Origin of the sequence: Myxosarcina sp. GI1 (assembly GCF_000756305.1) — a bacterium.
Taxonomy (GTDB): Bacteria; Cyanobacteriota; Cyanobacteriia; order Cyanobacteriales; family Xenococcaceae; genus Myxosarcina.
The window spans coordinates 1-115,343 of the sequence record NZ_JRFE01000032.1; the positions used below are offsets into that span (position 1 = coordinate 1).

Genomic DNA, 115,343 nt, shown 5'->3' on the forward strand with positions numbered 1-115,343 from the left:
TATTCTGAAGCAAACTCTTTAACTATTTCGAGGCGGTCTATGTAATCAAGAATTTTAAACGGCGAGATGAAGCCAATCATGCTACACCTCCTTGATTCAGACAGCTTAAAAATTGTTGTGCCGAACTAAAGATGCCAAATTGCAGCACCTCTCCTACAATATAAGTAATCATTAATTCCCCCTTTGGGATATGGTTTGACTTCAAGCGATCGCAATTCTTTGGACGGAATCGGGCGATCGCTTTTAGCTTTTGTGGCAGTGAACTTTTTTCAAATATTTGAGAACTAATTATTTCTATTTCGCTCGTTAGACTCTTCAACAATTAGGTCGTCAACAGTTACTTCGGTTCCACTCCAGAGCGAACATAGACGAGCTAATGCTTTTAAGTTAGAAATATTGGCTTTTTCTAATTGACCTTCCTTGGCTCTGGTTAAGGTATGTCTGGTCACTTCGTTATCTGTACCTTCTATGGTTTTGTGAACCGCATAAACCGATAATGGCTCCCCATTTTCGTCTTTTAACCACCAACGTCTTATGTCTATATAAGTTCTACTCATTAAAGCAATTGCTGTCGTCAAGTTCACCTCCAATTATTGACTATCAGTTAACAGTATATCCACTATATCAAATATTTGATTATCTATTAACTGACTATTAGTTAGTTGACAATCAGTTAGCAGARCGTCATAATAAATCACAACAAAGGAGAACATCACCGACCAAAGCTTTGTTCTCCTTCCCTTAACTTTCATCATCAAGGTTGTTTCTTATCATGGCACATCTTTCTGATTTACAGGCAGTTAAGTCTGCTACCCGTTCACGTACCAAATCTTTTTTACTTTCTAGCGAACGACAAAACAACAGCACTCAAGCCAAGTGCATAACTTCTGGCATTAAAAACAAAGACAACTCACAAAGATTTTGCTTTGACGACGATCGCCCGCTCGTCACTATTGAATTTACCCCAGACATTCATCCTTCTGAAACTGAATACAACTACCCACATCCGAAGTTTGTCTTCAGCGATCGCGTCATTAATAAATTTAATCCTTCCAAATCCCTTACTATCTGCGCTTTAGAACTTATAGAACACAAAACTCCATCAAGCTTGCTACTCGAACAACCTTACTGGAAATATAAGGTCGATGACGGAAGCTGGTACGAAGAATCAGTCTTAATCCGCCAATCAAACACCTGTGCTAAATGCAGTTACTTTCAGGATTACCACGATGAAAGAGGTAGGGGTTGGTGTCACCTAATGGACAATGCAACTCGAAAACATCATGTACGCACCAATGACTGCGATCTTAACTCTGAATCCAGGTCGCTACTTGCCCTTCCATATTCTGAATACGATTATGGGGATAAAGTTAAGATCGTTGACTCCGACGAAGACCACACGGAATGGGCAACGTTCGAGATTATTGAGAAAAGACACAATCCTCATTGTTATTCATCTCCTGACAATTACCTAAATGAGTCCGAATTTTATTATCAGCTTTCTTCACTCGATAAGAAATGGATTGCACCTGAATGGGTTGCTCAAAGAGATCTTTGCCATGCCGATTTATCTCATACAGTCGGTACTACAGAACTATTTTGACAATAATTCTCCAGCTTATTGGCTGTTAGCTGTTGACTAGCTAATAGCCATACTCAACTCTTTAATTCACTTCATCTCACACCTTTAGCTTTCATCATGACTCAAGCACATCTTCTGTTGTTAGAAGTTAAAACCATTGACAACTCTGACGTTGACCACGAAACCCTTCCAACTATAACCATCTATCAAGATTCTCAAGACAACTATTTTCTCGCTATGGAGATAGACACCATAAAGAGGGCGGTTTTGGGCATGGTTCCCCATCTTGGTACTAATTGTCGTTATCCTCTCCTCTTTTCTGTTCGGCTTCTACCTGGAACTGAAACTGATTCTGTTGTCGCTTCTAAAACTTCTTCTAAACGTAGACGACGACGCTCTAGGTTTAATACACAACCATAGTCGATCGTTGTTTGGAAAAAGGCGATCGCGTAGCTAGATAAATTTTCTAAGTTGCAATTATGCTCCGCTTGCAGACTCACGCTAATCGCTATTATGCACATCTCAATTTTATACACCAGAAGCATCATTTGAGTCAAAAAGCGTATTATTAGCTAAATTTTGTTTGAATCGTCAATTAAATATTTAACTATAAAACTCGCGTGCGCGAAGAAGTAGAAGTAAAAGTATATTAAAGGTAAATCGAATTTTACCGCAGGAAATTTTCCTGGAGTACGATGACGATCGCCCTACCTGACATTACCGTCAAAACCCAAATCTACGAAAGTGCCAATTCCCTTGTCTATCGTGCCGTTAGGCGGACAGATAATACTGCGGTCGTTCTGAAGGTTCTCAAACAAGATTATCCTACGACCGCCGAACTAATTCGCTACAAACAAGAATATGAAATAACTCGCTCTCTCAATCTAGAAGGAGTTATTAAAGCTTATAGCCAACAAAACTATCAAAGAACTTCGGTTATTATTCTAGAAGATTTTGGGGGAGATTCGTTACAGAAACTAAAGGAATCGAAAAAAATCTCTTGTCCGATGTCCTTAGCAGAATTTTTGCGTCTAGCGATCGCCATTACCGAAATTTTAGGCACAATCCATGTAGCCAATGTTATTCATAAAGATATCAACCCTGGCAATATTGTCCTCAATCTCGATACTGGAGTTGTCAAAATCATCGACTTTGGGATTGCTACCCGATTTAACCGCATCAATCCAACTTTTAAAAATCCTTATGGTTTAGAAGGAACTCTTGCCTACCTTTCACCAGAGCAAACTGGGCGCATGAATCGTCTGCTCGATTATCGCACCGATTTTTACTCCCTTGGTGTAACCTTTTACGAACTTCTAACAGGACACCTTCCGTTTTCTACCAGCGACATTCTCGAACTAGTTCACTGTCACCTTGCCAAACAGCCACCTCCACTTCATGAAATAAAGGCAGAAATTCCCCAACTAGTTTCAGATATTATTCTCAAACTAATGGCAAAAAATGCTGAGAATCGCTATCAAAGTGCTTGGGGAATCAAAGCCGATCTAGAAACTTGTCTTCGCCAGTTCTCAGACACAGGACGCATCGCTCCAATTCAACTTGGTCGGCAAGACGTTTCGGAGCAGTTTCAAATTTCGCAAAAGCTTTACGGACGTGAAGCAGAAATTGGAAGAATGTTAGCAGCATTTGACAGGGTAGCGAGTTCGGGAAATAAAGAAATGATGCTGGTATCTGGCTATGCTGGAATCGGAAAATCAGCTTTGATACGGGAAATTTATAAGCCAGTTACTGAAAAGCGCGGTTATTTTATTTCTGGTAAGTTCGACCAATTACAGCGCAATATTCCCTATAGCGCGATCGCCGCTGCTCTGCAAAAATTGGTGCAGCAATTGCTTGGCGAATCCGAAGCACGAATTCGACACTGGCGATCGCAACTTCTATCGGCTTTAGGAAACAATGGGCAAATCATTATCGATGTCATTCCAGAAGTTGAATTAATTATAAACAAACAACCTCCCGTACCAGAAGTTGGCGCAACTGAAGCTCAAAATCGCTTCAATCGGATTTTTCAATCTTTTGTGCGGGTGTTTTGTTCCAGAGAGCATCCGCTAGTAATTTTTTTAGACGATTTGCAGTGGATCGACTCGGCGACGCTGAAGTTAATTGAGTTAATGCTACTAGACGAACAAAACCAATTTTTATTTTTGATTGGAGCTTATCGAGATAATGAAGTAAGTCCAACCCATCCACTGATATTAACTTGCAATAGACTGCGAAAACAAGAGGCAATACTTCAGGAGATTGTCCTGACACCCTTAAAGCTGGAATCTTTGAGTCAGTTAATCGCCGAGACAATGAATCGGGATGCAGGCTTTATTCGTCCTTTAGCCCAATTGGTGCTGCAAAAAACGGAAGGCAATCCTTTCTTTGTCAACGAATTTTTGCGAATGCTGCATAGTGAAAATTTGTTGACTTTTATCCCCCCCCAATCTCCCCTCAGTAAGGGGAGCCACTCTCATGCGAGGGTTTCCCCTATTGAGAGAAGTGGCGTGGGAAGTAAAGGGGGGTGGCAGTGGAATATCGCTCGTATTCAAGCTCAAAATATTACTGATAACGTCGTGGAGTTGATGCTTTTCAAGTTGAAAAAACTGCCAGAAGCTTCACAGCAAATTCTTCGACTAGCTGCTTGTATTGGTGCTGAATTCGACCTAGATACGTTGTCGCTTGTGGCAGAGCGATCGCCGAAACTAATTTTTCACGATCTATTGACAGCAATACAAAATGGACTCATTCAACCGCTATCCGAACTAGACGAAAACTTGTTAGTTCGAGATTATAAATTCGCACACGATCGCATACAACAAGCAGCACACGCTCTAATCGACGAGTCCCAAAAACAAGTTATTTATTTACAAATCGGTCGTAAGTTATTAGCAAATACTTCACCCGAACAGAAATCAGAGCGACTGTTTGAAACTGTCGATTGTCTCAATCGCGGAATCGAACTGGTTACAGAGCAATCGGAACGGAATGAAATTGCTAGATTAAATTTGATGGCAGCGCAGAAAGCAAAGGCTGCGATCGCCTATAGTATGGCAAAAAAATATTTAATCAAAGGTAGAGAGTGTCTGACAGATTCGAGTTGGCAAACTAATTATGACTTGACTTTAAATTGTTATACAGAAACTACCGAAGTTGCGTATTTGTGTGGCAAATTCGAGGATGTAGAAACTTGGGCAGCGATCGTTTTACAACAAGCTAAAACAATTCTCGATCGCGTCAAAATTTACGAAGTCAAAATTCAAGCTTTTATCGCACATAATCAGCTAGTAGAGGCAATCGATACGGGATTGCAAGTTTTGCAGCAACTGGGAATCGAATTTCCCAAAAATCCCATTCAGTCAGAGATTCGCCTGGAACTCGATGCAATCGCATCTGCATTTGATGAAAAAGCGATCGCAGACTTAATCTATTTGCCAAAAATGACTGATCCAGACAAGTTAGCGGCAATGCGGATTTTATCCAAAATCACGATCGCTGCTTACATTGCCGCTCCCGATCTGATGCCTCTCCTGGTATCTCAGCAGGTCAACTTGTCAATTAATTATGGCAATACTTCTGTGTCTCCCTTTGCTTATGCCACTTTGGGGATGATTCTTTGTGGGATGCTCGGCAAAATTGAATCTGGCTACGAGTTCGGACAGCTTGCTTTGAGGCTATTGTCGCAGCCGAATAGCGATGCACTTAGAGCTAGAACCTCATTTATCGTGCATAACTGCATTATTCACTGGAAAGAACATCTGAGAAAAATATCCCAGCCATTGCAAGAAGCCTATCAACATGGTTTAGAAACCGGAGATTTAGAGTTTGCTGCCTATTGCGCTCATACTTACTGCTTTCAATTCTATGTTAGTGGAAAGGAACTAGTGGAAGTCGAACGCAACATAGCAATCTATGGTGAGGCAATACGTCAAATCAAACAGGAAACGGTATTAGCTTGGAGTAAAATATACCGTCAAGCGATCGCTAATTTGATGGGACGCTCGCTCAATTCTTATCCTCTCATTGGCGAATTTTACAATGAGGAGAAGGAACTGCCCCAACACCAAGCAGTAAATGATGGAATTGCAATCTTTGATGTTTATTTCAACAAACTTTTCTTATGCTACCTATTTTCTGAGTATTCTCAAGCAGTTGAAAACTCAAATCTAGCAGAAAGTTATTTAATTCGTACAACTAGTACACCTCTTGAGGCTTTGTACTATCTTTATGATTCTCTAGCAAGACTGGCAATATACTTTGAAACTAGCACCCAAGCGAAGGCGGAAATCCTTAAAAAAATTGCTATTAACCAAGAGAAAATAAGGCAATGGGCAGATTATGCGCCCATGAATCATTTACATAAATATCATCTGGTACGGGCAGAACTGGCAAGAGTTTCGGGTCAGTTATTCGAAGCAGAAGAGTTCTACGAACAAGCTATCCAAGGAGCTAAGGAAAATGGTTATATTCAAGAAGAAGCTTTGGCTTATGAATTAGCTGCCAAATTTTACCTATCTCGCGGTAGGGAAAAGTTTGCCCAAACCTACATGAAAGAAGCTCTCTACTGCTATGAGCGTTGGGGAGCTAGTGCGAAAGTAAAAGATTTAGAGGCTCGCTATCCGCAGTTTTTTCTTCAAGCATCGAACAGACTTAACCCACCAATTTTTAAATCTACTGAAAGTACTTCTAATAGCTCGGAAGTTGCTTTCGATCTAGCTGCGGTACTAAAAGCATCTCAAGTTATTTCCAGTGAAATCGAACTGGAACGATTGCTCGATTCTTTAATGAAAATCTTAATCGAGAATGCTGGCGCACAAAGTGGATTTCTGATTTTGGAGGACTCAGGAGAATGGGCAATTGAGGCTTCGTGTGCTTGTGAATTTAATAATAATGAAAATAATTGTGTCACACAAATACTTCAATCTCTGTCAATAACAAATAATTTACCCGAATCAATTATTAATTATGTAATTAGGACTCATAAATCTGTAATTTTAAATGATGCTTCCCGTGAGGATGATTTTATACACGACCCTTACATTCAAAAGGATCGAACTCGATCGCTTTTTTGTTTGCCACTGCTAGATCGAGGTAAGCTCGTAGGCGTATTGTATCTAGAAAACCAATTAGCAACTGGAGCATTTACTCCAGAGCGAGCGCAAGTGTTAAATCTGTTATCAACACAGGCAGCGATCGCAATTGAAAATGCTAGGCTCTACTCGAAGCTACGCGCCAGTGAAAGCCGAATAGCTCAATTTTTAGAAGCGGTTCCGGTCGGGATTGTAGCAGTCGATTCTACGGGTTATCTTAATTATTTCAATCAACGAGCAATTCAGCTCTTAGGGCGAGGGATCGATTCTTCGTTAGTACCAAAGCGAATTTCAGAAGTTTATCAACTTTGTCTGGCTGGGACAAAGCGACCCTATCCAACAGAGGAACTGCCTGGAATACGAGCTTTAAAAGGCGAATGCAGTACAGTTGACGATGTAGAAATTCATCAAAACGACACCAAAATTCCAGTTGAGGTGTGGGGTACGCCAGTATTTGACGAACGGGGCGAGGTAATTTACGCGATCGCAAGTTTTCAAGATATCACCGAGCGCAAACAAGCAGAACAAATTTTAGCGGAATACAATCAAACCTTAGAACGGCAGGTTGCCGAGCGCACGTTAGAACTAGAGCGAGAACAAGCAGCACTGCGGCAGAGTGAAGCAACCAATCGCGCCATGATTGATGCTATCCCCGATCTGCTAATTCAAATGAGTCAAGATGGTACTTATTTAAAAGTAGTGAAAAGCGGCAATTTTCAACCGTTCAATCCTCAGCAATTGAAAACTGGCGTTAATATTCACAACGTTTTGCCGCCCAGTATTGCTCGAGAGCGAATGGAGTATGTGCAAAAAGCTCTCCAAACAAGGGAATTACAGGTTTACGAACAGAAAATAGTAGATGCAGAGCGAGTTTATGACCAAGAAGTTCGGATTGTGGCGAATGGTGACAGTCAGGTTTTAGTGATGATCCGCGATATTCGCGATCGCAAACAGGCAGAAGAAGCCTCTATATTAGAAGAACGAAACCGCATGGCACGGGAAATCCACGATACACTAGCTCAGGCTTTTACTGGCATTATCGTTCACTTAGATGCTGCCTCTCAAAGGATCGAACTCGCTCCCGATGCTGCTCGTTCGCACCTTAAAACAGTACGTATCCTAGCGCGTTCGGGGCTTGCTGATGCTCGTCGCTCGGTAGAAGCACTCCGTCCGCAGATTTTAGAAGAAGGCGATCTGCCAAGCGCACTCGAACGATTTACGACTCAGATGTTTGCCGATACGACAGTTCGATTAGTCTGCGAAGCGAGCGGCGAACCTTATCCTTTACCAAAAGAAGTCGAAACTAATCTGCTTCGCATCGGGCAAGAAGCCTTAACCAATGTTTTTAAACACGCTAAGGCGAGTGAAATTTGCGTTCAATTGCGCTATAAGCCAGCCCAGTTTGTTTTACGGATTAAAGACAATGGACAAGGGTTTGAAAATAGCAGCCTGTTGGTAGGTCGGGGCTTTGGGTTGCTGGGAATGACCGAACGCGCCGAAAGAATTGGAGCAGAACTAACGATTCAAAGCCACATCGGACGAGGAACAGAAATTACTGTAAAGATACAAACGCCATGACGCAGAGAGCCGCTAATCCTCCCGAATCCACTATTATCCGCGTCTTAATCGTTGACGATCATCCTTTCATGCGAGAGGGTTTAGCAGCAGTTATCGATTTCAAATTAGATATGAGTGTGGTCGCTAGAGCCTGCAACGGTCATGAAGCCGTAGAATTATTCCGTCAACATCAACCAGATGTCACACTGATGGATTTGCGGCTGCCCGAAATGAATGGTGTTGAAGCGATCGCTACCATTTGTGCTGAGTTTGCCGAGGCGCGGATTATCGTTCTGACCACTTACGATGGCGACGAAGACATTTATCGAGGACTGCGAGCGGGCGCAAAGGGCTATGTTTTAAAAGATGCAGAACCAGAAGAACTACTCGCAGCAATTAGAGCAGTTTATAAAGGACAACAGTACATACCTCCCGTCGTAGGTGCCAAACTAGCAGAGCGCATGCGGTGTCCCGAACTGAGCGATCGCGAATTGGAAGTGCTACGTCTGATGGCAACGGGTAAGAGCAATTTAGAAATTGGTACTATCCTATCGATCGCGGAGGGAACGGTCAAATTTCATGTCAAAAATATTTTGAGCAAACTGGAAGTAGGCGATCGCACTCAAGCGATGATTGTTGCTCTAAAGCGTGGCATCATTACGCTTTAAGTCTCTAACCAGAGCTTCAGATAAATAAATTTAGCGCAATACCTGCTCTTGGGGATAGGTTATTTTTAGCCTTAAGAGTAAGGCACGGCTACCTTTGTTGCTAGTGCAAAGACACCTCGTAGGAGAGGCGACAAAGCAGGGGCAATTTTTATATCTTGAGAATCAAGAAACAACTCCAGCTTTATTTATTAACAGAGTTCGAGCAAACTCGTATTACTTTTACTCGATCTTACTCAAATTCATACTAATTAGACATTATAAAAGCTAGGAGAAGCGATTATGTCTGCAAAAACAGCAACAACTGACCATCCAATCCACAAATTACTAGCAGAACGCTGGAGTCCTTATGCCTTCCAAGAGCGTCGGGTTTTGGAAGCCGATCTCCTTTCGTTATTCGAGGCTGCGCGGTGGTCGGCATCTTCTTACAACGAGCAACCCTGGAATTATATCGTAGCTACCAAGGAGAACCCCGCCTATTTTCAACAACTTCTATCATGTCTTGTCGAAGCCAATCAGATTTGGGCGAAAAATGCTCCCGTTCTAGCTTTAAGCATTGCCAAACTTAGATTTACTCTCAATAACCAAGAAAATCGAGCAGCAATTTATGACCTCGGACTTGCCAGTGGCAATCTCGTGGTAGAAGCAACAGCAAGAGGAATTTGCGTCCATCAAATGATTGGTATTCTTCCCGACAAGGCACGCGCTATCTTCTCTATACCTGAAGGTTTTGAGGTGTGGACGGTTCTAGCGATCGGCTATCAAGGAGATCCGAAAACAGAGGAACGCGACCTGTCACCAAGACAAAGAAAGTCACTGGAGCAATTTGTATTCAGCGGCAAGTGGGGAAATCCTGCACCGCTCGTAACTTAGACTAGGAGGAAGAAAGATGAAAATTGCTCGCTATGGAACGGCGATAGTAATTCTTCACACATTCGTTAATGGATTACATGGTTTAGCACATCTAAAAATTCCCGTTCCTCTCTCTTGGCTTCAGAGTTTGTTTATAGGTACTGTAATTTTTCCGCTTCCTATCGTTGCAGCTATTTTACTTTGGACGCAGTTCGAGCGCCTCGGTGTCTGGCTTTTACTTGGTGCGATCGCTGGCTCGTTATTGTTTGGCTTTTACAATCATTTTCTGGTTATCAGCCCCGATCATGTTTCTAAAGTAGCTTTTACAGGTTGGGGAATGCTTTTTCAGGTTACAGCTTACCTGATATTAATCGTGGATAGCTTGGGCTGCTGGATCGGTTTATGGGCATGGAAAGCTTTACCCCATCAAGAGGAGGTCTTATGAGCTTACCTATGGATAAAACGCGTAAAAAGCAATTTAATCGATTTAATACTGCTAGTATCAAGTTTTTAGCTATTGAAGAAGAATTTCCATGACAATTAATCCTAATGGAATAGTACGAGAACCAGGTCGGGGCATTTCTTTCTGGTTCGATCGCGACCTTTATACTTTTAAGACAGTGGGCGAAGATACGGGTCAAGCCTATGCTCTGTGTGAAGTTATCGTCGCACCTCAAGGTGGCGGTACGCCTCCCCACAGGCACAGTCACGAAAATGAATCCTTTTACGTTTTAGAGGGAAAACTAGAATTTCAGCTTGACGAACAATTTCTTGTAGCTACGTCGGGAACCTTCCTCTGCTCACCCAAGGGGCAGTTGCATCGCTTTACCAACACCAGTGTAACTCCTGCAAAACTTTTGATTTGGGTTACGCCAGCAGGATTTGAGAAATTTATTGCTGAAGTCGGCAAAGCAACTAACTCTCAACTCAGTGCTGCACCATCTTTAAGTCCCTCAGATTTGGAAAAAATTCTTGCTACTGCCCCTAAGTATGGGATTGAAATTATTCCTCCAGCTTCTACTTAGTAGAAATTAACTATTTTTGTTTTGAAGTGACTCTCGTGGATAGATCGCAATAATTTGAGCGAATCGACTTAGGAAAATAATCACCCAGAAAATCCTGATTTCCTAGAACAAGAAATTAAAGCATTTTTACTTCAATTCAAACAAAATACTAATACAAAATTTTTAAAATGGATAACTTAACAGCTACAAGAGCTAATCGGGATAAGCCTAAATCATTAGTTTACTCAACCCGAATCGATCTCGCTACAGAAATTCGATCGCAAGTCAATATTTTACTCAATCAAAGTTTAGCTACTGCGATCGATTTAAAGTCTCAGATTAAATACGCTCATTGGAATGTCAAAGGTCAAGACTTCTATCAATTGCATCTACTGTTTGATGAAATTGCTTCAGAAGTCGAAGAGTTTATCGATCTAATCGCCGAACGGGTCACAACCCTCGGAGGAGAGGCACTAGGAACCGTCCGAATTGCTGCCGAGCGATCGCAACTACCCGAATATCCCTTTGCTGCTGTCGATGGCATGGCTCATATAGCTGCTCTTGCCAACTGCTTGGCGATTTATGCTAAATCCCTCCGCCAAAACATCGAGCAAACGAATGAACTGGGTGACATGGATACCAACGATCTCTTTATTGAGATTTCACGGGCGAGCGAAAAACGACTGTGGTTTTTAGAAGCCCACTTACAAACCTTACTTTCTCAATCTTAAACACTCGTTTCCCAAGGAGCAAGACTAATGATTCAATCCAATCTATCCCCTACCGACCAAAAAACAGCGACCGACACCATTATCGAAATCGATCTTCAAGTTCAAGCCGAGAAAGGACCAGACCTGCGTAAAGATCATCCCAAAAGTCACGGCTTAGTTCGAGGAGAATTTATTGTCGCCGACGGCATTCCCAAAGAACTGCAAGTCGGTATTTTTGCTAAACCAAAGACCTATCCAATCTGGGTTCGTTTCTCCAATGCTTCTGACGCTGAAAAGCGGGGCAAACTTAAGTCCGATCTCGAACCAGATATTCGTGCTATGGCGATCAAACTGATGAATGTAGACGGTGAAAAAGTCCTCGATGACGAGGAAGATACTCAAGATTTTCTGCTGATAAATCATCCTGTTTTTATGGTCAAAGATGCTGAAGGATTTGCCAATCTAATGAAAGCCAGTGTTGGTCGAGCAACAGAAGCAGAATTAAAATCACTAGAACCTACCTTTGAAGTCCTCAAAGCAATTACTAGCAAACAAGTTACCAATCCCCTGCTAATTCAATATTGGAGTACGACTCCCTATCAATTTGGTTCTCAGGAAATCAAGTTTTCTGTAAAACCCCATCAGCAGGATACTTCCAATTCAACTTCCCATTCCGAAAATTTTCTGCGTAAAGCAATGGTCGAACACTTATCAGAAGATATTAAAGATGCAACCTTTGACTTCCTGGTGCAGTTCTATGTCAACGAGGAGAAAACCCCAATTGAAGATCCGATGCAGGAGTGGCAAGAAGCAGATTCTCCTTTTGTTAAATTGGCAACCGTCAGAATTCCCGCTCAGAAGTTTGACTTCGAGGAGCGCAAACGATTGGATGAAGGACTATCGTTTATGGCTTGGCATACTTTGCCCGAACATCAGCCGTTAGGCAGCGTCAATCTCGCTCGCAAAAAAGTCTATCAAGAGATAGCCAAGGCACGACGGAATAATATTCAAAGCCGTCTCCAAGAACCACAACCATACAGTGAAGTTATGGACGATCCTCAGTAGACACTCATGAAACAAGAGTCGTCGCGAGAGTCTTTGGTAAGTTTACTGTTACCACTCGCCCTGATTTTAGGATTGGTGCTGCTGAGTCGAGATTCAGAGCAAACCTATCTAACAATCGAGTCTATTGGTGCATTAGAGCGATGGTTGCGAGTCACCGTTGGATATTTGGCAGCAGGGGCAGAAATTGCCGCAGCAGTTGTTATCGGTGGGGCGATCGCTAGAGGAATCTCGAACTATATACGGCAGTTCTTCTCGCGGCGGCAGCGGCTTGATGTCAGCGAAGTAATACGTCTGCAATTGGGTCGGGGGCTAGCACTTGGTTTAGAATTTACCATTGCCAGCGACATTCTTCGTTCGGGTGTTGCGCCGACGCGCCAAGACATTTCCAATCTAGCAGCGATCGTTTTGTTACGAACCTTACTCAACTATTTTTTAGCAAGAGAAATTCGTCAAGGAGAGGCAAATCGTTTGTCAGAAAAAATCGATTTATAGCAACTACTGGTAATGGTAATGCGTTTAGATTTTGGAGCAATAGTGATGAAAGCCTTAATTCGCTCGCTCGTCGTTTTTTTTGTCTTCGTAGTCGATGTCATTTACAGAAATCGTTCTTACCCTCGGTTTTACGTACTAGAAACTATCGCCCGCGTGCCTTATTTTTCTTATCTCTCGGTACTGCATTTTTACGAGACGATAGGGTTTTGGCGCAGATCGGACTGGTTAAAAGTTCATTTTGCCGAAACCTGGAACGAGTTTCATCATTTATTAATTATGGAATCTTTAAAAGGCGATCGCTATTGGCTCGATCGCTTCATTGCTCAACATATTGCTATAGTTTATTACTGGATTGTCGTGCCACTTTATATGCTGTTTCCCAGGTACGCTTATTACTTAATGGAACTGATTGAAAGTCATGCCTATCATACCTACGACAAATATTTGCAGGTACATGAAGCAGAATTAAAAGCTCAAAAAGCTCCTCAAGTGGCGATTGACTTTTATCGTGATGGCGATCTCTATATGTTTGAAGAAGTCCAGACGACAGCCGAACGAGAATTTCGTCGTCCGAAAGTAGATAATCTCTACGACGTGTTTGTTAATATCCGCGACGATGAATGCGAACACGTCAAAACCATGAAGGCACTCCAGAAACCAGAAGCAAAGGTAACTTTTCATAGTCCCCATACGATTTTCAAAGTTCTCGTTGCCAACGCAGATAAATCTAGCTAAATCCAGATATCGTATTTATTTTGGGCGATCGCCTCTAGCTCAATTTGACTAAATTAATCCATTACAGTCAACAAAGGAGAATGGACATGACTCAATATGACTACATCGTAATTGGTGCGGGTTCGGCAGGCTGCGTAGTTGCCAACCGTCTGACGCAAGATCCTAAAACAACCGTACTATTAATCGAAGCGGGAAACCCCGATACCAAACCAGAAATTAAAATTCCATTAGAATGTACGCGCTTACCAGGTACAGAAGTAGACTGGGGCTATTTCTCCGAACCAGAACCCTATCTCAAAAATCGCCAAATCTTTTGTCCTCGCGGCAAAGTCTTGGGGGGTAGCAGTGCGATAAATTTCTTGCTCTATACACGAGGCAATCATTACGATTACGATCGCTGGCAAGAATTAGGAAATCCTGGGTGGGGCGATCGAGATTTACTGCCTTATTTTAAAAAATCCGAACACCAGCAAAGAGGAGCTGACGCATATCATGGTGTGGATGGGGAGTTGAGCGTTACCAATGTCCTTAACCCCGCTCCAATTTCACAACGATTTGTAGATGCAGCAGTAGCATTAGGATATCAGCCAAATCCTGATTTCAACGGCGCACGACAGGAGGGTGTGGGATATTTTCAGTTTACTGTTAAGGACGGAAAAAGACACAGTGCAGCAGCAGCATTCCTCTTACCCATTCTCCAGCGTCCCAATCTAACGACGATAACAGGAGCTTTGGTAACTAGGTTATTGTTTGAGGATACTCGTACTATTGGGGTGGAATACTTGCACGAAGGCAAACTGCACCAGGTTAAAATTAACTCGGAAGTAATTCTCAGTGCTGGCTCGTTCGATTCGCCTAAACTGCTGATGCTTTCTGGTATCGGCGATAAAAAATGCCTGGAAAACTTGAATATTCCCATAGTTGTTGACTTACCTGGTGTCGGTCAAAACCTGCAAGATCATATTCTCGTTCCAGTACCCTACGAAGCGACTCAGGATTTACATACGAAAACCACCAGTAATGGCATCGCTGAAACTGGATTGTTTATGCACAGCAAAAATAATCGAGAAACCGCACCAGATTTAGAGCTAGTCTTTGGTCCGATCCTTTGGTCGCCGCCAGGCTATCCCAACTCTGGATTGGGTTTTACGGGTTTAGTTGTTTTAAACCATCCCCACAACATTGGCAGTGTCAGTTTGCGTTCGCCCGATTCACAAGATACACCAATGATTCGGCTGAATTATTTGCAAAGTCAATCTGACGTAGAAAAGCTGATTGAAGGAATTAGATTAATGCGTAAGTTATTTGATAGTAGTGCTTTTGATGAGTTTCGAGGTAGAGAAGTTGCACCTGGTGCCGAGGCAACTAGTGATGAAGCTTTAGACACTTACATTCGGGAAACTTGCGGTACTGTATTTCATCCTGTCGGCACTTGTAAAATGGGAACCGATTCGATGGCAGTGGTAGACCCCGAATTACGGGTACGTGGAGTTGAAGGATTGCGGATCGTCGATGCTTCAATTATGCCAACTATAATTACAGGACATACAAACGCTCCTATCATTGCAATTGCCGAAAAAGCAGCAGATTTAATTAAAACCTCAAGTAGCATTTTAGAGCGAGCAAAGATAACTACTGCTAACTTAATCATTAACTAATTCTGGTTTAACTGCCACCAGTTTTTGAATCAAAGTTTGGGTTTGAGCTTCGTTAAGACGCTCTAAAATTTGTTCTAAACTCTGACGCTGTTCGATCGCTTCTGGTTGGCGCAAGCATACTAACCATGTTGCCACGATATGTTGGCACCATCCTTCAAAATCACTAGAACAACTACAACAAGCCGTGTTTACTTCATCTTCTCTCAAGCCAATACTAACTCTATAATCAATAATTGTACAATTTATCATTTGTACAATTCAATTTTAGTCTCAAACTATAACACCCAGACTGAGTTATAGTCTGGGTGCGAATTTAATATATGCCAGCTTTTTATCTTTAGCAGCTAGCGATATTTATAAGAAACCAAACATTAGCAGCAGCGCGAAGCAAAAAAAACTCAAGCGCGAATACTTAAAGGCATAGTAGCCGAAACGAAAACTTTGATTCTTAATTGTCAATGGCAAATTGGGAATATTAAAAGAAAGTCGCCTGTATCAAAAAAGTGTATCAATTGATTGAAGAGCCAAAACTATTAGAATTATTCATTCATTATGCTCCTGCGGTAATCGCTATGTTAGACAGACAAATGCGGTACTGCTAATTAGCGATCGCTCTCATTGAAGATTATCGGTTAGAGAACACTGAAATCATTAGTCGTTCTCACTACGAAGTCTTGATAATAAATTGTTTTTAATATGACTCAGCTTTTACTAGATAGAATAATCCGTCGAGAGTTTGCTATTTTGAAAACTCATGCTTTGCCAAAATCAAAAACTACCAATGCCGTGCTACAAACTTTAAAAAAGGTTGAATGCGAGCTACAAAAAGATTTACCTTTAATAATTGAGTCAAAGTCGAAAACAGACTGTATTTCACAAGAAACTGAAGTTATAGGTACGGTTCGTCGATGGATTTACGACTATCTTAAAATCGAATTAAGTTCCCAGAAAAACAAATTTGACTATTTTACCAGTCTGGCTAACGGTAATAGTACTTGGGGTTTTCTTGGATTTATAGCTTTAAGTTATTTAATTAAAAATTTTTGGTCGATCTGTTTACTGTTGATAATCTCTTGCGGACTATTTTTTTATTTTCAGCGGCGCATATATTTGATTCGACGGGGACTTAAAGAATGTATAACTTATTGTGAAGTAAACTACGATTGTTTAGACACTTAACATTATTTCAAGAAAGTAAATTACTAAGGAATTAATTTCCAGAGCTGCTCTTTGTTAATATCCGTACCATCTGTCACAAAGTATAATGCGTCATCTGTTGCTACAAGGTGTTTTGGCAATCTGATATGTTTTTCTAGCTCGTCAGATATTACTTTAGATACTTGGTTTCCATCGTATTTCCACAAATGTCTACTACGGTCATTGTTGTCTCTGGCAATAAAATATAGTTGGTTTTTGAATATGGTTAAATCTGTAGGATTAGAACCTTTCTTACCCCTCACTATATCTGCAATCAAAAATGTATCGCTACCATCATATTTCCAAAGTTCATAACCGTGAATTCCATCATCGGCTCTAAAAAAAAGCGCATTTTGATAAATAATCATCTTTTCTTTAACTTTATGAGAAGAACCAATTAATGTCATTACTAAGAAAGTTTGTTTTTCATCATACTTCCAGAGTTTGTGTCCATCTTCTAACTGAAAGAGTAATTGATTATTTAAAACAATAAAATTATCTGGATCGTAAGGATGATAATATTTATTTTTGCTATTAAATACATTTATTTCCGATCTAAAGCTTTGACCATCATAACTCCACAATCCTCCATCAAATGAATTATATTTAACACCAAAAAAAATTTTGTTTTGAAAAACATGAAGAGAACCAAAAGTAAAAAAAAATATTAGGCATAGAATCAAGCCGAGCTACACTAAAGCCGTCATACTTGAAAAAAGTTCTGCTAACCGTAAAATATAATTCACCATTATATACAATCAAATTACTAGGTGCAGATCCTTTTTTACCAGGAACAACATCAATTATTTGCAATCCTCGCTTGTTGTACGACCATAATTCTCGACCATGTTCATTACTTTCACCAGTGAAATATAGAGTATTCTTGTGAATAATTAAGTTTTTTGGGTCTAATCCTAAATTTTGATTATTAGTTTCAATCCTAGTAACTTCAGTCAATTTATTGTTATGATATTTCCACACCTTACTGCGATGTCCTTTAATAAGTTGCATCCATTCCTGGCTAAGATCTTGATTTTTATTTATTTTTGCTTGTACAAAATAGAGTGTATTACCAGTCGTAATTAATTCATAGATAGAATAAGCTTCTGTTACTAGCTGAAGTTTTTCCGCACGAACTAATTTACAAAAACTTAGAAAAATTGGTGTTAATAAGATCATTAAAACAAGCTGCTCGAACTTATAAACAGTTAATATTTTAAAGAAAATATTAAAATTAGAATTTATTAACATTAGTAAAAATTAGATGAACTAGCTGATGACAACAACGGCAAACCAAACCCAAGTCAACATAATTTTGATAATAAGCTTCTGCCACCGCTACTTTCAAACCGCCATATTTCAAACTTTTGGCAATTTGCACATTCAAACCATACATACCTTCAGTATGCCTTTATAACATTTTTATGAGGCGGTCGATTCAGTCCTCTATTAAAAGAGGATTTCAACTGTGGTAGTTTGTAAGCGTTGAGACATTTAACTTTCAAGGTTCGGTTGCCTGTTTTAGAAATTTGGTTTGGTCGCGGCTCCTAAAGCAATCAGTTTTCCCATTTTCAGTTAATACGCCCATATAAAGTAGTCATACGGAAAATATCATTATAATAAACTAGTCGGGCGGCAGCTATACTTCTGTGCCAATACTGGAATTTAAGAAATACGTCATGGTGAACGATGGAGACATACAGCATCTGCGTCGGTGCATAGAACTTGCAACTGAGGCTCTAATGTTAGGTGACGAGCCATTCGGCTCTGTACTTGTAGCAGCGGATGGAGAGGTTCTGTTTGAAGCTCGCAATCACGTTGCTTCAGGCGATCGAACCCGTCATCCAGAGTTCGAGATTGCACGGTGGGCTGCGGCGAATCTGACCTCGGAAGACAGAGCAGAAGCAACTGTCTATACCTCTGGTGAGCATTGTCCAATGTGTGCCGCAGCACATGGCTGGGTCGGGTTGGGACGTATAGTGTATGTGAGTTCCTCCGAGCAATTGGCAACGTGGCTTAGCGAACTTGGAGTTCCAGCACCTCCCGTACGAACTCTACCAATCTGTGAAGTAGTTCCAAACGTGGTAGTTGATGGTCCAGTTCCAAGTCTTGTCGAACAGGTGCATGAGTTACATCGTCGTTTCCATAGCTCATCATAGTTGCCATTAACGTTGCTCATGCACACCGACCGTCGAAAATTGAACGATCGACAACACACGACATCTGGTAGTTGACCAATTTATTTTTTGCTTAACTTGTCACCAATTATGCTTGATTATATTACTTTACCAGACAACCTTTTACCGCCTCCTGCTCCCTACTCTCATGCGGCAAAAGATGTCGTAGGGGTTCGATTCCTCCAACTTCCGTTTGAGATTTCACTAATCATAATCAACCTTTTTTCTTGATGTCTTTAGTTGACTTCGTTTGGCTTTGCTATCTAACCGTCGTCTCTTTGCTCCTTTGCTCGGCTTGGTTGGAAGTCGCTTCTTCTTGGGAGTTGATACGCTTTTGATTAAATCCTTAAGTCGCCTTAAAGCATCTTCTCTATTCTGCTGCTGAGTACGGAACTGTTGGGCTTTAATAACAACAACACCATCGGTTGATATTCTAGAATCATTTAACTTCAACAGCTTGTATTTGTAGCGGTCGGGAAGTGAAGAAGCTTCAAGATCGAATCGTAAATGTATTGCAGTAGCTACCTTGTTTACATTTTGTCCACCTGCTCCAGTCGAGCGTACAGCTTTTAACTCTATTTCACTACTGGGAACACTAAGTTGCTCTGAAATTTTTAACATTAAGATTGTTGCTAATAACCAATGGTAATCTTAATACTTTCTATTCCTACATTGAGTGCTTCTTCTGCCGTGTAGTAAATTTCTTGCGGTTGGTAAATCCATCCATCTCAGAAGGCGATGCCTTCGGCTAGGCTTCGCCAATCGCATCACTGTTTTCTACTGTTGGTGGTGGATTAGTCGAAGGTTGATTGAGTATTTCATGGACTAACTTTACTGCTGGTATTTGTTCTGAATAGTTATCTACTCCTACAATAAATACACCACACTCTGAGGTCTGTATAGTCTATGGTTTTATAAAAGTCAGCAGAGTGTAGTTTAATGATTCCCCATTCGTCTAGGAACAGGCGATCGTATTTTTGAAGGAACTCTTGGATTTCAGGAGGATAATTCATTTACTGACAGTAGCTTATTTTAATGCTTCTCGTCCAGTAGAGAATGTACCTTAATGTGTATAGAAGTAAATATAGTTGCGTCAATCAAGCCGTGTCCGAAAAAATTCCTATTATCGACTTTGCCCTCTTTACAGAAGGAAACAAATCACGAAGAAGTGCTATTGCTGCTGAAATTTACCTCGCTTGCCAGGAAATAGGGTTTATGTACCTCAAAAATCCAGGTATCGATTCGGATTTGATTACAGAAACTTTTAAGCGATCTCAAAAGTTTTTCAACCTGACTTTAGCTGAAAAAAATAAGCTGGCATGGTCAGATGAATTTAGCAATCGCGGTTATGTTGGAGTAGGACGAGAACGTCTTGACGATAGCAAACCAGGGGATTTAAAGGAAGCATATAATATCGGTAAGGAGATTGACCCAACCTGGTTAAGTACAACGCATCCTTCTCTATATTACAATCGCTGGCTCGAACGAGATGAAGGCTTTCGGCAGACGATGTTAGATTTCTTTTCTGCCTGTAATGCTGCTGCCATGAACCTTTGCGAAGCGATGGCGATCGCACTAGGTCTTCCCGAATCTTTTTTCGTCCACAAGCATGACCGACAGGACAACACTCTAAGACTTCTCCACTATCCACCCATCGAACAAACTCCCTCATCAGGACAGCTAAGAGCAGGAGAACATTCAGATTATGGTAGTTTCACCCTTCTATTTCAAGATGCCGTCGGAGGTTTAGAAGTGCGTAATGCTCGTGGTGAATGGATTGAAGCACCCTTTATTCCTGAAACCGTTCTGCTTAATACAGGAGATCTAATGCAACGCTGGACGAATCATGTATTTTGCTCCACCAAACACCGTGTCAGAATCCCTCAAGATCGAAGGGCAAAGCAATCTCGATATTCAATCGCTTTCTTTTGCCATCCCAACCACGATACTGAAATTAGCTGCCTAGAAACCTGTCAGAGTGTCGAACATCCGACTCTTTATCCTCCTATTACTGCTGGAGATTATCTTCTTTCTCGCCTTCAGGCTACATATTAGGTCGGTTTTTATAAACATTAAATAGCTCGACCGTTCCTTACACAGATACAGCCCAGTCTAGTGCTTCTTTTCCAGTAGAGATTGATGATGGTATCTGTACCGCCCTTACCCGATCATTCATAAGATTTGTTGCCTTGAGAAAGCAACTGGTTTGAACGTTAACTCTATCACCACCGAGACGAAAAAAATTATAGGCAAACTCCCCTTCTTGCCAGGACTCAGTTGGAGTTGAATTTAATCTTTTCAAGACTAGTAAGCAGTTATCGCTAGATAGTCCTCGAAGCTTTATTGAATTATTCGACTCGTTCGACATAACACTACAAGAAAAACTGTTTTGATTTTAATTAAATCACTAATTGGTGGAATAGTTCAGGTTTAGTAGTTCTGCGAAGATACAAAGGATGACGGGGACAACCTCTTTTTGTAATACCTAAAGAATAAAGATGATTATGGTTTTTTAGTAGATCGAGAGTATATAAATCCTGTTTTCTCCATAATCCATAATTACCCCAGGCTAGAATGACGCGCTTGCTCTTTGAAACACTCTCTAAAATATAGCGATCGTTGTCCCTTCCGATTGGTTCTGCTGCTTGCTTGAGCAATGATGGCTTAGGTGTTCGATAGGCAAAGAGATTGACTACTTCTAATCTGCTATAGCCCCACGATTTAGCAAAGTTGATACAGCGCGTGATAGTCGGATCGTTAATCTCTGCATCCGCACGACTGGGGTTGAGCATGATGAAAGAAACGGTTTTACTTTCACTATCCCATTCACGCCATAGCAGATAGCGATAATCGCCCTTTATTACTGCACCACACCGCATCGCTTTTTAATTGCCTTTGTAAGAAAGTTCTCTATATAAACCCCAATACTAATCAAACCATCTTCGTAGCCCCACCAAGTTTTATCGATTATTTCTCCAAAGCGATCGCGAGTAGTAAATTCCCAATCAGCAGGAGGAATAAACTTTTGTTATATTTGTAAGTCTTGGTATTGGTAAAAGGTTGTTTTATCGGACTTGCTAATAATGCTGACAGGATAAGGATAAATTCTCTCTTTAGCTCCTGATTGACAGAAGCTATTATGTACCAACCATTTAACTAACTCTTCATCTGCCTTGTTGTAGGTAACTGCATTACAGTCTAGGCTTACGTCAATCATTGGTTGCAGCGTATCGTAAGCTTGCTGTGCTGCTGTAATGGTTTCAAAGAAAATGGTTGTAGTGGTCATGGTAGGGCGATCGCAATTGTTGGATTTACTTTTCAATTATTCCCTTTCAGTATTAGCTCGACCACTCTAGATAGATGAAAGTTAAGGCAATCACTTACAATCATCAACTCATAAACACTTCCGAGCATAAGCAGTTACTCATAGACATCGCCTTGTAGCACGAACAATCTATATCGCGAAACTATTGAAGGTTGGCGATCCCACTATTATTAGGCATACTCTCAAGTTTTTTACTAGCATGAGAATTCTATTGCTCTATGTGACAATATCCGATTTTTATTAAAAAACACTAAAATTGCTGGACCAAGTTGTTAGGTTGTGTTTGTAACTCAAATTCAGTACTTTACTGAGGAGAAACATCATGACAACTCTTTTAATTAGTGTTTTAGTTTTGGGCTGGCTTTTAGCTGCTACTATCGGCACTTATGCCTATTTTGCCAACGAGCAAAACCCTAAATAAATTTGCTTTTGAAGCGAAAAGTTACTCCAGATCTTCAGGAGGTAAAAATGTCAAAAAAAGGAAAAACAACACTTAGTTCGATTGCCTTAGAGTGGCTCATAAAGGATTATCAACAGCATCCCAGTATGCGTCAAGTAGAGATTTTGAAAGACAAACTCAAACGGGAAAAACAGGAGGATAAGCTCGTTTATCAGTCTGTCAAAACGAATCTAGCTACTTGCTAATAATAACTTTGGCTGGAGCGATACCTATTCGTTCCAGTCTAATAATTAATTAATAATAAATTCTATCTCTTACAGGATAATAGGGAAAAATTCTGTTTTCTATATAGTAATAGCGATCGCCCTGATTTGCCCCGCGTCGATTTCTCCAGTTTCTTCTTTGAATCGCTCTTACGTCAAAATATTCTACTCCTGAGATGTCGTATTCTCTAAGTTCTTTAAGATCGTCCCGAATCGAAACTGCTTCATCCTCGCTCTTAAAATTCCAACTGCCTTTACCTCCAGCACTAAGATCGTCAAAGTTAAAGCTATCGGCAGTTCTGCTTTGAGCGTTGCTTGGTAGTGTAGAAAAATTGACAACTATAATTCCTAGAGCAACCGCGCTTAAGTGTATTGCTCCCTTTGCAGTAGTCAACATAGTGTTTCGCTCTGAAGTTCTGTTACCTTTAAAAGGTAGAAAAAAATTTGTTACCTCCGCATCCACGTTGGGAACGATACTTAGATATTTGGCTGGTTGATGCAGAGCGATCGCGCCCACTACGATACAATAAATCCCGTTCCTCGCGATCGCCTCTACTCAAAATGCCCATAGATATAAGTCTCTATCCCGACAACTCGAAAGCACTTACACTAGAAATTAATAATACATCAAACATAAAATATTGGATATCGAACAGCTTCGTGCCAAATATCTCTGGTTGGTAAATGAAGAACTACCAGCACAGGCAAAGCAACGCGAGTTTCCCGTAAGATTTAATCATTGTTTTGCCAGAATAATTCTCGATAATTTATTCAATTGCTGTTGGTACGAAGCAATAGACCGCAAACAGGGTGCAGCTTATAAACAACTATCGGTAGAACAGCTAGAAAGAGCCATAGAGATTGCCGAAGTGATAATCGAGCGACCAGATAGCTATGTTCGGGAGCTTAATCAGAATAGTTTACGGTGGCGAAATAAAATTTGAAAGTTCGTCAACAATAAAAGCAATTGTCAGAAAATTCAAACATAATCGTGAAAAAAGGCATAAGTAAGAGAAATAACTTATTGCAAACAAGATTTTCAGGTATTTTGTACCTATAGATACAGATTGAGCGAATTTTACGGCATAAGGTCGAGAATATCTTTAGCACCTCAAAATCATGTCATCTACTACTTCTATAGCGACTGATGAGCTTGTCAATCTAACCGTTAGCGATATCCAACAGGGGTTTAAAACAGGTGAATTCACTTCAGAAGAATTGACCGCATCATTCTTGAAGAGAATTGATAAATTTGAGCCTACTTATAATGCCTTTACTTACTTAAACCCCGATGCTTTAAAGTTAGCTAAAGAACTCGATTTAGAGTATGAAACTTCTGGTCCGCGCTCTCCCTTACATGGCGTTCCTATCGTAATTAAGGATGCAGTTGATATTGCTGGAATACGAACGACTGGTGGCTATGCAGGATTTGTCAGTGAAGCTGGTGGCATAGATTTAATTCCCGAACTCGATGCCCCAATTGTTTCTAAGTTAGAAGCAGCAGGAGCGGTTATCCTCGGTAAAACTAATCTACCTGCTTTTTCCGCCGATGGTACTAGAGCCAATAGCAGCTATTTCGGTCCGACATACAATGCTTATGACTTAACTATTGCTCCTGGTGCTAGCAGTAGCGGTTCGGCAACTGCCGTTGCAGCCAGTTTTGCCCTGATGGGAATCGCTGAAGAGACAGGAGGCTCGATCCAAAATCCTGCTGGCGCACAATCTTTGGTGGGAATCAAACCGACTTTTGGCTTAGTTCCTAACGTGGGTGTTGTGCCTTTAGCGGGTTCGACTCGCGATGTTTTAGGACCACTGACGCAGACCGTTTATGATGCTGCCATTACCTTAGATATACTTGCAGGACCAGATCCTGCCGACCCCAAAACTAGCGTTGCCGAAGGAGAAATTCCGCCCGATGGTTACGTATCTGCTCTAGACGACACGGCTTTAGAAGGCAAGCGGCTCGGTTTATTTGGCTCTGGTTTTAAAGATATAGAGCTTACGCCAGAAACTGAAACCCTGTACGAGCAGGCGCTCGATGTTGTATTGGAAGAAGGAACGACGGTTGTTGAAGATCCTTTTGCTGGTAGTGGCTTTGCCGAGCTTGACCCTGAAGTTAATGGTTTAGAAACGTTACCTTATGATTTCAATCAATACATTAAACGCCTCGGCTCTACTACCGAGGTAGATTCTCTAACACAATTGCTCGACGAACTTGACGAGCGAGGTTTTGCATCGCCCTTTGCTGAGGGTGAACCCCTAGAATTTGTTGGTTCTAATCCTGATATTGAAGAAAATTTAGCCAACCCCGATGTTTTGCCAATCGAGGAGTTTTTAGAAGTTCGTGAGGACTATCTGGAAATTTTTAACGAGGTACTAGAAAGTAACGACTTAGATGGTCTGGTTTTTCCCCAAATGTACGCTCCAGTCCCAGATTTATTCAGCGACGAGAGCTATTCTGCTACCACCGTATCGGAAATTAATATTTTAGGAACACCTGGAGTTACCGTTCCTGCTGGTTACTATGAAGACGGTTCGCCTTTCAGCCTGATTTTTTTGGGCGAAGCTTTTTCAGAAGCAGACCTCTTAGGATATGCTTATGACTACGAACAGGCAACCATGCTGCGGGAAGCTCCAGAGTTAGAACAAGTTACCGTCAGCGATCGCGCTCCTACTCCTGGCACTTTAAACAACGATGTCATCGAAGGTGAAGTTGACTTTGATGGTAAGGGCAATCTAGTTGTTAGTGGTAAAGGTAGCGATATTGTTGATGCTTCTACGGTAGAAAGTTTTAACCGTCTTTATGGCGGCAGAGACAATGATGAACTGTTCGCGGGAACCAAAAGTCGTCTGTTTGGCGGTAAAGGAAACGATATTCTCGATGCTACTGCTGGTAGTGGCGGCAATCGTCTCTACGGTGAAGAGGGAGACGATGTTTTGCTGGCTGGAAGTAATGACCGATTAGTTGGTGGAAAAGGTGATGACCGCTTGTTTGTATTTGATGGTGGTAATAACCTCATTACTGGTGATGCTGGTGACGACCAATTCTGGATTGCTATTAGTGACGTTCCCAGTCAAACTAATAAGATTACCGACTTTACCTCTGGAGAAGATGTTCTGGGCATTGAAGGTTTCCCCAATCTCAGTTTTGAAGGGCTAAATTTATCTCAAGACGGAGACAACGCGATTGTTAGTCTAGATGAAGATACTCCCATAGCTGAGTTACTAGGAGTACAAGCTGATAGTCTAACTGCTTCCGATTTTACTTTTGCCTGAGTTCTCATAGGATTTAGAAGATTGGCGATCGCTTTATTGGTAGTTGCTCTACATAGCAGTTGCTACTATCAAAATAGGGAAGTGGAGAAGCAATTGTTATGGGATACTAAGATCAAAACTTCAGCAGTATTGCTAAGATTGGTAGTTTAACACGATTGGCTTTTATTTAGCTTTGCTCCTGGTTAATTTCAATTAGTTCTTGAGGAAACTTTTTTCTCAAAGAGCAATCAAAATAGTACCAACACCAAAACTCAGCTATTTCTAATAACATCGGAACCGAGTCAGGAATTAACCCCGAACCATAACTTGGTTGATAGCGTTCTACATATTCTCTAGCCAGTTTATAAACCCAGCAAGCAAAATCTCGTTCGACAAAACAGCGCAAAGCATAATCTAACTTGAGTAGATAACCACTGCGGACAAAATGCACTGTAGTCCAATGAACGTTACGATAATCATCCCCTTGCCAACTATCAATCTGTTTTAGCAACCTCCAGATAGATTGTTTTTCTTCATCGGTAGGTACTGCTAAATAGCTCTCTTGTAAAGCAATCGCATCAGCCACGAGGTTTTTGTGAGTTGACCATTCTTCAGAAGTAAGTTCGGATGGAGATTCGGCTTGATTCATTTCCTGCTGCACTCGTTGGGAAAGGTAAAGAGCAAACTGTTGTGCTGTAATTTCATCAGTGCAGAGACTTTTGATGCTGGTTAAGCGAGTAATGGGTAGAGCAAAGATAGTTTCTTTGTTGCTAAGTTCGGCAGCAGCAAAGAGCCACTTTTTGATTTTGTTGGCGTTCGCTCTTTGCTGGCTTTTTTGGTTCATGGAAATACAAAATAAACCACAGCTATCTAATAAACATAATGAACTAATTACGCAAGCTATACACGCTACAATATTGCTTGGCGATTTTGCTTTAGTTGTCATCGGTATTGCTGTTGTAATTTCTATCTTGGCAATAATAGCTTCTCTCGACAATTAACTTTTTCCTATAGCGTTGATACTTCTACCAACCGTATTTAATTAAGTAGTTAATGATAAAACATTTAATTATTTTATGTTTGTTAGTTTTCTCTTTCCTCTCTGTACCATCACCAGCATGGGCTTGGAACGGAGCGGGTCACATGACCACTGGTGCGATCGCTAGTTCGAGAACTACTGCAAGCTAATCCCGAAGCTGAAAGACTGTGGCAATCGCAATTAGAACGAGAAGAAGCATCAGATATTTTAATAAAAGCACTAAGCAAAATCGAGCGATCGCATCAAACAAAAGCCTTCAACTCATAACGCGCTTTAAGAAGTCAGTAATCTTGACCCAAGCATCATCTGTCGCTACAGGGTCGTATCGATAGCCATCATCTCGCATAAAAGTATGGTTAGCTTCATACAACAGTGTTTCATGGCGCACGTTTACTTTGTCTAAAGCTTGTAAAATCGTCTCGCGACCTTCAGGGGGAACGTGAGGATCGAGACTACCAAACACAGTCAGTAATTCACCCTCAATCTCACCAACGCGCTCGATGCTATCGGCTACTCCTCGCCCTAACTTACCGCTATGGATTCCAGTAAAATAGCAGCACACGGTAGCTTTCACCTGACCCCAAAAGCGGCGTGAAAGGCTAAATGTCCGCCAATACAGAAGCCCAATGCACCCAGTTTTCCAGATGCCACATTATTTTCTGACTTGAGCCATTCTAGAACCGCCAGCCCATCTGCATCGTATTCGGAGATCGCAGTGCGTCGAGCATTATCATTACCGCGCATCCGACCCAAATCATCTGGTTCGATCGCAGAACCGATGGGTTCGGTTCGATGAAAGATTTCTGGTACGGCAACCACATAACCGTATCCTGCCAGACGGTCTGCCAACAACGTAATCGGTCTACCCAACTGATAAATATCGGAATAAAACAAGAGGATAAAGAATATCCAGAAGAACTATATCCCGTCGTAGAGCTATCAGATAGTATCTTGGAACTTACAGAAAAACTAGAACTAATCCGAGGAAAACTGAATAATTTTGAGCAAAGATACCTAGAAGCTGATGAGGAAATACGGGAATGTGAAGGTTATGAAATTCCTAGTTCAACAAAACTCGATCATTGGCAAGCTGCAATTGAAGAGATGAGCAATCGCATCGAATTTTTAGGCGATCCGCTCTAATTTTCCTAAATTCTTCAACCAATATTATTCCTCAAACCACATAGTAGCCACTTTTCGATGTCGGCAGGAAGCTACTTGTTAAATTCTTCTGTGGCACGACCTGACAGATTTTCTTTAAGATGTTGCTCATGTTGTCGTTCGCGAGTTATTAATTCTCTGGCTTGCTCGTCGGTTATTTCATTTTTTAGATGAGCTTTAACTTCTTCTGTGGCACGACCTGACAGATTTTCTTTAAGATGTTGCTCGTGTTGCCGTTCGCGAGTTATTAATTCTCTGGCTTGCTCGTCGGTTATTTCATTTTTTAGATGAGCTTTAACTTCTTCGACGGTACGACCTAAGATATTTTCTTTCAAATGTTCCCTATGCTGTCTTTCTTTTGCCATCAATTTCCGAGTTTCATCTTGAGTAGACATAATTCGTGCTGCTGGATTAACTAAAGAACAACTATAAGATCATGTTATGCGATCTTGATGAATAGAGAGGTTAAAAGTAGTTAAAGATACAGAAAATAACACTTTTTCTGTGCGTCCATCAGCTTGGACTCTAAAATCAAACAGAACATTAACACTTAGACAATTGCAATCGCTATAGTTCCGTAGACCAGAACTGCTAAGGGAGAATTAAAAATGGAATTTCAAGACACCAGTTCGATTGAAAAGTATCACGCCCATGTCTATTTTGATGAATCTACCGTCGAGCCAGCCAAAGCTTTATGTGAGGAAGCTGGTAAAAGATTTGGGGTAAAAGTCGGACGGATGCACCATAGACCTATTGGTCCTCATCCCTGCTGGAGTTGTCAGCTAGCCTTCGACCTTAACCAACATACCGATTTACTGACTTGGCTGGCATTAAATAGAAACGGTCTGACAATTTTAATTCATCCTCTATCTGGTAACGATCTTCTAGACCACACYGCTTATGCGTCTTGGATGGGAGAACCACAGGCTTTAAAGCTGGATGTGTTTAAATAGTAAACGACAAATTCTGACAAGTGCGATTGGGCTTTGCCACTACTAGAGGCGATCGCTATAAATCTTGATAAACTAACTTTGAGTTACAAAAGAGAACTATTGTTCTATGTCATCACCTGCTGCTACCACACCTATATCTACACTGACTGGAGTAATTGAGAGAATTACCTTTCACTCGGAAGAATCGGGCTATACAGTAGCACGATTGAACACGGGCAATGTAAATAAACTAACTACTATCGTCGGCAGCTTCGCCAACCTTCAGGCAGGACAGACACTACAGCTACAGGGAACATGGAAGGAACACCCGAACTATGGTTCGCAGTTTGAAGTAGTTTATTACAAGGAAACCAAACCAGCTACACTGACAGGAATTGAGAAATATCTTGGTAGCGGTTTGATTAAAGGGGTTGGAAAAGTCACCGCTAAAAGAATAGTGAACCACTTTGGCTTAGAAACATTAGACATCATCGAAAACCAAATCCATCGTCTGAGTGAAGTTCCAGGCATCGCCAAGAAACGCATCGCCATGATTCAGAGTACCTGGGAGGAGCAGAAATTGATTAAAGATGTCATGGTATTTCTCTCCAGTCACGGTGTCTCTACTACTTATGCCGTCAAGATTTACAAACAGTACGGCGATAGTGCGATCGCTACAGTTACAACCAATCCCTATCAGTTAGCGATCGATATCTTTGGTATTGGTTTTCTCACTGCCGATAAGATTGCCGTCAAAGTAGGAGTATCCCCTTACTCTAAATTTCGCTATCGGGCTGGTGTTCTCCATGTTTTGAGTAAAGCTTCTGAAGACGGACATTGTTATCTACCTGAAAGTGAGCTTATTCCCTTTACTAGAGAGTTACTGACGGCAGACGGACATCAAGCAGATGAAACAGCGATCGCGGGCATTCTCTCAGAGATGGTCACAGAACAACAGCTAATTAAAGAAATAGACGAAGAAATACTTTACTACAAACCAAGTTTCTACCACTCCGAACAGCATCTAGCCAAACTGTTAAAACAAAAACTAGAAACCAAACCCGATGTAGATAGAGAGCGTGTCAATAACTGGATTGACCGATTTACTGCCGTCAAAAAGATCGTTTTATCCTCCCAACAATACCAAGCAGTAGAGACAGCAGCGAGAGAAAGAGTGCTGATTCTCACAGGCAACCCTGGTACAGGTAAAACCTTTTCAGTTAACACCATTGTTAAGCTCTGGAAAGCAATGGGTAAAAAGCTTCAGGCAGGTGCGCCTACTGGCAGGGCAGCGAAACGACTAACTGAAATGACGGGAATTGAAGCTAAGACTTTACATCGACTGCTAGAATTTGACCCTTCTAAGATGGGCTTTAAACGCGATACCGACAGTCCTTTAGACTGTGATGCTTTAGTGGTAGATGAATGTAGCATGGTCGATTTGTTTATGGCTCATTCCATACTAAAAGCTTTACCCAAAGACTCTTTGCTACTTATGGTTGGAGATATTGACCAACTTCCCTCAGTCGGACCAGGGAACGTCCTCAGAGACTTAATCGCCTCCCAACAAATTCCCGTCGTGCGTCTAACTCAAGTATTTAGACAAGCTGCCGAAAGTGCGATCGTTCGTACTGCCCACCAAATTAATAATGGTCGGATTCCCAAACTAGAACCAGTCAGTATGACGGCAACCTCCGACTGTCTCTGGCATTCAGGAGGAACAGAACCAGAACATGGCGTACAGACTATCTGTGACTTAATCGAGCATTACGTTCCAAAAGCTGGTTTTAATGCTGCCACTGATGTTCAGGTCTTGTGTCCTATGACTCGCGGTGTAGTCGGAACTCGCAATCTTAACGGAGTATTGCAACAGCTAATTAATCCTGCTGCTGAGTACAAAGAAGAATTAGTCAGGGGCGATAGTATTCTACGAATAGGCGATCGCGTCATGCAACTGAAAAACGACTACAACAAAGAGGTGTTTAACGGTGACTTGGGCATAGTCAGGGCAATTGATAAAACCGAGAAGGAAGTCACCATCGATTTTGATGGCAGAGACGCAACCTATGACTATGCCGACTTGAATGAAATTACTCTAGCTTGGGCAACCAGTATTCATAAATCTCAAGGAAGCGAATATCCCTTAGTTATTCTGCCTCTGTATACTCAACACTACGTTATGCTCTCCCGTAACCTGTTTTACACTGGTTTAACTAGAGCTAAAAAGCTAGCGTTGATTATTGGTTCGGAGAAGGCGATCGCCATAGCAGTGAAGCAGGTCAAGCAGCAGCAGAGGTATACAAAATTGAAAGAGAGATTACAATATTGACTCCAAAACTAAGTGTTTGTTTAAACTAACAATAATGTAATTCATTAAATACTAAGGGTTGCAGTATGAACAATTACCAGGCTCGGCAAATTTTTTACCTTGGGGATACATTTTAGTTTCTTGAAATTGGCATTTTTGACATTGATATATTTCAGCTAAGGTTAAGTTAGTAGGAGTATGACACCAACAACATATCAAACCTTGTTTTCGTTCGATGAGATCGAATCCTGGACAAGAACATTGAGGGCATAATTGACCAATTTTTTGAATCAAATTCAAGGTAGCTTGGGCAATTACCTGCATACGAGTGGGATCGAACATTGCTCGCATATCAGTTTCCAGGTAAACTGTATCTTGGGATTTTTTTTGTAGAAGATAATTGACTATTTGAATTAAAGTTTCTGTTTGATTTATTCCTTTAAAAATTTCTTCTTGCTTCTGGGTATAGGGGTCAGACATGACTACTAAACCATGCTCGGGAAAGCCCACTTCTTGAGCAAATACCAAGGCTTCTGCGCTACTTTTTATATATCGATGATTATAATTACTTTTGATTGATAGTTCTTCTCCTACTATTTCTAGATTATTAGCACGATCTAATAATAAAATTAATTCCCGATCGCAGCCGATAAAAGGAAAGCTGGGATGGGGATAAAATGCCCCTTCACTAGCTATAGCTAGAGTCTCTCCTGTCAGTTTTAAAACTGCTTCTGCTTTATGTCGTGCTGCTTCTAATTGATTACCTGCTCTGGGAATATCCCTAGTAAATGTCCCAAAGCGATCGCTATTAAAATTAGCTGGTACTATTACTTTAACTCCAAATTCTCGTGCAAAAAGTGGAGCAATTACTTGTTCTTTTTGATGCTTGGTTGCCAAGACGGCAGTGCGATTAATCAACCAAGAATGTTGGCTCATTGTCTATGTTATCGTATGTGTCTTTAATCGTTGCCATACCCCAAAAAAAAGCGATCGCATTGCAGTACGATCGCTCGATATTTATGGAGCAAAAACTTTTTAGCGATACTAAATAAAAGATTTGTAGTATTTTAGTATTAAGTGTTAAATGATTAACTGTATTTTTGTTATAGGCTTTAGTCTATACAATATTATYTGCCATAGTYATTATTCTATATACAAATTTTGCAGATCACAACTATTGGTATATTGGCAGTTTTTATAACGGTGATTAAGGGGTTCAACCGAGATATATACTTTTACTACTGGTCCAAAGAAGCAGCTACAGAAGGAGGAAAAGTGATTCCTGGTACGAAGACAGACGAATTTATTCAAGCAACCGAGATACCAGTATATGTTCCCTTGAGCGGACGAACAATGGAGTTTGACCGCTYTGGGAAGTGCATTACTGGTTGTTGAGATTTCTCTCAATTGCAAGCTTACTTTTAGGGATTACTACTATCTGGATTTTCTATTGCCTTTATTTTTCAAAACCTTCAAGAGCTCATCGTTGTAAAATCATCAAGAGTAATTTCAGTAGCGCGTATTCCTACCAAAGATGCTAGCGTTTCCTTAGTCTCGGATACGCTAATTGTAGTCTTGTCCTGATTCGTTCCAATTTTAATATGCTCGAATTCTAAACCATCAGCTAGCACTAATGAGTCTATACCATCTTGAAAATCAAAAATAGTATCTATTCCTTGTCCCTTTCTCAGCACGAATCTGTCTTTTCCAGTGCCGCCAAACAGACCGTCATTACCTTCACCACCGTCTAGTAGGTCATTACCCGCATCACCATCTAGCAAACGATCGTTACCATTGCCACCTCGTAGCACATCATCTCCAGAACGACCGAGCAGAATATCGTTTCCTCCCTGAGCGTTGATTACATCATCAGAATTTTTCAAGCCACTAGTTATATTGTCTAAGTCATTGAGAAAAGTAACTGTATTAGGACGAAATACTCTGCTAGGTTTTTGAGCAGCATTGACGACATCGAAACTATCTCTGATTTCCTGTTGCCCGTCAAAAAGAATGTTACCAAGACCCGAAGGTAGGTTATCTAACTGTTCGAAATTAAAATCCGACAGAACAAGTGTCGTATTTTCTACTCCTTCAAACGTAATTTCGAGAGCCTTGTTTTTTTGAGTGAGAATTAAATTTTTGGCAGTAAGCCTATCGCCGACAAACTGTATTGTATCTACTTCATTGATAATCTCTTGAGGTGGATTAATGCCTTTTCCTACGCCGCCAAAATCAGTAATGGTGTCAGTACCATCTCCTGCGTTAATAATAAAAGTATCCTGACTACCATTGCCTATGATGGTGTCATTGCCTACCAAACCATTAATCGTATCGTTACTGAACGTGCCGATAAGAGAATCATTGCCAGCAGTTCCGACAATGTCTTCAGTCGGTGTTGAGAAGCCGAAGACTACATATGTCTCTCCAGTCTGGTTATTGCCGTCAAGATCGGCAAAAGGCGCACCAATAATTAGGTCATCTATACCATCGTCATTAACATCACCTGCACTGCTTACAGAATACCCCGAGCGATCGCCATTATCAAAGGTTTCTCTGTCTCCTTTTTCAATGCCCTCTAAAATTATGCCGTCATTACTATTAAGAACGTCTACATCGATCGTCCCTTCGCTGCCAACTTCATCACTACCAAACACGACATAACTCGTACCAGAACCACTACCTGGATAAAAATAGCCATTCATGTTGAATGCTCCACCATCGGGAGCACCAATAATTAGATCGTCAAAACCATCGCCGTTAACATCTCCAGCATTACTTACCGCCCTACCTAAGAGATTGCCTTCTTCACTACTTTCTAGAGTAAAACCATTACTGCCATCAAGTGCATTAGGGTGTAAAACGCCGCTATCTTCAAATTCATTTCCACCAAATATGACGTAGCCCTTTCCCGACTCTGTGAGGCTGGTTCCTCCACGTGAAACTGCACTAAAAGCCGCACCGATAAATAGATCGTCAAAACTGTCGCCGTTGACATCTCCCGCATTGCTAACTGAAAAACCAAAATAGATTTCACCGAAATAGTTTATGGAGGAATCAGAGTATATATTGGCAGCATCTAGAACCAAGCCATTATTGCCGTCGATGGCATCTACAGCGAACGCTCCACCGCTGCCTAGATTACTGCCGCCGAACACCACATAAGTTTCTCCTTCACCGCCACCAGAACCATCATATCTAGCAATACCAGGTGCGCCAATAATCAGATCGTCAAAGCCATCGCCGTTGACATCCCCCGCACCGCTAACTGAAAATCCAAAGCGGTCTAAATCGTAATTAATTTCAATTCTACTAGCAAATTTATTGGTGCCATCAATTCCTTGAAGCACAAAGCCATTGCTGCCATTGAGTGAACCTAGATTTATCTTACTATCGCTGCCTAGATTACTGCCGCCGAACACTACATAGCTCTCTCCATTGTTGAGATATTCGTCGTCAACATAATCATAGGAATTACTGGCAGAATTATAAGTTGTTGCTATGCCAGTAGCGTTAGGTGCGCCAATAATTAAATCGTCGAAGCCATCACCGTTGACATCGCCTGCATTACTAACAGAACGACCAGAATTATCATCTGGGTCGACACCATTAATTACAAAGCCATTACTACCATCTAGAATTTCTAATTTTAGATTGCCGCTACTGCCAATTTCTGTCCCTCCAAAAACTACATAGCTTTTTCCTTCTCCACCAGTATCGTTCGAGTAGTCATAGGTTCCTGGTGCGCCAATAATGATGTCTTCGATACCATCACCATTGACATCCCCTGCACTGCTAACTGAAGTACCAAAGCGATCGCCATTGTTTCCTTCTAAAACAAAACCGTTACTACCATCTAAAGAGCTTAAGTCGATACCATCGTCACTACCGATACTGCTACTGCCAAAGACAACGTAGCTTTCCCCGCCAGTAGTGTATCGATTATAATTGCCTACAACTGTTCGTTCACCAGCATCAGGTGCACCAATGATAATGTCATCGATGCCGTCGCCGTTGACATCTCCTGCATTGCTAACTGAAGTACCAGAGCGATCGCCATCGCCTATACCATTAATTACAAAGCCGTTGCTGCCATCTAGATCTGAAAGATTGATAGATGTGCTCATAAATCTCTCCCGATTGCTTTTATTTTGAAGTCAACTATTACTACACTGAATATACAAAAGACTACTTTTATATCTATCAAAAAAAGCGGTTATTTGTAAATACACCTAATTAGATTTGTTAAGACATACCGAGCAGCCGTAGCGTAAGCGGAACGTAACCGTAAGTATAAGCCTTACTTCCTGGCTTATTACTCTCAATTCTTGTCAATCGCTCCTACCAACAATTTAGTCTTTAATAACGCAAATTTCCTACAAATCATAACACCCAGACTGAGTTACAGTCTGGGTGCGAATTTAATATAAGCTAGCTTTTTGCCGTAGACAGCTAGCGGTATTTATAATAAGAGTTTTTATTGATTCAATTTTAGACTTAGACTTTCTACCTGAAAAGTGATTTTCCTCGCTCTAAGATAAAATTCATCTTCTCTTGATGATTCGTTTACAAGTAGTTAGTTTTGCCGCTCAAACTTTGGCGATTAGTGCAAGCCAGTGTCGGGGGCGATCGCATTTATCTTGATTAATTTAAAGCCCGATACGTACCAAGCTTGACTCTTTCCCATTCCGTTCCCAAATAACTATCCCTTCCTAACACATTGCCGATCGCTTGACGTATTTTAGTTACTCGATCTTTTGACCAGTTTGATTGTTGTTTTTTGGAATAGAGATAATCGATGATGTCCTGTGATGTAAACACATCAAGTTTATGCTCTGCTAAAAATCCTTTTACCGTCTTCAGCAAAGTTACTTTCAACTTACTCGACGGTGGTAAATTGTAGAGCTTTTTACGCTGTGTACTTTTAACTGCTTTTGATTTAGTTGATGAAGTTTTGTCTCGTTTTGGTTCGACTTGGTTAATCTCAGAGATTACCTTGCCATTAGAATCTACATCGTCGTTAGGAGAAGTAGAATTGGTTACTTCGCTTTCATCGAGCGGAAATGCTGAGGTTCCCTCAGCATATTCCACGCTCGTTCTTTGAACTATCGGCAATTTAGATTTGTTCTCATTGGATACATAGCAAGAGCGATTGCGCTACGCGCACTGGCAAAGCCAATCGTAAACATCTAATTGACAATAGCCTTGCTCTATAGCTTGGTCTAGATACAGCTTTACCGCTTCTACGCTCAGTTGTAAGTTTAGTTTTGAGTTTAGTGTCTTCTGTATGTAACTCAGATGCAGTGTTTTATTAGCTTCTGACTTAAATATTTCCTCAATCGCTACGGTTCTTGATAATTCTAGAAATCTAGCCACCGAATCTAATTCTCGCTCTGAATTATCCGTTTCACTTTGAGAGTCAGTAGAGTCGATAGGTGAACCAAAGTCAAACTTTATCATTTCAGGCTCATCATCTGGAAAATCTTCTTCACTTTTTACTCCGTTTGTCCCGTTCGCTGTTTCTGGCTGCCCTTCAAGTAGATTCAATCCTTTTCTTTTTCTTCTTCGGCGCAGAAATGTTGATTCATCTTCGGAGGGGTTACAAAAGAACGAAGCTTCTTTACTTGACAACCCCTCTCTAACCTCAGAACTAGCTAGGCGATAATTTTCTCGATTATCTAAATCTTGTAGTAATACCTCGATTTTTTCTTGGTGTTCCTTAGCTTCCATCGCCTTAGCCAAATAATATTCATGTTCGTCTTGGTAATGGTCTTGTAATCTTTCTAAGCTTTCAATCGCTTTTAGTAACTCTTCTGACAACATTATTGATTTCTCCGACATTGAGATAATTTACCATTACAATCGTTTCCGTAGCTCGGACAACATACTGCGTAGCTCATTCTTTCTACAACACGGTCACATCCTTTACAGACGAACTTGTACTCTCGTTCGTACATTTTCCGTTCGTGTTCTTTGACTGTGTACTTTCTATAGTGTTCTGTCTTTGTTGCTTGAACTGTTTTTTCCCGACTCATTTGGCTCTAACTTGTTTTAAAAGGTTGTACTTTATTCTGGCTAATTTTAACGATTTGGAAGCAGTGAAAAACGACTGTGATGGATAAATTCAAAACTTCCTTAAATTTTTGTCTAGCTATAAAAATGCAGTGTTACTTTGGCTAAAGTAACACTGCTAATTGTAAGTTTTTAAATTTGCCGTCACATCAATCACATCCATAACTGACAAGGTTTCTAGCTATTGCGATTCCATCATACTTATCACTGTAGTTAAAACTTATTTATTTTATGTATACTACAAAACAAGTAGCTTATTCTGCTGCTCATAATGTCCCTTGATTAGAGCTTTTTACAGGTTCTTACTTCAAATATTTTGGTGCTTGAGTTGTGCTATTTCCAATCTGTTCGATCGTCTCAAAGCAGTTATTCTCTGGTCTAAATTTAGCTTTTACTCGCACGAAATAACGGGGCATCTGCTGCTTTTTCTCAAGGTCTGGATCGTATTTAAACGCTGCCACTGATGAATCCGCCCAATCTACAGGAATGTAATTCGGCTTCAATATCTGCCTAGCTTTCTTAGTCCCAACTCTTTCTACTGTTTGAGCTAATTTGTCACTGTAATTTCTCAACACTGCAATAACTGGAGACTCAAAGAAAGGTACATACTGCCAAAACCCCGACAGATAAAACTCACGAAGTCAGAGGCAGCTCCGTCGTTTGCAGAGCCTATCGGCTCAAAGCCGCCTTGCGGCGTTTGCGCGGACGCGCTGCGCGGAGTCTCTCTGACCTGCTGCTAAATCCTGAAAAATACTGGTTCTGGCTTCTTCTGTGTTCGCGACCGTTACCAAATTAAAATCTACTTTGTAACCTTCTTGTTTTTTGTTATAGCTAATTTGAGGATACACTGATAACTTTTTAGTGCTGCTGCCCTGAAACTTGATTTCTTCTATCAACGCTTTGTATCTTTGCTTTGATTTAGCAGTGTAGCCCAAACGGTATGTTTGCCCTTCTATGGTAACTGTAAGTTGTTCCTCGTTTTTAACCGCTACTAGACCTTCAAGCACTCCGATCGCTTGAAAAATACTATTAGATTCGGGATTTTGAGAGGTTTTAAGTTGGGTTTTGCTTGTATTTTCGGCTTTTAAATTAGATGATRAACTGTTCTTGGGACTAGAGACTTTATTGCCCCGYWCTTGTTTCTGTGCTTTATTTYTCGTYGAAGSARGCRAAGARGWTTTATTCACCATCAYTGAYACCCAATAAAGTAAAGTAATTTTTCTTACTCTATCGAATTTTTTSRKCAWWGGCGTTGCGGAAGCATACGCAAGTCMTAGAYTCAGCCATGCSSYMWGSYTWWYSSCMWTYYTTTTKKMRWYTTTYTWWYTWYWARRWYYYSAAMSSYCYYCMAMMAMMAWYYSRMCSSCYYSRWWWTYYTTTTTTATTAGCAGCAATCGATATCAGTTTGGCTGAAGTCGTTGCCTTTAAACAATAAAGGTTCTCCAGTATGTTTGGCTAAAGCATAAGAAAAACAGTCCCCGTAATTAAGTCCTGCCAGCCTCTGGAGAGGCTCGCCTTTCGCTTTGCGAAAGTCGGTGCGCTCCAGCGCACGCCGTCCTTTACCATATTGTCGATAAGCACGGCGGGCAATCTCTAACTGCTCTGCATCAAAGGGATAGATATGTATAGCTGCTTTGAGTAAAAAGAAGTCTAGTTCTCGGTACGCTTCTTCCCCATAGCGGTTTTCCAAAACAATGCTAGTTTCGAGAACCGAAGCGGTGGAAATAAGACGACGCGAAGCTGCTGCTATTTGGCGATTGAAATCGGGGCGTTCTGGTTCGTCACAAAAAATCGCTATTAACGCTGAGGAGTCAATTACCATTACGCTAAGGCAGTCCTGTTTCGTCATAGCCGATTATTGTTTCGGGCGAACGAGAATCCAATACGGGTAAAGCAGCACAWCGCTGGGCAATAGCATCGAGTTCTTCAGCCAGAGAATAGGAAGAAYGARAAGTTTTCAAACGCTCTAACCGTTCTTTGACTGCTACAAAGACAGCTTCAGTAATAGWCTCACCCGTCAATTCGGCTAGCTGACGAACYAAAGCATCTGTTTTGTTGTCTTTAATACTAAGAGGCATTTTTCCACCTTATACCTTTATTTCTATATTATAGAATTAATCGAAAAAGGGGTATATTAGCTTCACCTGCTGCTAGAGCTACATTTCCTTTAGCGAATTCTTTATTAATGGCGTTGCGAAGCTATGCGCCCTGGCTTATCGCGCTTATCTAGTTCGATAACCGTGACGGTAAATAACAAAACTCTTTTATATTTATCCAGTTATAAAAATGCAGTTCTATTTCGGTACGAATGGTATCACGCTAATTATGAGTTTTTAAATTTGCCGTCACATCCGTCACGTTTATAACTAGCATGGTTTTCAGCCATTCAGCTTCAGTCACACCCTTCACTGTACTCAAAACTTAGTTACTGCATATATACTACAAAACAGACAGCTTATACTGCTGCTTCAACTGCCACTTGATTAACATTTGGAATAAATTTTTACTCAAGGTTTGAGGTACACGAAGTTTTCCAGCTACAGCGACATCTTCTCCCAAGCTAACTCTAGTATCTCCAGGGGATAACTAGGATAGCCATCGCTAGAGAATGTTTGAACCTGTAGTTGTTGTGCCGTCTTCCTAGTTAAGTTCAAAAAATATAAGAACTGGTCGCGCTCTAACCATCGGTTTCTCAACTTTAAATATTGACCGCAGTTAAGATAATCGCTGGTCGAAGAACGTGATGAGGACTCAGTATTAGTCCGAGCTTGTCTATTAGCCGAAGAAAACTGCTCGAAATTACCATAATAGTCAGGATAAATAAATTTGTGCTTCCACAACGTTTGGTTCTGTCTGAGAGATAATGTCCAGTTATCTTTGTCGGTTGCTTCTGCCCGCTCGACAAACAAACCGACCAAATGAAACAAGACATCATCAACTAAATCGGTTTTTCGCGCCGTCTTCTTGTAAGATATTCTTTCCAACTCACAGATACACCACAAATCGTTCTTGTTTAACTTAGAAAGATCGACTTGATGAATAATGCGAAAAATATGGCGATGAATTGCTACGATTCTTTCTCTTACTAGCCATTGACTTCGGAACACGATTTCTAGTTCGGTGTCAAAATAGGCATAGTAACATCGTTTGAAAATACGGAACTCTACGCTATAATCTCGACTAAAAGTATCTTTGCTGCCAAACTTGTTCCAATAACTCTTTGGTACGTAACCCAACCAAGTTTCAAAGTTTCGTTCTTTAGCGGTTGATTTCGACTCGGAATTATTGCCAGAACCCGAAGCGTTTTTTTGCCTCTGGTTTACCGACCCGTATTTTCTCCACCAAGAATCAGCCGTTCCCTGGCGGTTGCCGCCAGGGCTTGCAGCTGACCGTTGGTCAAAATCTGATGAAGTTTTAGCTTTTGACTCTGACTGCTGGCTCTGATTTGAGCGTGCTGTGTAATTAGTTTTCCAAAGATTAGTTACTCTCACCGTACCATCTTTGGTACTGATAATTGTCTGAGCTATTTGTGTAGCAACTTTGGTGTCTAAATTGCTGACATCTGGATGAAAAACTTTTAATAGCGATAAATACTTCTTTTTATCTAAAGTTGGGTTAACGAATATGCCTCGATTTATCGGTTTAATAGCATTTGAACTGGTATCTTGCGTCCCGTCTAGATATTGAATTAACTTAACTTGTTCGAGATTTATAGCAATAGCAATTTGTCTACCTCGGTCGTTCCACATCTTTTTGTAGCCCGAATTAAATTAATTAGCTAGCTTACTAATTTAGCGTAGATAAATTAGCGTTGGTTGCTATTTATTGTTGCTTTATGTTACTTTATGCCGCTTTAGCCGACTAATTTCTACCAACTCATCTACCAGTTCTAACGCCACCATATTACCCTCAATGGCTAACACCTGAAATGGTTGCGCCCACGACCAATGCCCTGGACAATCCTTTACCATCACGCGATCGCCGATGCTTATTTCTTCATTTACATCACTCTCTCTAGCCGTTTCTTCAGCTTCTACATCAAAATCTTCTTCTGCTCGATTGTCTTCGGCAGTCTCTAAGTTACTATTTTCTTCATTAACATCTTCATCCATTAAGCAGTCGATCGCTTTAACCACCTTTTCCATCACCAAATTCCAGAGTTTATTAACCACATTTGTACTACTAGAGTCTGCTTTGGTTTTTTTTGAACCATTAGTAATCAATGGTGGTTCATCATCTGTTGCATCGCGAAGTCTCAACCCTCTAATAAAAGAGCCTAAGCGATCGCGTCCCTTCTCTACATTCAATCTCAACTGATTATTTAACAAGTCGGATAGTAAATTTACAAACCTCCGTAACCCGATCGCGCGACTACCAGTATCGTGACAATACTCTGCATAGTTGGGATACAGCCATTCGTCATTGTGCAAATACCAGTTATCAGAGTTACTATCTTTATCTCTCTTAGCTACCCCGATATTAGTCCTCGCTTCAGGGTCTAAGATTACCTTGTTATCTAACCAATCAGCGATGGGATTAGTTTCTACCAATGTCTGTGCTTTCATCGCTAATAGAGATGGTACGGCAGTTTCATAGTTTTTGATAATGTTAGTAGCTTCTGCTTCGTTCATCTCCAGAACCCAATTCAGCAGTCCTGGTAGATAGGGAACAAATTCACCAAACATTTCTCCGTTACGATGTTCGATTAGGTTCTTCTGGCGATCGCTCTCTATTCGATTAAACATCGGTATGGAAATTCTTCTTCTTTCTAGTCCTGAAGTATAGTCACTACTCTGAATTACTTCATTAGTCGCCACAATGGTCATTGCTTGAGGAGTAAAGCCACCGCTACTCTGTTTGTATTTAACTTCGTATGGTAAGGTATCCTGTCCAGTTAAGCCTTTGAGCTTACTAACTTCTCCTGCATACCGTTCCGAATCGTTAATTAACACCAAACGCTTGCCAGCAACCGAAGCGGTTTCAAACTTTTCCCCCTCTAGTTTCTTGAGCGTAGTGGTATGAGTGTTCTCACTCCCGACAAGAGCGATCGCCAGTCTAGTGAAAGTGGATTTTCCTGTTCCTCCAGGTCCTATTAATTCCAGATATTTCTGCCAATCGCTTCTTCCTGTTACTACACCTCTTAAATAAGCTCTCATTAGCTGGACTAGATCCTCGTCACCCCTACACATTTGGTTTAGCCATTGCTGTATTGGGTAGCAGGTCAACAGATGGTTATAGCTATATGGCAGACACCAAGTTAACTTATGTTCGGGGGCATGGGGTAACAGCTTTTTAGTTTCTAAGTTTAAAACCCCATTTCGCAGTGGTAGCAATCCTGTAGCTTCATCCCAACAACGGACTGCTAGATCCATTTTTAACAGTCCGACTACACCATTGATAAAACTAATAGTGAAGCTTGGTTTTTTTCCTTTTGGATTTGACTGAGTTATTTTAATGGCGATCGCTTCTAATTCTAACTTTACTAACTGCCCGACAAATTCTGTAGGTTCGATGCTCCAGATTCCTGACATTACAGAGCTATATCGATACCATTGTTGTAACTCCGTATTCCAGGCTAACTGCGATCGATACTTGGATGCTAGCCATAAAGCCAAATCCGACTGTGACCAGTTAGGAACTTCGTTCGGGGAAAGGGAAAAAGGCGAAAGGTCAAAGGGTTCTTCACTCCTTTTTTCCCTTTCCCTTTGCCCTTTTTTCCTACACTCTACCCCCTCTATTGCTGTTTCTAACTTAGCTATTAGTTCTTCCGACTTTAAATCGGGATGAGCTTGTACCCAATCCGCCAGATCTCCTTTCTCTGGTATTTCTGCCCAGATATCTTTAGGACTGAGAACCAGACAGGGAAAGTCAGCTTCAACTGCTGCTGATTCCACTAGGCTGGCTTTTTTTCTTCCTGCTTCATCATTGTCGGGGAAGTAAACCAAACCCTCTGCACCAGCTTTTTTGAGAGCTTTTATAGTTGAAGCAATTGCGTTTTTATTCCAATTGGAACCCTGCCAAGTTATTGTAGCGATCGCCTTGGCTCTTGCTGCTTCAACACACTGCTCTCCCTCTACTGCTAATACCCACTTATTACGGCAATGGGCAGCAACTTCTTGTTGTCGATAAGCATTCCAGTCTTTTGACCCTCTTTTCCACCGTACTAATCCGTTTGAGCTAATGTGTGCCTGTCTAAAGGTTTTTTCCCTTCCTTTGTCGGTTTGCCATTGAAAACGTGACACCCACTGCGTTTTTGAGTAGTGGTAACGGGTTTCAGTAGCGATCGCTGGTATTCCCTGTTTCTGTAGCCATTGAGGAACTTCTATATCTGTATTCTGTTGTGGCGTATCTTCGGATGCTTTTGGTAGTCTGGCTAAAAGCTTTTGCTTTAGGGGAAAGGGGAAAGGGTCAAGGTTAAAGGAATTTTTACCCTTGTCTTGGTGCGCGTTCCCTTGCAGAGGAAACCTCTGCGGGGTCGCACCGCTTTTTCCTTTTTGCCTTTCACCTTCCACCTCTTTCCAAGGGCGAATAGCTTCTCTAATATCCTTAACTTCGCACCCACACTTGAAAGCTTGGTACTTGCCAGTTTTCTTCTTAATCTTAAAACCACCGTCCCCGCATACAGGGCATTTACAGTGGTATTCAGAACCTGTTTCTTTGACTATTTCGAGGCGGTCTATGTAATCCAGAATCTTAAAAGGCGAGATAAATCCAATCATGCTACACCTCCTTGATTCAGACAGTTTTTTGAGTGCTGTACCGAATTAGAGATGCACTTTTGCAGCACTTCTCGTGTCGAGTAGAGAGGAATACGTCGCCGTATCCTCCCCCTCTAAGAACCGTGCTTGACTGTTTCCAATCACACGGCTCAAGCTATCTTTGACTTAGCTCGTTTACCATGTATTTGTCTGTGACATTTTTGGTGTACGTGAACAAGGTTATATTCCTCGTCGCTTCCTCCATATGCCACTTCTTGTTTATGGTGTGTCTCTATCAACTCTTGATTAAACAAGTGTTGTTTACAAACGGGGCATTTCCAGTTTTGCAATTCTGCAATCCTGTAGAGCTTAGACCCCTTGGCATAATGATTCTTGCCTATTTTGGTCTTTCTCTTTTCCCAGTATTCTCTCAGTTGGGGGTCATCTGGGGAGGCATCACTTTTTACTTTGACATGACGGATGATTGGTATGGTAGCCAATCTAAGGATAAACTTGGTTGTATCTTCGCCCTGTCTGTTTTTAGTATCCGCTTTAAATACCCATTTGTTCCCTTTTATTCTGCCAAAATATTTGGGAATTACCCATTTCATGCCTTTGTTTGGATGTCTCCTTTTGCTCCATTTAATTAGCTTTTTGACTAATTTGTAATCAAAGTCTGCAAAGGTTTTTTTACTGACTCCATGTTTGTAGTAGTTTCCCCAACCTCTCAGTATTGGATTTAGGACATCTATAACCGCTTCAGGTTTAGCGTTTGGATGTTTTTTTAACCATATTTTAATCTGGTTGAGTTTTTCCTTTACCTTTTCCTTCTGAGGTTTAACAATGCACTTCCCATTGAATCTTCTGATATTAAACCCTAAGAAGTTAAAACCCTCGTTAATATGTCTAACTTGAGTTTTTTCTTCGCTGAGGCATAGACCTCTGTGGGCTAACCATTCTTGAATCTTTGGGATAATAGCCTCTATTTGTTCTCTGGTTTGGGCTGTAACGATAAAGTCATCCGCATAACGGATAAATCCGTAAATTCTGCGTTCTTTTCCTCTTTTAGATTTGCCGTATATTTTTGTTTCGGTAATCTTTGAGAGCCAATTGTCCATCCCATCCAGTGCAATATTTGCAAGTAGAGGGCTTAAATTGCCACCTTGTGGTGTTCCTTTATCCGTCCTGTTGAGGACTTGAGATTCTACGTATCCTGCTTTAAGCCATTGTTTAATAAACTCTCTGCCTGGAGTAAACTCTAGGTTTTTGAGAATAAACTCATGACTAATGTTGTCGAACGCCCCTTTGATGTCCGCATCTAATATCCAGTTGTCTATCGACCCTTTTCTGAATCTGTAGAAACATCCTTCAATTGCGTCATGACATCCCCTTCCAGGACGGAATCCAAAAGAATTACTTTCAAATCTTGCCTCCCAGCTTGGTTCCAGGGCATTTTTTATAATGGCTTGTGCCACTCGGTCATTAATGGTAGGTATGCCTAAAGGACGTTTTTTCCCGTTTGATTTGGGTATGTATATCCTCTTGGTGGGTTTTATTTTCCATACTTGGAAGTCCCAGTTATTTACCAATTTGACTCTTTGTTTTGGGGTTTTAGCCAAGTATCCATCGATACCTGGGGTATTTTTCCCTTTATTAGCTTCGGTGACTCGGCTAACTGACAACATTAAATTGGAGTAGCTGCGTAGCATTAGTTTCATCAGGCTTCTGACCCGATTCCACTGTTTGAGCTTTGTCGCACGATATATTCTCTGTCTTAGGTTCTTAACCTTTTTCATCACCTTTTTCCAGTCAATTTCTGACCAGTTGGTGAGTTTGGTTCTTCTAGCTCCGATGTCCGATTGGACTCTATCTTTCACTATGGGTTCAGTTCCTTTACAAAGTGTCTATCGTTGATAACCTATTGGAATTTAGCACTCTTTCAAGTGGAGCAAATCTAGAACTCCTATCTACCCGCTTATTTGTTCGCGTTGCCTTTCGGCTGGTAGCTTTCGCTTTTTCCGTATCCTTTACCCTCTAGGTGGTTCCGTCTTTCTTACGTCCGACCTACTCATAAATGAGAACCTATAGGGCTTACCGCAGTTTCACATGATTAAGATACAGTTGGGGAGGGTTTTGTCTATATTCCGACGGGGCAGTGTTTCATCGTTATCAAGATATTTTGACCTAATAACCAGCCCGCTTACCATTTTGGTCAGGGTGTATCAACCTCATTTCACCCACTTTAATTAACGGAACCTCATCGACAATTCATTTACATTAACCCTTCCAACTTTTCCCTAGCCCTAGCTGGATAGAGGTTATCCACCTTCGGATACATTCATGGTCTGCATTCCATTGAGTTCATTATTTACTTTCAATGTGACCAGAGTACGAGACTCCTTTACGTGGGAATAGTAGGATGAAATCTACTAGAAATCCATAACCTCAGTCATGAAATTTTCACTTAAATCAAGCGACTTACTGCGTCGCACAAAATAGAACTAATCATTTATTCCCCCTTTGGGATATGGTTTGACCTAAAGCGATCGCACACTCTGCCAAGAAATCTGCGGTCGCTTTTTGCTTTTTGTCTCGATTATTAATAATTTAGTCTTGATTAAGGTTCCAAATTTCTGAACTCAAAATCAACTCAAAAATTAATTTAATCATCAAAGTCAATGCCAAAATCGGCATTTAAAACTTTTTCTATCTTTTTGATCGTATCTTCCGCTACACCTCCTAATACAGCTTCAGCTTCCAACTGATACCAATAGTTGCGAGAAATTCCGACTGTTTTTGCCAACTCTGTGACTGGACGATCGTCAGCTTCTCTTGCTTTTTTTATTTGATATCCCAATCCTGGAATATCAACTTCTTGTTTGACAATTCGCCTGACTTTCACAGTCATAATTTTAAATTCCAACTCTATTAGTATATGGTAACTGTCAACTAAACAGTTGACAACTGTTAATTAACAAGTTTACAATAAAATTATTAGGAAACAACAGCACATTGCAAGCCTGAAGTTAACCAAAGTGCCATAATTCAACAACTCAACAGCACCACGAAAAACCAATAAAACTCTTTTTGGGAAATAATCGTAGCGGATTTAAATTTAACCGCACAACGAAGTTTACCAGCAGAAGATTTTTTTTTAGTTAGCTATCGCTAAAAATTTAATGAACACAAAGGAGAGCAGAACTTTGGACGGTACTTGCTCTCCTTGTCACCTACTATTACGAGGTAATCTCATGATGACATACACAGCAGAAAAATTACCACTCTCAGCACTAACTGTAGACGAAAAGATTCTCGTCACTATCGAATTCGCACCGAACATTCATCCTACAGAAACCGAAGAATACAATTACCAACCAAAATTCAGATTTCATGATGAGGTAATTAACAAATTTAATCCCTCCAAAACGCTTACTATCTGTGGAATGGAATTAATAGAAAGTAAAACATCATCGGGCAAACTCCTAAACCAACCCCGTTGGAAATACAAAGTTGATGATGGTAGCTGGTACGAAGAATCGGTTTTAATCCGCCAATCCGACACCTGTGCTAAATGCACTTACTTCCAAGATTACAACGACGAAAGAGGTAGGGGTTGGTGTCACCTATTTGACGACGCTACCAGAAAACATCATCAACGCACCCATGACTGCGATCTTAACTCTGAATCCAGATCGCTTCTTGCTCTCCCATATCCTGAATACGATTATGGGGATATGGTTAAAGTCGTTGACTCTGACGAAGACCACACTGAATGGGCAGTATTTGAGGTTATTGAGAAAAAGCATAACCCTCAGTGTTATTCCTCTCCTGAGCGTTACTTCAACGAATCCGAATGGTACTATCTCTTATCTCCTTCGTTAGAGGCAGAATGGGTTGCGGAGAATGAACTCTGCCATGCCGATGTATCTCATGCAGTTGCAACTGAAGAACTATTTTAGGGCAAAGGGTAAAGGGTAAAGGGCAAAGGAATGAACAAATTAAAGCAATTAGAAGCACTCTGAAATAGTTAATAGTTGTCCTACCTTTTTTACCCTTTTACCTTTTTACCCTTTTTCTCAAGCAGACTACCCTTCGCTACACACATACCTTCAACTATTGATATGTCTCAACTACAGTATCTTTCTATTGAGGTTAAAACTCTTGCCAATCCTGATGTTGACCTCAAAACCCTTCCGACGATTACTATTTATCATGACTCTCAAAACAATTATTTTCTAACTTTAGATCCTGAAAAACTTAAAGATGCAGTTTTAGGCATGGTTCCCCATCTTGGTACTAATTGCCGTTATCCTCTTCTTTTTTCGGTTCGGCTTCTACCTGGAACTGAAACTGATTCTGTTGTCGCTTCTAAAACTTCTTCTAAACGTAGACGACGACGCTCTAGGGTTAATACACAACCATAGTCGATCGTTGTTTGGACGATCTCTTAAACTTACTACCTTTTTCCCTTATCTTAGTGCGCGTTCACTTGCAGACGCTTACTTTAGATTATTACTTCTACAAAAGTACCAAAGTCACTATACAAATAGTTGGGCTTCTTTGAAAGTTTTACTCGTAAGCAGGGAATTCTTATTTGTAGCTTAGTATATACGCCGCAGCAATTTCCCTTCGCGGTAGGTGAGTGGTATTGGTTTTATGACAATAGACTTTGGTAATATTAAAAACTATAATGCTGACAGAGGATTTGGGTTTGTCGGTCGTACTTTTTTCGATCCTGACAGAAAAGTTTTCTTTCATATTAAAAAGATCAAGAAAAAACATCCAGAGTTAGCTCAAAAATTGGACAACAAAGAAGCTTTTAATACAGTCAATTTCTGGTATGAACTTGAAACCACTGAAAAAGGCGAACAAGTTAGTAAACTTTGGCTAAAGGCAGACAATATTCCTCAAAGCTATACACATGAATTATGTGATTTGATCGAAAAAGTAGAAAGTATCTGGAGAAATGTAGTCTCTCAAAAACCTAGTTGGCTTGACCTTGTAACAATAGACTTAGTTGGAAATAGTCGTAAACATGAACTAAGTATTGAACGAGATAATTTGGAGGCTCAACATAAAGCGGTAAAGGAGGAGCAGCGAAAAAAGGCAGAGGCTTTACGTCAACGTGAAATTACAAGAATAGCTGAAGAGCACTGCTTAGAAGAAACAAAAGCTATTGAATTACATCAACTTATTACAGAGATGCGCCCTTTAGGTTTTACAAATAGTAAGCAACTCTCAAACTATATTGTAAGACATCAACTTGGTTATAGGTATCCAAATATCTCAGGTATTGTAATTATGGAAGATGGAGGTGAGGAATGGGAATTTCCTGGCGGATTTCCTACAAAGATTTACACAATTATTTGTAGGGAACTCAATTTAGATAACCAGAGGACGAGTGCTAGAGTAAAAAATTTTGAATCATTTCACGAAATCTATTTAAGAAATCAAGAGTAACGAAAAACTTAATCGACATCAGATAGGACTAGACAGAAATAAGTAAATCCTTTTTTTAAAACAAACTTACAGGAAACTATAGTGTATTTGAAAGGCAAGTATTGTCAACTTAGTCTTTTTATCACCAACTCAGACTTGCGCTTGTGTTTATTCTCAATCATATTTGCTATTAAGCGATCGTACTAACTTTTAATCATCTCTAAAATCGGGCAATCGCCCGATTTTAAAGCTAGCTTTTTCGCATTGCTCCCATTACAAACACCAGCATATTTTGATTTTGAGTACTTAAGTAATCTAAAAACACTGTGACCTAGATCTAGTTTCTATTCTCAAAAAACTAAGATTCCAAATAAATTTTTCTCATCCATCCCATGAGATTTTCAATCAGATTTGGTGAACTCGGTGAAAACTGCTTTAGTTTACTAGCAGGTTGGTCTGTGATAACGCAAATTGCACCTTCAAAGGTATTCAAAGGATCTAGTATACTTTGTCTAAATCCTGTCCATTCTGTTTCTGACGCAGTTGAATCGTAAAATACCAAGACCATTAGTTTTTCAGTATTGCGTTGTAGCGAATGCCAATAAGACTTAAGCAATAGCATAGTTTCAAGTTCACCATTATCTCTTTCAGAACAACCATACTTAAGCATTTGGTCATAAATCTCAACAGCAGGATTATCGCGATCGCTTATCTGACTTTGATTAATGCAAATTATTTGAATGTGGTTATTAAGAACGCCATCTTTATTAATTGAACTTTTAAGTTGAAGAGGCAGGTTCTCTAAATTTAAATTTAATGTATATAAGTTAGCACCAATACCAGTAAAGTCAGACATTTCTGGATGAATTACAGTAGTAGTGTTGTGCCAAGCCCGATGAAATTCAGGATATGACATATTTTGAGCGCAGTGCCACAGTATTTCATCTAAATAATACTCCTCTTTGACTATTAAATAATTTTTTATTGTACTGACAATATAAAAAGTACGATTTGGTTTAATGTTTTTAATCAGAGCTTTTTTTATATTAAATTCTACACTGCCATTACTTTCAACAATTTGTTTTAGCAAATAGTCTACAACTTTTAGACTACCGTAACCAATTTTCTCCAAACTATTTATAACGCGACTTCTAATATTTCTTTCTTTGTTATTGCTTAAAACTTTAATTAAAATGTCGATTGCCAATGAGTTATCTAAAGATATTTTTCCTAAAGTTTGAGCAATTATACAGCAAATTTCTGGTTGTTCAATATTTTCTAATAAATTAGTTAAAATAGTAATTACTTCAGCGTTACCAGTTTTGTTTCCAACACCTTCTAAAAGCCAAAGAATAGTTTTAAGTTTATGTTTATACAAATTAATCTCAAGGCTGTTTTTGTTTTGGTAAGTTTGCAATATTTGAATTAGCGACTCAATTGTTTTGGGATTTTGAATAAATATTTTATATATCCTGTTTTTTTCAATATCAGTACTAAAGTCTTCTTGTATGTACGTACACCAATCAATTAAGAAATTTATTACTTCTAAGTTATTAGGATTTATTTTCAGAATTTCTAAAGCAGCAACATAACGAACATCCCTATCTTGATGATTTTGGAATAAATTACCTAAAACATTAAATATTTCTTGAGAAGAATTAGTTTCAGCTTGCCTTAAAATAATTTGTGTACAAACATAATTATTACAGTTATTTTCAATTAGCTTGATTAGATTTTCAAATACGCTTTCATTTCGATCTGAAATTTTCCAAAATTCAGTAATAATTTTAGATATATCGTTTCTTTCAGAGCTATTTTTAGGACGAACATTTTTTAAGTGTTCAAATAAGTAATTAATTGCTTGATAATGTTTTAAATCAATTTTGATTAATTCTAAGGAAATTTCAATTTTAATTGCTTCATTTTGAAATCTATCCAAAGACTGGTCTAAAATATCAAAAGCTTTCTGATTTTTGGGTTCGAGTTTTAGTAGAGCTTTAGCTGTTTTATAACATAACAATCGATCGTTAGAATGATCGATTACTTCTGAAAGAAATCGAAGAGCTTCTTTATTTTGCGGAGAAACTGAATTTAACCATTTTAAGATTTTTAGATACAAGTCATATTCAAAGTTATTCTCTGCTTCAGACTTTAAAATATCGATCAGAAGTTCAACTACCTCTCCATCGCCTACTACAATATCAACTAAAGTATCTCCTGCTACTTCAAATACCTTAGCGGCTAATTCTAATTTTTTAGTTAATCCAATTTTCTCTTTAAGAATTCTTTCTTCTATTATTGTCGAATTTTCTAATGAGCTTAACTTATTGTGATATTCTCTGATTTTAATATTTGCTTTATATCCAGTATTGAGAAAATTTAAAATTGCTTTAATAATACCTGAATTGCTGACCTCAATCCTACTAAATGGTAGCCACTCCGTTATCTCTAAAAACTCGTTATTAATACTACATTCACCTTGTTCATCCCAAACAATAATATTATCAATCCAATGAATTATTTTTTCAATAACATAAGAATGTTGTGGCTCAAATTCATTTAAGCACCAAAAAAGACTGGAAAATATGTGTTCATGTTCTTGATATTGATAAAAATCGTCTACATCACCTAAAGAGAATATTTTATTTAATAAAGCTGTTGCTACATCCGAATAATTTGCTTCTTTTAGTGCTTTTTTAGCTGTTATTCTAATATAGTAGAAAAAGGTTTTCCATTTTCTAGTTTTAAAATTAAAATGACCGAAACTTAATTCAACAATTTTTTCAATAATTTGTTTTTTTAAACTACAATCTAGAAACTCAGCAGTAGCAGCACCAGCGAGAAAATACGCTGTAGCAAAAAAGTAAGCTTGATTGCCATATAATTCTGTGCATTCATCACCAAACTTTACCAAAGCTTTGATTAAGTTTTCTTTTTGCTCTACAGAAACATTCTCTCGTCCTAACCAAAGCAATGTTATTTCTTTCCAATGCGGTTCAAAAATGCGGTAAGTGCCTTTAGTGGGATTGGTAGGTACGTGGTTTAAGAAAAAATGCCAGTTATCGATCGCACAGGCAGCAAAATATTCTTCAAAAGTAGGATGATAAAAAGCATAGACTTTTTCAGTAGGATTTTCTGCTGCTACACCCACCTGATTGAGCCAGCCCAAATTTTGCGCTACCTCAAACAAAGATTCTTCTAAATACTGACCAATAAAAGTTTCTTTTAACCTAAACCGCGATTCGTTTCTATCTATTGCCTGTAGTGCTAGCTTTCCTAAAGCAATATTTAGTTCGGTTTGGGTAAATCTTTTTCTGACTTTCCTCTGATTCCAATCATAAAAAGAGCTAACAAACCCCTGGTATAATTCTGCCTTAGTTGTAGGAAGCCGCTCTTGGCTCAAACTATTCTGTTTATGCCAGGAATAACATAGCAACATCAGACGTAGAGGATTTTTGATTAAATCGTTAATTCGTTCATTTCCTGGTTGTTTGAGAAGCGATCGCAAGTTTTCTCCCTTTTGAGGCTCGTTCTTTTCGAACCATTTACTGATAAACTCGTCAAGGGGAAGAGCCGAGATACGTGCAAAATAGTGCAAGATAGGCTTTAAATCCTTACTCTGCCTGAGTTATAGCTAATAATACAAATCAACTATCGAATCTAAAATATGATAACTAATCAGTCCAAAAACTCTCGAATCTAGAAGGATTTAGCTGGGTGTAGCGAACGGTATGCTGAATATTTCGATGTCCCAAATAATCCTGAATCGCTCTGGTATCCTGTCCATTAGTTGCCAGATAATAACCACAGGCATGGCGTAACTGATGGGGATGAACTCTACCTTCGATTCCTGCCAATTTTCCTGCCCTGGCAACAATATGACGAACCGAACGAGTAGACAGAGGTGCTTTTCTTTCGGAAACAAAGACATACTGTGTATCGGGATAATCTTTCTTCAATTGTCTCAAAGCTCTTAACTCAGGAGAACGAAGGGGATGTACGCTATGATGACCGTGTTTAACTCTTTGAACCTCTAGATAACCAGAAGTTAGATCTAGTCTCGACCATTTAAGAGCGACTAATTCTGCCGTCCGCAGACCGTGACGAAACATCAACAGAATCATTGCAGCATCTCTGACTCTATTCCTGCCGACACTTTTGGCAGCTTTCATCAAAGCCTGAACCTCTGATGGTCGCAAATATTCCCTTTCTCCTTTCGAGGATTGTTTGACAGGAGGGAAATTTTTAAACTTTGCCGAAAAAGAACCTGGAGCAGTTACTTGTAGCATAGGTTGATACCTCATGCTGCGGTCTATGTCTTAATGATACTTTGCCGAGAATGATGTCTTTTAAGCAAAGTAATGTTTCGTAGCACGAATAAAGATCAAAGCAATGCTGTAATCTCAATAAGAATTGTTAGTCGAGTTTATCTGCGGAGGCGATCGATATTACCGTAATTAGTCGAACTGCTTATCCTCAGTTCAAACGTTATCCATCTAACAAAGAACTACACGAACTTTATACCCCAACGGTCGAAGAAATAAAATTTGTTACCAGTCGTACCAGAAGCAAAACAGGACTGTTGGGCTTAATGGTAATGCTTAAATCCTTCCAAAGATTGGGCTATTTCACTCATCCAGAATTAGTCCCTCAGCCAATTATTATTCACTTACGCACTTGTCTAGAATTAGATGATCGAGTCTCTCCTGTTCCTTCCTTACGGTCGATTCGCTACTATCAAGAAGCTATCAGAGAATATTTGAACATCAGTCCCTATGATAATCGAGGTCAAGAATTAGCAGCGATCGCTATTAGAGATGCAGCCTTTGTCAGAGATCATCCCGCAGATTTAATTAACGTAGCCATTGAAGAGTTAGTAAGACAACGCTACGAATTACCAGCCTTTAGCACTTTAGATCGTTTAGCCTGTCATATTCGCTCGATTGTAAATACCCGTTTATTCAAGCGAGTAGCCCGCAAACTATCCCCCACTGATAGGCAGAACATAGATGGCTTGCTAGTTCCCGATACTGTTGAGAATACTAATGCCAATCTCAACCTCCTCAAATCCCCTCCCAAAAGTCATAAACTCAAGTACATCAAAGAACTACAGGATAAGTTCGATACCATGATGCTGGTGGGAGATGCCCAAAAATTACTCTCATTTATCCCTGCGACCAAAGTTAAATCCTTTGCTGCACTAGCCAGAACTCTAGATATTTCTGAATTTAACGATTTTAGGCTGCCCAAACGCCGAACTTTACTGTTGTGCTTGCTCTACCAAGCTCAAGTGAAAACTCGCGACCACATGGTAGAGATGTTTCTCAAACGGATTAAAAAAATCCACAACAATGCCAAAACCAAGTTGGAGTATTTAAGAGAGAAATATCTCAATCAAACCCAGACTATGTTGGAAATGTTTGGCGAGATTCTGGTTTTCTCCGAGAAATCCCCAAGCTATACTCAATTGGGAAAGCAGGTACAGGGCTTGTTAGACAATAATGGCGGAACTCCTTTACTACTAGAACAATACTCGGAAATTGCCTCTGTTAATACCAAAGACCATTTTCCCTTACTCTGGTCGTTTTATTCCCCCTATCGTAAGGCATTATTTGACTTGGTAAGATCCTTAGAAATTTGCTCTACTTCCAACGAACAGTCAGTCATCGAAGCAGTACGGTTTGTTCTAGACAACCAGCACAAAAGAAGTAAACTTCTCAAAGCCAATTTAGACTTAAGTTTTATCGGCGAACAATGGCTAAAGCTCGTAGTTGTAGAAGTTAATGGCGAAGAATTGTTGGTGCGCCGTCAGTTAGAGATTTGTATTTTTTCCTATTTAGCTCAAGAACTCAAGACGGGAGATGCTTGTGTCATAGGTTCGGAGAACTATGCTGATTTTCGCCAACAATTATTACCCTGGTCGGAATGCGAACCAAAAATCGCCGAATACTGTTCTTCCTTGGGCATTCCCGATACCCCAGAAGAATTTGTCTCCCAACTGCAAGAGCGACTTACTACAGTAGCTCGCGAAGTAGATCTTATTTGCTCAAAGGGCGACCAGATAACCATTAATGAAGAGGGTATTCCCGTTCTCAAAAGAATTACCGCTCAAGATAAACCCGACGGTACAGAAGCTTTGTTTAACGCCATTCGAGAACGTTTGCCCCAGCGTAGCGTGCTAGATGTTCTCTGTAATGTAGAACATTGGCTAAATTGGACGAGACATTTTGGTCCTTTATCGGGCAGCGAACCTAAATTATTAAACCCTCAAGAAAGGTATATCCTGACAGCATTTGGTTATGGATGCAATATTGGTCCTAATGAGATGGCACGTCACGTCCGAGGAAAAGTAACTTCTCATATGCTTTCTTATACCAATCGCCGTCACGTTACCAGTTCTTATTTAGAAGCTGCGATTAAAGATATCATCAATGCCTATAACCGCCTTAGTCTTCCCAAATGTTGGGGTAGCGGAAAAAAAGCAGCAGCCGATGGAAGCAAATTTGAAATCTATGAAAATAACCTGATGAGCGAGTGTCATATTCGCTATGGGGGTTACGGCGGAATCGCTTACCATCACGTTTCCGATACTTACATTGCCCTGTTTACTCACTTCATTGCCTGTGGAGTTTGGGAGGCAGTTTATATCCTCGATGGGTTGCTGAAAAACACTTCTGATATTCAACCCGACACCCTCCACGCAGATACCCAAGGACAATCTTCTACCGTTTTTGCCCTTTCTCACCTATTGGGGATTAAATTGATGCCCAGGATTCGTAATTGGCAGGATTTAGATTTTCTCCGTCCCCATAAGGACGAAGTTTACGATTATATCGAGCCTCTATTCGATGATGTTGCTGAATGGAAGTTAATTCAGACTCATTGGCAAGACCTGATGCGGGTTGTACTGTCAATTAAAGCAGGAAAACTTTTACCTTCAACGGTTTTAAGGAAATTGGGTAGTTATAGTCGGAAGAATAGATTGTATCAGGCTTTTCGGGCTTTAGGGAAAGTCATACGCACCATGTATCTTCTGCGATTTATTTCCGATCGCGCTTTGCGACGAGAGGTTACTGCCTGTACTAATATCGTTGAGAGCTATCATCATTTTTTAGATTGGCTGTTCTTTGGCAAAGACGGCGTAATTACAGACAATGACCCCGTAGAACAAGAGAAGCGACTAAAGTATCTAGATTTGGTAGCTAGCGCGGTAATTCTCCAGAATACGGTAGATATGACTGGGGTAATTCGTTCTTTGAGTGCAGAAGGATTCAAGATTAATCGTCGGATGTTGGCAACTATGAGTCCTTATATCAACCGCAATCTCAAGCGATACGGGGACTACGTGGTGGATTTGAAGAACATTCCCCAACCATTTGAGGTGGCGATTAACCTGCCAGCTAGTATTTTTGAAACTTAAGCAGAGTAAAGGTTAAAGGGCTATCTTGCACTATTTTACACGTATCTCGGCTCTTCCCCCTTTACTCGTGCCTCGACTTCAAAATTGAATACTGTGGTATGGAATGAGATAGATTGGCGTAAAGTCGAGCTTTCTGTGTTCAAGCTCCAAAAGCGCATTTACCAAGCCAGCAAAAGTGACAATGTACGAAAGTTACGACGATTACAAAAAACCCTGTTGAACTCATATAACGCAAAGTTGTTAGCGGTTAGAAAGGTAAGCCAAGATAACGGGGGCAAGCGCACTGCGGGAGTGGACGGCGTTAAATCGTTGATCCCGAAGCAGAGAATAGCCTTAGTCCGTAGCCTGAAATTGAGTCATAAATCCCAACCCGTTCGTCGGATATGGATACCAAAATCAAATGGTAAGGAGCGTCCACTTGGCATACCAACTATGCACGACAGAGCTTTACAAGCTCTGGTCAAGGCAGCACTAGAACCAGAATGGGAAGCTCGTTTTGAAGAAAATTCATACGGGTTTAGACCAGGAAGAAGTTGCCACGATGCTATTTCGGCGATTTTCAATCAGATTAGGTATCATCCTAAATTCGTCTTGGATGCCGATATTAGCAAGTGTTTTGACCGTATCAATCATGCCAAACTTCTCGAAAAGGTAAACACCTTTCCCAAAGCAAGAAGACAAATTAAGGCATGGCTAAAAGCTGGAATTATAGACAGAGGAAAGAAAATCTTTCCGATTGAAGGAAGCCCGCAAGGTGGTGTCTCAAGCCCATTATTTGCCAATATTGCCTTACACGGAATGGAAATGGAGATGAAAGCGTACGCTGCAACTTGGAAAGGAGGTAAAAGGGACAATATTAATTCCCTTTCCCTCGTCCGATATGCAGATGACTTCGTAGTTCTCCATAAAGACTTAAACGTGGTCAAGAATTGTAGAGGAATTTTAGAGACATGGCTTGAGAACGTTGGATTAGAACTCAGTGAAGAAAAAACCAAAATTACACACACCCTTCACAAACACGAAGGGCAAAAACCAGGGTTCAATTTCTTGGGGTTCAATATCAGACAATATCCTATTGGGAAGTACCAAAGTGGCAAAAACGCTCAGGGAAAAAGGTTAGGATTTAAAACCATCATTAAGCCCTCCAAAGAAAAGGTACTCAAACACTATCGTAATTTAGCCGTGATAATAGATAGACATAAGACTGCACCCCAAGCAGCACTGGTTTCAAAATTAAAACCAGTCATCACAGGTTGGTGTAACTACTACAGAAGTATTTGTAGTATGAAAATCTTCTCTAAGGTGAATCATCTATTAGTACAAAAGCTTTTACGATGGGGTTATCGTAGACATCCCAATAAGAGTAAAACATGGGTTAAGACGAAATACTTTCATACCGTTGGTGGAGATAATTGGACATTTGCGTACAAGCTCGGAGATGCTTTAATCTCATTACCAAATCACGCACATACGAAAATTGTCCGACACATCAAGGTTAAAGGTGATGTTAGCCCGTACGATGATAACTGGGTCTACTGGTCTAAGAGAATGGCTAATTACTCAGGTATTTCAAACCGTAAAGCTCGGTTACTAAAAGTTCAAAAAGGAATTTGTAATTATTGTAGACTCACTTTCAGGCTTGAAGATAAAATCGAAATCGACCATTTCACCCCTCGCAAAGCAGGGGGTAAAGACCAATACGATAATCTTCAGGTATTACACAAGCATTGTCATAATGTGAAAACGAAAAAGGACTTGGTAGCGATTAGACGTTACAAGGTTCGTCAAGAGTGGAACAAGATTTACCAAAAGTTTCAGAAACAGTTTGAGAAATCAGATTGGGTCTGGAATGGAGATTTACCCACTCTCGTTTGAATGGTACTCGTAACAAGAGCCTAATTGGAGAGGAGCGCAGTGAGGTAAAAGTCTCATGCTGCGTTCTGAAGACGAGTCGCCTCGGTGACGAGGTGGCTTAGTTTAACACTGCCATATATACCCATGTTCTTAATTCTCAAGAAAATAATCCGGCTACAAAAATTGAAATTAATTTTTAGCTGCATTGAACAAATCTCTTATAGATAAATTAATGCCTTAAGAGTCGCGCATACGCTTATAGCAGATGGTTTGAACTTGCTTGAGTACCCTTTTGTCGCCATACCGTTAGGTAGCGAAACGCTAACAATGTAAAAGCTTTACTTTGTTTTGACTCTCTATTGGCTTTTCTATTTAGACTAGATCGATATTTCCTCATAAGTTCCTCAAATCTTAGCTTTAATCTTAAAAACTAGTGAAAAAAGTAATTTATAAAAAATAAGCAAATGAGCAACAAACATATTTTCTCAGATTGATGGGATGAGTATTGCGGCAGATTTACCAGCGAAAACAGAAAAAACTTAAGTAACTTTAAATACTACAAAAATTTTAATAAATACTATTTCCGAAAAACTAAGAATTAATCAAGCAATAAGCTTTTTTAGCTAGAAAATAACTAACATTAATTTTGCAAAATGCTTACAAAATTAGTAGACCTGACTCATCTTTGGGTCATAAAAGAAGTTCAGTATCTTGCCGAATCTGAAGAATATCGAGGTAATTTAATTCTTCGAGATCTATCTTATAAACAGCAGCTAATTGAATACGTTTTATCTAATTTAAATCATCGATATATGATGATTGAATTAACCGCAATTCCTAAAGAAGCTGGCAATTTGTTTCCTCAGTGTCCCTTAGATGAGCGAGTAGTAATAAGACAATTGTTGCTAATGGGAATGTCTAAGATAGTGCGATCGCGCCTTTAGCAAGCAGAAAAACAACAAATAGTAATTTCAACCGCTAAGATACAGCTAGACAGACCTAATCTAAATTGACAATAACCATAATTTGATTTCGCTCGAAAGTCACAGATTACTCCGCCACGTCCGTCATAAACGCCTGGGGAAACCCCAGGCGACGCGGACTCCTAAACGGACGGACACATGCGGCAAACTATACGCCTTTGTGCTGTGACCGTTGGTCGATCTACGCTACAGCTAAGGATATTTCCAAATATATTTTAGATAAAAGCAGATAAACTAAACTATATATATTTATAAAACCGCTCGCTTAGTCTTTCAGCAAAATGGAGTCAGACTACGAACACATAAGAGAAAGGTTCAAAACTTTAATCGCCAATATCCCTGGTGCTATATACCGTTGTGCTGACGATGCTTATTGGACGATGGAATTTTTGAATGATGAAATTACCACGATCTCAGGTTATCAGGCTAGCGATTTTATCGATAATAGAGAACGATCTTTTAACAGTATTATTTATCTAGAAGACCGCGATCGCGTTTTTCAAGAAGTTCGTGAAGCAATCTTCCAAAAAAAACCTCATACGGTTGAATATCGAATTATTTGCTCGAATGGAACAATTGCCTGGGTAAAAGATAAAGGAAAAGGAATTTTTGACCGAAAAGGCAAATTTCAGTGGTTAGACGGAATTATCTTGAATATTACCGAACGTAAATGGACAGAAAGCTTGCAACAGATTCAGAATCGAACTTTGAGCGCGATCGCACGGGGAGAGACGCTAAAAAATACTTTATCAGAACTGAGCGAACAGATCGATCGCTTATCTCCAAATTTAACTTCGACTATTATGATAACGGAGAACGATGGCAGGCATTTACAACCTTTTGTTAGTTCGAGGTTGCCCCAAGAATATATTAGGGCGATCGATCGTTTACCCATTGGAGCAAAAGCTACTTCTTGCGGTACGGCAGCGTATTTAGGTCGGCGAGTAATCGTTAGTAATATCGCTACCGATCCTTTATGGGCAGACTACAAACACCTAATTTTACCCCACGGTTTTCAAGCCTGTTGGTCTGAACCGATTAAATCAAATACGGGTCAAGTTTTGGGAACTTTCGATCTGTATTTTACGAAGTCAGAGGAAGCCGAGGGGCTGTCTGCGGAGATCTCCTCCGCAGTTCATACGCCCCGTCCGTCAGGCTTATCGCCAGAGTCAAAAGAGCTAGAGATAATCGAAGCCTGTACTAATTTAGCCTCTATTGCTATGAGTCGCCAACAATCTGAAGCTGTATTACAACAGAACGAATCACAACTTCGTTTGATTACAGATGCACTACCAGCATTAATTGCTTATGTCGATAATCGGCAGTGCTATCAATTTGTCAATCAGACTTTTGGAGATTGGTTCGCTAAATCTCCGAACCAAATTATTGGCAGTCATCTTAAAGAGATTTTGGGTGAGGCATATTACCAGCAAATTAAACATCATATAGAACTAGCCCTCTCAGGACAAACAGCAACCTATGAAACCGAGCTTGAGTTGGCCGATCGCTCACATTGGGTTAATGTTACTCATATACCCGATCTCGATGGAGAAGGAGGGGTAAAAGGATTTATTAGTTTAATTAGCGATATCAGCAATCGCAAAGCTACCGAAAGAATGAAAGACGAATTTGTCTCAGTAGTCAGTCATGAATTACGCACCCCCTTAACTTCTATTTATGGTGCTTTAAAATTGCTCGTAACCAGTCCTCAAAGTGGGCTATCTGAAGAAGACCGCGAAATGCTTAATATTGCCGTGACTAATACAGATCGCTTGGTGCGTCTGGTAAACGATATACTTGACCTAGAGCGCATTGAGTCAGGTAAAATCCAAATGGTGCAACAGCCCTGTGATGCTGCCGATTTAGTTCAGGAAGCCATAGAAGTTATGCAGCCAATGGCAAAAGCGGTCGATATTACTTTGATAGCAAAACCTATTTCTATTACCATTAATGCCGATGGCGATCATATTCATCAAACCCTGACCAATTTACTTAGCAATGCCATCAAATTTTCTCCGCAGAATAGTTCAGTCTGGGTTACAGTGGATATTTTAGAAGACGAGGTTTTATTTAAAGTTATCGATACAGGGCGCGGGATTCCCGCAGATATATTAGGCAGCATTTTTGAGCGATTTAAACAGGTAGATGCTTCAGATTCGCGAGACAAAGGAGGCACTGGCTTAGGGTTGCCCATTTGTTATAAAATTATTGAAGAACACGGAGGTCGCATCTGGGCTGACAGTGAGTTCGGTAAGGGAAGTACGTTTTATTTTACTCTGCCTAAGTCTGGCTTATTATGACTGTCAAACGTATTTTACTGGTAGATGACGAAGCCTCTATCTTAGCAGTGGCTCGTGTCGGTTTAAAACGAATGGGATGGTCAGTATTGACCGCAGCTTCAGGACAAGAGGGGATTGCGCTTGCGGTAGCCGAACAGCCAGACGCGATCGTCTTAGATGTAATGATGCCCGAAATGGACGGAATGGCAACTCTCAAGCAGCTACAGAATAATCCTCTAGTTAAAAATATTCCAGTTATTTTTCTAACTGCTAAAGTTCAAAAAGCAGATCGCCGTCGCTTCTATGCTTCTGGTATTAAAGGATATATTACCAAGCCTTTCGATCCTACTACTTTAGCAAGTCAAATTTCAGGTTTTTTGGGTTGGTAAGTATCGCAGTACGTCTCGATTGGTTATAACAATTTCAGTTAACTGCTCGTGAGTAATAATATGAAATACCTAACCCGATATAACTTCTGATGTTCCTCATAAGTTCCTCAAATCAATTGTTTATAACAGAATCAACCTCAAATAGATACTCGCCTTAATAGATATGAAGAGGTAGAAATTAGACGAGGAACTAAGACTTATGATGACAACAGCAAATCGTCAACAAAAACTATCGCAAGATAAAGAACGCGCTTTCGTTCTCTGGTTTGAAGATGTGGGAATGAGTGATGTTTCTTTGGTAGGGGAAAAAATGCTTCTCTATTGGTTCAAATGACCTAACCCAACTGACACTAGGACTCGATCGCGATTCTTCTTTAGTGGCACATCTATTCGATGAACGCAACCATGCAGTTAAATCTATGCTGCAAATGGCGTTAGCGAAGCTTACCGAAGGTATCGCCAAAACCAGACAAAATAATCGCAAAATTGGCATCTGCGGTCAAGCACCCAGCGATTATCCAGAGATTGCCGAGTTTTTAGTTCAACAGGGTATTAACTCCATCAGTCTTAATCCCGATTCGGTACTTAAAACCAGACTGAAAGTAGCCGAAGCAGAACAAAATATTAGCTAACTGTAATGTGGCTAGTGGAGTGAAATAATTATGCAGTCTGCGTTTTGAAGTTTCTTTGAAACTATGCTACTCAATATGTTACTGCTAACTCACTAGCCTTTATTCACAAATAAGAGGTTGACAAATGATCGATAAAATCCTCGTAGCAGTAGACCATTCTGCAAAAAATCAATTCGTCTTCGATTCAGCAGTATCTTTAGCCAAAGCTACAGGTGCAACTTTAATGCTGCTCCATATTTTACCAGAAGACGAAGTAGGGTATTCTGCATTACCCGTTTACACCAGCCCTTTCGTCTCAGGTGTGCAAGAAGAACACAACTTTGAATTACATCAGCAAGAATTAGCTCAGTATAAGCAACGGGGATTAGATTTCTTGCAAGGTTTAACCGCAAAAGCCACCAAGGCAGGAGTTAAAGCAGAATATAGCCAATTAACTGGCAACCCAGGACGGATGATTTGCGAACTAGCCGACCGTTGGTCAGCAGATCTAATTCTAGTCGGTAGTCGCGGACTCAAAGGTTTAAAAGAAATGTTTCTGGGTAGCGTAAGTAACTATGTCACCCATCATGCACCCTGTTCGGTATTAATCGTGCGTACTGCTATAGATAACGATTCTGAGCCACTATCTTCCGAGCAAAAAAATAAAGGAGATAGCCAACAGCAACTTAATCTCAATCGATAATCAGAACCAAAAAATTATGTTTGAAAAAATCTTTGCTCTCAATACTGAAGTCGAGCAAACTAATACTCTTCGTCTTCGTAAAGGAGTCATTATTGGTGCAGGGCAAGTAGGATTAGCCTGTGCATATTCTTTACTAATTCAAAATTGCTTCGATGAATTGGTTTTACAGGATATCAATACCGAAAAGGTTGAAGGAGAAGTGATGGATTTGCTCCACGGAATGTCTTTTATCGCTCCTACAGAACTGGCTGCGGGAACGGTAGCAGATGCGGGAAAGGATGCGGATATAGTAATTATTACCGCAGGTGCAGCACAAAAACCAGGAGAAACTCGCCTCGATCTGCTAGGACGTAATGTTGCTATCTATCAAAACCTGCTTGATGATGTAGTCAAGCATTGTCCCCATGCCATCCTGTTAATTGTCACCAATCCCGTAGATATTATGACCTATGTAGCATTAAAAATTTCTGGGTTTCCCAGTTCTAAGGTTATTGGTACGGGAACAGTATTAGATACATCTCGATTTCGTTCTCTACTCGCCCATAGATTAAACATTGATGCTCGTAGCGTTCAAGCTTATATCATTGGCGAACACGGAGATAGCGAAGTTCCCGTGTGGAGTACGGCTAATGTGGCTGGGCGAAAATTGCTCTCGCAAGACTGGGAACAACTTGATTCCCAAAAGCGAGAGTATTTCACGGCTATTTTTGAGCGAGTTAAAAATGCAGCTTATGAAATTATTCAACGTAAAGGATATACTTCCTATGCGATTGGTTTGGCAGTAACCGATATAGTCGAGGCAATTATCCGCTCTCAAGAGCGCATCCTTACGGTTAGTGGTCTTGTTGATGGACTGTATGATATTGAAGATGTCTGTCTGGGATTGCCTAGAGTGATTAATGAAAAAGGCTTTTTTAAAACTGTCAATCTAAATTTGAGTCTCAGAGAGGTAAAACACCTTCGCCTTTCGGCTAATGTTCTACAAGATGTTTTCGAGCGGCTCAAGCTTTAATTCTATATACAATTAGTAGCGCGAGGTAGAACCAACCTTACGCTACTTATGGGATAAAAATCTTTATTAGGCGTAATTCTTAACATACGATCCGTCAACCATTCTCCAATAAGGTTGATAGGTTTGTAGAGCTTTGAGATATTGCGCTCGTTCAAAAACACTAGGAACGGGACAATTTACTTGGCTTAAGCTGCCTTGTAACTGAGCGATTGAATCGTATTCTTTAGCCTCTAACCATTCAACCATGTCTTTCTCAATTTTTTGTAGCTGTTCGATGCCATGACTCAGTAGCACGCTAACTAACATGGTGACGTTAGCACCTACCAGCATCATTTTGATAACGTCTTGAGCGGTAATAATCCCGCCTGTAGCAGCAAAATCGAGGGGAAGAGTACGATACAAAATAGCAATCCAGCGCATTGGTAAACGCATCTCTCTAGAAGTGCTAAGAAGCAAATTTGACTCTACTTCTAGAGTTTCTAAATTAATATCGGGTTGATAAAAACGGTTGAATAATACCAAGCCACTAGCATTTGCATTGCTCAGTCTTTTTGCCATATTTGCCATATTACTAAAGAAAGGACTCAGTTTGACTGCTACAGGTAGATTGACAGCATCTGTAACGCTGCGAACAATATCTAAATAAGTTTGCTCTACTCGATCGCCCGTCATTGACAGATCTGTAGGAACGTCATAAATGTTTAATTCCAAACCATCGGCACCTGCTTGTTCCACCAGACGTACATAATCACCCCAGCTACCTATAATAGAACTGTTGAGACTAGCAAAAATGGGAATATCCACCATCTTTTTCGCACGGCTAATGCGCTCTAAATAGGCTTCTGAATCGACAGGAAAATCTGATTCGGGATAGCTTTCTGTAGGATGAGCGAACTGATGATATGCTTCATATCTTTCTTCTAGTAGTTGTTCTTCAAACAAAGAATGCAATACTATTGCTGCTGCGCCAGCATCTTCCATCCGTTTAATATTATCGATATTTTCCGTTAAAGGTGCTGCTGCACCAACAACCAAAGGCGATCGCAATGTCATACCTAGATAAGTTGTGGATAGGTCTACCATTTATTCTCCTCCTAGATCAGTCTTTAGATTAAGAAAAACTTTTGAGGAAGTTATGAGTAACAAAACCACCCCCTGATTTTGGTACAATCGCTTTTGATAATTATTCAATAACCGCACAATGACCTTCCCCAACATGATCCAGACCAATTACTGCTTTGGTAAGTTTTTCTTGGTCTTCGGCAGATAGTTGTTGAGTCAGGGTGGCATCATCAATAGTTAAACTGTCATTTGATGCTAGTTGTGCCAAAGGTTCAAAACCCAAAGCATCTACATTGATAGCTTCATCTGGACTAGTTTCAGCATCGCCAAAAATATGGTCGAAGTGAAAAGTTGTTTCTACTTCCCCTGGTGTTCCTGTTTTAACGATCCCTTTGCGATCTTCTCCCACATATTCACCGCAGAGATACTGGATGGGGCGATTGAGACTAATATCAAAGTTAATTGTCCGATCGTCTTTGGTAGCTGTTCCCTGCATGACCATTGTTTTACCTGCTAGGGGAGAGTCCGCGCCCGCAGTATCGATTTGCCAAGCCATAGCATTATAAAAACCAGGAGTCACCTCCGCATCTGTGACTAAAATGGGTGCTGCATCTGCCTCCCCTTCGGCTAGATCTACAACTTGGGGTGTATCTACTAAAGAGACTGTTTCCTGATACTCTAAACCGTCGAGAGTGTATGTTTCTGAAGGTTCAAAAACACCATCTATTTGATAGGCCGTGACTTCGGCTAGATTTACATCCAGGCGATCGAAATTCATCGTCCAACCATCTTTGGTCACAAAACCCTGGCGGACAAAATCTTCTCCGTTAGCTACTAGGTTTAAAGTTGCTGAACCTTGGGCATTGGCAACAGCAGGATTACCGTTATTATTTTCTGCCGTTTCACTGTCAGCACAACTGACGATTGTTAAGGACAATAGAGCAATGGTGTTGAATTTTACTAAGTTACGATTCATGTTTGATTCCAAAATAATGTGTTGTTTTAGCTAGCAATCGCCAAAATCACTAAGGTGTCTTCCAAATACGCTGATGATAATCTTGCAATTTGGCATAGGGGTCATGATGACCGTGATGATGGTGATGCCCATGACTGTGGTAATGATGATGTCCGTGTCCGTGTTCATCTACAGCAGCAAGACGAAACTTACACATTTCACAGTTCATTGCCACTTGACCTAACTGCGCCTCAATTTCTCGCTCCCTAAGTATCTGTAGTAATTGGGGGGCAAGACCCATTTCAGGCAGGCAAGCAAAATCGATATCGGGATACTGTTCTTCTTGTCGAGCGGTGATATCAGAGATTTTTTCCATTAAAGTCCCCGTAAACAAGAAATAGGGTAAAACAATAATGCGTTTGGGTCGATAGAGATAAGCCCGACGAAAGCCTGATTCTAAGCGAGGATGAGTGATGCCGATAAAACAGGTTTCTACTGTCTTATAGCCACTCCCTTCCCAAATAATGCGAGCTAGTTTGTATACGTCTCCATTGGCATCAGGATCGCTCGAACCCCTACCAATAAAAAGTAATACAGTATCTTCGCGGGAGATATTATGGGGGTTGTTTTCTGGTTTATCTAATTCTGATAAGCGATCGCGCCATAGTTCAATTATTTTAGGAGTAATCCCGAAGTGACGACCGTATTTTAAGCTCAACTGGGGATAGGACGCGCTGGCTCGGTCTAATTCGTTGGTGACATCAAATTTATTGTGTCGGGCAGCAAATAGTAAGATTGGTAACGCCGTAATTTCGGTAAACCCCTGTTGAATACAGGCTTCTATTCCTTCTTGAATAGTAGGCTCAGTTAATTCCAAAAAACAAGGAATTACAGGACGAGATGTATCTAGTTTCTGATAAGTCGCTACAAAGTCGAGAAAAGTTTGTCTTCCGCGATCGTTTCTCGTTCCGTGACCAATCGCCAGTAAAGGTCTTTGATAGGGTAAAGGGGATAATTGAAGAGAATTCAACGCCGAGTTTTGAAACGTATTAGTAATAACCATTTTATTAAGCATCTGTACCTCGCAGATATATTGGTTGATTTGATTTAATTCATCGGCGGGCATTCTGACTCAGAGATTATGAATCGTTAACCTCATTACAGTTGCGGGACAGCGTTGGATTTTCACCAAACTTTCCCCATTACTTCTAATGGCTGTTCCCCACTAGAACCGACTATTTAGTTGTCTTCTGTTCTATCTTACCGTTAAACTGCGAAAAGTTGCCCTAAACCTGAAATTTAAACGATAAATTAGATTAGAAGTTATATTTTTGCATCTATCCACTGTTTTGCTCGACGAATCGCATCTTTTGTCGTCATGGCACTGGGGACTGCTACAGCACAACCTCGATCGTGATTTATCCAAGCTGCATAAATACAATACCCATCCAATTCGTCACGGTCTATTTCTACCTTGCAGCCACGATAGGCAAAAGAAAGAATAATCTGAGGATAATTAGGCTTCATAAAAATTGTTGCTGAAAAAAAATGACAGTATTTAGGCAGGGGCAATGCCTATGCCTAATGGCAGCTACGCATCGGCTAGCTGAGTCTCCGACTTGCTGCGCAACCGCAATCGCTCTTAATGACTCTATGAAGTTTTTTAAGTTTTTCAAAGCTAAGAACTAATGGCTAATGGTAAGAGCTACGGCGAAGCCGTTTATTTCTCTTTTCAACAACTATCCAAGTTTCTTGCCAGCGATCGATAATCATTTGTCTCATTTTGTCGGATTGCCATTGAGGAATGTTGTGATTTTGGGAGTGTTTAAATTCAGTCATGTTTTTCTAGATTCAATGTTTAATTACTAGCAGCGAATATTTTGATATCCGTCGGTAATTTGTAGCAATAAGCAGTTGTCTTAGGACACTTGCTACTTGCCCTTCGGGAGCGGAGCATTCCCGAGTCCGCGTCTTTTGAGGAAACCTCAAAAGCTTGTGACGGACGCTTGCGTCTTGCGCCAACGCGGGGTCTCCGCTTTACTTATTACTTTAATTCGAGCGTTCCCTTGCGTCTTACGGAGTGGCTGTTTTACTTACGAGCAAATAAACTAGCTCGTCACAACAGATAGATCTACTACGATCTTCAAACAGCAGACAGATTCTGAGCTACAAAATCCCAGTTGACCAATTTATCGAGAAAATTATCAATATAAGCAGGACGTTTATTTTGATAATCAAGATAGTAAGCGTGTTCCCAAGCGTCCATTGTCAATAGGGAAACTTGTCCGCTAGCTAGAGGATTATCAGCATTAAGGGTTTTGGTGACTTTAAGAGTATCTCCATCTAAAACTAACCAAGCCCAACCGCTACCAAACTGAGTTGCACCTGCATTTTTAAAAGCTTCGACAAACTTATCAAAACTACCAAAGTCAGCCTCAATTTTTTTTTCCAGTTCTCCTTCAGGTGTACCACCGCCATCGGGTTTCATACATTGCCAATAAAAAGTATGATTCCATGCTTGGGCAGCATTATTAAATAATCCTGCTTTACTGGCATCTCCAGCGATCGCTTTGATGACTTCTTCAATCGGTTTGCTATCTAATTCTGTTCCTTCAACGGCATTATTGTATTTATTAACATAACCCGCATGATGTTTGTCGTGATGAAATTCTAAGGTGCTTTGAGTGCGGGATATGCTGGGGTTGCCCCAGCATATAGAACCGCGCTGTTGAGAAATTGCTGGTTCTAAAGCAGTGTAATCGTATGGAAGGGATGGTAATTCGTAAGCCATAATAGTTTGTTCTCCTCTTGCTATCAAAAATTACTGCGGTCGAGTATCAAAAAGATTACTGTCTGCTACGGTCGCGAGCGGAAGCATCTAAAAGATTTTGAGCGTGGGGGATGCTATCACGAAGCTTTCCCTAGCACCGTTTTACGGTGCGGGGTCTTCGCTCAAATTTAGTTCAGCAGATGAGGGGCTGTATGCGGATCTAAAATCCGCATCTAGTAAGCCCCGTCCAACCACGGTGTTGAGCCAATTTCCAATTCCATTGGTGATAGTAGCGCAGTTTGGCTTAAGAAAAAATACTTATCCCCTGGAAGGGGAATAAGTAGGTGTGAGTGCAGACGGACTGAGACTAACCCTACTTAAAACTCGCTCGTAGCCCACGCGCTGTCTGACCGCTTCGCACGTAAACTCTAAGAAAATTTGGATAACAAATACTCAGGAGAAATAGCTTTTGCTCCTCATAAGTAGCTCATATTTCTAAATTAATATATTGTTCATTGTTATGGTATCGATCGCAGATTAAATTGATATGGTTTTTACTCGATCGCCTCTTAGAAATAAATTATTAATGTTACAGCTAGATCGCAAACACATCTTAGCGATCGAGGTTGCTAAAGATATTCGCGAAATTATTAAACGCAGCTTGGGAAATACGGCAAATTGGCAAGTGTTTTCGGTAAACACGATCGCTGAAGGATTGGCTTTAATTCAATCACAGCAACCCGATGTAATTTTACTCGAAGCCGATCTGTTAGAGCGGTGCAGTCCTCATATTTGGCAACAACTACAAACTACTGCTGAGAATCGATCTATTCCGATGATCTTTATGGCATCAAGAGTTAGAGCTATGGATCGACTTCAGTTCCAACAATTAGGTGCAGCCAAGGCGATCGCTAAACCTTTCGATCCACAAGAATTGGTAGAGGCGATCGCCCAAATATTAAAGTAATTTTAGCGGAACACATCACGACTCATAACTTCCTCAAACTTGCCAACTATAGTTTGAACTAATGACTAACATTGAGATTGGTAAAAATTATGAACCGAGTTTTTCCTAATAGACGAGAAGCAGGAAGAAGATTAGCCCAAAAACTTACCGCCTACGCTAATCATCCTCAAGCAATAGTATTGGGAATACCTCGTGGTGGCGTACCTGTGGCGTATAAAATTGCCAATACTTTAAATCTCCCTTTAGATGTTTGTTTGGTTAAAAAATTAAGCCTACCTAACCATCCAGAAACAGCGATGGGTGCAATTGCCGAAGATGAACTGTTACCTGAATACTGTGGCAACATCACTATTATTCCTCAAAACACGGCACAAATTCACAAAGTTAATTCAGAACAAATTCAGGCGATCGCTGCTCGAGCAAAAGTCGAATTAAGATGGCGCGATCGTTGTTATCGAAGCTTTCGTCCCATGCTGAAAATTCCGCAACGTACTGTTATCGTCGTTGATGATGGCATTGCTACGGGTCAAACTATGCAGGCTGCGGTCGCTGTTTTAAAAAGACATAAGCCAGAGAAAATTATCATTGCTACTCCTGTTGCTTCAAAGCCAGCCATAGAAGAATTAGCAGCTAAAGTAGATGATTTTGTTTGCCTAATGAAACCGAAAGCCTTAGTTGCAGTGGGTTTTTGGTACGAAGATTTTACTCAAACGAAAGATCGAGAAGTGTGCGATTTACTTTCTCAACAGACTTGCAAGACTCTAGCTCACCAAACTTCAGCAATGTCTTATTAAGTAGATAGACATAATTAAACTTAATCATACAAAAATGTGATTAATCGCCTAAAGCCTTTGTGACTTCTTGTCCTTCATAACTTCCTCAAACTTGCCAACTATAGTTTGAACTAATGACTAACATTGAGATTGGTAAAAATTATGAACCGAGTTTTTTCTAATAGACAAGAAGCGGGACAAAGATTAGCCCAAAAACTTACCGCCTACGCTAATCATCCTCAAGCAATAGTATTGGGAATACCTCGTGGTGGCGTACCTGTGGCGTATAAAATTGCCAATACTTTAAATCTCCCTTTAGATGTTTGTTTGGTTAAAAAACTATGTCTGACTGAAGATCCACAAACAGCTATAGGTGCAATTGCCGAAGATGCACTGTTACCCAACTACAGCAGCATCACTATTATTCCTCAAAACACGGCTCAACACGGACTCAATCCAGAAGAGGTTAAAGCGATGAGTATAAAGGCATGGCTTCGCTATGCTGCTCGTGAAAAAGCAGAATTAAGTTGGCGAGATAGTTGTTATCTGAAATTTCGTCCCATGCTAAGAGTTTCTCAGCGTACTGTTATCGTCGTTGATGATGGCATTGCTACGGGTCAAACTATGCAGGCTGCGGTCGCTGTTTTAAAAAGACATAAGCCAGAGAAAATTATCATTGCTACTCCCATAGCATCAAAGTCAGCTATAGAACAATTAGCAACTCAAGTAGACGATCTTATCTGCTTGATGAAACCCAAATATTTAGGTGCAGTAGATCTTTGGTATCAAGATTTTACTCAAACAACAGATCGAGAAGTGTGCGATTTACTTTCTCAAATGTCTTACAAGACTTTAGCAAGGTCTTATTCATTACCAAGTTTCATTAAGGATAATAGAAATGCCCGAACACGAACCTCATAAAACACCGCGATTGAGTCAATGGCAATTGACTTTGATTGTGAGTGCGCTCTGCTTGATTTTATTTAGTTTATTCCCGACTCCAACATCATCACCAAAGTCTCAATCTTACAGTGAATTTATCGACTTAGTAGAAAGCGATCGCGTCGAGCGAGTGATTATTAGCCCAGATCGCCTCAAATATACTCTCAAATCAGAAGGATTTGCCGACAACTCGGAGCAGGTTTTTACTACAGTTCCAGTGACTCAAGATACAGAGTTACCGAAGATTTTACGTCAACATCAAGTAGAATTTTCCGCAACACCTTCCAACAGCGGTACTTGGTTTTGGGGTTTTATACAACTATTATTTTTCCTCTTTTTGATAGTCAATTTGGGTGGTTTGTTATTCGCTCGCAATCGACAAGGTACGGCGAGCCCTTTTGCTATTGGTCGCAGCAACGCTCGTATTTACTCCGAAGGAAGCATGGACGTTACCTTTGATGATGTAGCGGGAGTCGATGAGGCGAAGACAGAACTTTATGAAATTGTCGATTTTTTACAAAACAAAACCAAATACGCTCTTGTAGGAGCGAAAATACCTAAAGGTGTGTTGTTAGTAGGACCTCCAGGGACGGGTAAGACTTTATTGGCAAAAGCGATCGCTGGTGAAGCTGGTGTTCCTTTTTTCAGTATTTCTGGCTCGGAATTTATCGAAATGTTTGTCGGAGTTGGTGCGTCGCGAGTGCGGGATTTATTCGATCGCGCTAAAAAACAAGCCCCTGCCATTGTCTTTATCGACGAACTAGATGCCTTGGGTAAGTCTCGCGCGGGTGGTGGAGCTTTTATGGGTGGTAACGACGAACGAGAGCAGACACTCAATCAACTACTGGCAGAAATGGATGGGTTTGAACCCAATGCAGGAGTAATTCTGCTGGCTGCTACTAACCGCCCTGAAGTTCTCGACCCTGCTTTATTACGTCCTGGTCGTTTTGACCGTCAGATTGTGGTCGATCGCCCTGATAAGTCGGGAAGACTAGCAATATTAGAAGTTCACGCTAGAAATGTTAGTTTAGCCGAAGACGTGGATTTAGATAAACTCGCCGCTCGTACTCCTGGTTTTGCTGGGGCAGATTTGGCTAACTTAATCAATGAATCCGCGCTACTGGCTGCTCGAAATAATCGCTATGCGGTAACTATGGCAGATTTTAATGAGGCTACTGAAAGAATCCTGACGGGATTGGAGAAAAAATCGCGGGTACTCAATGAGACTGAAAAGAAAACCGTTGCCCATCATGAGGTAGGTCATGCCATTGTCGGTTTCTTGATGCCTGGTACGGATAAGATTGAAAAGATTTCGATCGTTCCTCGTGGTATTGGTGCATTGGGCTATACCCTACAGCTACCAGAAGAAGATCGTTTCTTAGCGATCGAAGACGAAATTCGCGGTCGTATTGCCACACTTCTAGGAGGACGTGCTGCTGAAGAATTAATCTTTGGCAAGGTATCTACGGGAGCTAGTGACGATATTCAAAAAGCCACTGAGTTGGCTGAAAGATATGTAACTCTCTATGGCATGAGCGATCGCTTGGGTCCGATAGCTTTTGAAAAAGTACAGCAACAGTATCTTGAGGGTATGACTAATCCTCGCCGTCAGATTAGCCCAAAAATTGCTGAAGAAATCGACCTGGAAGTAAAAGCAGTAATTGATGGCGCGCATCAGACCGCTAAAACTATTCTTTGGGAAAACCGCGAACTATTGACCGCATTAGCTCAAATTCTTTTAAAACAAGAAGTTTTAGAAGCAGGACAACTGCGATCGCATCTGGGTCAAGCTCAAAGAAATGAAGGGGTAGATCGATGGTTGCAAACAGGAAAGTTAGCCCAAAATAATTTACTCGCTCCTGCCTTATCTAATAATGGAAAAACCTTGAAGAGGTAGACATGATGGAATTACATACAGCTAAAATCGAACAAATCGCTGCACAGTTACTAGCAGGTATGCTGGCAAATCCTGAGATTTATAGTCTCTATCCTAGGGTAAATAAAATTCATTGTCTCGATCCTGCTGCTAAGAAAGAAGTTAGTAAAGGACAACAAGAAGAAGAATTAATCTTGAAGGCGATAGCTATGGCAGAAACTCTTGTCACCAAAGTCGAAACCCAAATTAAACACCACGAGCGTTTCTCTTCTCCCACCATACCTATGGCGATCGATCCCATTCCCCATAAGGTCTAAATTATCTGCCTAATGTATAGGCGATTGGCTCCAACTTACAAGACTAAACTTTTTACACACTAACCCACGACTTCAGCGTTAGATTGGATTTTATCCAATTACTTATCAGGAGCAAGCAATGATGAAATTTCATCTTTGGAAATTTTTGGCTTTATTATTAACAGGTTTTTTGCTGTTTTCCACACCCCAAAAAATTAATCGCTTTACCGTGCCCGAGCCAGTTACTCATCAGCTTGAAGAAGCTCCCAAACAAATACACGATTGGCGACAAAATACGTTCGCTTTTCATACACAACAAAGGACAAATTTAATATGGCGATCGTAAATCTTTTTATGGCAATACTAATATTATTAATTTTGACTTGTATTTTCTGTTTGATATTGACTACAGATTTAGGCTTTGGTCCAGTAGCTAACGTTGCTTTGTACTTAGGCGGTGTAGTTTTGATAGGTTGGGCGACTGTAACTTCTTTGAATATCTTTAACGATTGAGCGTGGGGGCGATCGTTAAATTTATTATCCGATATTTTTCTAGTTCCTCATAAGTTCTTCAAATCCTACCACTATGATATGTACTAAATAAAAGTAATTTTTTTTTAAAATAAAGTTATGCCCCTAAGCGATCGAATAGCAACTGCAAGATTATCAACTATGTTATGTTACTACATTAATTCTACCAATAAAATTCAGCTTATTCGAGTAATCAAAGATCGCTGCCTGAGCTTGGAAAAAATTGTCTTTCCTCAACAAAGAATTTTGTTTGAAGCAATGCCAGAAGGTCAGTTAGAAATTTACTATAGTCAAGGAAAAAATCCAAAAATTGCTCAAACTATTCCTTGCCAAAATCTAAAAGTTAACTGTCCGACGGTCACTTAGAATAAATCTAGTCAAAATAATCATGAACTCTTTCACTATTTGTCCTTGCTGCTCGAATATTATGCTACATCATCTTAGCAATCATAGGGAATACTGGTTTTGCCGTAACTGTTGGCAAGAAATGCCAAAACTTGAAAGTGTTAACCCAAAAAAATATCATCGACAAAACCAAATTGTAAAATTATCAAAAGATTGGTTAAAGCATAAAAAAACAGTCCCAGCCTAAAACCGAAAAATTAAGGTAAGTAGCTGAGACAAATTAAATATAAAATAGTAAGTCTTTACCAATTTTCGAGAATTGTTATTAGTTATGTGCTACGATATTGCTAATTACAAAACCGCTTTTGGGAATAGTTGGCATCTTAGACAAACTAATCTCTAAATTTTGTTATAGTAGATCGTATTTTAGAGATTGGGTGAGAAAATTAAGGGTTACTTTCATTAGTGCGATCGTAATCCATTCTCCAGGACAACGATGATTGATGTAATAATCTCCACCCCTTTGAGGAATCAAATTGAAACGACTTCCATTCCAGTCGCGAAATCGTTCGGAAAAGAATACTTCTGGGTTTGACCATAGTTGCGGATCGTGGTTTGTGCCATATAAATCGAGCAGCACCCTTGTCTCTTGAGTGAAATGATATTCGTGCCAATCAAAATCGTGGCTAACTATAGCTGCTGCAAAAGGAAAGAAAGGATAAAATCTTCGTACCTCTTGCACGAACCATTCACAGTAATCCTCGCCATCATGTTGCAGTTTTTGCCGGCATTGAGGATGTTCGTGTAGTGCTAAGGCAGCAAAAGTAGCGTATCTGGCGACTAATATTGATTCGCATTTGACACTGCATCCAAAATAGCAGCTAATTTTTTAGGTACAGATAGATAGGGGCAATGTCCACTTGCCAATTCAATTGCTTTAACTCCAAGAAACTTACGTGCTGCTCTTCGAGACCAGATTGGATTTATTGTTCGATCGCGATCGCAAGCTATATAAGAGTGAGATACATTACTAGGATAGTCTGTTAGCGGAAACACTTCATTCATTGCTGCCTCAGCATTCGTCAGTTGTCTGGTAGTAAACCCCCACTCAGCAACTTCTGGTGTACAGTCATGAAATAGAAAGTGCAGGGCTAACTCATAATCCTCGACTGGGCATTTTCCCGCTCCTATTACTGATGTCCAAGCTTCTGACCAGTCTGGAACGAACATATCTGGGCTTTCATCGAATAGCTGCTCGGCAATACTCGTTTCTACTTTAGGAATGAAAGAAGCAAGATACACCAGATGCTGAACCGATCGTAAGCTGGCAACCAGAGGCAGAAAGATGCCACTAAATGAGTGTCCGACTAAAATTACACTTTCCTCTATTGTTTCAAGTTGTTCGGTGATTATCTCTGCATACAGCATTCCACCAGCATTTTGTCGATCGCTCGGTAAATCTATTTTAACTGCTTGGTGATTTAGTTTTTCTAACTCAGGAATTAATAAATTCCAGCACTCGGAGTTTTGGGTTGAACCATGTATTAAGCAAAATATGCTCATTGTTTTACTTTACCAAAGCGCGATTGCCTTTATTTTCTATTTTTTTGGATCGATTTTCCGCAGCTAATCCAGGTAGAAAAAGTGCGACGTAAAGCCATGTTAGGTGGAACAGGTAGATATCCACCACTAGAAGCAAATAGAGATCGTACAGATCGATCGCAGTTGCTACTACTACGTTATCGTTTCCTACCAAATAAGACAGTTGGGTGATACCTTCAACGTTTATCTGTTCTAAAACCAATGTCATGGTGTTTTCTTGACTCCTGTAACTTATTTAGCTGGTTGATAATAGCTGACGTATTGCTTAAAAATTGACGTAACACGGTGAGGGGATGATTCAGTTTGAATAACTATGCAAATCAAAGAGAAAATCCCTAGTAAATTTTTCTCTTGTGAGAGGATATTCTAAGAGCAATCCTAGATGCGGACTAGTCCTTTCTCCTCCGAGTGGATAGTCTTCATTTAGAGGTTGTCCTTCAATTGACAAGAAAACTGATGCTCCCCGATTAATGCTGGTAGCAGTATAAAGAACTTGAGCAACGCGATAAATCATCGAACTACTACCTCTTCCTTGAGTAAATTCCTGAGATAAATTTACATAGATGTTGTTGGCGGTTATATGCAGATCGAGCAACCGAGTTGGTTGAGGAATTGTAGTAGTAAACCTTAATGGCGATTGCGGTTGCGCAGCAAGTCGGAGACTCAGCTAGCCGAAGGCATCGCTCTAACAGCTGGTGGAAAGCTTCTTTTAGAGCAGCCTCTAGAGATGTTGTAGTAGTAGAGATAGTTTTTGGTGTTAACCTGATGCGTTTATCGGTTATTTCTAACCAGTAAAGTTGAGGACTAAATTAGCTATCTGTAATTCTACAGTAGAAGACGAATCGGTAACGGTGGGAAACATAGCTCTTTTCAAAGCCCAGACAGCAGTAATTTCGGCTATTCCAATTAACAATAAAGAAGACGAGCGACCCACAGACACTATCGCGTCAAAGTCTGCTTCGCAAACGCTTGGGCGTAAGCTCTGTTCGCCAAAAGGCGCAAGACAAAGGGTTTGGCCGCATGTATGCGCGAGAATGCCTTTAGTATTAATTTTGAATTAGGCGATTTACTACGTACATTCACAAAATATTCTCTTCAAACCCAGAACTTAAAACAGCGAACAGTGAACATTGCTAAATGCTAAATGTTGAAACCCCACCGTTAACTATTGATTCAAAACCGATTAAAACTTAACTGCACTTGCTACTCCTAGCTTTGGCATGGTTATAGTTAGCACTCCATCAATCAATTCGGCTGTAGCTTTTTCGGGTTGAATGGCTACGGGTAAAGAAGTATTACATTTAATCTCCCCATAATGAAATTGAGAAGGAATTACTTCTTTTTCGTCTGTGGACTTATCTGGGTCGCAAATTCCCGAAATTGAAACAGAGCTAACTTTGGCATTAATCATCAAATCTTCGATTTTAACTCCTGGAAGTTCAGCCTTAAGAATTAACTCTTCATCGGTTTCGTTGAATTCAATGTTTGGACACCAAGTTTTATTTTGTTCGCTCATTAATAATCCCTCCTAGTAATTCTAGGAAAATGAGTTTTCTTTGCTAGTTTTAGATTAAGCAAAAGTTTTGAGGAACTTATGAGCAAAATAAATCGAGTCAGTGGTAAAGGACGGGGCGCGCAGAAGTCAGGGGTTAGAAGTTTTAGATTGAATTGTGCGGATTCGTGATAGGCGATTGAGGATGCGAGTAGCTAATTGTGTTCCCGTAACTGGTTTGCTGATGTAATCGTCCGCACCGATATAAAATGCTCTCTCCTGAGTTTGCAAGTCTTGATGAGCGGTGAGAAACAGAACGGGTAAATGACTCCAATTGCGATCGCTTCGTAGCATACGACATAATTCAATGCCATCTACATCTGGCATTTCTATATCTAATATCAGTAGGTCGGGTGAAGTGGCTTGAAGAACTTGCCAAAACTGATGAGGGTCGTTAAGGGTAGTAATTTCAAATCCCCAGGGTTTGAGACTTGTCCGCATTATCTCTAAGAATAAGGAATCATCATCGACAATCGTTATCTTAGCTTCCGCCCCAGAACTTCGCAGCAGTTGGCTTACAGCATCCATTGCCTGAGTTGGAGTCACGGGCTGCACTAATAAGGTATGTTTTTTTCCGCGCATAATTTTAAGACGCTCGGTAAAATTTTTATCGGTGTTAAATAAGGCTGTTTCCGAAACAATTACCACAATGGGCAATAAGGGCATTTGCTGATGTAGTTGTGCTAGTAAATCTAAACTATCTATCGGACTATCTCGATCCGTTTTGGTTCTAATCTGAAATATCCTGAGTAAAACAATTGCAGGGGTATCTCGCTGAATTATTTCTCGTGCTTCTGATGCAGTTGTCGCGATCGCCGTCCGAAAATTATTAGCTGCTGCTTGGGTTGCTAATTGCTGTGTAAAATTGCGGTCGTTGTCCACAATTAATAATAAGGGAGAGGTTTCTAAAACCGAACTAGAACCAGGTTCGTAACGGTCGAATTTATCTCTCAAGTTATTAACTAATTTATTAAAAGGCTCGATTTGTTCTGCCTGGGAAAAAGTTTCAAGAGTCAGAAAATCTTCTAGTTTTCGGGCTAGCTTCGAGCCATCTTCAAACCCCAAACTTCCTAGAGAACCAGCTAATTTGTGGGCTGCTAAGATCGCTTCTGGTTTTAATGCTTTATTGAAATTATCTTCTTTTAAAGCCTTCGCTACATTTTCTAAAACAGCTAGGCGATCGGACATGGCATCTTTGTGTTGCATCCAAATAGCAGCAATTTCAGGATCGGGCGATTGCGCTGCGGAATTAGATTCAGTTTCAGTTTGTTTTTCTGTTGAATCTGGTAGTGGTTTAAGACGATAACCTATGCCATAAACTGTTTCAATCAAATCTTTGGCTGCACCTGCCCCTGTCAATTTTTGACGTAGTGTTTTGATGTGTGTTCTGACTGCTCCCTCCGTGGGCGGTTCTTCAAAACTCCAGAGGCTTTCAATAATTCCATCAAGACTAAAAACGCGCTTATGATTGCGTAAAAATAGCTCTAGTAAAGCATACTCTTTTGCTGTTAAATTTAACGGTTTCTCATCATAGATTACTTCTAAGCTATTGAGATCGAGACTCAAATTACCCCATTTTAATACCGAAGTCAAAGCTTGTGCTTCTCGACGCAGCAAGGCATGAATTCGCACCGTAAGCTCGTCAAAATTAAACGGTTTGACTAAATAATCATCAGCCCCCGCATTAAAACCTTCAACAAGATCGGTGCTGCGATCGCGTGCGGTTAACATCAGAATGGGCATACTATAATCGCGATCGCGAAGTTTTTTACACAGACTGATGCCATCAATTTTTGGCAGCATCACATCTAAAACCACAAAATCGTAGTTGAAAAGCGCAATATATTCCCATGCTTCCTCGCCATCTGTGGCAATATCCACCGCATATCTTTGAGCGATGAGATGGTTAGCGATGGCATCTACCAACACTTCATCATCGTCTACTAATAAAAGTCTCATCTAAAGTTTTGAGCATAATTTGAGGTTTTTCTTTACTCTAGCAAGCTTATTGTAAGTTAATGATGTACGGTCGCTATGTTTTCTAGGAAAAATTTTCCTCATAAGTTCCTCAAATTACTTGCCTATATATTATTTAAGCGAGGTAATCTAAGATGTTTAATAAAATTTTAGTAGCAATAGATCGTTCAACCGTAAGCAGGAATGTTTTTGAAACTGCTGTATCTCTGGCAAAAACAACTGGATCGAGTTTGATGCTGCTGCATATTCTAGCGAATGAAGAAAAGCAAGATCCAACTCTGTTTGTCTACTCTGGTATCAGATACAGCGTAATCAGCGAATCACTCCTCAAAGCGCATGAAGAACAGTGGCAGAAGTTTGAAGAAGAAGGATTAGAATTTTTGCGATCGCTTGTCAAAGAAGCAAGAATAGCAGGAGTTGATGCTGATTTTACCCAATTTTGGGGCAATCCTGGACGCGACATCTGTGACTTAGCTCAAGCATGGTCGGCAGATCTAATCTTGGTTGGTAGCAGAGGTTTGTCTGGTATTAAAAAGATGTTTCTGGGAAGTGTGAGTAATTATGTAACCCATCATGCTCCCTGTTCGGTTTTTATTGTGCATAATACTAACAACCCCTCTCCCTCGGTCAATTATGATTTTCGATCGTTTCAAGACAAGCAACGAGAATTAACTTCTGTAGGGACGTTTCGCGAAACGTCCCTACTTTTAAACAACAAAAAACCCAATCTTTTCGGAGAAATAGGAAATGAATCATAATCAATCTATTTGCAAAGTTTGTGGCTATAACATGATTGGCGATATACCTGATGTTTGTCCGTTTTGCGGAGCAAATCATAATGAGTTTATCTCTTGGAATGAGGCACAGCAGATCTATCGAGTAACACCGTATCGCGTAAATGACTACGTTACGCAGTTGCGATTGGTGCCTCGACTTGGTTTAGAACACGCTGCTTATTGCATTGAAACAGATGATGCTGCTGTCTGGATCGATTGTCCATCGGTGTTCGATCCCGATTTAAAACCAGTAGAAGCCATCTACTTCACCCACAAGGATTTTATAGGTGCATCCAACCAGTATCGTGAAGCCTGGGATACGAAAGTTTACCTGCACGCTCTCGATGCTAAACATCCACTTGTCAGACAATTTCCAGTCGATCGAAAGTTTAAGGGTGACTTTAGCGAGCATGGTATTGAAGCTTTCCATATAGGCGGACATACGCCAGGTTTTACTCTGTACATCTATGACAAGGTGTTGTTTATTTGCGACTATGCCTTTCCTCCAGGGTCTAAGATGCGATTTAACCCTTTTGGACCGCAAGACGAGACACGTAAACGTGCAGCACGGATATTAGAAATTATTGACGAGCGATCGCTTTTAACGGTTTGCGGATATAACTATGTTACAGAATTTGATAGCTGGCTTGAGAATTTCCAGCATTTAGTTGAGGAGAATTCTCGCACAGTAGCTTAGAGAAATTGAGGAGACTAAAACGAATTTGTCGCCATGATGGTTTTGAACATTGTTTTTAGCTAATTGACAAATATTGAGGTTTAAATCAAATACAAAGGAGAATCAAACATATGGTATCTACAGTTAACAAAACACAACTCTATTCTAGTAGAATCGATCTAGCAGAAAACACCCGTCTGGAAGTTACTGAAATACTAAATCAAACTCTTGCTGCTACTTTGGATCTAAAAACTCAAACTAAACAAGCACACTGGAACGTCAAAGGTATGGATTTCTACCAACTACACGAACTGTTTGATGAAATGGCAACCGAGTTGGAAGAATATACCGATATGGTGGCAGAAAGAGTAACGGCTTTGGCTGGTACGGCTATGGGAACGGCTCGGATTGCTACTGAGAATTCGATTTTACCCGAATACCCGCTCGATGCAGTTGGTGGTGTAGAACACGTTACCGCTTTAGCAGACCGCTACGGGGCCTATGCCAAACACCTGCGTGATGCGATCGATACTACCGATGAATTAGGCGATGCCGACACTGCCGATTTGTATACCGAAATTTCGCGAACGATCGATAAACGTCTCTGGTTTTTAGAAGCACATTTAATTAAATAGATACGGGAAATCAGCCATAATCGATGGCAATAGTAAAGACTAATGGCGTTGTTGAATAGGTAATGATTTTGAGCTAATTGTTGGCGAAAAATATAGATCTTAAATCTTAAAAATATTGGATACCATTACCAAATCAGCAACGCCAAAATTGAGATGTTTGACAAAATTTTAGTGGCAATAGATCGTTCAACCGCAAGCAGAAATGTTTTTGAAACTGCTGTATCTTTAGCAAAAACGACAGGAGCAAGCTTAATGCTGCTGCACGTTCTATCTAGTGAAGAAAAAGACAATTCAAGTCCGTCTCTTGACTCAAAACGAGAAAGAGATCGCCTAGACTCATCCATTTTAGAAGCTTACGATCGACACTGGCAAGAACTCGAACGGCAACAGCAGCAAAGACTAAAAGTAATGCGATCTTTCGTTAGAGAAGCAACAGCAGTAGGAGTTGACACTGAATTCACCCAAACTTTAGGCGATCCTGGGGAAACTATTTGTAACTTAGCTCAAACATGGTCAGCAGATCTAATCGTGGTTGGTAGCAGAGGTTTAACAGGTATTAATGAGATGTTTCTGGGAAGTGTGAGTAATTATGTAACCCATCATGCTCCCTGTTCGGTTTTTATTGTGCATAAAACTAGCGATTCTGATTTTCGATCGTAAGACTAATTCAGATTATTTCTTGCTCCTCATAAGTTCTTCAAAACTTTTTTCTAATATCTAACTTAGATGACAGTGAACCAAAAAATGTCTGGTTGCGATCGATTTTTTTCTAGGGACTACTTAAATTGTCGGTAGAAGATTTGAATATTTAATAAATGAAAAATTATGCCTACTGTTAGTTATGACTGTGAGAGCATCTCTCGCGGTGTTAATACTTGTAAACCAGTTTGTTATTGGAATTTTTATATAATAGGAGACTTTTTGACATATGTAGTAGCAATTTATTGCTTTTAATTACAGACGTTTTCAATTGAGTAAACTCCGTTTTTAATTAACTAGTTCGTAGCTATTAGCCATTAGCCATTGGCTTTTAGCTTCTGATAAAGTCAAATTTTTGTGGTCTACCCAAATGAAAAGCGCAGTAAATTCAATAGGTAATTAACATAAATACAAAAACAAAAATTAAATATTACCTATACAAAATAAAACAAAACATTGCAAAAAAGAATAAACTAGAGTTTAACAAAAGAGAATTTTTATGACGACTATTACCTTTGTAAAAGAAGATATAGAAGCGATGCCTTCGGATAACTTCGTAATCGCAGCTATAGGTTCTAATTTGCGTGAGAAAGCTGTTCAAAATAAAGTTGATATTTATACTCTGGGAGGTAAACTAAGAAACTGTGGTGGGTATGGACAATGTGGTACTTGCGTGGTTAAAATCGCCGAGGGAATGGAAAACTTGTCCCCAAAAACAGATTTTGAAAAACGTAAATTGAAGAAGAAACCAAATAATTATCGTTTAGCTTGTCAAACTATGGTTAATGGTTCGGTCAAGGTTATAACTAAACCAAAACCTTCTCGAAAGAAATAACAGCCTTGCTGACTTTTGATTCAAAACATCAGCATTTTAATCGAGTAAAAAATAACTGTGATCTATTTAGAATCGATACATCATAATCAATTATCCCCCAATTTTGTATTTTACAATCCATTGCTAGCAACTACACCAAATGCTGAAACCACGTCAATGGTTTTGGCAGGAGTTTTACTGAGTCTTGTCTTTATTTATTTAGCTAGCAAACTAGGAGGAGAACTTTCTAAATTAGTCGATTTACCTCCCGTATTAGGGGAATTAGTTGCGGGTGTAGTAGTCGGAGTTTCGGCTTTGCACCTATTAATATTTCCCGAAACAGGCGCAGTAGCCAGCGATTCGATTGTCATAATTATCTTGCAGCAGATCGCTGGTTTAAATCCTGAAAGTGCCGAGAAAGTGTTTGCTCTCTCTAGTAAGGTAATCTCGATTTTAGCCGAACTTGGAGTAATTATACTTTTATTTGAAATCGGTCTAGAGTCGGATTTAAGAGAATTACAAAAAGTAGGTTCTCAAGCAGCAGTTGTAGCAGTTGTTGGTGTTATTGTTCCTTTTGTCGCAGCTACAGCTGGATTGATGTTGATTTTTGGTCTACCAACTATTCCTGCGGTGTTTGTCGGTGCAGCATTAACTGCTACCTGTATTGGTATAACTTCTAGGCTGCTGTTGCAGTTAGGGCAGCTAAAATCTATCGAAGGTCAAATTATTGTCGGCGCAACGGTAATTGATGATGTTATTGGAATTGTTATTTTAGCAGTTGTGGCATCTTTAGCCAAAACTGGAGATGTCGATCTGCTCAACTTGGTTTACTTAATTATTAGTGCCACTGCTTTTTTATTAGGTTCGGTCTTTTTAGGTAAATTTTTTAACAACAGCTTTATGGCGATTGCCGATAAGTTACAAACTAGAGGTAAGTTAGTTATCCCTGCGTTAACTTTTGCCTTTTTGATGGCGTTTTTAGCTAATACAGTTGGTTTAGAAGCAATTTTGGGTGCTTTTGCTGCTGGTTTGGTATTAGATGAAACTGACAAACGTAAAGAACTAGACCAACAGGTTATTCCGATTGCCGATATTTTAGTACCCATTTTCTTTGTATCTATAGGTGCAAAAGTCAATCTTAGTGTCCTCAATCCTACCAGTTCGGGTAATTTTCAGGGATTGGCGATCGCAGCTTTCTTAATTTTGGTAGCTATTATCGGTAAAACGATCGCTGGTTTTGCTGTTTTTGGCCAAGAAAAAATCAATCGTTTAGCCATTGGCATTGGCATGATTCCTCGTGGTGCAGTTGCCTTAGCCTTTGTTAGTGTTGGTGAGATTAACGGCGTTTTAGATAAACCTTTACAAGCAGCAATCATTATTATGGTAATTCTGTCTACCTTTGTTGCTCCTCCTCTGTTACGTTTTGCTTTTCAACAAGGGGAACAACTGACAGAGAAACCAGACTTAGCTTTGGAAAAATAATTGACATTGCTTGATTATTCTCATCAATTTAAAACCGAATTTAAAAGACCATGTATTTAAATCGCAGACAATTTTTCTTGCTCGGTGGCGCAACATTTAGTTATGCTAAAGAGGCATCTAGTTCGATTTCTACCCCTTGCCGCAGTGCATTAGAGATAACGCAGACTGCCTCAGCTTCTTGTGCTATCTGCTGAAAGGTTTCTGCATTCATATCAGGAACTTGACCTTTGGTTTCAAGATGAATTTTGGTAATCTTAAAACTGCCATCTGCTTGAGATTCTAGTGTGCAGACTGGTCGCGTATCAATGCTAGCTGGCTGATAGCCTTTGTTACTCAGCGTCAGAGCAAACGCCATGCTATAACAGGCGGCATGAGAGGCTGCTAGTAGCTCTTCTGGATTAGTGCCAGGGGAGTCTTCAAAGCGCGTGGTAAAACTGTAAGGCGTTTGTTTTAAAATTCCACTGGTAGTATCGATCCGTCCGTCGCCGCTTTTTAAGTTTCCATTCCAGACGGCGTTAGCTGTCCGATTTATAGTTGCCATAATTTCATGTCCTCCATATTGTTGACATTAAACCGCATCTACTTTGAAAACCGTAGTTTTTCTTCTTCTGGATCGAGGTGTTTTTTAACCCACAAGCGATCGCTTAAAAACAGTGGAGTAGTATTAATTAGATGCTGAAAATCAGCAACAGCAGAAATTAACTCTTGTTGTTGGTCATAACAAACATGATAAGTTATGTCTTCTCTGAGCCATTGCCAAAGATGTTCGACAGGCATAAAATCTGGGCTATAGCCAGGTAATTGTAGAAGATGGATGTCCATTGCTGATGCTGCCTCGGTGACCACTTTAGCACGATGATATGGTGCGCCATCCCAAACCACAGTTATTTGTTGCTGGGGAAATTCGACTCGCAACTTTTTGAGAACATCAATGGTATTAATTTTCTCTGCTTTCTCATAAGGAAAAATTCTGGTTTGCGCCTGATTATAGAGGTAAACACCATAAAAAGAGACTTTCTTTCTTCCAGGAGAACTAGAGCTGACCCAAAACCTTTCTCCCCGAATTGACCAACCGTAACCTTCATCGGTATCTAAATGTATATGGGCTTCATCAATATAGATAATTAATCGCTTTTGATGAAGTGCATCCTCTAATAATTCAGTAATTTGTTCGACAAATTCAGCTCTTTTGGCGGTATTGCCTTTATTAAGCAACTTCTTCGCTTTCTTCCAGGAAAAACCCATCTGCTTAAGAGTTTTTCTGACTGTCTCTCGACAACAATTTATCTTCCACTTCTGTTTCAGCCAGTGGACGAATCTTTTTAACGTCCAACGTGGAAACCCTTGAGATTTCCTCCCTCTTTCTTGTGGTGCTAATGCTGACCTTAAAAGAGCTTTCTGGATTTGATTCCCTAAATCTTTTCGCACCGTTTCGGAAAAAAAGGGTTTCTTCCTCCCGTTCTTTGATACTCGACGGCTTTGAGACCTTCTTGATTATAACGATGCACCCATTCCATTACTGTTTGGGGATTTCTTCGGGTTTGTTCCCCTACCTTTGTAGCACTTTTCCCTTCACTAATTTCATACAATGCCATCAGTCTCTCTCTTGTTCGAGGATGTTTGGCAGCCAATGCCTCTGTTCTTAATAACTCTTTGCTTTGATTCCAACGAGCGTAATCTACTTTTAACATCAAATCGATCTTATTTTTCTTCTCTTAATCAGCCTATTTGATTTTGAGCCAAAACTCCAGTTTTCAAACTGGACGGGGTTTAAATCCAGTTTACTATTTAGGGAAAAAACAGCACGAGCTGCTTGCTAGATTACTGTTGCTCTACTGTTATTTTGAAAAGAATTCTCATCGATTTCTATGAGCTAGCTCAAGGAATGAGATCGAGCATGATTAACTTGAGGCTAAAAAAACAATTTGAGGAATTTGTGAAGAACCGTAATTTATTTAAGAGAACTTGGTTTTGAAGAGATAGATTAAATAATTTCCCTCTGATTATAATCTAGCTCAAGGAAGTCATTCAAAAAATTTGGCAAGATTAAAATGGAATGGAGACAGCGATCGCTCTGTCCCAGATGCAGATTAAGTTTAAGGGGGTAGATAAGATGACACTTAAACTAGAAAAACTTGCCAAAATTTACTTAAATGGGAAACCAGCCGAAATTTCTGACGAAACTCGGCAAGAACTTTGTAATTGGCTTATGGGCGAATTTCAACAGCTTCCGATTAATATCGTTCCTTCTGATTTTGAGCGTTATGAAACCGCTCAAGAAATGTTGGACGACCTGGCTCGCGATCGCCTTTATGTTTCCGCTCAAAGCTACGACACTGAGGTTTATCCTAATCCTTTTTGTGGATTCGCTTTTCAAGCCATTCACGATTACGATCACTACAAAAACAACTCCGACTTTAGTTTAAGCGGAGAAATTGCCTCTTATCGAACTACTGCTAATCGCGCTCCCAGTTTAGAGATTCAGAAAATTCTTTACTCGCAAATCGTTTTGAAAGCTGCTGCTTGGCTCTATCTCGGTCATGAGCCAGAATCCAAAATTGTGTTTGCATAAGAAGCTAATTAGTAAAAAATATAAGCTGTTCGTCATTTAAACTGCATATTATTTAATTAGGCAAAATACAGTTAAACTTTCTCCCCGTCTCCCTTTCTCCCAGTCCCCCCGTCAGCCAAAACAAGCAACTCGCGCATTCCCTTGCGTCAATCGCTGGAGCGATTCGCCAGCGAAGCTGTCGGCAGTCTCCAGCTGCGCCGACGCGGGGTCGCTCGTCAAATTAAATGCGTGAAAGCTTATCTGCCAAGTCGATTTACAATCATTTTAATACCGAGCAATTGTTAGGAAAAATCTTTTTTGTTCCTCATAAGTTCCTCAAAGTTTTTGTTTAGTCTTTATAGTATCGTTTATCTTTTTTGCAAGTATAAGAAAAGACGTAAGTAAAAAACTATAATAGTCGCTCGGTACATTTTCTTTGGGCAGCTTTACCTACTATTGGTATTTGGTTTGCCGTAAGAATCGGCACTATAGCTTTCAACTTCAATGGATTTAATTCTAACCAGTCCATTCTAGATGCTAGCGGTAAAGTCATCCCAACTGATGCCAACCTTGCTTAACCGAGTCAACTTGGGAATTCAAGCAATGGACGCTTCCAATATCCATAAATTTTCTTAAGTTGCTTTAGCTAGCCAGCTATTTAAAATGCATCATTGTTCATAGCGCGATCGCTTCTTGAAGCAGCTTTGAGCCGATAGGCTCTGTGTACCTCACTAAGAGGCTTTTTGAAATGAATTCAAGTCCCTGAAAGCCTCGCTCAAGAACCTACTATATCGCTTTTAACCTAATAGCGATCGCTCAACCTAACTTACTGAGATTATTCAGTAATTACAATTCTCAATAATCAATTTTATTGCCATGAAAATTGCCGTTGCCAGTCAGAATAAAACCAACATCACAAGTCATACAGGGAGATGTAAAAACTTCTGGATTTACGAAGTAAACTCCAAAGAAATTCTTAGCAAAGAGCTTTTGCAGTTGTCCAAAGAAGAAACTTTTTTGAATACTGTTCCTCATATCCCCCAGGCTTTAAATAATATTCAAGTTTTGATTTCTGGAGGAATAGGATGCGGATTGATGAACCGTTTAGAGGATCAGGGAATTGAGGGCATTGTGACTTCAGAAAGAGAACCCGATCTAGCTGTTATTACTTACCTCGAAAATTCTTTAGTCAAAAAACTATCCCAAACTTGCGATCGCCAACGCAGACATAACAGCAAAAGCGATAAGCCTAATGGCATGGCTTCGCTACGCCGTCAAGACCTTTACGGACACGGCTACCACTTGCCAACGATCGACTTAGGCAGAACTGTTTAATTTAAAAGAGGTTTCAAATGTCATTTATCATTACTTGGTCGCAATTTATTCATCCTCTTGTGATATGGATTCTGTTTTTTACTGCTATTTATGCCCTATATCTCGGTTGGCAAATTCGCCATACTCGCAATGCACCAAAAGAAATCCGCAAAGAGTTGGTTAAGAAAAATTTTAGCAACAGACATCATCGAGTCGGTTCAATTTTATTGGCTTTTATGGTGATAGGAGCTTTAGGCGGAATGGCAGTAACTTACATCAATAACGGTAAATTAATAGTCGGACCTCACTTATTGGTGGGTTTGGGTATGGTAGGACTCATTGCGACCTCTGCTTCTTTAGTCCCGTATATGCAAAAAGGAAATGACTTAGCTCGTTATAGTCATATCTCCCTCAACGCGATACTTTTAGCATTATTTAGCTGGCAAGCGATTACTGGAGTGCAGATTGTACAAAAGATAATCGGTAATTTGTAGTTTTTTAGCTTTAATTGGGGCGAAGGAAAAAGCGCAAATCGCCCTAATTATTACTTTGAAATATATTATTCAACAAGTGCAATCCGTAGCTTAGTACGTCAAGTTAACTAACAAAATCTTTGGCATATCTGTAATAAAAGCAAACCCTAAATAAATTTAAAAAATCATATGAATCTATCAACTATTCAAAAACGTTTGTTTGCTTGGGGCATGGGAAAAGCGAATGCTGCCGATGATTACGGGATTAAGCTAATCGATTGCCCTGAGTATGAAAGCTTAGGAGAACTTAAACAAGCACTTTTAGGAAATTTACAGCATAAAGTCTTGGAAATTGGTCCTGGTGCGGGAGCTAATCTGGCTTATTATCCTAATAACATTCACTGGATTGGTGTCGAACCTAATGTCTATATGTATCCTTACTTAAAACGAGAGGCACAACAACAGAAACTCTCGAACATCGAACTGCATCAAGGAACAGCAGAAGACTTACCAGTGGAGAATGAAAGCATCGATACGGTTGTCAGTACCCACGTTCTCTGTTCGGTTAGCCAACTTTACCGTAGCCTTCAAGAAATTAAACGCATCCTCAAACCAGGAGGCGATTTTATCTTCATCGAACACATTGCAGGAGAATGTGGCACTTGGACGCGGAGAGTTCAAGATGGTATCAAACCAGTTTGGAAAACTCTGTTTGATAACTGCCACCCCGACCGCCAAACTGGAGAAATTATTCAACAAATTGGGCTAGAAACCGTTAATTACTATGAGTTTAAACTGGATTTTCCCATTGTCAGTCCTCATATTGCAGGGATAGTTAGGAAAAAAATCAATAACCGAATTTTTAAATATTTCGCACGTTACTAATGAAGCACAATAGATTATCGTAAATATTGCTAATTTCGTCAGATTTTCATTGTCACATCTTGAACTATTATTGATTTTTCGCGATGACATTATTTTGACTCAAATTGCTAAAACTACCTCAAGGCAATGGATTTGAATGCAATTTGTTAGAAGTATAATGCAACTCGCGAAATGTGGGTTTAAAGCAAGACTCAATCGAGATAATTTGCCTATATTTAGGTTGATAAAATGAGAACAGGAGCAATTAATCTTCCGTTGCGAGATATAACTCAAAACCTTGACCAAATTCCTAAAGATCGTCTTGTGGTACTTTACTGTGCGTCGAGTTATCGAACTGCAATGGGCGTTATGGCTCTCCAAATGCTCGGATATACTAATGTCAAAGGTTTTCCTCCTAGGATTGAAGGGGGGAAAGCAGCAGGACAAGAACTAGAATCATCAAAGTTTTTCACCTAGTTGGGCAACAAAATTGCTCGATATTAATCACGGCTTCACCGTGATCGGGAATCCAAGCAGCCCATTCCCAGTTTGATATTTGGCAAAGCAGCAAAGCCTCGTCATGACAGAGAGGACTAAATGATTCTGGTTCTAATAGTTGCACCCAAGTATCTGACTGTGGTTGGGGCATAGCTGTTCTTCCCAGAGTCCGATTGAGAGGAATCGAACACCATTGCACTGTAGATTTTGGCTTACTTGATTTTTGCATCGTCATAATTCTTTCCCAATCGTTAAAAGGTACTCTTACACATAAATTAAAATTGTTTTCTGTATCTAAATTAACAAAATTATCGACATTTTAGCAAAGTCAACGTTTCATAACTTAACTCAGTTACATCGATCGCTTTAAGATTTAAACAATTCTCGGTAGATAGATGGCAATCGCGCCTAAAATACCCGCGACCATCAGATAATAAGTCAGGGGCAATAATACTCTGCGAATTAGCAATCCTTCACAACCGCTTAAGCCCACAGTAGCCGAAGCAGCAACCACATTAGACACACAAATCATGTTACCCGCAGCAGCACCTATCGCTTGTAATGCAGTAACTACCGCTCCCGAAGCACCAATTTTGGTAGCTACTCCAAATTGGAATAGGGAAAACATCATGTTGCTGACGGTGGCACTACCAGCGATAAAAGAACCCATCGCACCAATAATGGGAGCAAAAAACGGGTAGCTAGAATCTGCCAAACTAGCAACACCATCTGCTAGGGTTACAGGCATACTGGCAAGATTGGATTCATTGAAGCCAGAGTTGATAAATACTCTCGCCATCGGTACGGCAGCAGCTAAAACCAGGGCTGTTCCTGTTAAAGTGGAAACTGCATTAACTGTTGCTCGGATCGTTGCTTTTCTCTTCATGCGGTGCAGGAAATAAGTCAGAATTGCCACCAAGATAAATATTGTTCCTGGGAGATAAAGAGGTTGGGAGTTAATCCCTATTTCTGTTCCCAATAAACTAGATGAGTTGACCTTAAGTACTTGAAGCAACCCCTGAAACCGTAAAAATGGCAGTCTAGAGAGCATTAAAAACAAGCCTACTAAGACATAAGGAGTCCAGGCATTTAGTAAACTAAGATCCGATCGCGCTTCATTATCGATCGCTGCAGTCAAGCTGCCCGACCATCCATCCGACCAAGTTTCTCTTGGGGGAAAATCCCAAACTTGTTTTGGAGTTAAAAATCTTTTTTGTGCTGCTGGAACAACAATTGCTAGACCTACCAAGCCACCGATTAATGAAGGAAACTCTGCACCTAAAAAGATTGCTGTCAAAGTCGAAGGAACAGTAAAAGCCAATCCTGCAAATAAGGCAAACCAGCCTACAGCTAATCCTTCTTGCCAGGATTTACGTTCACCATAATAGCGAGTTAAAGTACAGACCATAAATAGGGGAATTAAAGTGCCAATGATGCTATTCAAAACCCCGATCCTAATCACAATTAACTTGAAATACTCTGCGTAGGTAAAACCTTGTTCGGCAATGTAGTTGTTGACTATACTTGCTCCCTCTAACCCCGTATTAATTCCCAATAAAACTGGAATACCTACCGCTCCAAAAACAACAGCGGTACTGTTGGCAATCAAGGCAATGGTAACAGCAGCTAAAGCTGGGAAACCCAAAGCTACTAATAAAGGACCACAGACAGCAGCAGGAGTACCAAAGCCTGATGCACCCTCTAAAAAGCTGCCAAACAGCCAGACGATAATTATTGCCTGAATGCGCCTGTCAGGAGAAACCGCTAATAGTCCGCGTCGAATAGTAGCGATCGCTCCAGATTCTCGTAAAATATTCAACAGCAAGATCGCGCCAAAGATAATGTAGAGAATTTCTGCTGCCATAACTAAGCCTTGGATAGTAGAAGCAGCGATCGCAGCTAAAGGAACTTGCCAGACAAATAGGGCGATCGCACTTGTGACTATGTAGGCTACTGGCATAGCCTGTTTTGCCGAGCGTCTAGCAATTACTAGCAATAAAAAGACCGTTATAATTGGAGCTAAAGCTAGTAAACCATAAACTACAAGTTCCATTTTTGGTACGTGACACCTACGATATTAAATTAATACTTCCCGCAAATTATTAAGCTCTAAGTTATAAGCTCTAAGTCTTTTAATTACTACCTGCGCCAATTGCTTTAAACTCATAGCTTTTGGGTTTAAGACCTCTAGTTTTGAATCAGGAGGGGTGCAAAACCTCAATCACGATTAAGTTTACAGCTTAAAGCAATTGGCTTAAAGCTAGGGCGCAGCCCTTTATTACTTCATCATATGGGAAGGAAGAACGATTTGAGGAAGTAAAGGTCTGAGATCGTCTACGGAAACTGTGCCATAAGTCATAATAGTTGGCACTTCCACGGTAAAATCCACTAAAGTGCCACTTCTGCCATGTTTACTCTCACCACCATCGACAATAAAATCAATTTTGTCGCCAAAAAACTTGGCTGCTAGCTGGGCATTGGTTGCTTGAATGCCTGCAAAAGCGGCAGAAGTTCCCACAATGGGGAAAGGTATTTCCATGATGAGATCGTAAATGAATTTATCTGGACAGGTGACAAAAACAGTTTTAAATCCGTTGGTTACTACCTCAGATAAAGTAGGTTTTGCCCGCATAATCATTGTCACGGGATAGGGGAAATGATTCATCATTTGTAGAGCGGGTCGATCTACTTCCACCACTTGCTCTGCTTTTTCTTTGCAGGTGAATACCCCTAGAGGTTGGAGAGAAGTAAAGGCTTTGATTTGTCTGAGTTGAGTGACAGCCTCGGTATCGTTGCCATTAGCGACCAATGCATAGACGGTATCTGTAGGAAGAATGATGACTTCCCCTGCTTTGAGGCGACTTTTAATTTCGGGGATTAAAGAAGAATTGAGTTTAACTATTTGAGCGTTCATTTGTATCAAAAATTACAGAATTTCAATTGGTAACAGTGTATGTGTTGATAAGGTCATTTTGTCAATAACCAAGCAAACAGATGAGTCACAGATTACTCCGCCGTAAAACGACGGACACATGCGGCGAAACGAATCGCCTTTGTGCTGTGACCGTTGGTTTAACCTAACGGTTTAAAGCGTTTTAAAAGCAAGGCAAAAATCACCACGGGTAAGCCTGCGCCCAGACAGATTAGCCATTGAGTCAAACTGAGAGGAACGGTTTCAAATAAAGCGTTCATCACGGGTAACTGGCTGAAGAGTATTTGTAAAACCACAACGCATATAATTCCAACCGCAGGGGCATAAGCGATCGATCCGTGGAGATCATCGCGCATTTTCGCTTCCAAAGAGGGAATAAAACGGCTGATACAGAGCAAATAAAAGATTTCTGCTGCTACTAGGGTTTGCACCGCCATAGTACGAGCTAGGGCTTCCTCTCCTGTAGTTGCTACTATCCATTCAAATATGCCAAAGGTGGCTGCCCAGTTAAACAAGGAAACGATCGCAATCCGCCAAAGTGTACTACTCGTAAGTAGAGGTTCATTAGGAGGACGGGGTGGCGATCGCATCAGGTTTTTTGGCTGCGGTTCAAAGGCTAAGGGAATTGACAGAGAAGAAGAACTCACCATGTTTACCCAGAGAATTTGTAGGGGCAAAATTGGCAGTGCGCTCCCTAAGAGTACCCCAGCTAAAATCGTTAGTGCCTCTCCGCCATTTACTGGGAGAATAAAAGCGATCGCTTTCCGCAAATTGAGGTAAACCGTTCGCCCTTCTTCCACCGCAGCTTCAATAGAAGCAAAATTATCATCTGTGAGGATAATATCGGCAGCTTCTTTGGCTACTTCCGTGCCATTTCTGCCCATCGCGATGCCAATATCGGCTTKTTTGAGGGCTGGAGCATCATTTACTCCATCTCCCGTCATCGCTACAATTTCGCCTTTGGCTTGCAGTGCTTCAATTAAGCGCAGTTTTTGCTTCGGTGCTACTCGCGCAAATACTACAGTGTCTTCTACAGCATTTTGTAATTCCCGATCGCTTATCTGCTCTAAATTTTTGCCCGTGAGTGCCTGTATCTCTCCTGAGCTTAGGTTCAGTTTCGATGCGATCGCGCTAGCGGTAACTGCATGATCGCCAGTGATCATTTTGACCCCAATCCCCGCCGTCTGACAAGCTTCTACTGCCCGAATAGCCTCTTGTCGAGGCGGGTCGATCATTCCTTGCAAGCCCAAAAAAGTTAAACCGCGATCGATCTGTTTTCGAGCCAAATGGTTAAGCTGAGAATTAACAGGTTTTCTAGCTAGGGCTAACACTCGTAATCCTCGCCGAGCCATCTGTTCGGCTATAGATTCAATAGCTTGCGCTCCGTTATTCTCACCAGAATCGCAGCGAGAGAGAATCGCTTCCGTAGAGCCTTTGACGTAAATTATTTTGTCTCCCCTTGAGTTTTGATGAAGAGTTGCCATGTACTGATATTCTGAGGCAAAGGGAATCACATCTATTCGCGGTAATTTCTGTTCTAAAGTAGCGCGGTGCATCCGGGCTTTGTGTGCCACGACGATCATTGCGGTTTCAGTCGGATCTCCCTCAATTGTCGATCGCCCGTCTCGTACTTGGAGATGAGAATCATTACATAATAATCCGCACTGCAAACATTCCCGCAGCCCTCGATCTGCTTCAATTACAATCGACTGGTTATCCTGTAAAATTTCACCCTCAAGGTTATACCCCGTTCCCGTAACCCGATAGTGCTGTCCCCCTGCATAAATCTCTTCAACGGTCATTTGGTTTTCGGTAAGCGTCCCCGTTTTATCAGAGCAAATCACTGTGGCACTCCCCAAAGTTTCTACGGCTGGCAGTTTACGAATAATGACATGACGGCTAGCCATGCGAGAAACTCCAATGGCGAGAATAATTGTCACCAATGGGGGTAGTTCTTCGGGAATGCCACTAACCGCTAAAGCAACCGCAGTCTGAAACATCTGTAGCCATGATTCTCCTTGCCCCAATCCTACGACAATAATTAGTGCTGCTAACCCGAGAAAAACATACAGCAGTTGCCAACTAAATTTTTCTAGTTTCCGCACGATGGGAGAGGTGAGATTAGTTTGTCGTTCCATAAGGGCAGAGATTTTGCCCGTCTCGGTGGCAACGCCTGTCGCCACTACAATTCCCCGTCCTTGCCCTGCGGTGACAATCGTACCCGCATAAGCCATATTAAGGCGATCGGCCAGGGAGGTTGCTTCTTTAAGGGGTTTACTGTCTTTATCTACTGGGAGAGATTCTCCCGTGAGGGCAGACTCGTTAATTTGCAGGTGTTTACACTGGAGCAACCGCAAATCGGCTGGTACTTTATCTCCAGCTTCCAAGCAAACAAGATCTCCAGGTACGAGTGAACTGGCAGCTAGTCGCGATCGCGCTCCCTCGCGAACCACCTTAGTTTGAGTTACCATCGACTTGGCTAAGGCTTCCATTGCTTTCTCTGCCCTGGCTTCTTGAATGTAGCCGACGATCGCATTAATTAAAACTACGGCAAAGATGACCCCAGCATCTACCCACTCTTGTAAGAACAAGGTGACTACTCCTGCGCCGATCAAAATGTATAACAACGGTTGGTTAAACTGTTGGATAAATCGCATCCAAGGACTGGACTTTTTTGGGGGAGTTAATTGATTAGAACCAAAACGTTCTTGACGTTCGGCTACTTTCTGTTGAGTTAATCCCGTGCTTAAATTACTGTTTAAAAAGCCAACCACCTCTTGTACAGACAAACATTCCCATTGTCGATCTAAAGATTCTGGGGTGACAATTTTCGCTCTATAATTTTCTAACGATTTCTTGTTTTGGGAGTATTTCTGATTCATTTAAAATTTATAGAGATCGGTTTGATGATTTTGTGTCGAGTTAATTGAGTGTAATACCGCTTCTCCTTAAACTTGCACTTAATCTTTAGATATATTAGAGATTCTTGAAGGTTTATATCGGGTTGAGTTACAGAATTCATAATGGTTTTAGCGTTAAATTTGGCTTTTTAAAGCGTATTTTATGAGACAAAAAATCTTGGTCTGTCTCTCAATTTTTTAAGTTAGGAAGTATTTCGGACCGTAAAAATTGCCTTCCCTAATTAATGTTGCTGATGCTTAATTCATTTTTAGTTTCTGACAAAAGATACCATCTATATTTTTCGCAAGTTAGTAAGAAACTGCCAGGAAGTATTGTTGTTAACAGCAAAAAAAACTTTTCATCGAGTGAAAAAAATCTGTTTGTTGCTCATGGGCTGATTTTTTCTAAATAATTAATTGCTTTAGTCGATTTTTAAGAGTACGGCAAAGTTTTGAGGAACTTATGAGGAAAAATACTTCCGACCATATTCTGAAAGTTATCTAAATTGTAGTTGCTCAAAGCGCGATCGCTTTTGGTAGGGAAACTCTTGTAATCGGCTTTTATTTTGCTTCAGCCATTCGACAACATCTACAATATTTCTCTCAGGAGGAAAAATTGGATAAAATACTTTAACTATCTTGCTTCCTCGTACTATCAGAGTTAAACGCTTAATATATCGCAGATTTTCTAGCTCAAAAGTTGGTAGCTGCAATGATGTTGTTAATTCAAAATCTGCATCGCTGAGAAGCTCATATGGTATATGAAGTCTTTCTACCGCTTCAAGTTGAGTAGAAGATTTTTGGGTACTAATTCCATAGACTTGAGTATCAAGTGTTTGAAGTTCTCGATAGCGATCGCGAAAACTACATGACTGTGGAGTACATCCTCTCGCGCCTGGAATTGAATCCCAACCATTAGGAAGTTCAACACCTGGTTGACCTGTCATTGGATAGCAAAAAAATACCGCCTGACCCTGAATGTAGGATAGATCTACTGGTTTACCAGAAGTAGAAAGAAGAATAACATCGGGTAAGCTTTTTTCTAATAAATGGGAACTTGCTCCGTCATCTTGAGGTACTGGTAGGTTAAATGGTAATTGAGTATAGTCTGTCATTATTGTTTCTGTTTGTACGACTCAATCTCGATTATTGTTTGGCTTCAATTAGCTAATTTTTGTCCCATAGTCGTGGTGCAGACTCGGAGTTAAGCGGTCTATTGGCACGACGTGACAGAGTTTGTTGCCATTTTGATGATAAAAGCGGACAGGCTGCTAATTCGCCTGCACTTTCTAGATCGCTTTTCTCTTGATGCATAATTTGATTGGCTCGTGCTATTGTCCATTGAGGATATGGGCGGTCTTGTAAGATTAATGGTAGGTTCGGTTCAATATTTCCTTCTTTTAGCACTCGAAAATACCATCCAGTTCGTCCATTTTGCTGAACCTGTAAAGCTAGGTCGCGAATTCGCCAGCGACGAGATAATTTCCAACAGGGTTGACGAGGCTGAGATACTTGAATTTTTGCTTCACCCAGATTGTAAACATCGCCAATGCAGACAGAAGATTCTGTTTGTCCAACAACCGTTAAATTTTCGCCAAATGCGCCATGGGGCAAATCTGGTAACTGCAAATTTTCCCGCCAAATTGGATAATGTTCTGCTGCGTAAGCTAAAACCGCTTTCTCAACACCACCATGATTCTTGAGGTCTGCCTGTCCATCTCCGACAAGATTGGTCGAACCAAGCCAGATTTTTCCTTCAATTGGAGTTTTGAAAAAACCTGTCGTCCAAGGTCGATCCATTGGATTAGATGCACCCTTGATACCAAAAGCTTGAGGTAAGCCAACCTGAATCGTAATTACCTGGGGTGTAGTCATTTAGCTTTTCAAATACAAATATTTACTACGATTTCAATTTTTTGTAGTTCTGCGACCATTTTATTTACCACTGTTTTTTATGGAATACTATCCTATAGAAAAATTGGCTTAACGTAACGAGCCAATTCGAGACAAATTTTATAGACCAATATGCTACACATTCAACTCGATCGTAGTAATCCTCATCATCCTTATTACTTGCAGATTCTCGAACAAATTCGCGATCGCATTTTATCGGGAGAGTTAACGCCCCAAATGCGATTAACGCCAACTCGTCAGCTAGCATTAGAATTAAATGTTTCGCGTCAGACAGTAGTAAATGCTTACGAAGAGTTATGCGCTCAGGGTTACTGTATTAGTAGGGTTGGACACGGCACGGTGGTTGTCGATCTTGGCAAGATTGAGGTAACTACACCGAGTCAAAAAAAACAGACATTACCCAAATGGTTATCTTTAGCAAGCTCAAATTACCCTCGCTTCGATTCTGCAATTTCAAACATCGAAGCTCGCTCTCTAATTTCTTTTAAGCCTAGTTTAGTTCAGACAGACTATTTACCTTTTAAGGCGATGACACAAGCATTTCGGAAGGTAATGCATGCGGGAGCAACTGGGTTGTCAGAATACGACCGCAGTAACGGTCATCCAGCTTTGCTAGAAGCAATTTGTCAGATGGTCTTACCCAACCGAGGTATACAAACAACACCCGATCGAGTTTTTATTACCAATGGCTCGCTTCACTCTTCCTTTCTTCTGGCAGAATTATTGTCTACTTACGCTGACAGTATTAGTTATGGTGTTCCTGGGTATTTAAACATTCCTCAAAACTTCATCAATCGGGGAATAACAGGGCTACCCTGCTCTATCGATCTAGAGGGGATTTGCCTGACTAACGATGCTAAACAAGCCAGTTTACATTATGTTATGCCAGAACATCACTTTCCTCAAGGGATTACACTGTCACCAGAAAGACGTACCCAATTGCTGCAATTATCCCAACAAAACGATGCGCTGATCGTTGAAGATGACTATGATAGTGAATTTTACTTCGATCGCCATCCATTACCTGCTCTTAAAGCGATCGACTGTAGGGAAAAGGTAATCTACATGGGTACCTTTTCTAAAGTATTATTTAACGGATTGCGTGTAGGATATATTGTGGCTCACCCAACTATTATCCAAGCACTAATAAATTTACGTTGGCAAATCGAAGGCGGAACGAGTCTGATTGTTCAGTTATGGCTAGCAGACTTGTTAAATTCAAGAGCAGTAGAGCGACATTTGCGCCGTATGCGAGTGAACCATCGCGTAAAACGCAATCTTATTGCGGGTTACTTACGGCAAGATTTTCCAGATTGGCAATGGAGTTTACCAGGTGGCGGTTTACAGTTTTGGATTCAGTTACCAGACGAACAGGATGCAGAAGTTGTAATTCAGCAATTTAGAAAAGAGAGAATACAAATTTTTTCTGGTTCGGAGTACTACGATCGCCATTCAGAAAAAAGCCAGAACTGTCTTCTCTTAGGATTTGGTGCAGTGACAGAAGCGCAAATTCACCAAGCGTTTACCAGATTGAAATAAAAGGTTTGCTCGATATATTAAGTTCGGCTTTAACAAAGCTGAGAAAATTATTTGAGAGCATATAAGTAGACGGTGGTCGGGCTAACGGTGAGGTTGTGCGGTGGCAAATAAACTTAACTCCGACCGATAAACTCTGTTCTGTCCCCACCAACACAAGGTTAGGGCTGCTTGGCTACCACTATAAAAGCTTTTCCATAAATATATTGCATGAACTATCGTTATATCTCTCAATTGTGTAGAAGCCAAGTCTTTTGTAGAGTTTGAGTGCCTGTGGTTGGTGCTCCTCGTTTACGAGGTCTAATCTCACCTTCCGATGACCTGCCTGCTTAGCAAAATCAAGGAGCTTTTGAGCCATTTTCCAGCCCCATCCTTGTCTTCGATACTCTTTGAGAAACCACATACGCTTAAGTTCGCAAATTTCATTATCAAGTTTTCGGATTGCTCCAGTACCTACAACCTGCTCGTTGTCTACCAAGACCAAGAACACACCACCATTGTCGAAATAGTGCAAGCGCATATGCTCAATATCAGACATAGAATCATAGCGCTTCAACTCCTCCTCGGTCAGGATATCTGGCCAAACCTCTAGGCAAACTGTCGTGACAATTTGCTTAGCTTGTTTAATTTGATGTTGCTGGATTGGTCTGATCTCAATCATTGAAATTGCTGTATGTATCAATAACTTCGCAGTACTGGACTTGGCAACAATTTTATCTTTTTTACACCACCGAGAACTAAATGGAACTTAACCTGGAACACCAACAGATAGACCTTAATCTACTGCCTCATTGATAACTAGAAGGCGGTAAGCGAAGGTTGGTGTCATAGCACGCAACTTGCTCTATAACTCTTTTATCATCAGCGTTACAGCCCTTTAATTATTTTTATTTGTTTGGTTCCATTCACCTCTCATTAATAAGTTTTCCATATACATCTTTTTGGCTACATTTGACAGTCGATCATAAATCTGTATTTTTGATAAACTTTTTCGAGCCAAACTCTTAATCCGGGGAAAAACTAGCGAGAGTGTCATGAGGGGCAATCTGGAGAATTTTGCAGCTTTTGATGTTTAAGACAGTGAAAACTGCTTTTTTAGCATAATGGCTATAATTATTGCTATATAAGTGATTCAGCAATTTAGTAACTCTGGTAAAAAGTGCTGATTTTGCAGGAAGTACCCAAAGGCTGCAAAAATTCTGACTTTGTTTTGATCGCTAAAATCTAAAAATTCCAATTTTGAAACCTATATCCTGTAACGGTTTCAAGCTAGATTGCCCCGTATGACAGCTTCGCTAGATCTAGTCCAATCCACTTATGATTTCTAAAATCACAAGCCCCGAAAGGAAGAGAGGATGAATGGTCAAAGCGAATGGCAATACTGAAGAACTAATCGAAACCTGGACGCTCCTACCCCAAGAACTAGAACTGGTTCGTAGTAAAAACGGAGCTAACCAAATTGGTTTTGCCATTCTGCTCAAGTATTTCCAAGCCTATGCCCGTTTTCCTACTTCAGATGAAATATCTACTTCTGTCATCACCTATATAGCCCAACAGTTACAAATTTCTGCTGATTCTTACTCAGATTATGACTGGCAGGGACGCTCTATTAGCAATCATCGTGCAGCCATTCGCAACTTGTTTGGATTTCGTACCGCTACTATTGCCGATGGGAAAGAAATAGTTACTTGGCTAAAAGCCGAAATTCTTCCCAACGAACAGCGAATCGAACCAATTACAGAGCTTATCTACCAGAAATGGCGAGAATTACAAATCGAACCACCGACACCTGGAAGAGTCGAGCGTTTGATACATAGTGCTATAGCACAACACGAAGCCGATTTTTGCCGACAAACGCTAAATAGACTTACCCCAGAGTCAATCGAACAAATCGATATTCTTCTTTCTACAGCAGATTTAGAAGCTTCCGAAAATGATGACGAGCCATCGAATACCAAAATCAAAATGTCGGATTTTGCTCTTTTAAAAACTGACCCAGGAGCAATAGGGTTAGGGAGTTTTCTCGCTGAAATCGAAAAGCTCAAACGCATTCGTGCTGTAAAATTGCCAACCGATTTATTTGAGGACAAATCGTCAAAGCTAGTCAAAACCTATCGTCAGAGAGCAGCTACCGAAACCCCCTATCTTCTTAGACAACATCCCCCTGCTATCCGCTACACTCTAATGGCAGCTTTTTGTAGTCAACGCAGCCAGGAAATTACCGATAATTTGATTGAGTTACTAATTCAAATCGTTCATCGTCTCGATACCAGGGCGCAAAGACGCATCGAAAAGCAGTTAATTGATGAATTTAAAGCGGTGTCGGGCAAAACAGGCTTACTGTTTCGCATCGCGGAAGCAGCAATCGCCGAACCAGATGGAATTATCGAACAGGTAATTTTTCCCATAGTGTCGCCTCAAACTCTCAAAGATTTGGTTGCCGAGTATAAAGCGACTGGTGCATCCTATCGACGCAGAGTTCACAATCTGATGCGAACCTCTTTTGCGGGTCACTACCGCAGAATGATTCCTCAACTGCTAGAAATGCTGGAATTCCGCTCTAACAATGATATTCATCGTCCCGTCATCACAGCAATAGAGCTTTTGAAGAAATACGCCCACAGCAAAGCCCGATATTATGACCCCACCGAAGAAATACCCATCGATGGCGTTCTGAAGAATAATGCCAAGGAGATGTTGCTAGAAATAGACTCAGAAGGACAGAGCCGAATCAACCGCATCAACTATGAAATCTGCGTACTTAAAGCTCTCAGAGAAAGACTCTGCTGTAAGGAGATATGGGTAGTCGGAGCCAATCGCTATCGCAATCCTGATTTAGATTTACCTACCGACTTTGAAGCCAAACGACGGGTTTACTATCAGGCTCTAACTCTTCCTGAAGACGTAGAAACCTTTATTTCTGGCTTACAGCAGCAGATGGCAGAGGGTTTAGAGAAATTAGATCGGGGAATGCCCCAAAACCAGGGTGTTAAAATTGACCCTCGCGGTAAAGGCGCGATTCGACTCAGCCCATTTGACCCCGCACCCGAACCCGTTAACGTTCGGCAACTAAAAGGAGAGATCGATCGCCTCTGGCACAAAACCAGCCTCTTAGACATTCTCAAAGAGACAGACTTGCGAGTTAACTTTACCCGCAACTTTAAAAGTATGGGAACTAGAGAAATCCTCGACAGAAAAACCCTGCAAAAGCGACTGTTGCTCTGTTTGTTCGGTATGGGGACAAATACGGGATTAAAACAGATTAATACGGGAACCGATGGCGAAAACTATCGAGATTTAGTCTATGTCCGTCGTCGCTATATCGACAAAGACCAGTTACGCGGTGCTATTTCCGAGGTTGTCAACGCCATCTTTGAGATTCGTTTGCCGCAGATTTGGGGTGAAGGCACGACTACCTGTGCTAGCGATAGCAAACACTTTCCTGCCTGGGAACAGAATCTGATAACTCAGTATCATCTGCGCTATCGAGGACGGGGGGTGATGATTTACTGGCACGTCGAAAAGAATTCTGCCTGTATTTACTCGCAGCTTAAAACCTGTTCTTCTAGTGAAGTAGCGGCGATGATTAACGGGGTTTTGAAACACTGTACCAGTATGGAAGTCAAACGAAACTACGTTGATAGTCACGGACAGAGTGAGGTAGCTTTTGCCTTCACTCACTTGTTAGGTTTTCAGTTAATGCCCAGACTGAAAAGGATTAAAGTACAGAAGCTCTATCGCCTTTGTGCGGGTCAAGCCGATGCCTATCAGAACTTGCAGCAGATTTTGACTCGACCGATAAATTGGGACTTAATTCGCCAGCAGTATGACCAGATGGTAAAGTATACCACCGCTTTAAGATTGGGTACTGCCGAAACCGAAGCCATCTTAAAACGATTTAGCAGAAATCCGTTCAAGCATCCGACCTATTTGGCTTTAGTAGAATTAGGTAGAGCCATTAAAACTATTTTCCTTTGTCGCTATCTCGATTCGGAGGCTCTGCGACGAGAGATTAATGAGGGTTTGAATGTAGTCGAGCGATGGAACGGGGTCAACGATTTTATCTTCTACGGTAAGGGTGGCGAACTTGCTTCTAACCGTCTGGAAAGTCAGGAGCTATCAATGCTGTCGCTGCATCTGTTGCAAATAAGTTTGGTGTACGTAAATACTTTGATGATTCAGAGCGTATTAGCACAGCAACATTGGCAGCAGAAATTGACGGCAAGAGATAAGGCATCGATTACACCGCTAATGTTCGGTCATATCAATCCTTACGGCACATTTCGTCTCGATTTGAACCAGCGGCTCAGAATTAACGTAGAAGCAGCATGATAAACTGCTTCCACTGCTAAATTCTTCCATTTACTGACCAATTACACCAGAAGTCTCATTCGAGTCAAAAAGTGTATTATTAGCTAAAGTCACAGGAGCGATGGCATTACTCGTCATTCCCGCAGTCGCCATTGGCTCGACGGGAATCGCACTCAAACTACCACTACCTTCTACTGCTAGAACATCAACGATTTCTGAAGTATGAATTATTTCGTCATCTAAGCTTTGGTCTTCTTCAACTTTTATATCCATGCCCGTAGCCGTAAGGTTATCGTATCTAACTCCCGAAGCATCGAAACCATCATAACTGCTAATGCTAGCTGCGACCTGCGGTGACTGGTTGAATAAGCTATCAAACCCAATCGCTGTCCAGTCATGGGTAATAGTATCACTGGTACGTTCGGCATAGTAGTTAAAGTCTCCCCACTGACCAGAACCCGTTTCCATAGCCAGCCAGCCTACAGTTTCCGTACCGTGACCAGAATTAGCGTTAGCTTCTTCTTCTTCTAGAGCCACCTCAAAACCATTAACAGTGCTATTTTGCTGGCGAGTCCGCACGAAGTCGGAATCGTTGGCGGTTTGTACCTGCGATAATACTATGGGTGTAGCAGCAAATTGCGTATTAAAATCAACGGGGTCGAATCCCACACCTTTTTCTACCAGTCCTTCACTTTCGGTAGTACCCACTTCTAGTAGCGTACCGTCTTCAAGCTGCCAAGTTCCCGCCTCCATGACGAAATAACTGACTGTTTCTTCCGTATGACCGCCCTTTCCTGCATCGACTAGATAGTTGGGTTCCTGAATTGATGCGGTAAAACTATTAGCGGTAAGATTGTTCATGCGTACCGTAGCGGGATCTGGTCCGTTAGCCGATAGTGGCTGGAGAAATACTACGGGATTGTCATAGCTGTTAATCAGGTTGATGGTCTGAGCAGCGTCGGTGAGATTGAGAGTTCCTGTTTCGCCAAAGACTTGTGGGGTAACTGTAGTAGTAGCTTTCTCTGTAATAACTCCCTCACCTTTAAGTGCCATAAAGCTGACATTTTCGGTAGTGTGTTTGACTTCGCTATCGTAGCTGGTATCTTCCTCTATTTGTAAATCTACGCTGTTGGTAGCTAGATTTCGATGACGTAACCCCGCAGGATCTGGTCCGTCATAACTGGTGAGAGAAGCTAATAGTTGTGGTGCCGAATCAAAGTTAGAGGCAAAGTTTAGGGTTCGCCAATCATGGGTAACTGTATCGCCTGTAGTCCCGATTTGATAGTCATTACCCAACCAGTTACCATTACCCGATTCAATCGCCATCCAGCCTAAAGTTTCGGGTTTATGTGCTGTATCTTTTAAAGCTTCTTCTTCTTCCATACCAAACTCAAACCCCGTAGTGCTGAGATTGTTCTGACGGGTACGGACGAAATCAATACCGTTGTAGGTTTGAACCTGAGAAAATACGGCTGGAGTGTTAGTAAACTGTTCGTTAAAAGTAATATTGTCCCAACCTTGCGAAACTTGATTTTCGCTTTCGGTAGTTCCTGCCTGTAGGACCTTGCCATCTGGTAGCGTCCAGGTTCCTGCTTCGACGACAAAGTAACTTACGCCTTCGGCACTATGAATATTGTCGAGATGGTTGGGTTCTTGTACCTGGAGGTCGAAGCTATTGCTGGTGATGTTTTGCAGCCTTACTATCGCAGGGTCGGAGTCATTGGCAGAGAGAGGCTGGACGAATACTACGGGGTTGGTAAAGCTGGTGGTAAGGTTAATGGTTTGTAGGGTATCGGTAAGATTTTCTACTTTGCCGTATTCGATAATAGTGCGATCGCTTGTTTCTTCGACGTTATTAACGGTAAGGTCGAAGCTGTCGCTAGCGATCGCGCCTTGGTTATCTGTTGCTGTAACTAATAGACTAAAAGTTCCTACGTCTTCGTCTAGAGGTGTGCCGCTAAAGGTACGAGTAGTGGGGTCGAAACTCAACCAGCTAGGTAGAGTGCTGCCGTCGGCTAGGGTGGCGGTGTAAGTTAAGCTATCTTCGGCATCGACATCGTTGAAAGTGGCTTCATCTAAGGTAAAGCTAAATGGTTCGTCCTCGGTGGCGGTAAGGTCGGGAATTTCAGATGTTAATGTAGGTGGGTCGTTAACATTTTCGACGATTAGGTCAAAAGTATCGCTTACGGTTTCGCCTTCAATATCGGTAGCAGTAACTAAAATGTTGAGACTGCCGACATCATCGTTGGTAGGTGTACCGCTAAAGGTTTGTGTCGAACTATCAAAGCTTAACCAGCTAGGCAGTTCGCTACCATCGGCTAAAGTAGCGGTGTAGCTGAGAACATCTTCTGGATCGTTGTCTTGGAAGTTTTCGGCGATCGCCAAACTTAAATTACTATCTTCGGCTATAGTCTGAGTGCCGATAGGGCTGACAAGTACGGGAGGATTGTTAGTAGGAGTTGATTCTAGTAGTTCGCTGATAATCTCCTCTAAAGAAAAGGTTTGATTTTCAATGTGAAAATATTCAATACGATATTTATCATCATCGTAATTAGAAATAGATATCCGATCTTCTGTAGAATCGTTAAAAGTAAAAACTAGGTCTTCATCTTCAAGATTTAAACTCACGTCATTGAGGGTAATACTAGAGTTTAAAACTAACGTATCACTGTCCCCACCACTTTCAGTTATAGCAGAATCTGTATCTTGAGCTTCCACTAGATAATCAGAGATGACATCTCGACCATCTCCTTGCCCAAAAATGTAGATATCATTGCCACCACCTCCGTTGAGCAGATCGTTACCTAGATAGCCTAAAAGAAAATCATCTCCAGTTTCCCCGACTAAAGTATCGTCACCTACATCACCCAATAGCGAATCTTCATCTACACTTCCGCGAAGTAGCTTTCCTTCGGTTTCCAGTGCATCATCGTTTTCAACATTGGCAACTACATCGTACTCTGCCTGATTATTAGCAAAAGTCGCTCCAGATATTTCCGATAAACTTAGGGAAAAGACTTCAGTTAACTCCTCTTCGGTATCACCAATAATCTCAACTTCAACCGTAGTGCTAGTTTCTCCTGCGACAATGGTTGCTTGTCCCGATGTTGCGATGTAGTCTTCACCTGCAACAGCATCACCATCTACGGTATTGTAAGTAAACTGTACGTCTACTGGTGCTGGTGTAGAAAGATTGAAAGTAAAGCTCGCAGTAGTATTTCCTGAATCACCTTCTGCAATAGTAATTGCTGCATCAGCCTCAAGAATCGGGGTAACAGCTAGAGTTTCAGTACTAAACCCCGTCCAGTTTGAAAACTGGAGTTTTGGCTCAAAATCAAATAGGCTGATTAAGAGAAGAAAAATAAGATCGATTTGATGTTAAAAGTAGATTACGCTCGTTGGAATCAAAGCAAAGAGTTATTAAGAACAGAGGCATTGGCTGCCAAACATCCTCGAACAAGAGAGAGACTGATGGCATTGTATGAAATTAGTGAAGGGAAAAGTGCTACAAAGGTAGGGGAACAAACCCGAAGAAATCCCCAAACAGTAATGGAATGGGTGCATCGTTATAATCAAGAAGGTCTCAAAGCCGTCGAGTATCAAAGAACGGGAGGAAGAAACCCTTTTTTTCCGAAACGGTGCGAAAAGATTTAGGGAATCAAATCCAGAAAGCTCTTTTAAGGTCAGCATTAGCACCACAAGAAAGAGGGAGGAAATCTCAAGGGTTTCCACGTTGGACGTTAAAAAGATTCGTCCACTGGCTGAAACAGAAGTGGAAGATAAATTGTTGTCGAGAGACAGTCAGAAAAACTCTTAAGCAGATGGGTTTTTCCTGGAAGAAAGCGAAGAAGTTGCTTAATAAAGGCAATACCGCCAAAAGAGCTGAATTTGTCGAACAAATTACTGAATTATTAGAGGATGCACTTCATCAAAAGCGATTAATTATCTATATTGATGAAGCCCATATACATTTAGATACCGATGAAGGTTACGGTTGGTCAATTCGGGGAGAAAGGTTTTGGGTCAGCTCTAGTTCTCCTGGAAGAAAGAAAGTCTCTTTTTATGGTGTTTACCTCTATAATCAGGCGCAAACCAGAATTTTTCCTTATGAGAAAGCAGAGAAAATTAATACCATTGATGTTCTCAAAAAGTTGCGAGTCGAATTTCCCCAGCAACAAATAACTGTGGTTTGGGATGGCGCACCATATCATCGTGCTAAAGTGGTCACCGAGGCAGCATCAGCAATGGACATCCATCTTCTACAATTACCTGGCTATAGCCCAGATTTTATGCCTGTCGAACATCTTTGGCAATGGCTCAGAGAAGACATAACTTATCATGTTTGTTATGACCAACAACAAGAGTTAATTTCTGCTGTTGCTGATTTTCAGCATCTAATTAATACTACTCCACTGTTTTTAAGCGATCGCTTGTGGGTTAAAAAACACCTCGATCCAGAAGAAGAAAAACTACGGTTTTCAAAGTAGATGCGGTTTAATTCTAAAATCGGAGTATTGAATAAACTCAACGTCAGTTAAACTATCGGTACTGTCAACGCTGACTATATTGCCTACTTTACGGATAGTACTATCAGCATAGAGCTTATCATCATAAACTACAGTATCGATGCCTTCGCCACCATCGGCGCGATCTTCCCCTGCACCTGTAATAATGGTATCGTTGCCACCATGAGCGAATATGCGATCGTTTCCTGCACCACCATTGAGGTTGTTACTGCGCTTGTTACCAACGATCTTATCGCTACCAGCACCACCGTTAGCACCTAAGTCAACATAGCCGAGTGTAATTTCATCATCGCTGTCGCTGCCGTCGAGCGTGTTTTCAAAAGGATCTTCGTTATCTGACTGAGCGATCGCATTGCCATCGCCATCGACTGCTTCTCCTTCTCCTGCGGTGACGGTGTAGTCTACGTTAGTTGTTGCTAGGTTTGATTCGGGGGTAAAGACAACTTCGGCGGTAATAATGTTTTCAGCATCGATACTGATATCTAAACCTTCTACCGAACCTTCGTAGGTCAAACCTAGTGGACTGTCGGTTAGTTGGTCTGGAGTAATAGTATCGACTATTTCCCCGTCTAACAGGATGTTTACTTCTACTACATCGTCGGCGAGATCTGATTTAAGTAATTCTGTTGATAAGTCAGAAATATCGTCGAGGAAGACTCCTTGATTGGAATCGATCCAGTTAACATCCCTAATTTCAAGAGAATTTGAAGTAAGAGTATCGAGATTTGAATAATAGGCAATAGCTTGGAAGTTAGCCAATTCTCTCACATCTCTAGCTTTTAATAGCATATCAAAGCGATCGCCATTTATTTGAGTATTTTGACCGTCAGTGAAGAAATAGCCTATGCCAGTAGTGAAGAATGGATTGTAGCGGGAATTGAGTAGGAATTGGTCTGCTTTGTTTAGTCCGTCATAGTATCTCGTGCCGATACCAGTATCGATAGTCAAGTTTTGCAAGGCAACCAAAGCCTCATCCGCAGTCAGATTTCTGTCGCCACCAGCATCGGGATGAAATCTGCCACTAGAGTCATAAGAAACTACACCAAAGTTGATGTTCTCGGCGATGCCTTCGTTGATGTAGAAGTTGGTTAAATCTGTATAGGCATCTTTAATGGTTTGTAATTCTGCTGAATCGATACTCGATGAGGTATCGATAACGTAAACTACGTTGTATTCGCTACTAGGTTCGTAGGGGGAAATATTAAGGGTGTAGTCGATATCGCCATCGAGCATTGCCACAGGTGCAGTGAGGCTGACATTGAGTGGTGTGGGAGGATCGTTGAGATTAGGATTAGCTATGGTGCTTTCTACTTCAACCAACTCGGTGTCTTCTTCGCCGTCTTCTAGAGGTAGGGGAATGATGCGCGATGCAATCAAGATTTCTGATGGATTTGATGATACATTTATCTGTTGACCACCTTTGAATTCTGCCCACTCTACATTTTCTAGTGTGTCAGTTCCATCTATTCCATTATTGAGATGCTCGACTGTGGTAATTTTACTGTTGGTGTTGGTAGTAAGATCGTAGTTTAGATTACCATTGGCATCAGTATATGAATCGAAATATACTGCTGTATCTTCTCCTTTGCCACCATCAAGATTATCGTTATCAGCACCACCGTTTAGAGTGTCATCACCTACCCGACCTTCTAAAACATCGCTACCGTCGCCTCCTAGTAGTTCGTCTGAACGCCAAGAACCAATTATAATCATTTCCCTCGCCGCCAACCATTAACAATGGTGCTAATGGTGAACGGGTGTCAAATATATCGTTTTCTTGGTCAAGAGGATCGATATTGTCGTTACCAGGAGTTCCGTATATTACTTTAAAATCGTCGCGTAAATAGCGCAAAAAAGGATCTGAATTGATATTCAATAAATACGAACCCGCTAAGGTAGTACTAATTGGGTTTAAAAATTGACTTATGCCTACTGCTAATTGGGCTGCACCCGAAACAGTACCTTTGATACTTATTTTGTTAAATTCATAATTATCGTCAACAACATAGTCTAAAGCAGAGTAAGGATCTAAAGAAGTACCGTATGTTCTACCGCTTGTGGAAGTTGTAAATTTGATAGGGACTTCTCTATTTCGGGGGTTTGTGGGGTCAATTCCTAGTCCGTAAGGGTCGTATGCAGGTAGCAAAATTGTATTGGCAACAGCGTTAATAGGACCAGCACCACCTCGGAAATCGAAATTATCATCCTTGGCTATTACCCGCATTCCTGTAATAAATTTCTTACCATTAGCAGTCACTTCAAATTCGGCATTAGTGAGATCTAACCTAAAATCTGTAGTACCGAAGATATAAGCACGTTCTGCAAAGTCAAGGCTGGTAGTGTCTGTACCGTACTGCCATATTGAAGTTTCTGTTGCTTTTCTAAACAGATCATTATCAAGTAAATTTAGCTCTCGGCGTATTTCAGACACATTATATGGTTGCCCACTTGGATTTTGAGGAACAACAGAGCTAAAGAAATCATCGATAATTGGAAATATTGCAGGAGTAGCATAGCGTCCAGCACCGTTAGTCAGATAGTCCAGCATATCGTATTCAACTGCTGGTGGCTGAGGAGAACCAAATGGTCTTATGTGTTCGTTGTAGTCATCATTAGTAGAAAGAGTACCAGAAGCTGTATCTCTGCCAAATACTTGTCTCTGGGTAAACAAAATAGGATCGTAATCGTTCATGGTTTGCGTTATTAAAACTATAATTTGTTATCTTCACGATTGTTCCCAAATTTGAAATTGATAAACCTATAAAGGTATCAAGTGTCACAATTATTTAATTACAATGTAATTTTATGTATTATTTGCTATGTTGTTAATTCGTCGGTTTGATTTTCACAAAATTCGTTTAATAAAGCTCAAAACAGCACTGCGGATACTAATAATTTCAATCAGTATTAGTGGTAATGTCAGCGCGCAATCTCTTGATAGATATTGCCTTTCAACAGTAGGTAAGATAGAGACAACGAACAAAAAAACTACAGTATTCGATCCAACCCCACAACTGCCACCATTTATTGATTCTGTTGAAAACCTTCCCGAACTATATAGTCAGCCTTGTAATAAGTTATATCGATTTTTTTGGGGGAGGTGCGATCGTAAAACTTTTTTTTCTTACAGTCCAACGTTAAACAGAGTTTTTATTCAAGGTCATCGTCGAACAGATTGGGGAGGAGATTTTGCTCATTTAGAAATTAGTAAATCAGGAACAAAATCTGTACCAGAATCATTGATAGATTCAGGTTTTGTGGAGGATGTTCCCGCACTCAACGGAGTTTTATTTCAGGGTCGTTTGAAAGGAGAAGCACTTTTTTATGATGGTAATAAAGTTACCAATCTTTCTAATTATTTTCCCCAATCAAAAAAGGGGAAACAAGATCGTAGATGGTATCCTATACAAACATTTGACGGAAGGGCGTTTTTAGCTGTTGATTTTGTACGTACTAAAGGCTATCCATTTATTATGGAGCTAAAATCTGGACTCGAATTGAAATTTATTCCTGCTCCAAAAGAACTAAAAAATACACAAATAAATCTTTTTACTATGCAAAACGATTCGCGCTTATGGGGCGTAGCGGGAAGGAACATACTGATAGAAGTGAACGGAGAATTACAAAATATAATCGTCACCTCATCTTTATCAAATATTTCAGGACCTTTTAACCTCAAACAATTAGCAGATGGTTCTGTTTCTTTTCAAGTAGAAAATACCAGCACCAAATCTACAAAAAACTATTTTTTAAGACAAGCATCGCCAACAGCTAATTGCGAAATTATGCTCGACACTAATAAGCCAGTATTGTTAGAGCCAGAAATATTACAGTAATTGCGATTGCATTTGTAGTTTACTAAAGTATAAGCGATCGCGTAATTTATTGATAAAGAGTAGAGCCGATACTCTGCACCATGTCAAACCGATGCAGCAAAACTGACAGAGCTTGCTATACTTTGTTAAAGTCATTTAAAGCTTGAGTTCTAGCCTTTTCTCGCAAGACTGATAATGCTTGTTTGGCTACTTCTTCAGCACGACTTGAGGTAACTTTTTGATAACGTAAAGTGGTTTCAATTTTTTCATGTCCCATCAGAGCTTTAAGTTCTTCGATGCCCATCAGACCTACTCTTTCGGTAGCGAAGGTATGGCGCAGATCGTGGAGCCGAAACCCTTTTAACTGTGGTTGTTCGGCAGTTAGGTCATGCCAGTCTCGATAGGCAGTTTGGTAGCTCAGTCGCGTGACTATTTTGGTCTTTGGTTGTTTAGCTGTAAACAGTGCGGGGTGATTTGGGTGTCTGTAGTATCGGTTGTATTTCTCCAAAACCAAAGCTAAATCTTCACCGTAAAAGCACCATCGCTTTTTGTTACCCTTACCCACAACTTGAAATTTACACTTGTCGAGGTCTAATTGCTCGAAATCTAACGCTAGAGCTTCGCCAATTCGCGCTCCCGTTCCGTGTAACAGCAGGATTAGAGTATGTAGACGGGAATACTTCTCTACTCGACTGTAAAGTAGTTCTAGCTGTTGCGGAGTCAGATAGCGAATCACTTCATCGCTGCCATGTTCGCCTTTGTCTCTGTCTGGCTTGCGTCGCTTGAGTTTGGTCAAAGGATTGGCATTAAGTTCGCCTTGTTCGATGGCATAGTTGAGTAGAGCAACTACGATCGCCTGATGCCGATTGTGTGTCGTGTATGATAAGTGACTCAGGCTGTTGAGGTATTGCTCTAGCTGCTGTCGAGTTAAAGTTGTAACTGGCGATCGCCCATGTTCCTGTAGTAGAGGAAGCAAAGTCGATTCGTAGGAGCGCACCGTACTCTTACTCAAGTCAGTACGTTCTAAAAATTGTGTAGCCAAACCTGCTAAAGTAATGCTCACGATCTTGTCTGCTTTAGAGCTGAACTCAGTTTACTATAAGTTAGTCAGAGTACCTACTTTTACCTACATATTTGCACAGTCTTTGACCATGACTATTAATAGCGAACATTTACCTCACAGCGGAGAAACGCTGGCTCAGTATCTAAGGCGGAGAAGAATTGGTCTGAAAATGAGTCAGGAACAAATGGCTCAAAGGGTAGGAATTCACGCTCAGAGTTTGGGAAAGATCGAATCAGGGAAGACGACCAAACTGAGTTCTAAAACTAAAACTGGACTATCTAGAGTTTTGGAGGTTTCGGAAGATACACTCGATGCAGTCTGTCGGGGTGTTCCTGTAGCGGAAGTGCAGTATCTCAAGATTTGTCCTCAATGCTGGATTCCAGGCACGGAGGCTGACTCAATTTGGTTAGACAGTCGCTCGAAATATTGTTTTATATGTGGTACTTCTTTGCGCGATCGCTGCCTTCGCTGTAATGAACCAATTCCTTCTTTAAAGTTCCGCTTCTGTGGTTACTGCGGTCAGTCTTATAAAGAACCGAATCAAGTAAAGCAATGATTTAAATTACTTATCATTCGGACTCAAATTTAGGTGAAAAGATGACAAGCTTAACCTAAATTTAACCTAATTGCGTCTGGTGACACCAACCTTCGCTTACCGCCTATATAGCATGATATTAAAAAGCTTTCGCTACATTTGTCGATGATATCGAGAAACTTTCTGGATATCATCCCAATAATCATAATATCAAGAATTTTTCTGGCTATAATTCCGTGGAAAAACCTCCGAAAAAAATCCTTGAACAGGTTAGCGATGTTATTCGTTTCAAGCATTATTCCTATTTTTGTCCCGTACTGAGAAAATCCTCATAACTTCTTCAAACTTATTCAGTACCTTGATAACTACGTTAAAAATTCTCATTCATTAAAAGCAATAGTTAGCAGCCAATAGATCGCGAGTTTTCAACTCACATTTTTTATCGAAAAAGCTT

115 protein-coding genes, 4 pseudogenes and 1 riboswitch are annotated in these 115,343 nt (G+C 40.6%); of the genes and pseudogenes, 63 read left to right on the forward strand and 56 right to left on the reverse strand.

Going from position 1 to position 115,343, the window contains the following annotated elements:
• Positions 1–284: 284 nt before the first annotated feature.
• Positions 285–557: a hypothetical protein gene (locus KV40_RS23170; RefSeq protein ID WP_156114130.1), complete on the reverse strand. Its 273-nt coding sequence runs from the start codon at positions 555–557 to the stop codon at positions 285–287.
• A 215-nt stretch (positions 558–772) separates the two neighbouring features.
• On the opposite strand from KV40_RS23170, the gene KV40_RS23175 reads away from it, so the two are divergent.
• The 12 genes from KV40_RS23175 to KV40_RS23230 all read left to right on the forward strand — a co-directional run bounded on the left by KV40_RS23175 (position 773) and on the right by KV40_RS23230 (position 15,413).
• The gene (locus KV40_RS23175; protein ID WP_036486489.1) at positions 773–1,603 is read left to right on the forward strand and encodes a hypothetical protein; all 831 of its coding nucleotides are present in this window, start codon (positions 773–775) and stop codon (positions 1,601–1,603) included.
• A gap of 96 nt (positions 1,604–1,699) precedes the next feature.
• The gene (locus tag KV40_RS34295; RefSeq protein ID WP_216595681.1) at positions 1,700–2,002 is read left to right on the forward strand and encodes a hypothetical protein; all 303 of its coding nucleotides are present in this window, start codon (positions 1,700–1,702) and stop codon (positions 2,000–2,002) included.
• Between the two features lie 275 nt (positions 2,003–2,277).
• Positions 2,278–8,253 (forward strand): AAA family ATPase, encoded by a 5,976-nt coding sequence (locus KV40_RS23185; protein ID WP_036486493.1) that lies wholly within the window; start codon positions 2,278–2,280, stop codon positions 8,251–8,253.
• Positions 8,250–8,900, forward strand: a complete 651-nt coding sequence (locus tag KV40_RS23190; RefSeq protein WP_036486495.1) for a response regulator transcription factor — start codon at positions 8,250–8,252, stop codon at positions 8,898–8,900. The genes KV40_RS23185 and KV40_RS23190 overlap by 4 nt, the downstream gene beginning before the upstream one ends.
• Before the next feature lie 279 nt (positions 8,901–9,179).
• On the forward strand, positions 9,180–9,770 hold the full coding sequence (locus KV40_RS23195; protein ID WP_036486497.1) for a nitroreductase family protein: 591 nt from the start codon (positions 9,180–9,182) through the stop codon (positions 9,768–9,770).
• A gap of 16 nt (positions 9,771–9,786) precedes the next feature.
• Complete coding sequence (locus KV40_RS23200) at positions 9,787–10,194, forward strand: hypothetical protein (RefSeq protein ID WP_036486499.1); 408 nt, start codon at positions 9,787–9,789, stop codon at positions 10,192–10,194.
• Between the two features lie 88 nt (positions 10,195–10,282).
• Positions 10,283–10,774, forward strand: a complete 492-nt coding sequence (locus KV40_RS23205; protein WP_036486501.1) for a cupin domain-containing protein — start codon at positions 10,283–10,285, stop codon at positions 10,772–10,774.
• Between the two features lie 167 nt (positions 10,775–10,941).
• On the forward strand, positions 10,942–11,484 hold the full coding sequence (gene dps, locus KV40_RS23210) for a DNA starvation/stationary phase protection protein Dps (RefSeq protein WP_036486503.1): 543 nt from the start codon (positions 10,942–10,944) through the stop codon (positions 11,482–11,484).
• A gap of 27 nt (positions 11,485–11,511) precedes the next feature.
• Positions 11,512–12,528 carry a catalase family protein gene (locus tag KV40_RS23215; protein ID WP_036486505.1) on the forward strand — a complete coding sequence of 339 codons (1,017 nt, stop codon included), beginning with the start codon at positions 11,512–11,514 and terminating at the stop codon, positions 12,526–12,528.
• Positions 12,529–12,534: 6 nt separating this feature from the next.
• Positions 12,535–13,020: a DUF1622 domain-containing protein gene (locus tag KV40_RS23220; RefSeq protein ID WP_036486507.1), complete on the forward strand. Its 486-nt coding sequence runs from the start codon at positions 12,535–12,537 to the stop codon at positions 13,018–13,020.
• A gap of 18 nt (positions 13,021–13,038) precedes the next feature.
• On the forward strand, positions 13,039–13,755 hold the full coding sequence (locus tag KV40_RS23225; protein ID WP_216595682.1) for an alternative oxidase: 717 nt from the start codon (positions 13,039–13,041) through the stop codon (positions 13,753–13,755).
• Between the two features lie 86 nt (positions 13,756–13,841).
• Entirely contained in the window at positions 13,842–15,413 is a 1,572-nt protein-coding gene (locus KV40_RS23230) for a GMC family oxidoreductase (protein ID WP_036486508.1), read from the forward strand.
• Here KV40_RS23230 and KV40_RS23235 read toward each other — a convergent pair.
• Positions 15,399–15,662, reverse strand: coding sequence for an SWIM zinc finger domain-containing protein (locus KV40_RS23235; protein ID WP_036486510.1), 264 nt, complete (start codon positions 15,660–15,662; stop codon positions 15,399–15,401). The genes KV40_RS23230 and KV40_RS23235 overlap by 15 nt on opposite strands.
• 447 nt (positions 15,663–16,109) lie before the next feature.
• Here KV40_RS23235 and KV40_RS23240 point away from each other — a divergent pair, with 447 nt between their 5' ends.
• Positions 16,110–16,592, forward strand: coding sequence for a hypothetical protein (locus KV40_RS23240; RefSeq protein WP_036486512.1), 483 nt, complete (start codon positions 16,110–16,112; stop codon positions 16,590–16,592).
• A 23-nt stretch (positions 16,593–16,615) separates the two neighbouring features.
• Here the strand turns inward: KV40_RS23240 and KV40_RS23245 are convergent, their stop codons facing one another.
• The 3 genes from KV40_RS23245 to KV40_RS35165 are packed head-to-tail and all read right to left on the reverse strand — an operon-like array spanning position 16,616 to position 18,006.
• Positions 16,616–17,194, reverse strand: coding sequence for a hypothetical protein (locus KV40_RS23245; RefSeq protein ID WP_036486514.1), 579 nt, complete (start codon positions 17,192–17,194; stop codon positions 16,616–16,618).
• Between the two features lie 22 nt (positions 17,195–17,216).
• Positions 17,217–17,789, reverse strand: a complete 573-nt coding sequence (locus tag KV40_RS23250) for a hypothetical protein (RefSeq protein WP_172657327.1) — start codon at positions 17,787–17,789, stop codon at positions 17,217–17,219.
• A gap of 55 nt (positions 17,790–17,844) precedes the next feature.
• Positions 17,845–18,006 carry a hypothetical protein gene (locus tag KV40_RS35165; protein WP_156114131.1) on the reverse strand — a complete coding sequence of 54 codons (162 nt, stop codon included), beginning with the start codon at positions 18,004–18,006 and terminating at the stop codon, positions 17,845–17,847.
• Between the two features lie 283 nt (positions 18,007–18,289).
• Here KV40_RS35165 and KV40_RS23255 point away from each other — a divergent pair, with 283 nt between their 5' ends.
• The gene (locus tag KV40_RS23255; RefSeq protein ID WP_036486677.1) at positions 18,290–18,769 is read left to right on the forward strand and encodes a nucleoside deaminase; all 480 of its coding nucleotides are present in this window, start codon (positions 18,290–18,292) and stop codon (positions 18,767–18,769) included.
• A gap of 222 nt (positions 18,770–18,991) precedes the next feature.
• On the opposite strand, the gene arfB is transcribed toward KV40_RS23255, so the two are convergent.
• Positions 18,992–19,408, reverse strand: a complete 417-nt coding sequence (gene arfB, locus KV40_RS23260; RefSeq protein WP_036486518.1) for an alternative ribosome rescue aminoacyl-tRNA hydrolase ArfB — start codon at positions 19,406–19,408, stop codon at positions 18,992–18,994.
• A gap of 236 nt (positions 19,409–19,644) precedes the next feature.
• Positions 19,645–19,800: a hypothetical protein gene (locus KV40_RS35170; protein ID WP_156114132.1), complete on the reverse strand. Its 156-nt coding sequence runs from the start codon at positions 19,798–19,800 to the stop codon at positions 19,645–19,647.
• Positions 19,801–19,855: 55 nt separating this feature from the next.
• Between KV40_RS35170 and KV40_RS23265 the strand changes: the two genes are divergently transcribed.
• Positions 19,856–20,842 carry an isopenicillin N synthase family oxygenase gene (locus KV40_RS23265; protein WP_216595684.1) on the forward strand — a complete coding sequence of 329 codons (987 nt, stop codon included), beginning with the start codon at positions 19,856–19,858 and terminating at the stop codon, positions 20,840–20,842.
• Positions 20,843–21,186: 344 nt separating this feature from the next.
• Here KV40_RS23265 and KV40_RS23275 read toward each other — a convergent pair whose 3' ends face one another.
• Both KV40_RS23275 and KV40_RS23280 read right to left on the reverse strand, forming a co-directional pair.
• On the reverse strand, positions 21,187–21,666 hold the full coding sequence (locus KV40_RS23275; RefSeq protein ID WP_036486523.1) for a DUF1643 domain-containing protein: 480 nt from the start codon (positions 21,664–21,666) through the stop codon (positions 21,187–21,189).
• 149 nt (positions 21,667–21,815) lie between these two features.
• Positions 21,816–22,109, reverse strand: coding sequence for a hypothetical protein (locus KV40_RS23280; RefSeq protein WP_156114134.1), 294 nt, complete (start codon positions 22,107–22,109; stop codon positions 21,816–21,818).
• A 325-nt stretch (positions 22,110–22,434) separates the two neighbouring features.
• On the opposite strand from KV40_RS23280, the gene KV40_RS37410 reads away from it, so the two are divergent.
• Both KV40_RS37410 and KV40_RS23285 read left to right on the forward strand, forming a co-directional pair.
• Positions 22,435–22,533 (forward strand): endonuclease, encoded by a 99-nt coding sequence (locus KV40_RS37410; RefSeq protein ID WP_371260823.1) that lies wholly within the window; start codon positions 22,435–22,437, stop codon positions 22,531–22,533.
• An 8-nt stretch (positions 22,534–22,541) separates the two neighbouring features.
• On the forward strand, positions 22,542–22,757 hold the full coding sequence (locus tag KV40_RS23285) for a hypothetical protein (protein WP_172657328.1): 216 nt from the start codon (positions 22,542–22,544) through the stop codon (positions 22,755–22,757).
• 49 nt (positions 22,758–22,806) lie between these two features.
• On the opposite strand, the gene KV40_RS23290 is transcribed toward KV40_RS23285, so the two are convergent.
• Together KV40_RS23290 and KV40_RS35175 are read right to left on the reverse strand one after the other, a co-directional pair.
• Positions 22,807–23,172 (reverse strand): hypothetical protein, encoded by a 366-nt coding sequence (locus KV40_RS23290; protein WP_156114136.1) that lies wholly within the window; start codon positions 23,170–23,172, stop codon positions 22,807–22,809.
• Between the two features lie 28 nt (positions 23,173–23,200).
• Complete coding sequence (locus KV40_RS35175; protein WP_156114137.1) at positions 23,201–23,344, reverse strand: hypothetical protein; 144 nt, start codon at positions 23,342–23,344, stop codon at positions 23,201–23,203.
• A gap of 72 nt (positions 23,345–23,416) precedes the next feature.
• On the opposite strand from KV40_RS35175, the gene KV40_RS23295 reads away from it, so the two are divergent.
• Both KV40_RS23295 and KV40_RS23300 read left to right on the forward strand, forming a co-directional pair.
• A complete protein-coding gene (locus KV40_RS23295) occupies positions 23,417–23,719 on the forward strand; it encodes a hypothetical protein (RefSeq protein ID WP_052055872.1) in 303 nt (100 codons plus the stop codon).
• Positions 23,720–23,894: 175 nt separating this feature from the next.
• Positions 23,895–26,051 (forward strand): amidase family protein, encoded by a 2,157-nt coding sequence (locus tag KV40_RS23300; RefSeq protein ID WP_072013882.1) that lies wholly within the window; start codon positions 23,895–23,897, stop codon positions 26,049–26,051.
• A gap of 166 nt (positions 26,052–26,217) precedes the next feature.
• On the opposite strand, the gene KV40_RS23305 is transcribed toward KV40_RS23300, so the two are convergent.
• Entirely contained in the window at positions 26,218–26,976 is a 759-nt protein-coding gene (locus KV40_RS23305) for a hypothetical protein (protein WP_216595685.1), read from the reverse strand.
• A 107-nt stretch (positions 26,977–27,083) separates the two neighbouring features.
• Here KV40_RS23305 and KV40_RS37035 point away from each other — a divergent pair, with 107 nt between their 5' ends.
• Both KV40_RS37035 and KV40_RS35180 read left to right on the forward strand, forming a co-directional pair.
• Positions 27,084–27,218 (forward strand): hypothetical protein, encoded by a 135-nt coding sequence (locus tag KV40_RS37035; RefSeq protein WP_256381162.1) that lies wholly within the window; start codon positions 27,084–27,086, stop codon positions 27,216–27,218.
• Positions 27,184–27,336: a hypothetical protein gene (locus KV40_RS35180; protein WP_156114138.1), complete on the forward strand. Its 153-nt coding sequence runs from the start codon at positions 27,184–27,186 to the stop codon at positions 27,334–27,336. The genes KV40_RS37035 and KV40_RS35180 overlap by 35 nt, the downstream gene beginning before the upstream one ends.
• On the opposite strand, the pseudogene KV40_RS37415 reads toward KV40_RS35180, so the two are convergent.
• A pseudogene (locus KV40_RS37415) lies at positions 27,326–27,966 on the reverse strand (dienelactone hydrolase family protein); the annotation flags it as partial. The gene KV40_RS35180 and the pseudogene KV40_RS37415 overlap by 11 nt on opposite strands.
• Between KV40_RS37415 and KV40_RS35185 the strand changes: the two are divergent.
• Positions 27,862–28,212 (forward strand): hypothetical protein, encoded by a 351-nt coding sequence (locus tag KV40_RS35185; RefSeq protein WP_156114139.1) that lies wholly within the window; start codon positions 27,862–27,864, stop codon positions 28,210–28,212. The pseudogene KV40_RS37415 and the gene KV40_RS35185 overlap by 105 nt on opposite strands.
• 71 nt (positions 28,213–28,283) lie before the next feature.
• Here KV40_RS35185 and KV40_RS36335 read toward each other — a convergent pair whose 3' ends face one another.
• Positions 28,284–28,625 (reverse strand): hypothetical protein, encoded by a 342-nt coding sequence (locus tag KV40_RS36335; RefSeq protein WP_072013883.1) that lies wholly within the window; start codon positions 28,623–28,625, stop codon positions 28,284–28,286.
• A 213-nt stretch (positions 28,626–28,838) separates the two neighbouring features.
• On the opposite strand from KV40_RS36335, the gene KV40_RS23325 reads away from it, so the two are divergent.
• Both KV40_RS23325 and KV40_RS23330 read left to right on the forward strand, forming a co-directional pair.
• Positions 28,839–29,183 (forward strand): DOPA 4,5-dioxygenase family protein, encoded by a 345-nt coding sequence (locus KV40_RS23325; RefSeq protein ID WP_036486535.1) that lies wholly within the window; start codon positions 28,839–28,841, stop codon positions 29,181–29,183.
• Positions 29,184–29,289: 106 nt separating this feature from the next.
• Complete coding sequence (locus KV40_RS23330) at positions 29,290–31,491, forward strand: ATP-dependent RecD-like DNA helicase (protein WP_036486536.1); 2,202 nt, start codon at positions 29,290–29,292, stop codon at positions 31,489–31,491.
• 51 nt (positions 31,492–31,542) lie between these two features.
• Here the strand turns inward: KV40_RS23330 and KV40_RS23335 are convergent, their stop codons facing one another.
• The gene (locus KV40_RS23335; RefSeq protein ID WP_036486537.1) at positions 31,543–32,406 is read right to left on the reverse strand and encodes a DUF6671 family protein; all 864 of its coding nucleotides are present in this window, start codon (positions 32,404–32,406) and stop codon (positions 31,543–31,545) included.
• A gap of 225 nt (positions 32,407–32,631) precedes the next feature.
• On the opposite strand from KV40_RS23335, the gene KV40_RS23340 reads away from it, so the two are divergent.
• Positions 32,632–32,865 (forward strand): hypothetical protein, encoded by a 234-nt coding sequence (locus KV40_RS23340; RefSeq protein ID WP_156114140.1) that lies wholly within the window; start codon positions 32,632–32,634, stop codon positions 32,863–32,865.
• A 77-nt stretch (positions 32,866–32,942) separates the two neighbouring features.
• On the opposite strand, the gene KV40_RS23345 is transcribed toward KV40_RS23340, so the two are convergent.
• The 11 genes from KV40_RS23345 to KV40_RS23395 all read right to left on the reverse strand — a co-directional run bounded on the left by KV40_RS23345 (position 32,943) and on the right by KV40_RS23395 (position 47,145).
• The gene (locus tag KV40_RS23345) at positions 32,943–35,594 is read right to left on the reverse strand and encodes an S-layer family protein (protein WP_052055873.1); all 2,652 of its coding nucleotides are present in this window, start codon (positions 35,592–35,594) and stop codon (positions 32,943–32,945) included.
• Between the two features lie 517 nt (positions 35,595–36,111).
• Positions 36,112–36,582 carry a hypothetical protein gene (locus KV40_RS23350; RefSeq protein WP_156114141.1) on the reverse strand — a complete coding sequence of 157 codons (471 nt, stop codon included), beginning with the start codon at positions 36,580–36,582 and terminating at the stop codon, positions 36,112–36,114.
• 42 nt (positions 36,583–36,624) lie between these two features.
• Positions 36,625–37,308 carry a hypothetical protein gene (locus KV40_RS23355; RefSeq protein ID WP_036486540.1) on the reverse strand — a complete coding sequence of 228 codons (684 nt, stop codon included), beginning with the start codon at positions 37,306–37,308 and terminating at the stop codon, positions 36,625–36,627.
• A gap of 533 nt (positions 37,309–37,841) precedes the next feature.
• A complete protein-coding gene (locus KV40_RS23360) occupies positions 37,842–38,042 on the reverse strand; it encodes a hypothetical protein (RefSeq protein WP_156114142.1) in 201 nt (66 codons plus the stop codon).
• Between the two features lie 174 nt (positions 38,043–38,216).
• Positions 38,217–38,546 carry a hypothetical protein gene (locus KV40_RS35190; protein ID WP_156114143.1) on the reverse strand — a complete coding sequence of 110 codons (330 nt, stop codon included), beginning with the start codon at positions 38,544–38,546 and terminating at the stop codon, positions 38,217–38,219.
• Between the two features lie 377 nt (positions 38,547–38,923).
• Positions 38,924–39,388 (reverse strand): type II toxin-antitoxin system VapC family toxin, encoded by a 465-nt coding sequence (locus KV40_RS23370; protein ID WP_253274365.1) that lies wholly within the window; start codon positions 39,386–39,388, stop codon positions 38,924–38,926.
• Complete coding sequence (locus KV40_RS23375) at positions 39,366–39,617, reverse strand: type II toxin-antitoxin system VapB family antitoxin (RefSeq protein WP_036486548.1); 252 nt, start codon at positions 39,615–39,617, stop codon at positions 39,366–39,368. The genes KV40_RS23370 and KV40_RS23375 overlap by 23 nt, the downstream gene beginning before the upstream one ends.
• 459 nt (positions 39,618–40,076) lie before the next feature.
• The gene (locus KV40_RS23380) at positions 40,077–41,288 is read right to left on the reverse strand and encodes a hypothetical protein (protein WP_036486550.1); all 1,212 of its coding nucleotides are present in this window, start codon (positions 41,286–41,288) and stop codon (positions 40,077–40,079) included.
• Positions 41,289–41,372: 84 nt separating this feature from the next.
• Entirely contained in the window at positions 41,373–44,258 is a 2,886-nt protein-coding gene (locus KV40_RS32475; protein ID WP_052055874.1) for a phage/plasmid primase, P4 family, read from the reverse strand.
• A gap of 149 nt (positions 44,259–44,407) precedes the next feature.
• Positions 44,408–46,114 (reverse strand): group II intron reverse transcriptase/maturase, encoded by a 1,707-nt coding sequence (ltrA, locus tag KV40_RS23390; RefSeq protein WP_036484395.1) that lies wholly within the window; start codon positions 46,112–46,114, stop codon positions 44,408–44,410.
• A gap of 785 nt (positions 46,115–46,899) precedes the next feature.
• Complete coding sequence (locus tag KV40_RS23395) at positions 46,900–47,145, reverse strand: helix-turn-helix transcriptional regulator (RefSeq protein ID WP_036486552.1); 246 nt, start codon at positions 47,143–47,145, stop codon at positions 46,900–46,902.
• 343 nt (positions 47,146–47,488) lie between these two features.
• On the opposite strand from KV40_RS23395, the gene KV40_RS23400 reads away from it, so the two are divergent.
• From KV40_RS23400 to KV40_RS23410, 3 genes are all read left to right on the forward strand, one after another.
• Positions 47,489–48,196 carry a hypothetical protein gene (locus KV40_RS23400; protein WP_156114144.1) on the forward strand — a complete coding sequence of 236 codons (708 nt, stop codon included), beginning with the start codon at positions 47,489–47,491 and terminating at the stop codon, positions 48,194–48,196.
• Between the two features lie 162 nt (positions 48,197–48,358).
• The gene (locus tag KV40_RS23405; RefSeq protein ID WP_036486556.1) at positions 48,359–48,661 is read left to right on the forward strand and encodes a hypothetical protein; all 303 of its coding nucleotides are present in this window, start codon (positions 48,359–48,361) and stop codon (positions 48,659–48,661) included.
• A 232-nt stretch (positions 48,662–48,893) separates the two neighbouring features.
• On the forward strand, positions 48,894–49,697 hold the full coding sequence (locus KV40_RS23410; RefSeq protein WP_036486558.1) for a cold shock domain-containing protein: 804 nt from the start codon (positions 48,894–48,896) through the stop codon (positions 49,695–49,697).
• A gap of 337 nt (positions 49,698–50,034) precedes the next feature.
• Here KV40_RS23410 and KV40_RS23415 read toward each other — a convergent pair whose 3' ends face one another.
• Positions 50,035–53,079: a hypothetical protein gene (locus KV40_RS23415; RefSeq protein ID WP_172657329.1), complete on the reverse strand. Its 3,045-nt coding sequence runs from the start codon at positions 53,077–53,079 to the stop codon at positions 50,035–50,037.
• Between the two features lie 271 nt (positions 53,080–53,350).
• Complete coding sequence (locus KV40_RS23420; RefSeq protein WP_036486562.1) at positions 53,351–53,965, reverse strand: tyrosine-type recombinase/integrase; 615 nt, start codon at positions 53,963–53,965, stop codon at positions 53,351–53,353.
• Positions 53,966–54,123: 158 nt separating this feature from the next.
• On the opposite strand from KV40_RS23420, the gene KV40_RS23425 reads away from it, so the two are divergent.
• The 9 genes and pseudogenes from KV40_RS23425 (at position 54,124) to KV40_RS23460 (ending at position 64,927) form a co-directional block, all read left to right on the forward strand.
• Entirely contained in the window at positions 54,124–57,096 is a 2,973-nt protein-coding gene (locus tag KV40_RS23425) for a Tn3 family transposase (RefSeq protein ID WP_036486564.1), read from the forward strand.
• Between the two features lie 93 nt (positions 57,097–57,189).
• Positions 57,190–58,971: a group II intron reverse transcriptase/maturase gene (ltrA, locus tag KV40_RS23430; RefSeq protein WP_253274366.1), complete on the forward strand. Its 1,782-nt coding sequence runs from the start codon at positions 57,190–57,192 to the stop codon at positions 58,969–58,971.
• 632 nt (positions 58,972–59,603) lie between these two features.
• Complete coding sequence (locus KV40_RS23435) at positions 59,604–59,894, forward strand: hypothetical protein (protein ID WP_036486568.1); 291 nt, start codon at positions 59,604–59,606, stop codon at positions 59,892–59,894.
• A 320-nt stretch (positions 59,895–60,214) separates the two neighbouring features.
• Positions 60,215–62,233, forward strand: coding sequence for an ATP-binding protein (locus KV40_RS32480; protein ID WP_052055875.1), 2,019 nt, complete (start codon positions 60,215–60,217; stop codon positions 62,231–62,233).
• Positions 62,230–62,601: a response regulator gene (locus KV40_RS23445; RefSeq protein WP_036486569.1), complete on the forward strand. Its 372-nt coding sequence runs from the start codon at positions 62,230–62,232 to the stop codon at positions 62,599–62,601. The genes KV40_RS32480 and KV40_RS23445 overlap by 4 nt, the downstream gene beginning before the upstream one ends.
• A 199-nt stretch (positions 62,602–62,800) precedes the next feature.
• Positions 62,801–62,935 (forward strand): hypothetical protein, encoded by a 135-nt coding sequence (locus KV40_RS37040; protein ID WP_256381163.1) that lies wholly within the window; start codon positions 62,801–62,803, stop codon positions 62,933–62,935.
• Positions 62,916–63,233, forward strand: a pseudogene (locus KV40_RS23450) (putative PEP-binding protein); the annotation flags it as partial. The gene KV40_RS37040 and the pseudogene KV40_RS23450, both read left to right, overlap by 20 nt.
• A 124-nt stretch (positions 63,234–63,357) precedes the next feature.
• On the forward strand, positions 63,358–63,915 hold the full coding sequence (locus tag KV40_RS23455) for a universal stress protein (RefSeq protein ID WP_036486571.1): 558 nt from the start codon (positions 63,358–63,360) through the stop codon (positions 63,913–63,915).
• Between the two features lie 16 nt (positions 63,916–63,931).
• Positions 63,932–64,927, forward strand: a complete 996-nt coding sequence (locus KV40_RS23460) for an L-lactate dehydrogenase (RefSeq protein ID WP_036486572.1) — start codon at positions 63,932–63,934, stop codon at positions 64,925–64,927.
• Between the two features lie 66 nt (positions 64,928–64,993).
• Here the strand turns inward: KV40_RS23460 and KV40_RS23465 are convergent, their stop codons facing one another.
• The 6 genes from KV40_RS23465 to KV40_RS23485 all read right to left on the reverse strand — a co-directional run bounded on the left by KV40_RS23465 (position 64,994) and on the right by KV40_RS23485 (position 69,735).
• Positions 64,994–66,010 carry a dihydroorotate dehydrogenase-like protein gene (locus tag KV40_RS23465; protein WP_036486573.1) on the reverse strand — a complete coding sequence of 339 codons (1,017 nt, stop codon included), beginning with the start codon at positions 66,008–66,010 and terminating at the stop codon, positions 64,994–64,996.
• Between the two features lie 100 nt (positions 66,011–66,110).
• Complete coding sequence (locus KV40_RS23470; RefSeq protein ID WP_036486574.1) at positions 66,111–66,965, reverse strand: hypothetical protein; 855 nt, start codon at positions 66,963–66,965, stop codon at positions 66,111–66,113.
• A 49-nt stretch (positions 66,966–67,014) separates the two neighbouring features.
• A complete protein-coding gene (locus tag KV40_RS23475) occupies positions 67,015–68,007 on the reverse strand; it encodes a sirohydrochlorin chelatase (RefSeq protein ID WP_036486685.1) in 993 nt (330 codons plus the stop codon).
• Positions 68,008–68,043: 36 nt separating this feature from the next.
• Positions 68,044–68,195: riboswitch (cobalamin riboswitch) on the reverse strand.
• 72 nt (positions 68,196–68,267) lie between these two features.
• Entirely contained in the window at positions 68,268–68,471 is a 204-nt protein-coding gene (locus tag KV40_RS23480) for a hypothetical protein (protein WP_036486575.1), read from the reverse strand.
• Between the two features lie 165 nt (positions 68,472–68,636).
• The gene (locus KV40_RS35195; RefSeq protein ID WP_156114145.1) at positions 68,637–68,783 is read right to left on the reverse strand and encodes a hypothetical protein; all 147 of its coding nucleotides are present in this window, start codon (positions 68,781–68,783) and stop codon (positions 68,637–68,639) included.
• 304 nt (positions 68,784–69,087) lie between these two features.
• Complete coding sequence (locus tag KV40_RS23485; protein WP_036486576.1) at positions 69,088–69,735, reverse strand: superoxide dismutase; 648 nt, start codon at positions 69,733–69,735, stop codon at positions 69,088–69,090.
• Between the two features lie 526 nt (positions 69,736–70,261).
• On the opposite strand from KV40_RS23485, the gene KV40_RS23495 reads away from it, so the two are divergent.
• The 7 genes from KV40_RS23495 (at position 70,262) to KV40_RS23530 (ending at position 75,465) form a co-directional block, all read left to right on the forward strand.
• On the forward strand, positions 70,262–70,681 hold the full coding sequence (locus tag KV40_RS23495; RefSeq protein ID WP_052055876.1) for a response regulator: 420 nt from the start codon (positions 70,262–70,264) through the stop codon (positions 70,679–70,681).
• 89 nt (positions 70,682–70,770) lie between these two features.
• Entirely contained in the window at positions 70,771–71,475 is a 705-nt protein-coding gene (locus tag KV40_RS23500) for a phosphoribosyltransferase (RefSeq protein WP_036486578.1), read from the forward strand.
• A 141-nt stretch (positions 71,476–71,616) separates the two neighbouring features.
• Complete coding sequence (locus KV40_RS23505) at positions 71,617–72,375, forward strand: phosphoribosyltransferase (protein WP_036486579.1); 759 nt, start codon at positions 71,617–71,619, stop codon at positions 72,373–72,375.
• On the forward strand, positions 72,353–74,293 hold the full coding sequence (gene ftsH, locus KV40_RS23510) for an ATP-dependent zinc metalloprotease FtsH (protein ID WP_036486580.1): 1,941 nt from the start codon (positions 72,353–72,355) through the stop codon (positions 74,291–74,293). The genes KV40_RS23505 and ftsH overlap by 23 nt, the downstream gene beginning before the upstream one ends.
• Positions 74,294–74,295: 2 nt before the next feature.
• The gene (locus KV40_RS23515) at positions 74,296–74,589 is read left to right on the forward strand and encodes a hypothetical protein (RefSeq protein ID WP_072013886.1); all 294 of its coding nucleotides are present in this window, start codon (positions 74,296–74,298) and stop codon (positions 74,587–74,589) included.
• A gap of 118 nt (positions 74,590–74,707) precedes the next feature.
• Complete coding sequence (locus tag KV40_RS23520; RefSeq protein ID WP_156114146.1) at positions 74,708–74,914, forward strand: hypothetical protein; 207 nt, start codon at positions 74,708–74,710, stop codon at positions 74,912–74,914.
• A gap of 326 nt (positions 74,915–75,240) precedes the next feature.
• Positions 75,241–75,465: a DUF1830 domain-containing protein gene (locus KV40_RS23530; protein WP_052055877.1), complete on the forward strand. Its 225-nt coding sequence runs from the start codon at positions 75,241–75,243 to the stop codon at positions 75,463–75,465.
• A 388-nt stretch (positions 75,466–75,853) separates the two neighbouring features.
• On the opposite strand, the gene KV40_RS36340 is transcribed toward KV40_RS23530, so the two are convergent.
• From KV40_RS36340 to KV40_RS34310, 4 genes are all read right to left on the reverse strand, one after another.
• The gene (locus tag KV40_RS36340) at positions 75,854–76,330 is read right to left on the reverse strand and encodes a cytochrome P450 (RefSeq protein WP_371260826.1); all 477 of its coding nucleotides are present in this window, start codon (positions 76,328–76,330) and stop codon (positions 75,854–75,856) included.
• The gene (locus KV40_RS23540; RefSeq protein WP_036486583.1) at positions 76,285–77,007 is read right to left on the reverse strand and encodes an alpha/beta fold hydrolase; all 723 of its coding nucleotides are present in this window, start codon (positions 77,005–77,007) and stop codon (positions 76,285–76,287) included. The genes KV40_RS36340 and KV40_RS23540 overlap by 46 nt, the downstream gene beginning before the upstream one ends.
• A gap of 4 nt (positions 77,008–77,011) precedes the next feature.
• Positions 77,012–77,254, reverse strand: a complete 243-nt coding sequence (locus KV40_RS23545; RefSeq protein ID WP_036486584.1) for a hypothetical protein — start codon at positions 77,252–77,254, stop codon at positions 77,012–77,014.
• Positions 77,255–77,344: 90 nt separating this feature from the next.
• Positions 77,345–77,641, reverse strand: a complete 297-nt coding sequence (locus tag KV40_RS34310; RefSeq protein ID WP_052055879.1) for a GerMN domain-containing protein — start codon at positions 77,639–77,641, stop codon at positions 77,345–77,347.
• A 35-nt stretch (positions 77,642–77,676) separates the two neighbouring features.
• On the opposite strand from KV40_RS34310, the gene KV40_RS35200 reads away from it, so the two are divergent.
• Positions 77,677–77,841, forward strand: coding sequence for a hypothetical protein (locus tag KV40_RS35200; protein WP_156114148.1), 165 nt, complete (start codon positions 77,677–77,679; stop codon positions 77,839–77,841).
• On the opposite strand, the gene KV40_RS35205 is transcribed toward KV40_RS35200, so the two are convergent.
• The 3 genes from KV40_RS35205 to KV40_RS23560 all read right to left on the reverse strand — a co-directional run bounded on the left by KV40_RS35205 (position 77,831) and on the right by KV40_RS23560 (position 80,557).
• Positions 77,831–77,980 (reverse strand): hypothetical protein, encoded by a 150-nt coding sequence (locus KV40_RS35205; RefSeq protein ID WP_156114149.1) that lies wholly within the window; start codon positions 77,978–77,980, stop codon positions 77,831–77,833. The genes KV40_RS35200 and KV40_RS35205 overlap by 11 nt on opposite strands.
• Before the next feature lie 249 nt (positions 77,981–78,229).
• Complete coding sequence (locus tag KV40_RS23555; RefSeq protein ID WP_052055880.1) at positions 78,230–78,562, reverse strand: Hsp20/alpha crystallin family protein; 333 nt, start codon at positions 78,560–78,562, stop codon at positions 78,230–78,232.
• A 126-nt stretch (positions 78,563–78,688) separates the two neighbouring features.
• Positions 78,689–80,557, reverse strand: a complete 1,869-nt coding sequence (locus tag KV40_RS23560) for a response regulator (RefSeq protein ID WP_036486585.1) — start codon at positions 80,555–80,557, stop codon at positions 78,689–78,691.
• A gap of 152 nt (positions 80,558–80,709) precedes the next feature.
• Here KV40_RS23560 and KV40_RS23565 point away from each other — a divergent pair, with 152 nt between their 5' ends.
• From KV40_RS23565 to KV40_RS23590, 6 genes are all read left to right on the forward strand, one after another.
• Positions 80,710–81,333, forward strand: coding sequence for a universal stress protein (locus tag KV40_RS23565; protein ID WP_052055881.1), 624 nt, complete (start codon positions 80,710–80,712; stop codon positions 81,331–81,333).
• A complete protein-coding gene (locus KV40_RS23570; protein ID WP_036486586.1) occupies positions 81,323–82,048 on the forward strand; it encodes an MBL fold metallo-hydrolase in 726 nt (241 codons plus the stop codon). Before KV40_RS23565 ends, KV40_RS23570 begins: the two co-directional genes overlap by 11 nt.
• Positions 82,049–82,158: 110 nt before the next feature.
• The gene (gene dps, locus KV40_RS23575) at positions 82,159–82,662 is read left to right on the forward strand and encodes a DNA starvation/stationary phase protection protein Dps (RefSeq protein ID WP_036486588.1); all 504 of its coding nucleotides are present in this window, start codon (positions 82,159–82,161) and stop codon (positions 82,660–82,662) included.
• 153 nt (positions 82,663–82,815) lie between these two features.
• Positions 82,816–83,322, forward strand: coding sequence for a universal stress protein (locus tag KV40_RS23580; protein WP_036486590.1), 507 nt, complete (start codon positions 82,816–82,818; stop codon positions 83,320–83,322).
• Positions 83,323–83,860: 538 nt separating this feature from the next.
• Positions 83,861–84,196, forward strand: coding sequence for a 2Fe-2S iron-sulfur cluster-binding protein (locus KV40_RS23585; RefSeq protein ID WP_036486592.1), 336 nt, complete (start codon positions 83,861–83,863; stop codon positions 84,194–84,196).
• A 57-nt stretch (positions 84,197–84,253) separates the two neighbouring features.
• On the forward strand, positions 84,254–85,657 hold the full coding sequence (locus KV40_RS23590) for a cation:proton antiporter (protein ID WP_216595688.1): 1,404 nt from the start codon (positions 84,254–84,256) through the stop codon (positions 85,655–85,657).
• Between the two features lie 100 nt (positions 85,658–85,757).
• On the opposite strand, the gene KV40_RS23595 is transcribed toward KV40_RS23590, so the two are convergent.
• Genes KV40_RS23595 through KV40_RS23605 form a run of 3 tightly spaced genes read right to left on the reverse strand, consistent with a single transcriptional unit; the run spans position 85,758 to position 87,348 of the window.
• Entirely contained in the window at positions 85,758–86,198 is a 441-nt protein-coding gene (locus KV40_RS23595) for an OsmC family protein (protein WP_036486594.1), read from the reverse strand.
• A gap of 38 nt (positions 86,199–86,236) precedes the next feature.
• On the reverse strand, positions 86,237–87,085 hold the full coding sequence (locus KV40_RS23600) for an IS630 family transposase (protein WP_072013741.1): 849 nt from the start codon (positions 87,083–87,085) through the stop codon (positions 86,237–86,239).
• Positions 87,070–87,348, reverse strand: a complete 279-nt coding sequence (locus KV40_RS23605; RefSeq protein WP_036476788.1) for a helix-turn-helix domain-containing protein — start codon at positions 87,346–87,348, stop codon at positions 87,070–87,072. Before KV40_RS23605 ends, KV40_RS23600 begins: the two co-directional genes overlap by 16 nt.
• Before the next feature lie 422 nt (positions 87,349–87,770).
• On the opposite strand from KV40_RS23605, the gene KV40_RS23610 reads away from it, so the two are divergent.
• From KV40_RS23610 to KV40_RS23630, 6 genes and pseudogenes are all read left to right on the forward strand, one after another.
• Positions 87,771–88,229: a hypothetical protein gene (locus tag KV40_RS23610; protein ID WP_036486700.1), complete on the forward strand. Its 459-nt coding sequence runs from the start codon at positions 87,771–87,773 to the stop codon at positions 88,227–88,229.
• Between the two features lie 392 nt (positions 88,230–88,621).
• Positions 88,622–88,844, forward strand: a pseudogene (locus KV40_RS36800) (Photosystem Q(B) protein 1); the annotation flags it as partial.
• A 240-nt stretch (positions 88,845–89,084) separates the two neighbouring features.
• Complete coding sequence (locus KV40_RS23615; protein ID WP_072013889.1) at positions 89,085–89,543, forward strand: NifB/NifX family molybdenum-iron cluster-binding protein; 459 nt, start codon at positions 89,085–89,087, stop codon at positions 89,541–89,543.
• Between the two features lie 17 nt (positions 89,544–89,560).
• Positions 89,561–90,016, forward strand: coding sequence for a DUF4079 domain-containing protein (locus KV40_RS23620; RefSeq protein ID WP_036486596.1), 456 nt, complete (start codon positions 89,561–89,563; stop codon positions 90,014–90,016).
• A 168-nt stretch (positions 90,017–90,184) separates the two neighbouring features.
• A complete protein-coding gene (locus tag KV40_RS23625) occupies positions 90,185–90,880 on the forward strand; it encodes a class I SAM-dependent methyltransferase (protein ID WP_036486598.1) in 696 nt (231 codons plus the stop codon).
• Positions 90,881–91,108: 228 nt separating this feature from the next.
• Positions 91,109–91,336 carry a rhodanese-like domain-containing protein gene (locus KV40_RS23630; RefSeq protein WP_216595689.1) on the forward strand — a complete coding sequence of 76 codons (228 nt, stop codon included), beginning with the start codon at positions 91,109–91,111 and terminating at the stop codon, positions 91,334–91,336.
• On the opposite strand, the gene KV40_RS23635 is transcribed toward KV40_RS23630, so the two are convergent.
• The 6 genes from KV40_RS23635 to KV40_RS23660 all read right to left on the reverse strand — a co-directional run bounded on the left by KV40_RS23635 (position 91,329) and on the right by KV40_RS23660 (position 99,064).
• Positions 91,329–91,586, reverse strand: coding sequence for a hypothetical protein (locus tag KV40_RS23635; protein ID WP_216595690.1), 258 nt, complete (start codon positions 91,584–91,586; stop codon positions 91,329–91,331). The two genes, KV40_RS23630 and KV40_RS23635, sit on opposite strands and share 8 nt — an antisense overlap.
• A 144-nt stretch (positions 91,587–91,730) precedes the next feature.
• On the reverse strand, positions 91,731–93,410 hold the full coding sequence (locus KV40_RS23640; protein ID WP_036486602.1) for an L-lactate permease: 1,680 nt from the start codon (positions 93,408–93,410) through the stop codon (positions 91,731–91,733).
• A gap of 225 nt (positions 93,411–93,635) precedes the next feature.
• On the reverse strand, positions 93,636–94,271 hold the full coding sequence (locus tag KV40_RS23645) for an L-threonylcarbamoyladenylate synthase (RefSeq protein WP_036486604.1): 636 nt from the start codon (positions 94,269–94,271) through the stop codon (positions 93,636–93,638).
• A 158-nt stretch (positions 94,272–94,429) separates the two neighbouring features.
• Entirely contained in the window at positions 94,430–97,171 is a 2,742-nt protein-coding gene (locus KV40_RS23650) for an HAD-IC family P-type ATPase (RefSeq protein ID WP_052055882.1), read from the reverse strand.
• A gap of 515 nt (positions 97,172–97,686) precedes the next feature.
• Positions 97,687–98,304, reverse strand: coding sequence for a peroxiredoxin (locus tag KV40_RS23655; RefSeq protein ID WP_052055883.1), 618 nt, complete (start codon positions 98,302–98,304; stop codon positions 97,687–97,689).
• Between the two features lie 52 nt (positions 98,305–98,356).
• Positions 98,357–99,064: an MOSC domain-containing protein gene (locus tag KV40_RS23660; RefSeq protein WP_036486606.1), complete on the reverse strand. Its 708-nt coding sequence runs from the start codon at positions 99,062–99,064 to the stop codon at positions 98,357–98,359.
• Between the two features lie 150 nt (positions 99,065–99,214).
• Here KV40_RS23660 and KV40_RS23665 point away from each other — a divergent pair, with 150 nt between their 5' ends.
• Positions 99,215–100,642 carry a PLP-dependent aminotransferase family protein gene (locus tag KV40_RS23665; RefSeq protein WP_036486608.1) on the forward strand — a complete coding sequence of 476 codons (1,428 nt, stop codon included), beginning with the start codon at positions 99,215–99,217 and terminating at the stop codon, positions 100,640–100,642.
• A gap of 178 nt (positions 100,643–100,820) precedes the next feature.
• On the opposite strand, the gene KV40_RS23670 is transcribed toward KV40_RS23665, so the two are convergent.
• Positions 100,821–101,300 carry a GNAT family N-acetyltransferase gene (locus KV40_RS23670; protein WP_036486610.1) on the reverse strand — a complete coding sequence of 160 codons (480 nt, stop codon included), beginning with the start codon at positions 101,298–101,300 and terminating at the stop codon, positions 100,821–100,823.
• Positions 101,301–101,998: 698 nt separating this feature from the next.
• Between KV40_RS23670 and KV40_RS23675 the strand changes: the two genes are divergently transcribed.
• The gene (locus KV40_RS23675; protein WP_036486612.1) at positions 101,999–104,971 is read left to right on the forward strand and encodes a Tn3 family transposase; all 2,973 of its coding nucleotides are present in this window, start codon (positions 101,999–102,001) and stop codon (positions 104,969–104,971) included.
• A gap of 30 nt (positions 104,972–105,001) precedes the next feature.
• On the opposite strand, the gene KV40_RS32495 is transcribed toward KV40_RS23675, so the two are convergent.
• A complete protein-coding gene (locus tag KV40_RS32495; protein WP_052055884.1) occupies positions 105,002–107,821 on the reverse strand; it encodes a putative Ig domain-containing protein in 2,820 nt (939 codons plus the stop codon).
• A 126-nt stretch (positions 107,822–107,947) separates the two neighbouring features.
• A pseudogene (locus KV40_RS37420) lies at positions 107,948–108,322 on the reverse strand (Calx-beta domain-containing protein); the annotation flags it as partial.
• Positions 108,323–108,325: 3 nt separating this feature from the next.
• Between KV40_RS37420 and KV40_RS23685 the strand changes: the two are divergent.
• Together KV40_RS23685 and KV40_RS23690 are read left to right on the forward strand one after the other, a co-directional pair.
• A complete protein-coding gene (locus KV40_RS23685) occupies positions 108,326–108,604 on the forward strand; it encodes a helix-turn-helix domain-containing protein (RefSeq protein ID WP_036476788.1) in 279 nt (92 codons plus the stop codon).
• Positions 108,589–109,437: an IS630 family transposase gene (locus KV40_RS23690; protein ID WP_072013741.1), complete on the forward strand. Its 849-nt coding sequence runs from the start codon at positions 108,589–108,591 to the stop codon at positions 109,435–109,437. The genes KV40_RS23685 and KV40_RS23690 overlap by 16 nt, the downstream gene beginning before the upstream one ends.
• On the opposite strand, the gene KV40_RS23695 is transcribed toward KV40_RS23690, so the two are convergent.
• Together KV40_RS23695 and KV40_RS23700 are read right to left on the reverse strand one after the other, a co-directional pair.
• Positions 109,429–111,189, reverse strand: coding sequence for a VWA domain-containing protein (locus tag KV40_RS23695; RefSeq protein ID WP_036486614.1), 1,761 nt, complete (start codon positions 111,187–111,189; stop codon positions 109,429–109,431). The two genes, KV40_RS23690 and KV40_RS23695, sit on opposite strands and share 9 nt — an antisense overlap.
• Entirely contained in the window at positions 111,137–112,168 is a 1,032-nt protein-coding gene (locus KV40_RS23700) for a hypothetical protein (protein WP_036486616.1), read from the reverse strand. Before KV40_RS23700 ends, KV40_RS23695 begins: the two co-directional genes overlap by 53 nt.
• A 127-nt stretch (positions 112,169–112,295) precedes the next feature.
• On the opposite strand from KV40_RS23700, the gene KV40_RS23705 reads away from it, so the two are divergent.
• Complete coding sequence (locus tag KV40_RS23705; protein WP_036486618.1) at positions 112,296–113,312, forward strand: hypothetical protein; 1,017 nt, start codon at positions 112,296–112,298, stop codon at positions 113,310–113,312.
• A gap of 115 nt (positions 113,313–113,427) precedes the next feature.
• Here the strand turns inward: KV40_RS23705 and KV40_RS23710 are convergent, their stop codons facing one another.
• A complete protein-coding gene (locus KV40_RS23710) occupies positions 113,428–114,354 on the reverse strand; it encodes a tyrosine-type recombinase/integrase (RefSeq protein ID WP_036486620.1) in 927 nt (308 codons plus the stop codon).
• On the opposite strand from KV40_RS23710, the gene KV40_RS23715 reads away from it, so the two are divergent.
• Entirely contained in the window at positions 114,347–114,910 is a 564-nt protein-coding gene (locus KV40_RS23715) for a zinc ribbon domain-containing protein (protein WP_216595691.1), read from the forward strand. The two genes, KV40_RS23710 and KV40_RS23715, sit on opposite strands and share 8 nt — an antisense overlap.
• Positions 114,911–115,343 lie beyond the last annotated feature (433 nt).

Bases quoted from the DNA above. Each gene is read 5' to 3' on its own strand.
- KV40_RS23170 (WP_156114130.1), bottom strand. From the start codon at position 557: ATGAGTAGAACTTATATAGACATAAGACGTTGGTGGTTAAAAGACGAA.
- KV40_RS23250 (WP_172657327.1), bottom strand. From the start codon at position 17,789: ATGATCTTATTAACACCAATTTTTCTAAGTTTTTGTAAATTAGTTCGT.
- KV40_RS23305 (WP_216595685.1), bottom strand. From the start codon at position 26,976: ATGACAACTAAAGCAAAATCGCCAAGCAATATTGTAGCGTGTATAGCT.
- KV40_RS23580 (WP_036486590.1), top strand. From the start codon at position 82,816: ATGTTTGACAAAATTTTAGTGGCAATAGATCGTTCAACCGCAAGCAGA.
- KV40_RS23595 (WP_036486594.1), bottom strand. From the start codon at position 86,198: ATGGCAACTATAAATCGGACAGCTAACGCCGTCTGGAATGGAAACTTA.
- KV40_RS23560 (WP_036486585.1), bottom strand. From the start codon at position 80,557: ATGAGACTTTTATTAGTAGACGATGATGAAGTGTTGGTAGATGCCATC.
- KV40_RS23465 (WP_036486573.1), bottom strand. From the start codon at position 66,010: ATGGTAGACCTATCCACAACTTATCTAGGTATGACATTGCGATCGCCT.
- KV40_RS23435 (WP_036486568.1), top strand. From the start codon at position 59,604: ATGCTTACAAAATTAGTAGACCTGACTCATCTTTGGGTCATAAAAGAA.
- KV40_RS23225 (WP_216595682.1), top strand. From the start codon at position 13,039: ATGCGTTTAGATTTTGGAGCAATAGTGATGAAAGCCTTAATTCGCTCG.
- KV40_RS23275 (WP_036486523.1), bottom strand. From the start codon at position 21,666: ATGCGGTGTGGTGCAGTAATAAAGGGCGATTATCGCTATCTGCTATGG.
- KV40_RS35165 (WP_156114131.1), bottom strand. From the start codon at position 18,006: ATGTATGGTTTGAATGTGCAAATTGCCAAAAGTTTGAAATATGGCGGT.
- ftsH (WP_036486580.1), top strand. From the start codon at position 72,353: ATGCCCGAACACGAACCTCATAAAACACCGCGATTGAGTCAATGGCAA.
- KV40_RS35170 (WP_156114132.1), bottom strand. From the start codon at position 19,800: ATGAATTATCCTCCTGAAATCCAAGAGTTCCTTCAAAAATACGATCGC.
- KV40_RS23190 (WP_036486495.1), top strand. From the start codon at position 8,250: ATGACGCAGAGAGCCGCTAATCCTCCCGAATCCACTATTATCCGCGTC.
- KV40_RS23370 (WP_253274365.1), bottom strand. From the start codon at position 39,388: ATGACGAAACAGGACTGCCTTAGCGTAATGGTAATTGACTCCTCAGCG.
- KV40_RS23405 (WP_036486556.1), top strand. From the start codon at position 48,359: ATGTCTCAACTACAGTATCTTTCTATTGAGGTTAAAACTCTTGCCAAT.
- KV40_RS35175 (WP_156114137.1), bottom strand. From the start codon at position 23,344: ATGGGCATTTTGAGTAGAGGCGATCGCGAGGAACGGGATTTATTGTAT.
- KV40_RS23675 (WP_036486612.1), top strand. From the start codon at position 101,999: ATGGTCAAAGCGAATGGCAATACTGAAGAACTAATCGAAACCTGGACG.
- KV40_RS23445 (WP_036486569.1), top strand. From the start codon at position 62,230: ATGACTGTCAAACGTATTTTACTGGTAGATGACGAAGCCTCTATCTTA.
- KV40_RS23705 (WP_036486618.1), top strand. From the start codon at position 112,296: ATGTTGTTAATTCGTCGGTTTGATTTTCACAAAATTCGTTTAATAAAG.
- KV40_RS37040 (WP_256381163.1), top strand. From the start codon at position 62,801: ATGATGACAACAGCAAATCGTCAACAAAAACTATCGCAAGATAAAGAA.
- KV40_RS23455 (WP_036486571.1), top strand. From the start codon at position 63,358: ATGATCGATAAAATCCTCGTAGCAGTAGACCATTCTGCAAAAAATCAA.
- KV40_RS23345 (WP_052055873.1), bottom strand. From the start codon at position 35,594: ATGAGCACATCTATCAATCTTTCAGATCTAGATGGCAGCAACGGCTTT.
- KV40_RS37035 (WP_256381162.1), top strand. From the start codon at position 27,084: ATGATAAAACATTTAATTATTTTATGTTTGTTAGTTTTCTCTTTCCTC.
- KV40_RS23620 (WP_036486596.1), top strand. From the start codon at position 89,561: ATGTCATTTATCATTACTTGGTCGCAATTTATTCATCCTCTTGTGATA.
- KV40_RS23685 (WP_036476788.1), top strand. From the start codon at position 108,326: ATGTTAAAAGTAGATTACGCTCGTTGGAATCAAAGCAAAGAGTTATTA.
- KV40_RS23520 (WP_156114146.1), top strand. From the start codon at position 74,708: ATGATGAAATTTCATCTTTGGAAATTTTTGGCTTTATTATTAACAGGT.
- KV40_RS23570 (WP_036486586.1), top strand. From the start codon at position 81,323: ATGAATCATAATCAATCTATTTGCAAAGTTTGTGGCTATAACATGATT.
- KV40_RS23300 (WP_072013882.1), top strand. From the start codon at position 23,895: ATGTCATCTACTACTTCTATAGCGACTGATGAGCTTGTCAATCTAACC.
- KV40_RS23495 (WP_052055876.1), top strand. From the start codon at position 70,262: ATGGTTTTTACTCGATCGCCTCTTAGAAATAAATTATTAATGTTACAG.
- KV40_RS23515 (WP_072013886.1), top strand. From the start codon at position 74,296: ATGATGGAATTACATACAGCTAAAATCGAACAAATCGCTGCACAGTTA.
- KV40_RS23470 (WP_036486574.1), bottom strand. From the start codon at position 66,965: ATGAATCGTAACTTAGTAAAATTCAACACCATTGCTCTATTGTCCTTA.
- KV40_RS23255 (WP_036486677.1), top strand. From the start codon at position 18,290: ATGGTGAACGATGGAGACATACAGCATCTGCGTCGGTGCATAGAACTT.
- dps (WP_036486588.1), top strand. From the start codon at position 82,159: ATGGTATCTACAGTTAACAAAACACAACTCTATTCTAGTAGAATCGAT.
- KV40_RS23290 (WP_156114136.1), bottom strand. From the start codon at position 23,172: ATGTTGACTACTGCAAAGGGAGCAATACACTTAAGCGCGGTTGCTCTA.
- KV40_RS23410 (WP_036486558.1), top strand. From the start codon at position 48,894: ATGACAATAGACTTTGGTAATATTAAAAACTATAATGCTGACAGAGGA.
- KV40_RS23380 (WP_036486550.1), bottom strand. From the start codon at position 41,288: ATGTGGAACGACCGAGGTAGACAAATTGCTATTGCTATAAATCTCGAA.
- KV40_RS23235 (WP_036486510.1), bottom strand. From the start codon at position 15,662: ATGATAAATTGTACAATTATTGATTATAGAGTTAGTATTGGCTTGAGA.
- KV40_RS23420 (WP_036486562.1), bottom strand. From the start codon at position 53,965: ATGCTACAAGTAACTGCTCCAGGTTCTTTTTCGGCAAAGTTTAAAAAT.
- KV40_RS23220 (WP_036486507.1), top strand. From the start codon at position 12,535: ATGAAACAAGAGTCGTCGCGAGAGTCTTTGGTAAGTTTACTGTTACCA.
- KV40_RS23645 (WP_036486604.1), bottom strand. From the start codon at position 94,271: ATGAACGCTCAAATAGTTAAACTCAATTCTTCTTTAATCCCCGAAATT.
- KV40_RS23615 (WP_072013889.1), top strand. From the start codon at position 89,085: ATGAAAATTGCCGTTGCCAGTCAGAATAAAACCAACATCACAAGTCAT.
- KV40_RS23670 (WP_036486610.1), bottom strand. From the start codon at position 101,300: ATGATTGAGATCAGACCAATCCAGCAACATCAAATTAAACAAGCTAAG.
- KV40_RS23660 (WP_036486606.1), bottom strand. From the start codon at position 99,064: ATGACTACACCCCAGGTAATTACGATTCAGGTTGGCTTACCTCAAGCT.
- KV40_RS23230 (WP_036486508.1), top strand. From the start codon at position 13,842: ATGACTCAATATGACTACATCGTAATTGGTGCGGGTTCGGCAGGCTGC.
- dps (WP_036486503.1), top strand. From the start codon at position 10,942: ATGGATAACTTAACAGCTACAAGAGCTAATCGGGATAAGCCTAAATCA.
- KV40_RS23480 (WP_036486575.1), bottom strand. From the start codon at position 68,471: ATGAAGCCTAATTATCCTCAGATTATTCTTTCTTTTGCCTATCGTGGC.
- KV40_RS35195 (WP_156114145.1), bottom strand. From the start codon at position 68,783: ATGACTGAATTTAAACACTCCCAAAATCACAACATTCCTCAATGGCAA.
- KV40_RS32480 (WP_052055875.1), top strand. From the start codon at position 60,215: ATGGAGTCAGACTACGAACACATAAGAGAAAGGTTCAAAACTTTAATC.
- KV40_RS34295 (WP_216595681.1), top strand. From the start codon at position 1,700: ATGACTCAAGCACATCTTCTGTTGTTAGAAGTTAAAACCATTGACAAC.
- KV40_RS23395 (WP_036486552.1), bottom strand. From the start codon at position 47,145: ATGACTGTGAAAGTCAGGCGAATTGTCAAACAAGAAGTTGATATTCCA.
- KV40_RS23540 (WP_036486583.1), bottom strand. From the start codon at position 77,007: ATGAGCATATTTTGCTTAATACATGGTTCAACCCAAAACTCCGAGTGC.
- KV40_RS23585 (WP_036486592.1), top strand. From the start codon at position 83,861: ATGACGACTATTACCTTTGTAAAAGAAGATATAGAAGCGATGCCTTCG.
- KV40_RS23500 (WP_036486578.1), top strand. From the start codon at position 70,771: ATGAACCGAGTTTTTCCTAATAGACGAGAAGCAGGAAGAAGATTAGCC.
- KV40_RS23665 (WP_036486608.1), top strand. From the start codon at position 99,215: ATGCTACACATTCAACTCGATCGTAGTAATCCTCATCATCCTTATTAC.
- KV40_RS35200 (WP_156114148.1), top strand. From the start codon at position 77,677: ATGGCGATTGCGGTTGCGCAGCAAGTCGGAGACTCAGCTAGCCGAAGG.
- KV40_RS23240 (WP_036486512.1), top strand. From the start codon at position 16,110: ATGACTCAGCTTTTACTAGATAGAATAATCCGTCGAGAGTTTGCTATT.
- arfB (WP_036486518.1), bottom strand. From the start codon at position 19,408: ATGTTAAAAATTTCAGAGCAACTTAGTGTTCCCAGTAGTGAAATAGAG.
- KV40_RS23695 (WP_036486614.1), bottom strand. From the start codon at position 111,189: ATGATTATAATTGGTTCTTGGCGTTCAGACGAACTACTAGGAGGCGAC.
- KV40_RS23715 (WP_216595691.1), top strand. From the start codon at position 114,347: ATGCTCACGATCTTGTCTGCTTTAGAGCTGAACTCAGTTTACTATAAG.
- KV40_RS23640 (WP_036486602.1), bottom strand. From the start codon at position 93,410: ATGGAACTTGTAGTTTATGGTTTACTAGCTTTAGCTCCAATTATAACG.
- KV40_RS23205 (WP_036486501.1), top strand. From the start codon at position 10,283: ATGACAATTAATCCTAATGGAATAGTACGAGAACCAGGTCGGGGCATT.
- KV40_RS23530 (WP_052055877.1), top strand. From the start codon at position 75,241: ATGTTATGTTACTACATTAATTCTACCAATAAAATTCAGCTTATTCGA.
- KV40_RS23700 (WP_036486616.1), bottom strand. From the start codon at position 112,168: ATGAACGATTACGATCCTATTTTGTTTACCCAGAGACAAGTATTTGGC.
- KV40_RS36335 (WP_072013883.1), bottom strand. From the start codon at position 28,625: ATGTCTACTCAAGATGAAACTCGGAAATTGATGGCAAAAGAAAGACAG.
- KV40_RS23185 (WP_036486493.1), top strand. From the start codon at position 2,278: ATGACGATCGCCCTACCTGACATTACCGTCAAAACCCAAATCTACGAA.
- KV40_RS23355 (WP_036486540.1), bottom strand. From the start codon at position 37,308: ATGTCGGAGAAATCAATAATGTTGTCAGAAGAGTTACTAAAAGCGATT.
- KV40_RS23195 (WP_036486497.1), top strand. From the start codon at position 9,180: ATGTCTGCAAAAACAGCAACAACTGACCATCCAATCCACAAATTACTA.
- KV40_RS32475 (WP_052055874.1), bottom strand. From the start codon at position 44,258: ATGATTGGATTTATCTCGCCTTTTAAGATTCTGGATTACATAGACCGC.
- KV40_RS23555 (WP_052055880.1), bottom strand. From the start codon at position 78,562: ATGAGCGAACAAAATAAAACTTGGTGTCCAAACATTGAATTCAACGAA.
- KV40_RS23215 (WP_036486505.1), top strand. From the start codon at position 11,512: ATGATTCAATCCAATCTATCCCCTACCGACCAAAAAACAGCGACCGAC.
- KV40_RS23605 (WP_036476788.1), bottom strand. From the start codon at position 87,348: ATGTTAAAAGTAGATTACGCTCGTTGGAATCAAAGCAAAGAGTTATTA.
- KV40_RS23625 (WP_036486598.1), top strand. From the start codon at position 90,185: ATGAATCTATCAACTATTCAAAAACGTTTGTTTGCTTGGGGCATGGGA.
- KV40_RS23655 (WP_052055883.1), bottom strand. From the start codon at position 98,304: ATGACAGACTATACTCAATTACCATTTAACCTACCAGTACCTCAAGAT.
- KV40_RS23335 (WP_036486537.1), bottom strand. From the start codon at position 32,406: ATGAGCCAACATTCTTGGTTGATTAATCGCACTGCCGTCTTGGCAACC.
- KV40_RS23630 (WP_216595689.1), top strand. From the start codon at position 91,109: ATGAGAACAGGAGCAATTAATCTTCCGTTGCGAGATATAACTCAAAAC.
- KV40_RS23635 (WP_216595690.1), bottom strand. From the start codon at position 91,586: ATGCAAAAATCAAGTAAGCCAAAATCTACAGTGCAATGGTGTTCGATT.
- KV40_RS23475 (WP_036486685.1), bottom strand. From the start codon at position 68,007: ATGGTTATTACTAATACGTTTCAAAACTCGGCGTTGAATTCTCTTCAA.
- KV40_RS23565 (WP_052055881.1), top strand. From the start codon at position 80,710: ATGTTTAATAAAATTTTAGTAGCAATAGATCGTTCAACCGTAAGCAGG.
- KV40_RS23485 (WP_036486576.1), bottom strand. From the start codon at position 69,735: ATGGCTTACGAATTACCATCCCTTCCATACGATTACACTGCTTTAGAA.
- KV40_RS23200 (WP_036486499.1), top strand. From the start codon at position 9,787: ATGAAAATTGCTCGCTATGGAACGGCGATAGTAATTCTTCACACATTC.
- KV40_RS35185 (WP_156114139.1), top strand. From the start codon at position 27,862: ATGAAAGATTTCTGGTACGGCAACCACATAACCGTATCCTGCCAGACG.
- KV40_RS23460 (WP_036486572.1), top strand. From the start codon at position 63,932: ATGTTTGAAAAAATCTTTGCTCTCAATACTGAAGTCGAGCAAACTAAT.
- KV40_RS23505 (WP_036486579.1), top strand. From the start codon at position 71,617: ATGAACCGAGTTTTTTCTAATAGACAAGAAGCGGGACAAAGATTAGCC.
- KV40_RS23400 (WP_156114144.1), top strand. From the start codon at position 47,489: ATGATGACATACACAGCAGAAAAATTACCACTCTCAGCACTAACTGTA.
- KV40_RS23610 (WP_036486700.1), top strand. From the start codon at position 87,771: ATGACACTTAAACTAGAAAAACTTGCCAAAATTTACTTAAATGGGAAA.
- KV40_RS23330 (WP_036486536.1), top strand. From the start codon at position 29,290: ATGTCATCACCTGCTGCTACCACACCTATATCTACACTGACTGGAGTA.
- KV40_RS37410 (WP_371260823.1), top strand. From the start codon at position 22,435: ATGACAACTCTTTTAATTAGTGTTTTAGTTTTGGGCTGGCTTTTAGCT.
- KV40_RS23175 (WP_036486489.1), top strand. From the start codon at position 773: ATGGCACATCTTTCTGATTTACAGGCAGTTAAGTCTGCTACCCGTTCA.
- KV40_RS23545 (WP_036486584.1), bottom strand. From the start codon at position 77,254: ATGACATTGGTTTTAGAACAGATAAACGTTGAAGGTATCACCCAACTG.